The 115343-nt window shown below is 72.2% G+C and carries 91 protein-coding genes and 4 pseudogenes (2 of these 95 cut by a window edge); 46 read left to right on the top strand and 49 right to left on the bottom strand.

All coding sequences use genetic code 11. The annotated features are described in order from the left end of the window. Together BMW99_RS02140 and BMW99_RS02145 are read right to left on the bottom strand one after the other, a co-directional pair. Positions 1-105 carry the start of a hypothetical protein gene (locus BMW99_RS02140; protein WP_069467698.1) on the bottom strand. Its footprint begins 315 nt before the window's first position, so the window shows 105 of its 420 coding nt (coding positions 1-105); the start codon lies at positions 103-105; its stop codon lies beyond the left edge, outside the window. Positions 106-131: 26 nt separating this feature from the next. Next, positions 132-1271 carry a PP2C family protein-serine/threonine phosphatase gene (locus BMW99_RS02145; protein WP_075016125.1) on the bottom strand — a complete coding sequence of 380 codons (1140 nt, stop codon included), beginning with the start codon at positions 1269-1271 and terminating at the stop codon, positions 132-134. 308 nt (positions 1272-1579) lie between these two features. On the opposite strand from BMW99_RS02145, the gene BMW99_RS02150 reads away from it, so the two are divergent. Beyond that, positions 1580-3895, top strand: coding sequence for a SpoIIE family protein phosphatase (locus BMW99_RS02150; RefSeq protein ID WP_069466094.1), 2316 nt, complete (start codon positions 1580-1582; stop codon positions 3893-3895). Between the two features lie 115 nt (positions 3896-4010). Next, the gene (locus BMW99_RS02155; RefSeq protein ID WP_245791139.1) at positions 4011-5123 is read left to right on the top strand and encodes a serine hydrolase domain-containing protein; all 1113 of its coding nucleotides are present in this window, start codon (positions 4011-4013) and stop codon (positions 5121-5123) included. Positions 5124-5297: 174 nt separating this feature from the next. On the opposite strand, the gene BMW99_RS02160 is transcribed toward BMW99_RS02155, so the two are convergent. Continuing rightward, positions 5298-5957 carry a hypothetical protein gene (locus BMW99_RS02160; RefSeq protein WP_069466093.1) on the bottom strand — a complete coding sequence of 220 codons (660 nt, stop codon included), beginning with the start codon at positions 5955-5957 and terminating at the stop codon, positions 5298-5300. Between the two features lie 217 nt (positions 5958-6174). On the opposite strand from BMW99_RS02160, the gene BMW99_RS02165 reads away from it, so the two are divergent. From BMW99_RS02165 to BMW99_RS02190, 7 genes are all read left to right on the top strand, one after another. Next, positions 6175-6660, top strand: a complete 486-nt coding sequence (locus BMW99_RS02165) for a hypothetical protein (protein ID WP_141726360.1) — start codon at positions 6175-6177, stop codon at positions 6658-6660. Positions 6661-6788: 128 nt separating this feature from the next. Further along, positions 6789-7655, top strand: a complete 867-nt coding sequence (locus tag BMW99_RS02170; protein ID WP_069466091.1) for a PIG-L family deacetylase — start codon at positions 6789-6791, stop codon at positions 7653-7655. A 201-nt stretch (positions 7656-7856) separates the two neighbouring features. Continuing rightward, positions 7857-8117, top strand: a complete 261-nt coding sequence (locus BMW99_RS02175) for a hypothetical protein (RefSeq protein ID WP_069466090.1) — start codon at positions 7857-7859, stop codon at positions 8115-8117. Positions 8118-8452: 335 nt separating this feature from the next. Continuing rightward, positions 8453-8752, top strand: a complete 300-nt coding sequence (locus BMW99_RS02180) for a trypco2 family protein (RefSeq protein ID WP_069466089.1) — start codon at positions 8453-8455, stop codon at positions 8750-8752. After that, the gene (locus BMW99_RS02185; protein WP_069466088.1) at positions 8742-9845 is read left to right on the top strand and encodes an effector-associated domain 2-containing protein; all 1104 of its coding nucleotides are present in this window, start codon (positions 8742-8744) and stop codon (positions 9843-9845) included. Before BMW99_RS02180 ends, BMW99_RS02185 begins: the two co-directional genes overlap by 11 nt. Before the next feature lie 112 nt (positions 9846-9957). Beyond that, the gene (locus tag BMW99_RS41110; RefSeq protein WP_176735633.1) at positions 9958-10134 is read left to right on the top strand and encodes a hypothetical protein; all 177 of its coding nucleotides are present in this window, start codon (positions 9958-9960) and stop codon (positions 10132-10134) included. 32 nt (positions 10135-10166) lie between these two features. After that, positions 10167-12068, top strand: coding sequence for an HEXXH motif domain-containing protein (locus tag BMW99_RS02190; protein ID WP_075016126.1), 1902 nt, complete (start codon positions 10167-10169; stop codon positions 12066-12068). Between the two features lie 147 nt (positions 12069-12215). On the opposite strand, the gene fxsT is transcribed toward BMW99_RS02190, so the two are convergent. The 4 genes from fxsT to BMW99_RS02210 form a co-directional block, all read right to left on the bottom strand. Next, positions 12216-16166 carry an FxSxx-COOH system tetratricopeptide repeat protein gene (fxsT, locus tag BMW99_RS02195; RefSeq protein ID WP_107485323.1) on the bottom strand — a complete coding sequence of 1317 codons (3951 nt, stop codon included), beginning with the start codon at positions 16164-16166 and terminating at the stop codon, positions 12216-12218. Positions 16167-16559: 393 nt separating this feature from the next. Beyond that, positions 16560-18050 (bottom strand): VMAP-C domain-containing protein, encoded by a 1491-nt coding sequence (locus BMW99_RS02200; RefSeq protein ID WP_069466751.1) that lies wholly within the window; start codon positions 18048-18050, stop codon positions 16560-16562. A gap of 216 nt (positions 18051-18266) precedes the next feature. Further along, positions 18267-19133, bottom strand: a complete 867-nt coding sequence (locus tag BMW99_RS02205; RefSeq protein ID WP_069466752.1) for a SigB/SigF/SigG family RNA polymerase sigma factor — start codon at positions 19131-19133, stop codon at positions 18267-18269. A 478-nt stretch (positions 19134-19611) separates the two neighbouring features. Next, a complete protein-coding gene (locus BMW99_RS02210) occupies positions 19612-20268 on the bottom strand; it encodes a uracil-DNA glycosylase (protein ID WP_069466753.1) in 657 nt (218 codons plus the stop codon). Positions 20269-20629: 361 nt separating this feature from the next. Here BMW99_RS02210 and BMW99_RS02215 point away from each other — a divergent pair, with 361 nt between their 5' ends. From BMW99_RS02215 to BMW99_RS02225, 3 genes are all read left to right on the top strand, one after another. Continuing rightward, positions 20630-21028 carry a PPOX class F420-dependent oxidoreductase gene (locus BMW99_RS02215; RefSeq protein WP_075016127.1) on the top strand — a complete coding sequence of 133 codons (399 nt, stop codon included), beginning with the start codon at positions 20630-20632 and terminating at the stop codon, positions 21026-21028. A 547-nt stretch (positions 21029-21575) separates the two neighbouring features. Then, positions 21576-23471, top strand: coding sequence for a putative Ig domain-containing protein (locus tag BMW99_RS41885; protein WP_245791140.1), 1896 nt, complete (start codon positions 21576-21578; stop codon positions 23469-23471). Positions 23472-23569: 98 nt separating this feature from the next. After that, positions 23570-24115, top strand: a complete 546-nt coding sequence (locus tag BMW99_RS02225; protein WP_069462052.1) for a hypothetical protein — start codon at positions 23570-23572, stop codon at positions 24113-24115. Between the two features lie 217 nt (positions 24116-24332). On the opposite strand, the gene BMW99_RS41120 is transcribed toward BMW99_RS02225, so the two are convergent. After that, positions 24333-25133, bottom strand: a complete 801-nt coding sequence (locus tag BMW99_RS41120; RefSeq protein ID WP_075016128.1) for a hypothetical protein — start codon at positions 25131-25133, stop codon at positions 24333-24335. 281 nt (positions 25134-25414) lie between these two features. On the opposite strand from BMW99_RS41120, the gene BMW99_RS02235 reads away from it, so the two are divergent. Beyond that, complete coding sequence (locus BMW99_RS02235; protein ID WP_069464616.1) at positions 25415-26917, top strand: S53 family peptidase; 1503 nt, start codon at positions 25415-25417, stop codon at positions 26915-26917. Positions 26918-27068: 151 nt separating this feature from the next. On the opposite strand, the gene BMW99_RS02240 is transcribed toward BMW99_RS02235, so the two are convergent. The 3 genes from BMW99_RS02240 to BMW99_RS02250 form a co-directional block, all read right to left on the bottom strand. Next, the gene (locus BMW99_RS02240) at positions 27069-27551 is read right to left on the bottom strand and encodes a MarR family winged helix-turn-helix transcriptional regulator (RefSeq protein ID WP_069464617.1); all 483 of its coding nucleotides are present in this window, start codon (positions 27549-27551) and stop codon (positions 27069-27071) included. A gap of 95 nt (positions 27552-27646) precedes the next feature. After that, positions 27647-28414, bottom strand: a complete 768-nt coding sequence (locus BMW99_RS02245; protein ID WP_069464618.1) for an alpha/beta fold hydrolase — start codon at positions 28412-28414, stop codon at positions 27647-27649. Positions 28415-28856: 442 nt separating this feature from the next. Beyond that, positions 28857-31394, bottom strand: coding sequence for an MGH1-like glycoside hydrolase domain-containing protein (locus tag BMW99_RS02250; RefSeq protein WP_075016129.1), 2538 nt, complete (start codon positions 31392-31394; stop codon positions 28857-28859). Between the two features lie 991 nt (positions 31395-32385). Here BMW99_RS02250 and BMW99_RS02255 point away from each other — a divergent pair. Then, positions 32386-33225, top strand: a complete 840-nt coding sequence (locus tag BMW99_RS02255) for an alpha/beta fold hydrolase (RefSeq protein WP_069466790.1) — start codon at positions 32386-32388, stop codon at positions 33223-33225. A 102-nt stretch (positions 33226-33327) separates the two neighbouring features. On the opposite strand, the gene BMW99_RS02260 is transcribed toward BMW99_RS02255, so the two are convergent. After that, the gene (locus BMW99_RS02260; RefSeq protein ID WP_069466791.1) at positions 33328-33927 is read right to left on the bottom strand and encodes a TetR/AcrR family transcriptional regulator; all 600 of its coding nucleotides are present in this window, start codon (positions 33925-33927) and stop codon (positions 33328-33330) included. Positions 33928-34006: 79 nt separating this feature from the next. On the opposite strand from BMW99_RS02260, the gene BMW99_RS02265 reads away from it, so the two are divergent. After that, positions 34007-34924: an oxidoreductase gene (locus BMW99_RS02265; protein ID WP_069466792.1), complete on the top strand. Its 918-nt coding sequence runs from the start codon at positions 34007-34009 to the stop codon at positions 34922-34924. Positions 34925-34978: 54 nt separating this feature from the next. Here BMW99_RS02265 and BMW99_RS02270 read toward each other — a convergent pair whose 3' ends face one another. The 6 genes from BMW99_RS02270 to BMW99_RS02295 all read right to left on the bottom strand — a co-directional run bounded on the left by BMW99_RS02270 (position 34979) and on the right by BMW99_RS02295 (position 41669). Next, the gene (locus tag BMW99_RS02270; protein ID WP_075016130.1) at positions 34979-35875 is read right to left on the bottom strand and encodes an SURF1 family cytochrome oxidase biogenesis protein; all 897 of its coding nucleotides are present in this window, start codon (positions 35873-35875) and stop codon (positions 34979-34981) included. A 180-nt stretch (positions 35876-36055) separates the two neighbouring features. Then, on the bottom strand, positions 36056-37198 hold the full coding sequence (locus tag BMW99_RS02275) for a glycosyltransferase (RefSeq protein ID WP_069464371.1): 1143 nt from the start codon (positions 37196-37198) through the stop codon (positions 36056-36058). Positions 37199-37275: 77 nt separating this feature from the next. Continuing rightward, positions 37276-37887, bottom strand: coding sequence for a TetR/AcrR family transcriptional regulator (locus tag BMW99_RS02280; protein WP_069464372.1), 612 nt, complete (start codon positions 37885-37887; stop codon positions 37276-37278). A 102-nt stretch (positions 37888-37989) separates the two neighbouring features. Then, complete coding sequence (poxB, locus tag BMW99_RS02285; RefSeq protein ID WP_069464373.1) at positions 37990-39723, bottom strand: ubiquinone-dependent pyruvate dehydrogenase; 1734 nt, start codon at positions 39721-39723, stop codon at positions 37990-37992. 227 nt (positions 39724-39950) lie between these two features. Further along, on the bottom strand, positions 39951-41174 hold the full coding sequence (locus BMW99_RS02290) for an epoxide hydrolase family protein (protein ID WP_069464374.1): 1224 nt from the start codon (positions 41172-41174) through the stop codon (positions 39951-39953). A 36-nt stretch (positions 41175-41210) separates the two neighbouring features. After that, positions 41211-41669: a nuclear transport factor 2 family protein gene (locus BMW99_RS02295; RefSeq protein WP_069464375.1), complete on the bottom strand. Its 459-nt coding sequence runs from the start codon at positions 41667-41669 to the stop codon at positions 41211-41213. A 441-nt stretch (positions 41670-42110) separates the two neighbouring features. Here BMW99_RS02295 and BMW99_RS02300 point away from each other — a divergent pair, with 441 nt between their 5' ends. Beyond that, positions 42111-42947 (top strand): alpha/beta fold hydrolase, encoded by an 837-nt coding sequence (locus tag BMW99_RS02300; RefSeq protein ID WP_069464376.1) that lies wholly within the window; start codon positions 42111-42113, stop codon positions 42945-42947. A 74-nt stretch (positions 42948-43021) separates the two neighbouring features. Then, a complete protein-coding gene (locus BMW99_RS02305) occupies positions 43022-43795 on the top strand; it encodes a creatininase family protein (RefSeq protein WP_069464377.1) in 774 nt (257 codons plus the stop codon). A 169-nt stretch (positions 43796-43964) separates the two neighbouring features. Here the strand turns inward: BMW99_RS02305 and BMW99_RS02310 are convergent, their stop codons facing one another. Then, entirely contained in the window at positions 43965-45263 is a 1299-nt protein-coding gene (locus BMW99_RS02310) for a COG4705 family protein (RefSeq protein WP_069464378.1), read from the bottom strand. 314 nt (positions 45264-45577) lie between these two features. Here BMW99_RS02310 and BMW99_RS02315 point away from each other — a divergent pair, with 314 nt between their 5' ends. Both BMW99_RS02315 and BMW99_RS02320 read left to right on the top strand, forming a co-directional pair. After that, a complete protein-coding gene (locus BMW99_RS02315) occupies positions 45578-46198 on the top strand; it encodes a fasciclin domain-containing protein (RefSeq protein ID WP_069464379.1) in 621 nt (206 codons plus the stop codon). Positions 46199-46733: 535 nt separating this feature from the next. Continuing rightward, entirely contained in the window at positions 46734-47879 is a 1146-nt protein-coding gene (locus BMW99_RS02320) for an NHL repeat-containing protein (protein WP_069463009.1), read from the top strand. Between the two features lie 199 nt (positions 47880-48078). On the opposite strand, the gene BMW99_RS02325 is transcribed toward BMW99_RS02320, so the two are convergent. Next, a complete protein-coding gene (locus BMW99_RS02325) occupies positions 48079-48870 on the bottom strand; it encodes a class I SAM-dependent methyltransferase (RefSeq protein ID WP_069463014.1) in 792 nt (263 codons plus the stop codon). Positions 48871-49351: 481 nt separating this feature from the next. On the opposite strand from BMW99_RS02325, the gene BMW99_RS02330 reads away from it, so the two are divergent. Further along, entirely contained in the window at positions 49352-51169 is a 1818-nt protein-coding gene (locus BMW99_RS02330; RefSeq protein WP_245791141.1) for a multicopper oxidase family protein, read from the top strand. 47 nt (positions 51170-51216) lie between these two features. Here BMW99_RS02330 and BMW99_RS02335 read toward each other — a convergent pair whose 3' ends face one another. From BMW99_RS02335 to BMW99_RS02350, 4 genes are all read right to left on the bottom strand, one after another. Then, positions 51217-51675, bottom strand: a complete 459-nt coding sequence (locus BMW99_RS02335) for a DUF4291 domain-containing protein (RefSeq protein ID WP_075016131.1) — start codon at positions 51673-51675, stop codon at positions 51217-51219. A 51-nt stretch (positions 51676-51726) separates the two neighbouring features. Next, entirely contained in the window at positions 51727-52014 is a 288-nt protein-coding gene (locus BMW99_RS02340; protein ID WP_245791142.1) for a hypothetical protein, read from the bottom strand. A 181-nt stretch (positions 52015-52195) separates the two neighbouring features. Further along, entirely contained in the window at positions 52196-52492 is a 297-nt protein-coding gene (locus BMW99_RS02345; protein ID WP_069463006.1) for a hypothetical protein, read from the bottom strand. A gap of 65 nt (positions 52493-52557) precedes the next feature. Further along, a complete protein-coding gene (locus BMW99_RS02350; protein ID WP_069463005.1) occupies positions 52558-52971 on the bottom strand; it encodes a hypothetical protein in 414 nt (137 codons plus the stop codon). A gap of 99 nt (positions 52972-53070) precedes the next feature. Between BMW99_RS02350 and BMW99_RS02355 the strand changes: the two are divergent. Beyond that, positions 53071-53840: pseudogene (locus BMW99_RS02355) on the top strand (transposase). An 86-nt stretch (positions 53841-53926) separates the two neighbouring features. Here BMW99_RS02355 and BMW99_RS02360 read toward each other — a convergent pair. Then, positions 53927-54424, bottom strand: coding sequence for a DUF4265 domain-containing protein (locus tag BMW99_RS02360; RefSeq protein WP_069463004.1), 498 nt, complete (start codon positions 54422-54424; stop codon positions 53927-53929). After that, positions 54411-54846: pseudogene (locus tag BMW99_RS41125) on the bottom strand (IS5 family transposase); the annotation flags it as partial. The gene BMW99_RS02360 and the pseudogene BMW99_RS41125, both read right to left, overlap by 14 nt. Here BMW99_RS41125 and BMW99_RS02370 point away from each other — a divergent pair. Next, a complete protein-coding gene (locus tag BMW99_RS02370) occupies positions 54842-55831 on the top strand; it encodes a replication initiator (RefSeq protein WP_075016132.1) in 990 nt (329 codons plus the stop codon). The pseudogene BMW99_RS41125 and the gene BMW99_RS02370 sit on opposite strands and share 5 nt — an antisense overlap. A 183-nt stretch (positions 55832-56014) precedes the next feature. Continuing rightward, entirely contained in the window at positions 56015-56611 is a 597-nt protein-coding gene (locus tag BMW99_RS02375; RefSeq protein ID WP_069463002.1) for a DUF4240 domain-containing protein, read from the top strand. 134 nt (positions 56612-56745) lie between these two features. Here BMW99_RS02375 and BMW99_RS02380 read toward each other — a convergent pair whose 3' ends face one another. Then, positions 56746-58143: a recombinase family protein gene (locus BMW99_RS02380; RefSeq protein WP_245791144.1), complete on the bottom strand. Its 1398-nt coding sequence runs from the start codon at positions 58141-58143 to the stop codon at positions 56746-56748. Positions 58144-58153: 10 nt separating this feature from the next. Then, complete coding sequence (locus BMW99_RS02385; RefSeq protein ID WP_245791145.1) at positions 58154-58315, bottom strand: DUF4291 family protein; 162 nt, start codon at positions 58313-58315, stop codon at positions 58154-58156. A gap of 126 nt (positions 58316-58441) precedes the next feature. On the opposite strand from BMW99_RS02385, the gene BMW99_RS02390 reads away from it, so the two are divergent. Further along, positions 58442-59282, top strand: a protein-coding gene (locus tag BMW99_RS02390) for an IS5 family transposase (RefSeq protein ID WP_245791159.1) whose coding sequence is annotated in 2 segments (ribosomal slippage) — positions 58442-58800 and positions 58799-59282 — 843 coding nt in all. Because the reading frame shifts where the segments join, the coding sequence is not laid out codon by codon here. Positions 59283-59960: 678 nt separating this feature from the next. Here the strand turns inward: BMW99_RS02390 and BMW99_RS02395 are convergent. Beyond that, entirely contained in the window at positions 59961-60200 is a 240-nt protein-coding gene (locus BMW99_RS02395; RefSeq protein ID WP_141726077.1) for a hypothetical protein, read from the bottom strand. 64 nt (positions 60201-60264) lie between these two features. Here BMW99_RS02395 and BMW99_RS43295 point away from each other — a divergent pair. Further along, positions 60265-60434, top strand: a pseudogene (locus tag BMW99_RS43295) (tyrosine-type recombinase/integrase); the annotation flags it as partial. Positions 60435-60451: 17 nt separating this feature from the next. Here BMW99_RS43295 and BMW99_RS43300 read toward each other — a convergent pair. Then, positions 60452-60655, bottom strand: coding sequence for a hypothetical protein (locus BMW99_RS43300; RefSeq protein ID WP_456049145.1), 204 nt, complete (start codon positions 60653-60655; stop codon positions 60452-60454). A gap of 315 nt (positions 60656-60970) precedes the next feature. Beyond that, positions 60971-72106 carry a LamG-like jellyroll fold domain-containing protein gene (locus tag BMW99_RS39865; protein ID WP_107451524.1) on the bottom strand — a complete coding sequence of 3712 codons (11136 nt, stop codon included), beginning with the start codon at positions 72104-72106 and terminating at the stop codon, positions 60971-60973. Positions 72107-72707: 601 nt separating this feature from the next. On the opposite strand from BMW99_RS39865, the gene BMW99_RS02420 reads away from it, so the two are divergent. Then, positions 72708-73280 carry a dihydrofolate reductase family protein gene (locus tag BMW99_RS02420; RefSeq protein WP_069462997.1) on the top strand — a complete coding sequence of 191 codons (573 nt, stop codon included), beginning with the start codon at positions 72708-72710 and terminating at the stop codon, positions 73278-73280. Positions 73281-73439: 159 nt separating this feature from the next. After that, complete coding sequence (locus tag BMW99_RS02425; RefSeq protein ID WP_069462996.1) at positions 73440-73895, top strand: DUF6069 family protein; 456 nt, start codon at positions 73440-73442, stop codon at positions 73893-73895. 31 nt (positions 73896-73926) lie between these two features. On the opposite strand, the gene BMW99_RS02430 is transcribed toward BMW99_RS02425, so the two are convergent. The 4 genes from BMW99_RS02430 to BMW99_RS02445 form a co-directional block, all read right to left on the bottom strand. Next, positions 73927-74625, bottom strand: coding sequence for a DUF4232 domain-containing protein (locus tag BMW99_RS02430; protein WP_069462995.1), 699 nt, complete (start codon positions 74623-74625; stop codon positions 73927-73929). A gap of 327 nt (positions 74626-74952) precedes the next feature. Next, entirely contained in the window at positions 74953-75318 is a 366-nt protein-coding gene (locus BMW99_RS02435) for a hypothetical protein (protein WP_069462994.1), read from the bottom strand. A gap of 134 nt (positions 75319-75452) precedes the next feature. Continuing rightward, on the bottom strand, positions 75453-75914 hold the full coding sequence (locus BMW99_RS02440) for a hypothetical protein (protein ID WP_069462993.1): 462 nt from the start codon (positions 75912-75914) through the stop codon (positions 75453-75455). Between the two features lie 58 nt (positions 75915-75972). Next, complete coding sequence (locus tag BMW99_RS02445; protein WP_069462992.1) at positions 75973-76965, bottom strand: hypothetical protein; 993 nt, start codon at positions 76963-76965, stop codon at positions 75973-75975. Positions 76966-77233: 268 nt separating this feature from the next. Between BMW99_RS02445 and BMW99_RS02450 the strand changes: the two genes are divergently transcribed. Together BMW99_RS02450 and BMW99_RS02455 are read left to right on the top strand one after the other, a co-directional pair. Further along, positions 77234-80167, top strand: a complete 2934-nt coding sequence (locus BMW99_RS02450; protein WP_069462991.1) for an AfsR/SARP family transcriptional regulator — start codon at positions 77234-77236, stop codon at positions 80165-80167. An 84-nt stretch (positions 80168-80251) separates the two neighbouring features. Then, positions 80252-81274: an LLM class flavin-dependent oxidoreductase gene (locus BMW99_RS02455; RefSeq protein ID WP_069462990.1), complete on the top strand. Its 1023-nt coding sequence runs from the start codon at positions 80252-80254 to the stop codon at positions 81272-81274. A 112-nt stretch (positions 81275-81386) separates the two neighbouring features. On the opposite strand, the gene BMW99_RS02460 is transcribed toward BMW99_RS02455, so the two are convergent. From BMW99_RS02460 to BMW99_RS02490, 7 genes are all read right to left on the bottom strand, one after another. After that, positions 81387-81923, bottom strand: coding sequence for a dihydrofolate reductase family protein (locus BMW99_RS02460; protein WP_069462989.1), 537 nt, complete (start codon positions 81921-81923; stop codon positions 81387-81389). 169 nt (positions 81924-82092) lie between these two features. Next, the gene (locus BMW99_RS02465) at positions 82093-83688 is read right to left on the bottom strand and encodes a purple acid phosphatase family protein (RefSeq protein ID WP_069462988.1); all 1596 of its coding nucleotides are present in this window, start codon (positions 83686-83688) and stop codon (positions 82093-82095) included. A 154-nt stretch (positions 83689-83842) separates the two neighbouring features. Beyond that, positions 83843-84724: an STM4011 family radical SAM protein gene (locus BMW99_RS02470; protein ID WP_069462987.1), complete on the bottom strand. Its 882-nt coding sequence runs from the start codon at positions 84722-84724 to the stop codon at positions 83843-83845. A gap of 6 nt (positions 84725-84730) precedes the next feature. Next, positions 84731-86170, bottom strand: coding sequence for an STM4012 family radical SAM protein (locus tag BMW99_RS02475; RefSeq protein ID WP_079138322.1), 1440 nt, complete (start codon positions 86168-86170; stop codon positions 84731-84733). Next, the gene (locus tag BMW99_RS02480; protein ID WP_069462986.1) at positions 86167-86982 is read right to left on the bottom strand and encodes an STM4013/SEN3800 family hydrolase; all 816 of its coding nucleotides are present in this window, start codon (positions 86980-86982) and stop codon (positions 86167-86169) included. The genes BMW99_RS02475 and BMW99_RS02480 overlap by 4 nt, the downstream gene beginning before the upstream one ends. 124 nt (positions 86983-87106) lie before the next feature. Further along, positions 87107-88249 (bottom strand): STM4014 family protein, encoded by a 1143-nt coding sequence (locus BMW99_RS02485; RefSeq protein ID WP_075016134.1) that lies wholly within the window; start codon positions 88247-88249, stop codon positions 87107-87109. Between the two features lie 36 nt (positions 88250-88285). Then, on the bottom strand, positions 88286-89269 hold the full coding sequence (locus BMW99_RS02490; RefSeq protein ID WP_075016135.1) for an STM4015 family protein: 984 nt from the start codon (positions 89267-89269) through the stop codon (positions 88286-88288). A 220-nt stretch (positions 89270-89489) separates the two neighbouring features. Between BMW99_RS02490 and BMW99_RS02495 the strand changes: the two genes are divergently transcribed. Continuing rightward, the gene (locus BMW99_RS02495) at positions 89490-90494 is read left to right on the top strand and encodes a YdcF family protein (RefSeq protein ID WP_069466853.1); all 1005 of its coding nucleotides are present in this window, start codon (positions 89490-89492) and stop codon (positions 90492-90494) included. Positions 90495-90739: 245 nt separating this feature from the next. Continuing rightward, positions 90740-92146, top strand: a complete 1407-nt coding sequence (locus BMW99_RS02500; protein ID WP_177226047.1) for a serine/threonine-protein kinase — start codon at positions 90740-90742, stop codon at positions 92144-92146. Between the two features lie 80 nt (positions 92147-92226). Here BMW99_RS02500 and BMW99_RS02505 read toward each other — a convergent pair. Then, positions 92227-93105 (bottom strand): annotated as a pseudogene (locus tag BMW99_RS02505) (DMT family transporter); the annotation flags it as partial. A gap of 80 nt (positions 93106-93185) precedes the next feature. Here BMW99_RS02505 and BMW99_RS02510 point away from each other — a divergent pair. Beyond that, a complete protein-coding gene (locus BMW99_RS02510; RefSeq protein WP_075016137.1) occupies positions 93186-94088 on the top strand; it encodes a LysR family transcriptional regulator in 903 nt (300 codons plus the stop codon). Here the strand turns inward: BMW99_RS02510 and BMW99_RS02515 are convergent, their stop codons facing one another. Together BMW99_RS02515 and BMW99_RS02520 are read right to left on the bottom strand one after the other, a co-directional pair. Then, positions 94089-95042, bottom strand: coding sequence for a sensor histidine kinase (locus BMW99_RS02515; RefSeq protein ID WP_069463085.1), 954 nt, complete (start codon positions 95040-95042; stop codon positions 94089-94091). It lies immediately after the preceding gene. Between the two features lie 337 nt (positions 95043-95379). Then, a complete protein-coding gene (locus BMW99_RS02520; RefSeq protein WP_069463087.1) occupies positions 95380-95550 on the bottom strand; it encodes a hydrophobic protein in 171 nt (56 codons plus the stop codon). 154 nt (positions 95551-95704) lie between these two features. Here BMW99_RS02520 and BMW99_RS02525 point away from each other — a divergent pair, with 154 nt between their 5' ends. The 5 genes from BMW99_RS02525 (at position 95705) to BMW99_RS41130 (ending at position 102970) form a co-directional block, all read left to right on the top strand. Continuing rightward, a complete protein-coding gene (locus BMW99_RS02525) occupies positions 95705-96052 on the top strand; it encodes an STAS domain-containing protein (protein ID WP_245791147.1) in 348 nt (115 codons plus the stop codon). Between the two features lie 277 nt (positions 96053-96329). Then, positions 96330-97466, top strand: a complete 1137-nt coding sequence (locus tag BMW99_RS02530; protein WP_069463086.1) for a phospholipase D-like domain-containing protein — start codon at positions 96330-96332, stop codon at positions 97464-97466. Positions 97467-97629: 163 nt separating this feature from the next. Continuing rightward, positions 97630-99411, top strand: a complete 1782-nt coding sequence (locus BMW99_RS02535) for an ATP-binding SpoIIE family protein phosphatase (protein ID WP_075016138.1) — start codon at positions 97630-97632, stop codon at positions 99409-99411. 229 nt (positions 99412-99640) lie between these two features. Beyond that, positions 99641-100201 carry a RipA family octameric membrane protein gene (locus BMW99_RS02540; protein ID WP_245791148.1) on the top strand — a complete coding sequence of 187 codons (561 nt, stop codon included), beginning with the start codon at positions 99641-99643 and terminating at the stop codon, positions 100199-100201. Between the two features lie 96 nt (positions 100202-100297). Continuing rightward, positions 100298-102970 carry a hypothetical protein gene (locus BMW99_RS41130; protein WP_075016139.1) on the top strand — a complete coding sequence of 891 codons (2673 nt, stop codon included), beginning with the start codon at positions 100298-100300 and terminating at the stop codon, positions 102968-102970. Positions 102971-103188: 218 nt separating this feature from the next. On the opposite strand, the gene BMW99_RS02550 is transcribed toward BMW99_RS41130, so the two are convergent. Then, positions 103189-104106 carry an AfsR/SARP family transcriptional regulator gene (locus BMW99_RS02550; RefSeq protein ID WP_069463181.1) on the bottom strand — a complete coding sequence of 306 codons (918 nt, stop codon included), beginning with the start codon at positions 104104-104106 and terminating at the stop codon, positions 103189-103191. Between the two features lie 682 nt (positions 104107-104788). On the opposite strand from BMW99_RS02550, the gene BMW99_RS02555 reads away from it, so the two are divergent. The 3 genes from BMW99_RS02555 (at position 104789) to BMW99_RS02565 (ending at position 107767) form a co-directional block, all read left to right on the top strand. Then, positions 104789-106360: an MFS transporter gene (locus BMW99_RS02555; RefSeq protein ID WP_079138354.1), complete on the top strand. Its 1572-nt coding sequence runs from the start codon at positions 104789-104791 to the stop codon at positions 106358-106360. A 61-nt stretch (positions 106361-106421) separates the two neighbouring features. After that, entirely contained in the window at positions 106422-107075 is a 654-nt protein-coding gene (locus tag BMW99_RS02560; RefSeq protein ID WP_069463180.1) for a hemerythrin domain-containing protein, read from the top strand. Positions 107076-107155: 80 nt separating this feature from the next. Further along, complete coding sequence (locus BMW99_RS02565) at positions 107156-107767, top strand: TetR/AcrR family transcriptional regulator (RefSeq protein ID WP_069463179.1); 612 nt, start codon at positions 107156-107158, stop codon at positions 107765-107767. Between the two features lie 79 nt (positions 107768-107846). Here the strand turns inward: BMW99_RS02565 and BMW99_RS02570 are convergent, their stop codons facing one another. Together BMW99_RS02570 and BMW99_RS02575 are read right to left on the bottom strand one after the other, a co-directional pair. Continuing rightward, the gene (locus BMW99_RS02570; RefSeq protein WP_176735526.1) at positions 107847-108698 is read right to left on the bottom strand and encodes an NAD(P)H-binding protein; all 852 of its coding nucleotides are present in this window, start codon (positions 108696-108698) and stop codon (positions 107847-107849) included. Positions 108699-108786: 88 nt separating this feature from the next. Continuing rightward, entirely contained in the window at positions 108787-110418 is a 1632-nt protein-coding gene (locus BMW99_RS02575; protein ID WP_218159293.1) for an FAD-dependent monooxygenase, read from the bottom strand. Positions 110419-110735: 317 nt separating this feature from the next. Between BMW99_RS02575 and BMW99_RS02580 the strand changes: the two genes are divergently transcribed. From BMW99_RS02580 to BMW99_RS02605, 6 genes are read left to right on the top strand one after another with little or no spacing between them, the layout of a single operon-like run. After that, on the top strand, positions 110736-111068 hold the full coding sequence (locus tag BMW99_RS02580) for an antibiotic biosynthesis monooxygenase family protein (protein WP_245791149.1): 333 nt from the start codon (positions 110736-110738) through the stop codon (positions 111066-111068). Next, on the top strand, positions 111065-111514 hold the full coding sequence (locus BMW99_RS02585; RefSeq protein ID WP_069464252.1) for a nuclear transport factor 2 family protein: 450 nt from the start codon (positions 111065-111067) through the stop codon (positions 111512-111514). The genes BMW99_RS02580 and BMW99_RS02585 overlap by 4 nt, the downstream gene beginning before the upstream one ends. After that, positions 111504-112142 carry a nuclear transport factor 2 family protein gene (locus tag BMW99_RS02590; RefSeq protein ID WP_079175897.1) on the top strand — a complete coding sequence of 213 codons (639 nt, stop codon included), beginning with the start codon at positions 111504-111506 and terminating at the stop codon, positions 112140-112142. The genes BMW99_RS02585 and BMW99_RS02590 overlap by 11 nt, the downstream gene beginning before the upstream one ends. Next, positions 112135-112596 carry a nuclear transport factor 2 family protein gene (locus BMW99_RS02595; RefSeq protein WP_069462695.1) on the top strand — a complete coding sequence of 154 codons (462 nt, stop codon included), beginning with the start codon at positions 112135-112137 and terminating at the stop codon, positions 112594-112596. Before BMW99_RS02590 ends, BMW99_RS02595 begins: the two co-directional genes overlap by 8 nt. Then, complete coding sequence (locus tag BMW99_RS02600; RefSeq protein WP_069462696.1) at positions 112593-113351, top strand: SDR family NAD(P)-dependent oxidoreductase; 759 nt, start codon at positions 112593-112595, stop codon at positions 113349-113351. Before BMW99_RS02595 ends, BMW99_RS02600 begins: the two co-directional genes overlap by 4 nt. Before the next feature lie 41 nt (positions 113352-113392). After that, positions 113393-114457 (top strand): LLM class flavin-dependent oxidoreductase, encoded by a 1065-nt coding sequence (locus BMW99_RS02605; protein ID WP_069462697.1) that lies wholly within the window; start codon positions 113393-113395, stop codon positions 114455-114457. Positions 114458-114583: 126 nt separating this feature from the next. Here the strand turns inward: BMW99_RS02605 and BMW99_RS02610 are convergent, their stop codons facing one another. Further along, positions 114584-115343, bottom strand: the 3' portion of a protein-coding gene (locus BMW99_RS02610; RefSeq protein ID WP_069462698.1) for an FAD-dependent monooxygenase. It continues 722 nt past the right edge of the window; only the last 760 of its 1482 coding nucleotides appear in the window; its start codon lies off the right edge, out of view — the gene reads right to left on this strand; the stop codon is at positions 114584-114586.

Genomic DNA, 115343 nt, shown 5'->3' on the forward strand with positions numbered 1-115343 from the left:
GACCACGCGGATCCCGAACGCGTACACGCCTTCGTCGGCGCGATGGGCCATCACACCGCGCGCTCGCAGTGCCGCCACCATGCTGTCGACGCGTTCCGGTTCCATGGTCTCGAACCCTCCGGGAGGGGACCTCAGTCCCACGGTACCGCGGCCGCCTCGCTGTCCTCGGGGACACGGGTGAGGGCCAGCAGGGCGGCGTCGTCGGTCAGGCGCCCGCCGGCGTGGGCGAGCAGGTCCTGGCGCAGGCGCTGCAGCAGGGCCTGCGGGGACAGCGGGAGCGGGAACGCCGCGACGCGCTCGGCCAGCGGGTAGAACGTCCCCTCCGGTGAGCGCGCCTCGATCACCCCGTCCGTGTAGAGCAGCAGCGTGTCCCCCGCCGCGTAGGCGATGGCCTCGACGCACGCGCCGCCCGGCGCGAGGAATCCCAGGCCCAGCGGCGGCGACGGATCGGCGAACCGGGTGGTGAACACCCGGCCGTCGGCCCGGATCAGCAGCGGCGGCGGGTGCCCGCAACTGGCCATCACGGCGTGCTCGCCGCGGTCGGGCATCTCCAGCAGCAGCGCGGTGGCGAAGTTCTCGCCGCGCCGGCGGGGGCTGTCCGTCATCTCCTCCAGGTCCCAGCCGACGCTCTGCTCCAGGACCGCGGCCAGCTCGTCGAGGGTGACGCACCGCCGTGAGGCCTCGCGGAACGCGCCGAGGATCGCCGACGCCTCGGCGATCGCGGGCAGTCCGTGCCCGCGGACGTCGCCGATGATCACACGGCTGGCGGCCGGGCGGCGCCGGGTGACGGCGAACAGGTCGCCGCCGAACTGGGTGTCGTCCTCGGCGGTCAGGTACAGCCAGGCGATCCGCAGCGGGCCGACGCGGTCGGGCGGCGGGCGCAGCAGCACCCGCTGCGCGGTCTCGGCCACAACTCTGGCCCGGCTGAGCTGCCGGCCGCGCTGTACGCGGACGTAGCTGAAGAAGACCAGCAGGACCGAGACCACGAACAGCGCGACCAGTTGCCACGCCCGGGTCTGGTTGACCACGCCGCCGGTCAGTGACGCCACGAACACCTGGGCGCCGAGCGCCACCACGGAGATCCCCGCGGTCCACCAGGGGCCCGCGAAGGACGCGGTCAGCGCCGGCGCGACCACGAGCATGGGGCTGAGGTAGATCACCTTCGGCGAGATGACGTCGGCGACGGTGATGACGACGACCAGGGCGAGTGCGGTGGCCAGCGCCGGGCGGGCCGTGCCCTCCGGCAGGTCGCTCAGCCGACGGAGGTCCATACGGCGACGTTAACCCCCTCGCCCCCGATATCGGCGCGTCGCCGGACCGTGCCGCCGGCGCGGCCGAGCCGCGGGCCGCCGCGTCCGCGAACCCCGGAGGGGCTGCCCGCCCACCGGGTCCTCCGCACGGCACCGGCACCGCCGTTCCGGTCCTCCGCACGGCGGCCGGAAGGCTGCGGAGGTACGCTCGGAGGACTGGGCGCCGCCCCGGCAGCGGGGTGGCGGTACGTACCTGGGCAACCACCGGACCGCGGCGCCACGAGGCGGCGGCCGGGGACCGTGTCCGCGAGGCGGAAGGCACCCGGCCCATGAGAATCCTTCCGAACGACCAGGGGGACCCGCAAAGCGACCCGGCCGCGGAAGCCCGCCTGTCCGAGGTGCTCCTGCCACCGCTCACGGAGTGCGTCGCCGCGACGGGGGCGGTCGCCGGCATCGTCTACCTCGCCGAACCGGACGGGTCGCAGCTGCGGGCCGTGGTGATCGAGGGGGCCGTCCCGTTCGTCTTCGGCGTCCCCGACGCCATGTCGACCGACGGCCCGTACGCCTCCGCCACCGCGTGGCGCACGGGCGAGTTCACGGTGGTCGGAGAGCCGGCTCCCGAGCCCGGGGACCCGGCCTCGCCCCGCGTGATCCCGCTGCCCTACTCCGCGGCCTCGGTGCCGTTGGCGCGCGACGGCCGCCGTTACGGGGCACTGACCGTGATGGGGCTGCCCGTGCCCGGCGACGACTGGACGCTGAGCCCGTCCCAGCAGGCGCACCTGCTCGCGATCGGCGACCGGCTCACCCGACGGCTGGACGCCCTGGCGGCCGGCGGGGTGGCGGTGGCGCCCGGCCCGAGCGTGCTGCTGGTGCCGTCGCCCGGCGGTACCGACGAGGCAGGCGCGACCGGCGTGGCCCGGTGGTACGGGGCCGTGGACGACGGGGCCGGGCACGACGGGGGCGGCGCGCTGGAAGGAGCCGCGCGGTACGGAGGCCCGTCCGGCGCGGCGCGCAGCCTGTCGCTGATGTACCTGGTCCACAAGCTCAGCGCCCGGCTGACCAAGGTGACGGGTCTGGCGGAGATCACCCCCGCGGTCGTCGAACGGGTCATGCGACCGTTCCGGGCGCGAGGCGTGATCATCGGGCACATCACCGACGGGCGCCTGTGGGTCGTCGGCAGCGAGGGGACGCACTCCTCCGTCGTCCGCGAGATGCACGGCTCCGGCGTGACCGCGGGGACTCCGTGGGCCGATGCCGCCCTGACCCTCTTCCCGAAGTTCTTCGCGAACCGCGCCGCGCTCCACCGCCGGTACCCGGGCACGTTCGACGGCGACCCGCTGGGCGACGGCTGGGCGTTCCTCCCGCTGTGCGTGGCCGACCGCGCCGTGGGCGTCTGCTGCCTGTCCTTCGCCGGGGAGCGGGAACTGGACGCCCAGGAGCAGGCCGTCCTGATGATGCTCGCCGACCTCGTCGCGGCGACGCTGGAGCGTGCCCGGCTCGGCGCCTACGAGCACGTCCTGGCGGAGACCCTGCAGCGGATGCTGCTGCCCCGCGAGCTGACCGCGCTCCCGGGCGTCGTCACCACCGCCCGGTACGTCCCGGCCCGCAGGCAGGCGGGGCTGGGCGGCGACTGGTACGACGTGCTGCAGGTGCCCGACGGGCGCATCGGCCTGATCGTCGGCGACGTCGAGGGGCACAACATCGACAGCGCGATCGTCATGGGGCAGCTGCGCAGCGCGGTGATGGCCTACGCCAAGGAGGGGCACGATCCCGCGGCGGTGCTCGAACGGGCGGGTCGGCTGCTCTCCGACCTGGACACCGACCTCATCGCCTCCTGCTGCATCGCCTTCCTCAACATCGAGGACGGCGTCCTGGAGACGGCCCTCGCCGGGCATCCCGCGCCGCTGCTGCGCGATCCCGACGGCCGGCTGGAGTTCCTCGACGTCGTGCCGGGCGTGCCACTGGGCGTCACGCCCGCGTCCGGGACGAACACGTCCACGGTGCTGCGGCCGGGCGCCACGCTGATGCTCTACACCGACGGCATGCACCTGGCCGCCACCGGTGACCTCCCCGCGGCGGCGCTGGAACTCCTGACGACGACCGACGCGGACCTGGAGGAGCTGGCGGACCGTCTCGTGGACACGGCCGTCGACGGCCACGACGACCTGGCCCTCCTGCTGGCGCACTACGAGGGCGGCGTCGCCGGCGCCAGCCGGCGGATCGAGCAGATGGAGATCCCGCGGCACGACCTGCGCGGGGTCGCGGACGCGCGCCGGTTCGTCCGGAAGTGCCTGGAGCGGTGGGACAGCCCGGAGATCTCCGAGGCCCTCGAGATGATCGCCTCCGAGGCCGTCACCAACGCCCTGATCCACGCGGACAGCGACGTCGGCCTCCGGCTGCGCGAGTACGACGACCACGTGCGTCTGGAAGTGCGCGACTCCGACGCCCACCCGCCGCTGCCGTCGGCCCTGTCGGTCTCCGAGGAGGAGGAGCAGGCCCAGGCCGAGCACGGACGCGGGCTGGTCATCGTGGACAGCATCGCCACCGCGTGGGGCAGTTCGCCCCACGGCCGCGGCAAGACCGTCTGGATGGAGATGAAGTCCGAGGCCCAGGACGAAGAGGGCGACGACCCGGGCGGCCGGTGATCCCGCCCCGCCGCTCCGACCTGGCCGCTCATCCGGACCGTGCGAACCGATGGATGTCCCGGCGGGATCGGGTCACGGTCAAGGCGGCAGGCACCGTCGAGCGGAGGGACGTGACATGCCGGACGGGCGGGTGACGACGATGCCCTCGCTGCAGCGGAAGGTGCAGGGCGTCGTCGACGAACTCGTGGGCACCGGGGCCGAATCGGGCCTGCAGGTTGCGGTCCGCCACCGCGGTGCGCTCGTCGCTGACGCGGTCGCGGGGGTCGCCGACGGCCGGACCGGGCGCGCGGTGACCCCGGAGACCCCGTTCTTCGGCTTCTCCACGGGCAAGGTCATGACGTCGCTGATCGCTCACCTGCTGGTGGGCAACGGCGCTCTCGGGTACGACACCCCGGTGGCCGACGTGTGGCCGGAGTTCGGTGCCCACGGCAAGGCGACGGCGACGCTCCGGCACGTGCTGACCCACACGGTCGGCGTGCCGGCGATGCCTCGCGACATCGGTCCCGCCGACCTGGCCGACTGGCCGCGGGTGTGCGCCGCGATCGCCGGCGCCCGGCCGCTCTGGCCGCCGGGGACCGCGACGGGATACCACGCGTTCACGTTCGGGTTCCTCGTCGGCGAGATCGCACGGCGGGCGACGGGGGCACCGATGCGGCAGCTGCTGCGCGACTGGATCGCCGTCCCGCTCGGCATCCAGGACGGCGTGTACTTCGGCGTGCCCCGAACCGGCCTGGCCAGGCTGGCGCGGCTCGAGGACAGCGCGTCGGGGCCCGTCTCCCCGCCGTCCGCCGACGCGGTTCTCGCGGCGTGGGAGATGCGGCCGACCGCGGCCATGGGCAACAGCCACGCGATCCTGCGGGCGGACATCCCGTCGGTCGGCACCTTCACCGCGCGGGCGATGACCGCCGTGAACGCCGCGGTCCTCGACGGCCGGCTCCTCGACGCGCGCCGGCTCGACGAGGTGACGAGCGTCGCCTTCGAGGGCACCGACCAGGTCTTCGGCAACCCGGCACGCCTCGCCCTGGGTTATCCGCTGGGCCGCCTCGGGACACGGCCGGAGGAGACGCCCACCACGTTCGGCTGGGTCGGTGGCGGCGGCAGCTACGTCTGGGCCGACACCGCCACGGGCACTTCGTTCGCCCTGGCCAAGACGCGTCTCACCCCGCACTTCGACACCGCCGTGCGCCTCGCGGACCTGACGGCGGCGGAGATCGGCCGCCATGGCTGACGGGGACCGGCGGCGACGATGACGGGTGGCGGCGACCGCCTGGCGGCCGAACGGCGTTTCAGGCAGCGGAGGTTGCACGCCGGACGGCACAACGGACATGCGACGCGGTAGGGATCGCGCTGAGCGCGGAGCCGTGCTCGGTGCCGTTCGGCCGCGGGCTCCGGTGCGGCCGCGTCAGCCGTGCGGTGCGGCCGCCTCGTCGATGTCCGCCTCAGCGTGCGCCATGAGGTCGGCGAGCTCGTCGGCCTGCGGCTTGGGTACCTCCGCGTACTGGAGGGATTCGCGCACCCAGTTCGCGGTGGCGGTGGCCAGTGCCGTGGCTTTCTCCTCCTCCTTGTCGGAGAGGAGTTCCTCCACGTGGTGCCCGAGGCCGGGCAGCGTGTCCGCGTTGGTCTGCGGGACCAGGTAGTCGTGCAGTCCGGCGGGATAGGGCTCGTGGGTCCGCGAGGTCCGCAGTGCCGCGACCACCTTCGGGGTCTCGCTGCACTGGTCCAGCAGGCCGAGCAGGACGTAGATCCGCGCGGTCAGCCGCGGCAGCCCCGGATAGCCGTCCATCCACCGCATCAGCTCATCCTGGCCGCCGAGGTGGTCGATGACCTGGTGCAGCGCTTCCTCGGGCTTGTACGGCAGGTCCCAGCTGTGCGGCAGCATCTCGGCCACTTCCTGGGCGAGCCCGGCCTCTTCCTGACGGTCGAGGGTGCCGGCGCCGAACCTGCCGACCATGTCCTGGTCCAGCCGGTAGCCCTCGGGATCGGCGCGCTTCCCGTCCGGGGGTGCGCTGTGGTGCAGGTGGGTGAGCCGGGCACCGGTCCGGTGAAGCAGCTTCTCGTGCACGGGAGCCTCCTGCGGTCTGGGCTGCACCCCGTTTCCATCATGCGAGCCCACGGCACGCCCTGCGACTCGAGCCGTCTCCCGGGCCCACGGCGCGGGACCAGGACCCGCGACCGGGACACACGACCGGGACACGCGACCCCGGCCCGGACGACCGCGCCGCGGACGGTTCGGCGGGGCGTACCGGCGTGCCGTCACGGGTACATAGGCGGGGCGGTCCGTGACGAGCTTCCCGGGGGGATCCATGCAGGCGCAGGGCACGACGAATCCCCCGCCGGCTCCGGCGGCGGGGGCGGGGGGCCGGCGGGTCGACGAGGAGATCGCCGCTCTGCTGGAGGAGTACCGGACGTTACGCGAGGAGATCACCCAACGGATCTCGGCGCGCATGCAGTTGATCGGTTTCGCGGGCATCATCTCCGCCCTGCTCGCGGCGTCCGACCACCTGACCTACACGTCGCCGAGCCCGTACGTGTCGGCGCTCACGCTCCTGCTCGCCGTGCTCTGGGTGCGCGGGAGCAACCAGGCCATCCAGCGGATAGGGCGGCACCTGCGCGGGATCGAGGAGCGGATCAACGCGCTGGCGGCGCAGGCCTGGCAGTCTCCCGAGCCGCTGCTGACGTGGGAGACCTCGATCCAGTCGCGACGGCGCGCGGTGGGCGGTCTGGCCGGCTGGGTCGGCCGGACCGGCGGGTGGTACACCCACTGACCGGACGGCACCGCCACACGGAGGGGTCCTCCTCCCCGGGCCGTCCGGGGATCCGCGCGGGCCCGGGCGTCAACTCCCGTCCCCGCGAGGGCGGTCGGGCCGCCGGCCGTGGTGCAGGATAGGCGCCTATGGCGACTGTAGTGGCGTTCCACGCCCACCCGGACGACGAGGTGCTGATGACCGGCGGCACGCTGGCGCGCGCCGCGGCCGAGGGGCACCGCGTGGTCCTCGTGGTCGCCACCGACGGGGTGCTGGACGAGGTCCCGGCGGGCGGCTCCGTGCGCATCGCGGAGTTGCGGGCGAGCGCGGCGGCGCTGGGCGCCGCCCGGGTGGTGCACCTGGGCTACGCCGACAGCGGCAACGGCGGCACGCTGCTTCCGGACCCTGCCGACCGCCCTCGGTTCGTCCGGGCCGATCCGGCGGAGGCGGCCGGCCGGCTCGCCGACGTCCTGCGCGAGGAGCGGGCCGACGTTCTGCTCGGCTATGACGCCAACGGCGGCTACGGCCACCGCGACCACGTCCGCGTGCACGAAGTGGGCCGCGCGGCGGCGGAGTCGGCCGGGGTGCGGACCGTCCTGGAGGCGACGGTGCCGCGGGACCTGCTCGTGCGGGGACTGCGTGTGGTCGACCGCCTGAGGCTGCCGATCCGGCACGACGCCATCGTCGAGGACGCGTACAGCCCGCGGTCGGCGATCGCGTACCGGGTGAACGTTCGCCGCTACGCCCGCCAGAAGCAGGCCGCTCTGGCCGCCCACCGTTCGCAGGTCCGGGGCGGCGGCCGACTCGCCCCGCTCCTGCGGTTGTTGCTCCGCCTGCCCGCCCCCGTGTTCGGCCTCATCCTCGGCTACGAGTGGTTCACCGACGCCTCGCTGCCCGGTGGTTCGGCTCCGCCCGCGGAACTCACGGCACTCTTCCGCGGAAGCGCCGCGCCCGGAAGCACCTCCGCCGGAAAGACCTCCGCCCTTCCGGTCGCCCTCCGGCAGACCACCCCCTGACCAGGGCACCGCCAGGACATGCGTCATACCATTGGCGGAATATGATGACTATTTATGATCAATGAGAATGCGATGCGTTTTCTCTTTGAAGCAGAGTCTTTGCGGTTTTTGGCCACGTCTGCGACGCACGATCTTCCTGTCCGGACCGCACCGGTCCGGGAAGGCGGGGCATCGGCCCCAGTGCGTACGGAAAGGCCTGAGATGAACAAGGGACTGAAGAGGGCCGCGGCCCGCGGAGCGGTGGCGGTGGCCCTGGCCGCGGGTGCGATCGCCGGCACGGTCGGCACCGCCTCGGCGGCTCCGCTGCACGACCACCACGGACCGAAGCAGCAGCACTGCAAGGTGGTCGCGGGCCACTGGGAGCGGGTGTGGCACCCGGTCTACCAGGACCGCAACCACCACGAGCACACCGGCTACTGGACGCGCGTCTGGCAGCCCGCCCACCGCGAGTACCGCCGCTGACCCACACGGCATCCCCTTCTCACGCGGACGGTACTCGGCATTGCGCAGGCGGCCCCCGGGACACCCACACAGGGTGTCCCGGGGGCCGCCGCACGCCCGGCACCCCACGGGCCGGAGCCCGCCTCCGGGCGCTCGCGGGCCGCACGGCAGACCCCAGGTCACCAGCACGGCGTAGGTCGCGGACAGTTCGGGGTCGTCCAGGCCCTCGGCGCGCTTCGCGGCGAAGAGTTCGGGCCAGCCATGCGTGGAGCCGCTCCGGCGGCGGCCGGTCCGCGTCGCCGGCGATGTCCGCGAGGGGGAGAGTGCCGGGACCGGGGCGGGGGTAAGGGGTAGGGGTGATTGAACTGGCCGACCTGATCGAGCAGTTGCGCAGAGAGCTGACCACGGCGGTGTCCGCGGGGGCGGGTGAGGAGCTGCGGTTCGAGCTGGGCCCGGTGGAGCTGGAGGCCGCGGTCGTGGTGGAGCGCGCCACGACGGCCGGAGCGAAGGTGCGCTTCTGGGTGCTGGACGCCGGCGGTGAGGCCAAGGCCGGCACCAGCGCGACCCACCGGATCAAGCTGACACTGGACCCGCGGATCGGGAGCAGCGGTGGCCGGCCCTGGGTGAGCGGCGACACGGAAGACGGTGAGCGCTGACCCGGCGCCGGGTCGCCCCGCCGCCTCGTCCGGCGGCCTCGATCCGGCACGCGTCGCGGAGGTCCTGGTGGCGACGCCGGACGGGCGGGCCGGCCGGCGCGGCTCCGGCTACCGGGTCGGTGAGCGATGGGTGCTCACCGCCGCGCACGTCGTGACCGACGAGGCACCCGTAGCCGTACGCGTGCGCTTCGACGCCGACCGGCCGGAGGAGTGGACGGCCGCGGCGCGGGTGCTGCTCGCCGCCGCCGAGGCGGACGTGGCGCTGCTGGAGATCACCGGCGAGGTGCCGCCGGGGCCGCCGCCGCGGCCCCCGGTGTACGGCCAGGTGCCGGCGGCCGACGTGGTGCTGCGGTGCAGCGCCATGGGCTTTCCCCGCTTCAAGCTGCGGCGCGACCGCGGGACCGCGGCCGACGACGCCTCACCCTCGCAGTACCGGGACTCCTGCCATGCGACGGGGACCGTCTCGGTCCTGTCCAACCGCCGAGAGGGCACGCTCGAACTCGCCGTCACCCCGCCGGCCGCGGACCCGGACCCGCGGCGCTCCCCCTGGGAGGGCATGTCGGGCGCGGCCGTCTGGCACGGCCCCGCCCTCATCGGCGTGGTCAGCGCCCACCACACCGGCGACGGTCTCGGACGGCTGGCCGCCACCCGCGCGGACTGCTGGCACCGGCTTCTGACACCGGACCAGGGCGAGTTGATGAGCCGGCATGCGGGACTGCCCGGCCCCGCGGCGCTGCTCCCGCCCGCCGCGCCGAGCAGGGCCGCCCAGACCCCGCCGAGCCTCGTCGCCCTCAAGGACGACCTGCCGCTCAGCGAACTGCACCTGCTGGTCGACGCGTTGACCGACGTGCCGACCCTGCGTGACGCCGCTTCCCTGAGCCTGGTCCTGGACAGCATCCGTCCCGAGATCGCGGCCAACAGCCCCCGTGTTCCGGCCCTTCGGGCGGACGTCTACGGGATCGTGCGGACGTGCCTGCGCTATCCGGGCGCCCTGGACCAACTCCTCGACGCGGTAAGGATGATGGAGGGAGAATCCACCGCTGTGTCCCGGATGGACCGCGAGGCGGCGGAGTTGGGGAGGCGGTACGGCTGACCGGATATCGCGCTCCTGCGGCACGCAACGTTTCGGCACGCCGTCCGCTGGGTCATGATGACAAGGGGTGGACCGACGCACGTTCGCAACGGGGGAAGGGGCAGAGCGAGCCATGGAACAGTCGATGCCCGCCGTCGAGTCCGAACTCGTCGATCTCACGGGGGTATCGCTTGAAGCGCTGCGCGCCTTGGACGAAGACGCCCTCGCGGCACCGCTGGCGGCGCTGCTGCGGAGGATCGACGATCCACAGGCGATCGCGGCGGGGTACAACCAGTCACGTTCGGACTGAGCCGATCCGCACCGAGCCGCAGCGGAGGGCGCATGCCGGGTGAACTGGGCGCCGCCCGGACACCGGGCGGGCTGCCGCGGCACGGGCTGTCCGCACGGGACCTGTCCGCCCTGGTCCGCGGCGAGGAGGACGAGGCCACGGTCGGCCGGCTGCTGGCCGCGGAGTACAGCCGCCGGCTGCTCATGCTGCGCGCCCTGGACGCGATGCGTCCGGCGGACCCGGCGCTGTCCGGCGAGCTTCCCGCGGACGGCTTCGACACCGCCTGGAGCCTGCTGAACCGCGCACAGCGGAACGCGCCCGAGACCGTCGGGGAACTGCTGATGTACCCGCAGACGGGCATGTGGCTGTCGTTGCTGCTGCGCCGCCTGCGCGGCACGGCCACGATCGAGGCGCCGCTGTGGACGATGACCGGCCACCTCTCGGCCGTCGCCGCCGTGGCCGGCTTCCGGGCCGGTCTGGAGTTCACGATCACCGTGCCCTCCCGCGGCGGACGCGTGGCGCTGCCGACCATGGGCTGCGCGACCCTGCCCCCACCCGTGCCGGCGCCCGGGCACTGGGGAACCGCTCTCGTGACCGCCGCGGCGGGACGATTACGCGTCGGCACCGGCGCGCGGAGCGTGCTGGTTCCCGCTGCGCCCGGACACGACGGACCGGGCTGGACGGCCCTGCGCCGCATCGGCGTCGGCCCGGCCGGGCGACGACTGGACCTGGCGCTGGACGACCTCGATCCGTACCGCGCCTACTCCGGGCCGGTCGAGCCGCAGCGCCTGACCGCCGGGACGGCCTCGGACTGGCGGGAGACGCTGGAGGAGGCGTGGGCCCTGCTCCTGCGCGAGATGCCCGGCGCCACCGCGACGATGCGGCGCGGCCTCTTCTCGCTCACGCCCCTGCCGGCCAGGGAAAGGTTTCGGCCGCACAGCGTCAGCGCGGAGGACGCGTTCGGCGGGCTGATGGCGTCGAGTCCCGACGACCCGGTGCAGATGGCCGTCACCCTGGTGCACGAGTTCCGGCACACCAAGCTCGGCGGTCTGCTGCACCTGGCGCCGCTCCAGGCTCCGTCCGGGGGCGACAACGATGGCAGCGGCGACGGCAGCGACAGCACCGGGGCCGGCGAGGACCTGTTCTACGCGCCGTGGCGCAACGACCCCCGGCCGCTGGGCGGCATGCTCCAGGGCCTCTACGCGTTCCTGGGAGTCACCGCGTTCTGGCGCGGGCACCGGACGGCGGCCGGGGACGACGAGGCGCTGGCGCACTTCGAGTTCGCGCTCTGGCGCGCGCAGGTCTGGTCCGCGCTGCACCAGGTGCGGCGCGATCCGCGGCTCACGCCGCTGGGCCGGAGCTTCGTGGAGTCCCTGCACGCCCAGTGCGCGCCCTGGCTCGACGATCCCGTGCCGGCCGGACCGCGGGAACTGGCCGGCGCGGTCGCCCTGGACCACCGCGCCCGCTGGCAGGCCCATCATCTGCGGCCTCCGGAGCACGCCGTCGACGAGGCGGCGCGCGGCTGGGCCCGAGGCGCCCACCTCCCGCCCGCGGGGCTGGCCGCGGAGCCGCGCCTCGTGCCGGATCAGGCCGCCCGGTGGCTGGACACCGCGGCGACCATCGCCCGCCATCTGCTGACGGCGCCGGCCGACGAACCGCTCAAGACGGCCGCCACCGTCACCGGGGCGACCGAGGGCGACCTGCTGCTCGCCGCCGGGGACCCGGCAGGCGCCCGGGCCGCCTTCGCCGCGCACCTCGCGCTGGAGCCGGGGCACGGCGGCGCGTGGGCGGGGCTGGGCCGGTCCCTGGCCGCCGCGGGCGTCGAGCCGGCCGCGGCGGACCTGCTCCGCCGGCACCCCGAGCGGGCCCGGGCGGTGCAGTCCGCGCTGCTCGCGGGTGACGGACGTGCGGCGGATCCGGTGCGGCTGGCGGCCTGGCTGGCCCGCACGCCGTAGGCCGGGCCGCGGCCGCACGCCCCCAGCTCGCACCGCCCGCCCGGACGTCCTGCCGGGCGGGCCGCCGTCCGGCGTCGTCCGCCGCCTCATCCGTGCGCCTGCGCGTCAGCCCCGCCCCTCAGCGCCTCGCTACCGCGGCGAGTCCCGTCACAGCGGCATCGGGTCGATGTCGCAGTTGGCCCGCAGGCCCGCCTTCATCTGCTCGGTCGCCGGGTGCGGAGCAGCGCTCGGCGAGTTCAACCGCGGTGCGTCCAGCACCCGTTCCATCCGCTCCAGGGTGTCCGCGCGCAGGGCGGCGCTCTCCGCCTCGGCCCCCGCCAGCGTGAGGTCGAGCGCCAGGTTGGCCGCGCACACCAGCGTGGTCGGGTGGTCCTCGCCCAGGGCGGAACGGCACAACTCCAGGGTGCGTCGGCCCAGTTCACGTGCCCCGTCGATGTCGCCGAGCGCGCTCAGGTCGCTCGCCAGGTTGATCGCGCAGGCCAGCGGGATGGGGTGGGACGCGCCGAGGCGCTCGGTGAGCAGCATCAGCGCCGTCTCGTCGAGCCGGCGGGCCTCCTCCGCCTGGCCCAGCAGGCGCAGCGTCACCGCCAGGTCGACGTCCGCGGACAGGACGTGCGGGTGGTGGGGGTCGAAGATGCTCCGGTACCGCTGGGCCGCCTTGACGCCGCGGTCGCGGGCCGCCTCCAGTTCGCCGCTCTGCCGCAGCGCGATGGACACGGTCAGTGCGGTGGCCAGCGACTGGGGATGGGTGTCGCCGTAGCGCCGGGTGAACAACGCATAGGCCTCGTTGGCCAGTTCGAGCGACGCGGCGTGGTCGCCCTCCTTGCGGCAGGCCTCGCTCAGCTCCCGGATGGCGCGGATCGTGGTGGGGTTGCCGGGCCCGAACATGTTGCGGAACCCGTCGAGGACGACCTGCTGCCGGGTCCTGGCGCCCACGTAGTCGCCGGTCTCCTGGATGTCGATCGCGAAGCTGCGCTCGGTGATCAGCGTTCGCTGGTCGTCCCGGCCGAACAGCCGGGTCTTCATTTCCAGGGTCCGCTCGTCCAAAGCCAGGGCCCGGCGGAAGTCCCCGATCAGCCGCAGGCTCACGCCCAGGTTGTGGGCGCTGTTGAGGGTGTCGGGGTCGTCCTCGCCGAACGCCCGGCGGGACCGCTCGTAGGCCAGCTCGTCCAGCCGCGCGCCGGCGGCGAAGTCGCCCTCCACGCGCCGCACGGCGGCCTCGAGGTTGAGTGCCTTGAGCGCGTCCTCCCGGGTGTCCTCTCCCCCGGGCGGCGCGGTGCGGTCGTAGATCTCGCGGAGTTCGCCGATGAGGTGGGCGGCGTCGCGGTAGCGCCCCACCACCCAGTACATGAAGCAGAGCCACTGCCCCATCAGCCGCGTCTGCTGGTCCTCGTCCCCGAAGACGCTCCGCCACGTCTTCCACGCCTGCTCGGAGAAGTCCAGCGCGACGTCGTGGTCGCCCCAGTAGTAGAGGTACTCGGCGATGTTCATCACCAGCTGCCGGACCCACGGCTGGTCGGACTCGATGGCGTTCGAGGCGATGACGTGTCCGTAGAGTTCCGCGTACCGCGGCCAGTTGGTGGCGGTCACCGGCGACTTGGGGTCCGCGGCGGCCAGCAGGGTGTGGGCTCCCTGGCGCATGCGCCTCTGCTCCTCGGGGGTCATGCGGTTGTTCAGGACCAGCTGCACCAGGCGGTGCATCTCGATGGAGTTGGTCCGGTGGTCGATGCGGGCGAGGGAGTAGCGGCTGATCTCCCGGATCGCGCGCGCCAGCCGCATGGGATCGTTGAGCACCGCGTCGAGTTCGGGGACGATGCTGCTGTTGCCGAGGCCGGTGAAGATGGACCGGGCGATCGGGTCGGGGGCGAAGTACGAGCACAGCTGGAGCAGTCGCAGGGCGGCGGGGCTGCGGGTCTCCAGGTGGTCGAGGGAGACGTTCCAGGCGGCGGCGACGGGGAGTTGGTAGTCCGGCGGCGGCGACACCTCCAGCAGCTCGGTGCGCTTGCTCTCGAACAGCCGCAGGTACTCCGAGGCCGGCATGCCGGTCTCCGCGCGCCAGGCCGCGGCCTGTTCCAGGGCGAGCGGCAGGTCGCCGAGGGCCGCCGCGAGCCGGTCGGCCTCCTCGTCGCTGAGCGGCGGACCCGAGCGGGTCAGCAGTTCCTTGCTCTCCTCGCGGATGAACACGTCGACTTCCAGGGAGCTGCCGACCCGGTCCCAGCGGCGGTTGCGCGAGGTGACGAGGATGGTGCCGTTGCCGCCGGTCGGGAAGTAGTGGCGGACCCGCTCCGGATCGTCCGCGTTGTCGAAGATCAGCAGCCAGCGGGAGTACGGCCGTCCCTCGCGCAGCGCCTCGCGGACCGCGGGGCCGGCGATGTTCGCCTCCATGCTGGTCTCCAGGCCCAGCCGCTGGGCGAGTTCCACCAGCGCCTGGCCGATCTGGCCGGGGCGCTCGGCGGGGATCCACCAGACGATGTCGTACTCGGACTGGTGCAGGTACGCGTACTCGATCGCCAGCTGGGTCTTGCCGACGCCGCCCATGCCGTGGATCGCCTCGGGCAGGACGGTCGTGGTGCCCTCCCGCAGGCGTTCGCTGAGGAGTGCCAGCAGGTGCGCGCGGCCGGTGAAGTTGGGGTTGCGCGGCGGTACGTTGCCCCAGACCCTCGGCTGCTGCGACGTGCGCTGCCCCTCTGTCGTCGGCTGCGGAAGGGTGGCCATTGCTGCTCCTTTGGGCGTGTTGTTCGCGTCGGACTCCGGCGCACCGCGTCCGGGTGGGTGCCTGTCGGGGCGGAACGGCGAGACGCCGGACAGCGGACCGTTGCGTTTGGTGAGGTCGACCGTGTGGTGCTGGTCGTACCAGTTCAGGACGCCCGCCAGCATTCCGGCGCGTTGCCGGAACCGTCCGCTGAGAGCACGCAGCGCGGCCAGCTCGATGCGGAGGAAGGCGATGTTGCGTCCCGACACGGTCGGCATCACCAGGGTGTCGAGCGGTTCGGAGCCGGGGGGCAGCACCGGCTGCCGATCGGATCCGGAGGGCGGGTCGTCGCCGAGCAGCACGCGGACGTCGTGGAGCACCCGGACGGTCTCGCTGCGCCGGCCCAGGGCCAGCAACTCCTCCCGGATTCCCGGTGCGAAGGTGAACGCCACCTCGTCGCCGTCGTCGTCCACGGGCCCACGCCGCACCAGTCCGCTCATCAGCAGCTCGGACAGGTGCTCGGGTCCCGCGCCGGGCATGGTGGCGGTCAGCGAGCGCATCACCGGCGCGGTCAGGGGCGCCGCCGCGAGCCGGGTGGCCAGCGCGAACGAGGTGGGCGAGGAGGCGGCACGGAAGTCCGAGACCCGCTCGGCGGCCGGTACGGCGCTGCTGGGGTCGAGGATGTCCTCGAGCCACGGGACGGCGCGTGCCGCGTCCGGCCGGCGCTTCCACTCGGTGGCCCGCATCGCGGACAGCTCGCACCAGCCGGACGAGGGCCGGCCGACCAGGTCGGCCCACGCGGCCAGCCACCGGTCGGTGGCCTCCAGCACGGGGACGACGACGGCTGCCTCACCGGACTCCGGTTCCGGGCGCGGCGGGTCCAGCGGGGTCTCGCGCAGTTCCCAGCGCAGGTCGCTGTTCGGTGCCCAGGGGCGGGGTGCCTGTAACCGCACCCGGGCGACGTCCAGGCCGGTGCGGAACCATAACCGCTGCGGCAGCGGGTTGAGCACGGCGACGGGCCCGGAGCGGCCCCAGGCACGCAGCAGCGGGGAGACCGCGTCGGCGAGCCAGCCGGTCGCCAGTCCGTCGGTCATGACCAGGACGAGGCGGTGCCGGCCGCGCGGCTCGGGCAGGGGGCGTGCGAGACGGGCCCTGCCGGTTCCGGTCTCGTCGGTGCCGAGCAGGTCGACGGTCTCGACGCCCGACCACGTGTCCTGGCGGGCCAGTTCGGCGACGGCCTCGGTGACCCACTCGGACCAGACCTGCATCGTCGGGTGGGCGTCGACCACGACGACGAGTTCGGCACGCGCCCGGCCGCGGGGCGGCTTCAGCGGGCCGAGGGCCCGCAGCGCCTGGCTCGGCGCCTGGGCGACCGGCGCGACACGCTGGCCGTCATCACCACGCATGGACGCCCACAGGGCACGCCCGGAGCGGTGCGAAGGCTGAAGGGACCCGCGGCATGCGGGCACGCGTGGCGTCCACGCTCAAAGGGTGGCAGTGCCATGCCGGTGGTGCAAGGCGGCAGGCCAAGCCGAACACGGCAGTGACCCCGATGCACCACCGAAACCGGCCGACCGCCCCGGCGCGCCGCGGTCGTCCCGATGAGCACCGCGGCACCTGGCGGTGCCGGCCGTGGAGAATCCCACCGGCCGCTGGGACGGGTGAGAGTGACGAAAAGAGCGTGACAGTATTGCGCCCCCAGCGCAAGACCGGCCCGACGGCGCCGGACCCGCGCCCCGACGGGGTCTCGGCGAAGCGCCCTGCCGAAGGTGCAGTCCACGGCCCCCTCGAGGGCGCTGTCACGGTGCGGGCTGGGGACGCTCGCGGGGTGGCACCGGAACGTGCCCGGAATTCGCCGGTCCCGGCTTGCGTTCGGGGTCGTCCAGCAGCAGGGCGATGTGCCGCCCGACGTGCCCGTCCCAGCCGTCCGGCCCCAACGCCAGTGCGTCCTTGCGCCACTTGACGGCGCGCTCCATCAACCCGCCGAGGCCCCGCTCCTCGACGATCTCGCCGAACGCCTCCCGGTGCTCGGCGTCGTCGGACCCGCCCCGGTACCAGAGCACCGCGGGCACGCCGGCCCGTAACGCGGCCAGCAACTCCTTCCGCCCGACGTCCGACGCGTCGTCCGGCGGCTGGCTGAGGACCACGCAGACCGCCTGCTGGTCCTCCTTCAACTCCCGTTCCAGGTGGAAGAAGTACGCCGTGCCACCGGAAGGGCGGCACCAGTACGCGTGGCTGTCGGCCGGGAACTCCCGCAACTGGCGCCACTTGCCGTGCCACGGCCGGTGCCAGGCGGCCTTCCGCAGCCGCTCCAGGCTGCGTATGAGCACCGGGTAGTCCATGACCAGGGGGGTCGGCGAGCCTGAGGACGACTCCTTCGTCCACCACTCCACGGGCTCGTTGAGGAGCTCCCAGGGGAGGATGAACTCCACGATCACCGGCTGGCGCAGGTCCGCCCACTGCTCCTCCACCTGCTCGATGAGCCGCTCGACCTCGCCGGGCAGCTGGTCGCGGTGCAGGGCGACGGTCTCCCCCGGTACGGGATGCCATCCTTCGGCGTCGGACTGCCGCCAGTGGGACATGTGGTAGTGCTCGGAGTCGATGCCGTCGGGCTCGAACTGGATGAGCAGGTAGGCCGGTACGAGCGAGGGCGTACTCGGTGTGAACCCCGCGCGCTCCCAGGCGGCCAACTCGTTCTGCAGGCCCCAGTCCTGGGCCTTGTGACGGTTCCAGCGCCGCACCAGCTCGGCGGCGTCCTGGCGCCCCTGCTCCACCAGGAGGTCCGCGGCCAGCACCAGGAAGGCCATGCCGGCCGGTAACTCGCCGTCCGCCGTGTTCCCTCCGGACAGCCTCAGGAACACCTGCCACCCGTTGTCGCACCAGGCGGGCAGTTCCTGGGTCCGCGAGCGGCTCGCCCGGCGGGCCAGCACCGTCAGGCCGCTCGCCCCCATGGCCCGCAGCGCCGGGCGCAGCGGGTGCAGGTCGGCCTTGTCGAAGAAGTCCACCGCCTCCCACTCGTCGACCAGCCGCCACAGCGCGCTGACCGCGGTGGACTGCTGCTCGACGTACGCGAGGCTGCGCACCAGGCAGGACAGGCCGTCACGGACGCCGTTGCAGGTGTCCAGCAGGCGCAGCAGCGCGGGCCGCAGGGCGTCGGTGCCGATCGCCGCGACGGGCACGCGCAGTTCCTGCTCCAGCATGGTGAGCCACAGGTCCCGGCTTCCCGGGTGACGCACCGTCGCCGATTCCTGGAGGACGTCGACGATTCCGGCCATCAGCTCGTTGCGCACACGAGCCGGGCTGCGCCCCTCCACCCATTGCCTCCCGCCAGCCACCGGTCACGTCCCGGCCCCCCGGGCACCGCTGGGGCCGAACCCCAGCCCAGGTTAGTCCCGCCGGGGAGCGCACGTCAGGCAACCGGGGCAAAAGCAGAACCCGCCTCTGCCGTCACGGCACTTGCCGGGCACCACCCGCGTGGGCGGGACGCGGCGTCGTGGCGCCGCGGCTCAGCTCTCGGTGAGCATCCCGGCGCGGAGTCTGTCCAGGAGGCGGGAGATCAGGCGCGACACGTGCATCTGGGAGTAGCCGAGTTCGGCGCCGATCTGGGCCTGGGTCATCTCCTGGCCGAAGCGCATCTGGAGCAGCAGCCGGTCGCGTTCGTCGAGCTGGTGGAGCATCGGGGCGAGCGCCTGGAAGTCCTCGACGAGTTCCATGGCCGGGTCGTCGTCGCCCAGGGTCTCGGCGTAGCTGCGGCCCTCGTCGGCGTCGGCGTCACCGGTGGGCAGGTCGAGCGAGCCGGCGGTGTAGCCGTTCGAGGCGACCATGCCCTCGATGACCTCCTCCTCCGGCAGGTCCAGGTACGCGGCCAGTTCGGCGACGGTCGGCGCGGAGCCGTTGACGGCGCTGAGGTGGTCGCGCGCCTTGGCGAGCTCCACGCGCAGTTCCTGCAGCCGCCGCGGGACGTGCACCGCCCAGCTGGTGTCGCGGAAGAAGCGCTTCATCTCGCCGACGATGTACGGCACGGCGAAGGTGGTGAACTCCACCTCGCGGCTCAGCTCGAACCGGTCGATCGCCTTGATCAGCCCGATGGTGCCGACCTGCAGGATGTCCTCCTGCTCCTCCGGCCCGCGGCCGCGGAACCGCCTGGCGGCGAAGTGCACCAGGGACATGTTCATCTCGATCAGGGTGTTGCGGGCGTAGCTGTACTCCCGCGTGCCCTCTTCGAGGTCCTGCAGCCGGTCGAAGAAGAGCCGCGACAGCTCGCGCGCGTCCTTCGGCGCGATCTTGCCGGCGTCCTCGATCCACGGCAGATCGGCCGGTGCCTGCTGCTGACGTCCGTCGACAGCAGTGCCTGCACTGGCGATTACGGACATTTCGGCGGCCATCGGTCATCCTCCGCGTCGTCGGGAACCTCGGTAACAGCGACCGTATGCCCGGGATCGAACGACGTATTCCCACGAACTTCCACCGATCTTCCCGCGACCCCGCGGCCCGGCCGCCTGCCGGCGTGACGGACGTCACTCCGGCTCCGCCGGCCGTCCGGCACGATCCGGACCACGGTCCGCCCCGGACACGGCACCCGGCCCGCCGACGGCACGTTCGACCTCCTCGCCGTCGACGGTGGCGGCTCCTCGTGGGGCTACCGCGGCACCGGCACCGCGAACGCGCCCTTCGCCGCGCGCGAGGTGAGCGGCGCCGCCGTGACCGGGCCCGCCTCCAACGCCATCGCCTGACCGCGCGACGCCCTCGTGCGGGCTTACCGGCCGCGCGGGGGCGGACGGGTTGGCGCAGGCGATCCGCCGGGCACGCCGGACGGGAGGGCGTCATCGGCCCGCGCCCGGGCCGCCGGGGTCAACGTCCGTCGTGCGATGCCGCGTTGAACGCGGCGAGCTGGTCGGTGAACTCCCGGGCGCCGCCCTGCGCCGGGTGGCGGACGGCGGTCGCCTCGATGCCGGCCCGGGCCAGGGCGCCCTGCGCCTTGCGGCCCACCGCGAGGAACGTCGTGATGCCGAACGCCTCGGCCAGCGCGAGCGCGAGCGGCGCGCCGGCGGCCACCTCGCTCGCCCTGGGCGGGCGGTTGGTGGCCGGACGGCCGGGCTCGTGCGGGTGGTTGGGGTAGACCGCCCACATCAGCGGGAGCGGCCCGCGCCAGGCGGCCAGCGCCCGCCAGACGATCCCGGAGGACTGCTCCCAGTCCGCGGCAGGATGCTCGGGCACCAGGAAGCCGTCGCCCTGCGGAGCGCCGGTGATGAGTCCCGGCCTGGCCGTCAGCTGCCGCATGCTCATGAACGGCACACCCGTCACGGTGTGTCCGCGGTAGCCGGGCGCCTCGCCCACCAGCATCACCCGCGGTGGTCCCCCGGCGGCCATCGAGGCCGCGATCAGTTCGTGGTAGCGCCGCAGATTGTGCTCGCGAAGCCGCCCGGCCGGGTCGGGCCCGTACGAAAACTCCGCGTCGTCCGGGACCGGGAGCGCCCGCAGCAGCTCCCAGAACCGTCGGGTGTCCACGGCCGCCACCTGCTCCACCACGCCCTCTCGACAGCAGGCGCCGCACAGGGAGGTCCGCCGCCCGACGGCGGCGCCCGAGGACGACGCCGGACGGCCATGCTAAGCGCCGCCGGCGAGGGAACGGCAGGCGCGACACCCGCCGGAGCCCCGGCCGCGCCGGAATCCCTCCCCGCGGGGCCGAGGGCGGCGGCCTACCATGGTCCGCACGGCATCGGGCCGCTTCGGTCGCGCTTCCGCGCCCGTCCGGCCGCACGCCGGACCCACTACGTGCCGGGAGGGCCCCCGCCGTCCCGGTCGACCGGGCACCGGGACGCCCGGCCACCCGTCTCCGCGCGGAACTTCCCACCCGATTGGACCTGTTGTGACCGCACTCGATCCGCGCGTACTCGACGCGCTGACGCGCGCCCGCTACGTCAGCCTGACGACCTACCGCAAGGACGGCACGCCGGTGGCCACCCCGGTGTGGCACGTCGTGGACGACGGGCGGCTCTACGTGTGGACCGAGGCCGGCTCCTGGAAGGTCAAGCGGCTGCGGCGGGACCCGCGCGTCAAGGTGGTGGTCTGCGACGTGCGCGGCCGGATCGCGCCGGACGCCGCCGAAGCGGAGGGCGCCGGCCGGCTGCTGGACGCCGACGGCGTGGCGAAGGTCCGCCGCCTGCTGGGCCGCAAGTACCTGCTCGCCCGAGTGGGCCACGTGTTCGCCACCGTGACCGGCCGCCGGCGCCGCCACCCCATCGCCGCACTGGAGATCACCTTCTGACGGAGGGCCCGCGGTGGCGCGACCCCCGGCCGTCGCCTGCCGACTCCGCGCACCGGGTCAAGGGATCACCCGTGAAAGGTCAAGCCTTCCCCGGGGCGACTGACGTACCTCTGTAGACGAAGTGGCTGCGTAACGCCCGTTTCCGGGGTCCGACGACTCGTCCTCGCTGGTGAGAGCGCCCTATCCCGACTATTGACCGGGTCACGCCAATCTGGTTCTCTGTCGCCACGGCGCACCCCCACCACCCCACCTGCCGCATCGTCAGCACCACCTCCCACCCCGGTTCCGTTTCCGTCGAGAGCCCGCACGGGCCCCGGTGGATCACTCGGTCATGTCCTGCCCTCGGCGGGCAGCCCCTGCGGTTTGCCGCTCGAGCTACGCGCGTCACGCACCCCGCCCGGACCTGCCCGGCCCGGAACCGTCCCACCCCGGCACTTCGGCCCCGGTCCTCGCCGGGGCTGCCCAGGTGCGTCTTCTTCTGTCCCTACGAGCGGATCAGTGCTGCCCACAGGCAGTGCGACGTCCGCGAAGAGAGGTTCCTCCACCCATGGGCGAATCCCACCACCGCGCAGTGGCGCGAGCGGCCTTCACCGGCCTCGCGTCGCTCGCCCTCGTCACCGGCGCAGCTTTCGCCGCCGCACCCCTGGCGGCAGCCGCACCGACGCCGGCGCCGAGCCACTCGGTCGCCAACCCCTACAGCCCCGCGAACGGCCACGCCTACCGGCACGGCGTCGTGCCGACCCTCCAGCAGAACGCCAAGATGAAGTCATGGGCCGCCGGCCAGGCGTCCCCCGCGGCCACCGGGCCGGAGACGCTGTCCTACGGCGGCGGCATCGACGGCATCGGCGTCCAGAGCGGCCACTCGAAGGTCTACCTGGTCTTCTACGGCACCCAGTGGGGCACGCAGAGCACCAACGGCAGCGGCGACGCCACGTTCTCCGGCGACTCCCAGGGTGCCGCTCCGGTCGCCCAGGAGATGTTCAAGGGCATCGGCACCGGGAACGAACTCTGGTCGGCCGACCTCACGCAGTGGTGTGACGGCCCCAACGTCTCGGCGGGCGCCACCAGTTGCCCCTCCAACGCCAACTTCATCCCGTACCAGAGCGGCGGCGTGCTCAGCGGCGTCTGGTACGACAACTCGGCCGCCTCGCCGAGTGCGGCGAGCGGCCACCAGCTGGGCGTGGAGGCCGTGAAGGCGGCCAGCCACTTCGGGAACACCACGGCCGCGGCCAACCGGGACGCGTACTACGTGATCCTGTCCCCGCACGGCACCAACCCGGACAACTACCAGAACCAGTACTGCGCGTGGCACGACTACAACGGTGACAGCACGCTGACCGGCGGTGCCGTGTCGTCGACCGTCGGCGATGTCGCGTTCAGCAACCAGCCGTACAACATGGACTCGGGTGCGGGCTGCGGCGTCGGCTTCATCAACTCCCCCGGAACGCTCGACGGTTACACGATGACGCTCGGCCACGAGTGGCACGAGATGATGTCGGACCAGAACCCGGCGGGCGGCTGGACCAACCAGACCGGGAGCTCCTACAACGGCCAGGAGAACTCGGACGAGTGCGCCTGGATCAACCCCGGTCAGGCGGGTGGCGCGGCCAACATCACGATGGGCACCGGCACCTTCGCCGAGCAGGCGAGCTGGTCCAACGACACCAACGCGTGCGCCATCTCGCACCCGATCGTCGGCGGCGGCAGCACGGGCAACACGGTCGCCGTGACCAACCCCGGCAACCAGAACTCGACCGTCGGCACCGCGGTCTCGCTGCAGATCTCCGGCAGCGACTCCGCCTCGGGCCAGACCCTGACGTACAGCGCCACGGGTCTGCCGGCCGGGCTGAGCATCTCGTCCGGCGGCGCCGTCACGGGCACGCCCACCACGAGCGGCACCTCCAGCGTGACCGTCACCGCCAAGGACACCACCGGCGCGTCCGGGAGCACGTCCTTCACCTGGACCGTCGGCACCTCCGGCGGCGGCTGCACCACCCCCGGCCAGAAGATCGGCAACCCCGGCTTCGAGACCGGCACGGCGGCGCCCTGGACCGCGAGCTCCGGCGTGATCGACAACTCCACCGGTGAGGCCGCGCACTCCGGCAGCTGGAAGGCGTGGATGGACGGCTACGGCAGCACCCACACCGACACCCTCTCGCAGTCCGTGACCATCCCGTCCGGGTGCGCGGCGACCTTCTCCTTCTACCTGCACATCGACACGGCCGAGAGCGGCAGCACGGCCTACGACAAGCTGACCGTCCAGGTCGGCAGCACGACGCTGGCCACCTACTCCAACGTGAACGCGGCGAGCGGCTACGCCCTGAAGTCCTTCAACCTGTCCAGCTACGCGGGGCAGACGGTGACGCTGAAGTTCACCGGCACCGAGGACTCCTCGCTCCAGACGAGCTTCGTGGTCGACGACACGGCGCTCAACGCCTCCTGATCCCAGGCACGTTCGCGGTGGTGGAGCGGGCGCGGCCCGCTCCACCACCGCGGCACGACCGACGACGACGGCGTCACCACCCGGGAGGAGGACCGCCGGTGTCCCGCCGTACGCTCCACGGGCACGACGCCGTCGCGGGTGGGAGGCGGGCCGCGTCCTCCTCGGCGGCCCTGCGCCTGCCACTCGCACTCGTGGTCGCCGTCACGCTGGGCGCCTGCTCCGCGGGCCGGCCCCCGGCGTCGACGTCCGGCTCACCGCCCTCCCCCACGAGCCCGCCCACGGCAACCGCCACGGCCACGCAGAGCGTCCCGGCGTCGTCCCCTCCGACCCTCGTCCTCGACGAGCACGCCCGGCTGACCACCGTGACCGTACCCACCGGATCCACCGTGATCGTCCGGCTGCACAGCACCTACTGGTCGACCCCGTCGACATCCGACCCGGCCGTGCTCGCGCCGCACGGCGGCGGAAGCTCCCCGGCGGGTTCGTGCCCGCCCGGCGGCGGCTGCGGTGTGAGCACGGCCCGCTTCTCGGCGGCGCGCCCCGGCACCGCCCGCATCACCGCCCACCGCACCTCGTGCGGCGAGGCGAGACGCTGCCCGCCGGGGCAGACGGCGTACGCGGTCACGGTGACCGTCACGCGATAGCCGTGAGGGGTGCCGTCAGCGCATGTCGGGGCCGTCGTCAACGCCGTGCCCGCCGTGAACGCCCCGAACGCCGGTCCCCCCGGCGGGTGCGCCTCGCCGTCGAGACGGGCCGCGACGACGGGCACGAGCAGGTCCTGGGCACGCCGGCCGGCGGCCGGCCCTCGGCCACGTCCTGCTCTCCCCGGTCGTGACCGGCGGCCAGTGACCGCCCGGGCGGCTACCGCGCGAGCGCGTCCATGATGCCGCGCATGGTGCGGGGCAGTGCGGTCCGCAAGGAGGTCGTGTCCGGGAGGCGCGGGCGCTCGCGTGATCCGGTGGCGGCCATCGGCTCGCCGTCCGCCGCCATACGGTCGTTCGTGGCGTCCACGCCGAGGAAGAACTCGGCACCCCCGTGCAGGACGGCGAGCACCTGGCGCGACCTGCTGGAGATGAGGTACGCGCGGTCCCCCGGGCCCGGGTACGCGCTGACGGTCGAGATCTCGTCGGGCGGAAGGAGCGGCAGGAGCCTGCTCCCCGCGACGGGGGCGGCGGCCGCGGCCCGCACCGCGTCGTCGAACTCCGGCCCCGGGTCACGCTTCTTGTGCAGGTCGACGGTGACCGTGACCACGTAGTCGGTCGACCATCCGTCGCCGTGGTCGGCCCGGTCGGACATCACACAGGAGGTGTGGTCGACCGCCGAGCCGCGGCGGGTCAGCAGCGGATCGGCGGTCTGGCTCTGCGCGGCCATCCGGTCCACGAGCGGCTGCAGGAGCAGCGCGGTGCACAGGTCGGTGCCGACGCGGTAGCCGTGCAGGTCCGGCGCGTGCGTCCGGCCGTACCCCGCCGCCTCGACCCCCACCACCCCGAGGACGCAGGCCAGCGCGAAACCGCCCAGCGCCCACCGCCACCGCTCCCCCGCACCGGGACCGGCACCGGCACCGCTCACGTCCCCGAAGTGCCCCCGGCCGCCCAGCAACTCCCCGCTTGCGGCTGCCGTTCCGGGTTCGCGCCCCGGCTCCATCTCCGGCTCACCGATCACGCCCCACCCCTCCGCTGTGTCATGTGGTTCCCCCCGGGCCCTCGCTCACCGCGAGCGCCCACCGCTCCCTCGCGTGCGGCCGGCGTCCGTCGGCCCACGCACGCTCAAGGCCCCCGGAACCCGGCCGGACCGCCGGGCGGCGGCATCGCGGCCTCCCACCCATTGTGGGCGCGGAGGGCCGCCAACTACCATCTGGCCGTCCGCGCTGTGTGCCCCACATCCCCCCACTACAGGGGCGGACCAATGTGTCGACTCACTGATCCTCAGGGAGGACCACGCACATGGCACACACCGTCACACGGTGGCTCCTCGCGGGAGCGGGCACCCTGGCGCTCGCCGCCGCGGGAACACTGTCCGCACCGGGAACCGCGGCCGCGGCCTATCCCCACGTCCGGCCGACCGTCGCGGAGTTCACCCAGCTCACCACCGGTTCCACGCCGCCGACCGCCGCCCAGTGCGCGTCGGCCGGGCGTCGCTGTTTCAGCCCCCAAGGGGTCCGGGCCGCCTACGACGTGGGCCCGCTCCACGCCGCCGGGCTGGACGGCCACGGGCAGACGATCGCGATCGTCGACTCGTACGGCAGCGACACGATGGCCCACGACCTGCACGTCTTCGACACCGCGTTCGGCGTCGCGCCGATGTGCGGCGAGGAGGGCGTCAGTTGCGCGCCCGGCATGCCGACCTTCAGCGAACTGCACCTGCAGGGCGCGCCCGCCACCAAGGCCCCGCCGGCGACTGGCAAGGGCACGGGACAGGAGGACAAGAGCGCCTGGGCGCTGGAAGTGGCCCTCGACGTGGAGACCGCGCACGCCATGGCACCCGGCGCGAACATCCTGCTCGTCGCCACACCGACCGCCGAGACGCTGGGCGTTCAGGGCCTCCCCCAGATGATGGCGGCCGAGGACTACGTGGTGCAGCACCATCTGGCCACGGTCATCTCGCAGTCGTTCGCGTCCGCCGAGGACGCCTTCGGCAGCCCGCACGCCCTGGAGAACCTGCGGTACGCGTTCCAGGACGCGGCCGCCGGCGGCGTCACCGTGCTCGGATCGTCGGGCGACGGCGGCACCGCGAACTCGTCCAAGGCCCCCGTGGGCAAGGGCGGTTCGGCGTTCCCCTACCCGACCGTGGAGTGGCCGGCATCGGACCCGCTGGTGACCGGCGTCGGCGGCACGTACCTGTGCACCGATCCGCACGCGACGAGCGCACGCGTCACCGACAGCACCGACCAGCCCGGCGTCTGCTCGGCCAACGCGGGTCAGGCGGAGGTCGGTTGGACCCTTTCCGGTGGCGGCTTCAGCCACGTCTTCGGCAAGCCCGCCTACCAGGCCGGCGCGTTGCCGGCCGGCAGCACCGCGATCGGCACCATGCGCGGCGTGCCCGACATCGCCTTGCAGGCCAGCTCGGCCACGGGTGCCCTCGTGTACCTGTCGCTGCCGCCGGACGGCAACAGCGGTCTCAACTGCGGCGGCACGCCCTGCAGCACGGGCTGGTACGACATCGGCGGCACGTCGCTCTCCTGCCCGCAGTGGGCCGGACTGGTCGCGATCGCGGACCAGATCAACGGCGGCGGCCTCGGCCCGATCAACTCCGCTCTCTACAAGGTCGCTTCGAACCCCGCGGCCTACGGCACGGCCTTCCACGACGTGACCGCGGGCAACAACACCGCGGACCCGAACGTGCCGGGATACCCCGCCACCAAGGGTTGGGACCCGGTCACCGGGCTCGGCACCCCGGACGCGTCGGCTCTGCTGCCCGCGCTCGTCACCGCCGCACACAGCGGCTGAACCAGCGGACCCGGCGGGGCCGGGGGCGTCAGCGCCCCCGGCCCCGCCGGCCCACGTCCGCGGCACCGCGCGCCGCCGGGGGTGTCCCGTCACCGCGGAGGCCTCGACGGGCTCGACCGGCTCCAGCGGCTCGGGCGGGGGCGCCGCCGCCTCAGTGCTCGGACGTCGCCGCGTGGTCGAGGGAGTCGGTGAGCTGCCGCAGGATGCGGTCGAGGGTCCGCAGGTCGTCGGCGCTCAGGCCGGCGGCCGCCTGGATCTCGGCCGGGACCTTCCGCGCGGGCTCGCGCAGGGCCTCGCCTGCCTCGCTGAGCCCGATGAGGACCGAGCGCTCGTCGGCGAGGCTCCGGGACCGGGTGATCAGCCCCGCCGCCTCCAGCCGCTTCAGCAGGGGTGACAGGGTGCCCGAGTCGAGCCGCAGCAGGGCGCCCAGGCCCTTGACCGTGAGGTCGCCGTGCTCCCAGAGCGCGAGCATGACGAGGTACTGCGGATAGGTCAGTCCGGTCTCGCGCAGCACCGTGCGGTACACGGCGTTGAAGGCCCGCGAGGTGTTCTGCAGGGCGAAGCAGATGTGCAGCGCGAGCCGCAGCGGTTCCTCCCCGCCGGCGGCGGGCTGGTCGGCAGCGTGATCGGACATGGTGCGAGCCTACTGTTCCGTGAAGGCCGGCGGGCGGGTGAGAGGAGCGGGCCGGCCGGCGCCCGAGGGTCCGGCCGGCCCGTCCCGGTGGGGAGTCAGCCGGCGATGTGGCGGGCGGCCTGCTCGATGACCCCGGCGACGACGTCGGGCCGGGAGGCGGCGACGGCGTGCGAGGCGTCGACCTCGGTGACGTGCGCGCCGGCCCGCTCGGCCATGAACCGCTGGGCGGCGACCGGGATGTTGAGGTCCGCGGTGGTGACGACGTCCCACGACGGGAGCGTCTTCCACGCGGCCACGGTCGCGGTCTCCTCGAGAGCGGCCTGCGCTATGGGGCGCTGCGTGGCGGCCATGCGCGCGGCGGTGTCCGCGGGGACGTCGGCGGCGAACTGGTGGTGGTAGGCGTCGGCCCGGATGTACAGGTCGGTGCCGGTGCTGCCGTCCGCGCCGGTGAAGGCGACGGGGTCGAGCGCGCCGGGCAGTGTGGAGCCCGGGAAGCGGCCGGTCAGCTCCAGGGCGCTCTCGCCGACCTCCGGCAGGAACGCGCCGACGTAGACCAGGGCCCGCACGTTCTCCGCGCCGTCCGCGGCCTGGCTGATCACCGATCCGCCGTAGGAGTGGCCGACCAGCACCACGGGTCCCCGCACGTGGTCCACCAGGCTGCGCACCGCGGCGGCGTCGGAGGCGGGGCTGCGCAGCGGGTTGCCGGCGGCCACCACCGGATAGCCCCGCTCCTGCAGCAGGGCGATGACCCCGTCCCAGCTCGCGGACTCGGCGAACGCGCCGTGCACCAGGACGACGGTCGGCTTGGCGCCGCCTTCTGCGGTCTGGTCGGAAGTGGTGGCGGCCGCGGTGTTCTCGGACATGGCGCATCCCTGCTCGTGAGGTGTGGCACTGGACCCTGTCCGCCGAGGGATCGCCGGACAGGTGGTACGCGGTCGCCGCCCGCCGTGGGGCCGGCGCCGACCGACACGAGAAAGATAGCGCACAACTAGGTTGTGCACAATTCATATCCGCCGAGTGACCCGGCCGGCCACGCCGCGGCGCGCTGACGGCGCTGACGGCGCTGACGGCGGGGCTCGGCCGGTCCCTGGTCGCGCCGGCGACGGACGGCAGAGCCCAGGCAGGTATGCCACGACGGCGGTGAGCGCGCGGCCGCGTCCGGCCGCGGGACCGACGGTCGTCCGGAGGGCAGGGCAGAGTCCGGGGTGCCCGTCAACCAGGGCAAGGCCGGTCGGGACGGGTCGGACACCGTCGGTGCGGCCGGATTCAGCGGCCGGGCTCAACGGCCGGGCTCAACGGCCGGGCTCAACGGGCCGGCGCCTCCCCGGCGAGGAACACGCAGTCGAGTTCGGCGAAGGCGGTGCCCTTGCTGAGCGTGACGACGTTGTCCCCCGCCACGAGGGGCACGTCCACGAAGGCGACGTTCCACATGCCGTTGGCGCCCCAGCCGCCGGTCGAGGGGTAGCTCGCGGTGTACCCGCCGGCCGCGTTGACGGTCACCCCGTGGGTCGCCGGGCCGAGCCCGTTCGCGTAGCGGATGCCCAGCCGGTAGGTGGCGCCGCGGTCGGCGTGGACGGCCGTGAAACTCACCGAGCTGCCCGAGCCGTCGATCCCGCCGACGTATCCGCCGCCGGACGCGGCCACACCGCCGAGGACGATCCGTGCGCCCGTGACCACCGCTTCCTCGGCCTCGTAGCGGTGCGCACCCTCGGGTACGCCGGGAAGCTGGCCCCGCGCGCCGAGCAGTTCGAGGTCGGCGATGCCCACGGCCGTGCCCTTCGCCGGCGCCATCACCAGCTGGAAGCGGGCCGCGCGCACCGGCGGGAAGAGCAGGCCGGTGGCGGTGTTCGGCAGCGGCCGGGCATCACCGCCCGGCAGGGTCCGGACGTCGTACCACCTGCCGTCCTTCCAGTACTGGAGCCGATGCCGGATCGGGGCCCGCACCCCGGAGCCGTCGTCGTAGTAGTGCACCCGGGCAGCGCTGACGACGGCGTCGCCGGCCAGCTCGACGGTGTAGCGGGCGGCCGCACGGCCGTCGGGGACGGAGACCCAGCGGTTCACCGGAGCCGGGTCGAACCAGACGCGGCCGTCGTCGCCCTGCGCGGTGGTGCCGTCGCCCGTGGACGAGGCGGTGGCCAGGGGGAAGCCCTGTCCCACCGGGTTGTAGGCGTAGTTGGCGAGCGCCACGGGCCTGGCGACCGGCGATCGGGAGAGGTCGACGGTCGTGCCGTCCGGCGACCGGCCCGAGACGCGCAGTTCTCCGTCGATCCACACCGACAGGCCGGCACGGCCGAGCGGGTAGTGGGTTCCGTCGCGGTCGTAGACGACGCTGACACGACGCCCGTGATAGGTCACGTTCTGCAGCGCGAAGTAGTCCCAGTCCCCGGGGATCAACGGCCGTACGCGCAGGGTGTCGCCGGACGAGGGCCGCAGGCCCAGCAGGCCCGAGATGACGAGGTCGGCGAACGTGGAGTGGTTGTAGTGCTCGCTGCGGTCGGGGAAGTCGGCGATCCACTGCCCGGTATCGGGGTTCAGGTTCTCCGCGACGTACGGGCGGCCGTCCTTGCGCTGCTGGGCCGCGTACTGGTGGAGGAGCGCGACGTAGTCGGCGCTGCCGATCGCGGTCTGCGGGCGGTCGTCGAGGAGGTTGGCAAGGCCGGTGAGGACCTGGCTGGTCTGGAACGGCCATGAGGGCCCGTTCCATTCGCACTCGCCGGGGGACGCCCCGGGCGTGCGGTGCTGGACGAGGTAGTACGGCGAGGTGGGGTAGATCGTGCGCAGCCCGTGGGTCCCGGCGAACTTGCCGGGGTCGGTCAGGTTGCGCCAGGAACCGTCGAAGCGGGCGTCGGGGAGGCCGACGGACCACGGCACGTACCCGGCCAGTTCGGGTCCGCTGGCGAAGTCGAAGTACCGGTCCGGGTACTGCGGGCCGAACCGGTCGGTGAACTGCTGGAACTCCGCGTTCCACAACGAGTCCTGCACCCGGGTGGCGAGCCGGGCGGCGCGCTGCGTGTAGTCCGCCGCGGTGGCGTCGTCCCCGGCGAGCGCCGCGACCCGGCCGATCGCTCGCATCTGGGCGAACAGGTAGCTGTTGAGGGTGGGGCGGAAGGCCTGTCCGCCCCAGCCGTCCCCGACGTCCAGTCCGGTGGTGGTGAACTCCGTCGCGTCGTTGACCGGGACGATCCAGTACAGGCCCTTGGACTCGTCGAACTGCGGGTCCCAGGCATCGAGATCGGCCTTGAGCGCGTCCAGGTGGGACAGCGGCACGCGCGCGTCCCCGCTCACTTCGTAGTCGGCCCAGACCGCGTCGCCGATCCAGCTGCTGTACTGGTGGAGGTTGCCCCCGCCGCCCAGCCACCAGTTCAGGTAGTCCTCGACGTACGTGCGGTCGCGCAGCCACCGGGCCTCGCGGAGGTGGTGCCCGCACGCGGCGTTGATCGTGCCGTTCGGCCCCTCCCAGGACACCGACGGCATGAATTCGGTGATGAGCCGTCCGCTCGTGGTGCTGCGCAGATGCTTGGTGAACGCCGCCCACCGGTAGTAGTAGGTGTCCGCGATGACCTGGTCGGGGATGTCGATGAACGGGATGTTCTCCGCGAACCACGCATGGTCGCTGCCGTAATGCGTGCGGGCCAACTCGGCGACGTCCAGAGGGGGCTGGTGACCGGCGCCCGGTGCGGGCGGCCGCGTTCCCGGCGCTGCCCAGGCGTTGCCGGCCGAAAGCGGGCCGGACAGACCGGCGGTGACGCCCAGTGCGGCCACCGCTGTCAGCATCCGCCGCCTGTTGACGCCTCGCGGCCCCGTGGCGGGGACGTCTGCGTCCGACGGCGTCGACTCGGTCATGCCTGCCTCCTCATGCGGTGTGCACACGGGCATTGAGAGAAACGCGTTCCGGTCCCGGTCGCCTGACGCGGCGATCGTCCCGCCGTCCGCTCCGACGCGGTCGTCGACTGACCGTCAGGCCCACCCTTACAACGTTGGAAATCCGATCTCGGCAAGTAGGAGAACACGACCCCGCGATCATGTCCACCCTTCGCGCAGGCATGGCCCGGCGAGGCGTCCCGCGGGTCCGGCCGCGCCTTCCGCGAGCGGGGCCGGCCGGGAACATCCCGCCGAGGCGATGCCGGGGTTCCGCACGGCGCCGGCCGTCATCGACGACCCGGCTGACGGGATGACGCCGGGCATCGCGGCGTACAGCCGGCCGGTGGCCGGTGCCAGGATCGGCGAGTGTCTCGGGCGCCTCGGCCGCGCACGTACGCGCGGGCGGCGGAGGCGTTCGGCGCGATCGGCGACGCGGAGGGCCGGACGCGGTGCCAGGCTGTGGCCGGAGGAACTCCCCGAGATCCGCGGGCACTTCGTGAGGGCGCACCCGCACCCCGAGGCCCCGCCACGGAGGTCCCGCCCCGGGGCTTCCCGAGGGGGCCGGGGCCCTCCCCACCGGTCCGCTCGCGGTCGACGAGCCCACCCGCCGCGCTACTTCTGCGTGCTGTTCTTCCTGGCGCAGCCGCCCGCTCCGATCTTGACTGGGAACCCTCGGGGCAGCCGTGAGGGCCTGTCCCCTCCAGGTCAGGAGTGACCATGGCAACCATCGGAACCCCGGGCAGCCACGCCGTCCACGTCTCCCGCCCGGCCGTCGTCGCGGCCGTCATCGCACAGGCGGCCCAGAGCGCCAACGGCGGGTCCTGACGGGAGAGCGGTCCGCTCTCGCCTACCGCTCCCCCACCCGCCGGACCCGCATCACCGTTCCCCCGGGCGCAGTTCGCACCCACCCGCTCGCCCGGACATCTGCCGGGCGGGCGTTCTCCCGCACCGATCGACCGTGAAGGAATCCGCCATGGGATATGACCTCACCCGCCGCCGCGTGCTCGCCACCGGCGCCGCCGTCGCCGGCACCGCCGCGCTGCTCGGACCGCTCGCCACGACCGCCTCGGCGTCGGCCAAGCCCTCGGGCGGCGGCACCCGGCCGACCATCGTGCTGGTGCACGGCGGATTCGCCGACGCCTCGTGCTGGAACGGCACCATCGAGCTTCTCCAGCACGCCGGTTACCCCACCGTCGCGCCCGCCAACCCCTTGCGCGGGCTGCCCACCGACGCCCCTTATCTGGCCAGCGTGCTCCGGTCGATCCAGGGACCGATCGTCCTGGTCGGCCACTCCTACGGCGGGGCCGTCATCACCAACGCCGCCGCCGGGATCCCGAACGTCGCGGCGCTGGTCTACATCGCGGCGTTCGTCCCCGACCAGGGCGAGCAACTGGGCGTCCTGATCGGCACGTTCCCCGGCAGCATCATCCAGTCCGCGACGACGCCCGTCCCCTTCCCGAACGCCGACGGCACGACCGGGATCGACCTGTACCTGCGCGCCGACGGGTTCCGGGCCGCGTTCGCCGCCGACCTGCCCGAGGCCACGACGCGGCTGATGCAGGCGACCCAACGGCCCTTCAGCGCTTCCTCGTTCACCGATGTCACCACCGCGGCGGCCTGGCACACCATCCCGTCGTGGGGCCTGGTCGCGGGTGCCGACAAGGCCATCCCGCCGGCCCTGGAGCGCTACTTCTACCAGCGTGCGGGGGCCCGCGAGGTCGTCGAGATCGCCGGTGCGTCGCACGTCGCCATGATCAGCCACCCGGGCGCCGTCGCCGCCCTCGTCAAGAAGGCGGCAGTGGCGGTCGGTTGACCTCCGCCCGGCGGACCGGCCCGCCGTGCTGCCCGGACCGTGTGAGCGGTCGCGGGTCAGCCGGCGGGCTGCCCGGCCGCCTGGCCCGGGTCGGGCCGCGGCTCAGTTCCGGCGCGGTTCGCACCCGCGCAGGGTCGCGGCGATCACGTCGTCGAGTCCGGACTCGATCACTTCGGGGGGCAGCGTGCCACTGACCGCGAGGGTGGCGAAGCCGTGGAGCGCGGCGAAGACCGGGAGGGCGACGCGTTCGCACGGTCCTTCGCGCACGTCGCCGCGCCGCTGGCCGTCGACGATTACCTCGAGGATCTGGTCCGCCCATCGCCCCGCGGCCCCGCCCAGGGCCTCCGACGCCTCCGGGCCGTGCTTGGCCGAGAACATGAGGTCGAGCAGCGCGGGGTTGCCGATGGCGAAGCCGACGTAGGCGCGGGCCGCTGCGTCCAGCCGGTCGGCGAACGACTCGCCGGCGCGCTCCTGGGAGGCGGCGATGTCCTGGGTGAGCCGTTCGAAGCCGCTCAGCGCGAGCGCGTCGAGGAGTGCCTGCTTGGTCCGGAAGTGGCGGCTGGGCGCGCCCGGGCTCACGTCGAGGTCGCGGGCGAGTTCCCGCAGGGACAGCGCCGCCGATCCTCGTTCGTGCAGCGTCCGCTCGGCTCGCGCCAGCAGCGCGGCCCGCAGGTCTCCGTGGTGGTAGGGGCGCGTCTTCATGAGCTCAGCCTAGCCGGGTGTGAACAGCGACTACATTGTGGTCATTGCCTACATTGTGATCAACGCATACATTGGAGCCATGACGCAGACCCCGAAGTCCCAGCCCTGGACCACCGACGACATCCCCGACCAGACCGGGCGCACCGCCGTGGTGACCGGCGCCAGCAGCGGACTCGGCCTCGCCACCGCGCGGACGCTCGCCTCCGCCGGAGCCCACGTGGTCCTCGCGGTGCGCGACACCACGCGCGGCGAGGAGGCCGCCCGATCCGTGAACGGCAGCGTGGAGGTGCGCCGGCTCGATCTCGCCGACCTCTCCTCCGTGCGCGAGTTCGCCGTCGGCTGGCGCGGCGGCCTGGACCTGCTCGTCAACAACGCCGGCGTCATGAACATCCCCGAGGCCCGCACGAAGGACGGCTTCGAGATGCAGTTCGGCACCAACCACCTGGGCCACTTCGCCCTGACGAACCTGCTGCTGCCCCACATCGGCGACCGCGTGGTGACCCTGTCGTCCGGCGCGCACCGGGCGCCGCGCACCCGCATCCGCTTCGGCAACACCGATCTGGCCGGCGAGTACCGCCCCACGGCCGCGTACAGCCAGTCCAAGCTCGCCAACCTGCTGTTCACGCTGGAGCTCCAGCGGCGCCTGACCGCGGCGGGTTCGCCGGTCCGCGCCCTGGCCGCGCACCCCGGCTGGGCCGCCACCAACCTCCAGGGGCACGACGCGAGTGCCGCACGGCGCGCCGTCATGCGCCTGGGCAACCGGTTCGTCGCCCAGGACAGCCTGGCCGGCGCCCTGCCCACCCTGTACGCGGCCGTCGAGGACCTGCCGGGCGGCAGCTACGCCGGGCCCGGCGGCAGGCTGGAGCTGCGGGGTGCCCCGACCCTGGTCGGCCGCTCGCGGGCGGCGGGCGACACGGCCGCCGCACGGCGCCTGTGGACCCTCTCCGAGGAGCTCACCGGCGTCGAGTTCCCCGCGTCCGCCGTGACGGCCCCGTGACCCCGACGGACCCGGACGACACCGCGCGGCCGCGGGGCGCGCCGGACACGCGCGTCAGCCGGCGGACTCCGCCGCCGCCTGCTCCTCCTTCACTCCCGGCTGGTCGTCCCCGCCCTGCTCGCCGGTCCCGTCCCGCCCGTCGGTCCCGTCCGGCTGCCCGTTCCCGTCCCGCTGCTCCTTGAGGGACTGCCGGAACAGGATGACCCAGCCGATGGGCAGCAGCAGCGCGAAGAGCCACCACTGGATCGCGTACGGAAGGTGCACGCCCTTGCCGACGATCGCCGCGTCGCTCGTGGACGGGCCGGTGCTGTCCGGGCCGGCCACGGACTCCGCGCGGTACGCCGCGGAGAGGGCGGGCTTCGCCGAGACCAGTTCGACGTAGCCGCTCAGGAGCGGTTCCGCGAGATTCCCGGCCTGCTGGCCGCTGCTGATCAGCATGTACTGGCGCGGCGGCAGGCCGGAGACGTTGCGGATCCGGCTGAGTTTCGACGTCTCGTCGGGCTGCAGCCGCCCGGTGACCGTGAGCACACCCTGCGGGGTCTTCGGCACGACGGGGAAAGCCGCGCCGTCGGTGTTGTTCGGCGCGACCCAGCCGCGGTTGACCAGCACGGCCTTGCCGTCCTGGCCGATCAGCGGCGTGATCAGGAAGAACCCGATGTCGCCGTCGGCGTTGGTGCGGCGGCGCACGACGAACTGGTGGGCCTCGTCGAAGCGGCCGGTCACCGTCACGGGCCGGTACCGGTCCTGCTCGGGCACGGGCGTGCCCGGGCGCGACAGGGTGCCCACCGGGACCGGCGGCGCCTGGACGGCCAGCGAGATGCGGTGGTCGTTGCGCTTCGTCTCCTGGTAGCGGTGGAACTGCCACAACCCCAGCCGGTACATGATCAGTATCAGGGCGACGAAGACGAGCGTCAGCGCGACCCAGCGGCGGGTGAACAAGACACGAAGCATGATGGGGACGCTACCCCGGCCGGCTTCCGGCGCTGTCACGGGGCCGCACCATCAGGCACCGCGGAGGGTTCCGCCAGGGGTGCCCTCGCACGCCGGTCCCGGACGGGAACGGGCGTTCCTGTCCGGGACCGGGTGAACGGGGCGGGAGGCCGGCGCCCTGGGCGGCCAGGGCGCGGCGGGTCAGGCCAGGGCGGCCGCGAGCCGGTCGGCGACCTCGTGCGGCGAGGGCATGGCGGCGATCTGCGCGGCGACGGCCCGCGCGTTGTCCTGGTACTCGGTGTCCTTGAGGACCTCGGTGACCGCCTCGACCACGGCCTCCGGGCCCACCGGAGGCGGTACGGCCAGTCCGGCGCGGGCGCCCGCGACGGCGGCGGCCTGGAGGAACTGGTCGGCACCCTGCGGGACGACGACCATCGGCAGGCCGCGGGACAGGGCGCCGAGCGTGGTGCCCGCACCGCCGTGCGTGACCACCAGGTCGATGCCGTCGAGCAGCTCCGCGAGCGGGGTGAACCCGACGAAGGCGAGGTGATCGCCGTGCTCGCCCTGGTCGCCGAAGTCCGCGGCGGTCCCCGTCAGGCCGAGGGTGACGAGGAGGTCCGCCGTCGGCGCGAGGGCGTCGACGATCGGCCGCAGGACGTCGGGCGCGGTGAAGTGCGTCCCGAAGGAGAGCAGCACCTTGGGGCGCGGTCCGCCGCCGGTCGCCGCGCCGGTGGCCGGTGCGTCGGGCGTGTCCGGCCCGCGGTGGGCCTCGGGACGCATCGGGACGCGGCCCTGCGGCGGCTCCCAGCCGGGGTTCTGCAGGAGCTCGGGGCACGGGTCCAGGTACCAGGCGGGTCCGGGCACGGTCAGCCCGCGCTCCTTGTAGCGCTGTTCGGCGACCGAGGTGAAGACGTCGGTGAACTGGGCGGGGATCAGGGGGCCGAACGCCAGCTTGGCGTACGGGACGTCGAGGGCGGCGGCGACGAGCGGGCCCACGTAGTCCGTCGCCTCGGCGACGATCAGGTCGGGAGCGAAGCCGCGCGCGGCGTCGAGCGCCGCGTCCGCGGTGAGGTCGATGCGGGTTCCGGCGAAGAACTCGGCCGCGGCCTCGGGGGTCGGTTCGGCAGCGGGGTCGACCCCGGTCCGGCGGGCCGCCTCCGCGAGCAGTTCGAAGGCCTCGGGGCCCGCGGCGAGCAGGGCGATGCGCTCGGCGGCGAGCATCGGCCCGAAGGAGGCGGAGGTGAGGACGGCCACCTCGTCGCCGCGGTCACGGAACGCCCGCGCGAGCGGCAGTTGGGGCAGGAGGTGACCATGCGCCGGTGTGCTGGAGAAGAGGATACGCATGCGGGGAGTCTAGATCATTGGATGAAGTCACACTTCATTGATAGCTGACATACTCGCCGCATGACACGTGTGCACTCCTACCGCAGCAGAGCCGCACACACGGCCTCGGTCAGGAACACACCTGCGTCGTCCCAGTCCCAGCCGAGTTCGAGCAACCGGTGCCAGGACGGCGGCGCCACGAAGTACTCCAGCACCCGGTCCGCGTCGCCGGGGGTGATGCCGGGGCGCAGCGCGCCGAGCTGCTCCAGCCGGCCGGTCACCCGCCCGAAACGGGCCCGCTGGATCTTCTCCGTCTCGGCGAGCAGGGCGGCGATGTCCTGGTCCACCGCGGCGGCGTCGAACAGCACGGCCATGGTCCGGCTGTGGTGCCGGACCAGGTCGCGGGTCTGGCGCACGACCAGCCCGACGACGTCGTCGCCGGTCGCCGCGACCTCGACGGCGGCGAGGACCTCACCGATGCTGGCGTCGCCGGCGGCCCGCTCCGTCAGCGCGGCGACGAGCGCCGGCTTGCTCCCGAAGGCCGCGTAGACCGTGCCCTGGGAGACCTCCGCCTCCTCGGCGATCCGCTTGATGGTGACCCTGGCGTAGCCCTCGTCCGCGAACAGCGCCTCGGCCGCGTCCAGGATCGCCGTCCGTGTCGCGGCGGCCGCGCGTTCACGTACGGTCGATTGGTAGGTGCGAGGCGTCATTAGCCCAGTGTAGGAGCGGTCCGCCCGCCCGCGTCCGCCGCGCCCCGCGGGGTTTCCGCGGGGTGCGCGAGCGGTGCGGGACACGTGTCACGGGCAGGGGGGTCAGTGCAGGATCCGGCGCGCCACGTTGGTCGTGACGAGGTCGAGCAGTTCCTCGCCCCGACCCGAGAGGATCGTGCGGATCGCGTAGAGGGTGAAGCCCTTGGCCTGTTCCACCGTGACCGCCGGCGGCACCGACAGCTCCTGGCGGGCGGTCATGACCTCCACCAGCGCCGGGCCGTCGTGGGCGAACGCGCCCTGGAGAGCGTCCTCCAGGTCGCCGGGGCGCTCGACCCGGCGGGCCCACAGCCCGATCGCGGCGGCGACCTCGGCGAGCTGCGGATTGTCCAGCTCCGTCGCGTAGGTGACGATGCCCGCGGCCTTCATCTCCAGCTCGACGAAGTTGAGCGAGCCGTTGTTGAAGACGACGATCTTGGCCGGCAGGCGGTTCTGCCGCAGTGTGAACAACTCGCCCAGCAGCATGGTGAGTCCGCCGTCGCCGGACAGCGACACCACCTGGCGTCCCGGGTACGCGGCCTGTGCTCCCACGGCGTGCGGCAGGGCGCAGGCCATGCTGCCGTGGTTGAAGGAGCCCAGCAGCCGGCGGCGGCCGTTGAAGGTGAGATAGCGCGCGGCCCACACCACGGGCGAGCCGACGTCGACGGTGAAGACCGCGTCCTGGTCGGCGAGGCGGTCGATGGTGGCGGCCACGAACTGCGGGTGGATGGGCGTGCGTTCGTGGTCGTTGACGGCGAGCGCGTCGAGCGAGTGCCGGGTCCGGGCGTAGTGGGCGAGGGCCCGGTCGAGGTGGTCACGCCGGCTCTTGGCGGTCAGCAGCGGCAGCAGGGCGGGCAGCGTGTCGCGCACGCTGCCGACCAGGGGCAGGTCGACGCGGGTGCGCCGGCCGATCTGCTCGCCGCGTAGGTCGAGCTGGATCACCTTCGCGTCGCGCGGGTAGAACTGCCGGTAGGGGAAGTCGGTGCCCAGCATGAGCAGGGTGTCGGCCTCCTCGATCGCCTTGTAGCCGGAGGCGAAGCCGAGCAGGCCGGTCATGCCGACGTCGTACGGGTTGTCGTACTCGACGTGCTCCTTGCCGCGCAGCGCGTGCACGACCGGGGCCTTGAGGGTCTCGGCGAGCCGGACCAGGTCGTCGTGCGCGCCGGCCGCTCCGGCACCGGCCAGGATCGTCACGCGCTCACCGGAGTTGAGGAGCGCGGCGGCCTCGCGCAGGGTGTCGTCGTCCGGGCGGACGACGGTCCGGGCGGGACGGACGACCGCGGGCGCCAGGTCGCGGGCGACCTTCGCGAGGAACATCTCGCCGGGGACGACGACCACCGCCACGCCGCGGCGCTCCACCGCGGCCCGCATCGCCATCTCCAGGATCCGCGGTCCGGACTCCGGGCTGGTGACGACTTCGGCGAAGACGCTGCACTCGGCGAACAGCTCCTGCGGCCGCGTCTCCTGGAAGTAGCCCGAGCCGACCTCGGAGCCGGGGATCTGGGCGGCGATGGCGAGCACCGGCACCCTGCTGCGCTGAGCGTCGTAGAGGCCGTTGACGAGGTGCAGGTTGCCCGGGCCGCAGCTGCCGACGCACGCGGTCAGCTCTCCGGTGAGCCCGGCCTCGCCCGCGGCGGCGAAGGCCGCGCTCTCCTCGTGCCGCACGTGCACCCACTCCACCTCCCCGTCCCTGCGGATGGCGTCCGTCAGCCCGTTGAGGGAGTCACCGGGCAGGCCGTACATGCGCCGCACACCGGAGGCCTTGAGCGAGGTGATGACGTGGTCGGCGAAGGTGTGCACAGGGATCGGGCCTCTCGTCGGTGGGGGCCGTCCGTGGTGGCCGGTGTCCGGTGCGGGCACGGTCCGCCCGCACCGGACCCGTCGCGGACGGCTGGTGCCCGGCCAGTCTCCGTGCGCCGGCGGCGCTCACGCATCAGTTGAATGACGGTGTTTCCCGCCCGCGTTCGCCCTTCGCGCAGGTGGGACGCCCGCGATCACCGTGCGGGCGGTCCTCTTCCGGCGGCGGGTCACCGCAGTTTCCGGTAGGTGGAGCGCAGGTCGTGGATCCAGGCCCCGGGGTTCTCGTAGGGGCCGAAGTGACCGCCCCCCTTGTGGACGTTGACGTCACGGACGTCCGCGTAGAACCGGCCGCCGCCGGCCTTGAAGATCTCGACGCGCTGTTCCGGGGTCTCCGCACCCGGGGAGGAGTCCCCCAGCAGGAACGTGAAGCCGGCCGGCGCCTGGACGTACGGCGTCAGGTCGTTGACGGGCTCCGGCGGGTAGAGGCTCGCGTTCTTGTAGGCCCGGATCGAGGACCCGATCGACTCGGTGACCCAGATGATCGTGGCGAAGGTCAGGATGTCGTCGACGGGCCAGCCGGCCGCGAAGTCGGCATCGCGGTCGCTCCAGTACTTGTAGCGCTTGACGATCCAGGCGAGCGTGCCGGCCGGGGAGTCGTTCAGCCCGTGGGTGAGCGTCTGGCCGTCGAGGAGGTGGGCGGCCACGTGGGAGACGTAGACGTCGTTGCGCCGGACCAGCCGGGCCCGCTCGGCCGGGGGCAGGTCCTCGGTGCGCTGCCCGCCCGACAGGTCCCAGGAGCGGTCGCCCTGGAACATCGTGGGCGGCATCTCGTTGCCGAGGTGGACGCCGTAGAGCGAGCCGGCGTACTTGTGGCCGAGGCGCGCGCCCACCAGGGCCCCGTAGTCCGCGGCGCCGACGCCGAACCTGCCGTAGCCGAGCACGTCGGTCATCAGCGTGTGGAACCGGTCCGCCATGCTCGCGTAGTTCTCCCTGGGGTCGGTCAGCGGCGTGGAGAAGCCGAAGCCGGGCAGGGACGGCACGACGACGTCGAAGGCGTCGGCGGGGTCGCCGCCGAACGCGGCCGGGTCGGTGAGCGGCCCGATGACCTTGTTCCAGTGGTGGTACAGCCACGGCCAGCCGTGCAGCAGGAGCAGGGGGATCGGGGCCGGCCCCCTCCCCCGCTCGTGGACGAAGTGCACGGGGGTGCCGCCGACGTCCACGCGGTGCTGGTGGAACGCGTTGAGCCGCGCTTCGGCGGCGCGCCAGTCGAAACCGTCCGCCCAGTACTCGACCAGCGGCCGGAGGAAGGCGGTGCTCAGCCCGTAGACCTCGTTCTCGTTCTCCGGGTCGGGTGCGAAGCGTGTGGCCTTCAGGCGGGCGCGCAGGTCGTCGAGGACGTCCTGCGGGACGTGGACGGTGAAGGGGGCGAGTTCGGAAGGGGTGGTGCTCATGGCTGCCGCCTCGAAGGGGAGTGAGGGTGTCCGGGGTCAGTAGGTCAGGTCGACGCGCACACGTGTGAGGACGAGCTCGGCGATCCTCCACTCGCCGCCGGTCTTCGTGAAGCGCGGACGGTAGTGGCCGAAGCCGTGCATCTCGGTGAACTGCGGCCGTCCGTCGGGATCCGTACGGGCGGGCCGCCGGATGAGGTCCTCCATGGCCCACACCCCGCGTGCCGCGTCCGCGGACTCGACGTCGACGAGGTCGGAGAACAGGTGGTGCACGATGACGGCGCCGGAACCGACGCTGCGCGGGATGGACCGGGCGATCTCCTCGGGGCCGTCCATCCGCCGCAGGACCGTTCCGTCGGCGTTGTGCGGGGTGAAGCTGCCGTCGGGCGTGAACAGGGAGGCGAGTTCGTCCCACTGCTGGTGGTCGGCCGCGTACACGTAGCGCGCCATCAGCCGGCGCAGGCTCTCGATGATGCTCAGCCGCTCGATCTCGTTCATCCTTGTTCGCTCCTCGCCGTGTCGGCCACGAGGCACGGGACCCGGCTCGGTCCCGGTGCCGGACTCATCAGCCCGGCCAGCATCGCTCGCGACAATTGGACCAGCAAGTCCAGAATGGTGACCACGCCCGGACACGTCCGGACACGTGTGTCAGTCAGATGACTGACGCCGGCGCGACGCGCACCGGACAGGATTCCCCCGGGAGCGGGCGGCCGGCCATCCGCCGAGAGCGCGGAAAGCGGAGTACGGCCAGCTCACGGGCACGCTCGTACACAGGCCGGCAGGTTGAGTCATTCGACCGATGCCTGGACACGTGTGCACCCGCGAGCATGCACACATGGCGTCGAACGCGCGGCCCCCCGTGCGTGGTTCACGGCCGGGCCGCACACCCGCGGCCCGGCCGGCGCCATCCGATTTCGTCACCTTCCGGAGGGGACCAGCATGCCGTTCATCACCGTGGGCCAGGAGAACACGACCGACATCGAGCTGTACTACGAGGACCACGGAACCGGCCGGCCGGTCGTCCTCATCCACGGGTTCCCGCTCGACGGGCACTCCTGGGAGAAGCAGTCGGCGGCGCTGCTGGCCGCGGGCCACCGCGTCATCACCTACGACCGGCGCGGCTTCGGCCGGTCCGGCCAGCCCACCACCGGCTACGACTACGACACCTTCGCCGCCGACCTCCACACCGTGCTGGAGACGCTGGACGTGCGCGACGCCGTGCTCGTCGGCTTCTCCATGGGCACCGGCGAGGCCGCGCGCTACCTGGGCACCTACGGCTCCTCGCGCATCGCCAAGGCGGCCTTCCTCAGCTCCCTGGAGCCCTGCCTCACCAAGAGCGACGACAACCCGCGGGGCGCGGCGCCGGCCGAGTTCTTCCAGGGCGTCTCCGACGCGGTGACGGCGGATCGGTTCGCCTACTACACCGCGTTCTACCAGGACTTCTACAACCTCGACGAGAACCTGGGCACCCGGATCAGCGAGGAGGCCGTCCGCAACAGCTGGAACGTCGCCGCCGCCGGGGGCGCCCACGCCGCCGCGGCCGCGCCCCTCACCTGGGGGACGGACTTCCGCGCGGACATCCCCGAGATCGACGTGCCGGTGCTCATCGTGCACGGCACCGGCGACCGGATCCTGCCCGTCGAGTCCACGGCCCGGCTCTTCCGCGAGGCCCTGCCGTCCGCCGACTACCTGGAGATCGACGGCGCCCCGCACGGACTGCTGTGGACCCACGCCGCCGAAGTGAACGAGGCACTGCTGGCGTTCCTCGCCAAGTGACCTGACGCACACCCTTCACCCGACGCCGGCGCGGCGCATCCCACACCCCGCGTCGGCACCCCAAGGAGTCCCCGATGAACGAAGTCCTGTGGAACCGTCTGACGGCCGCGCAGCTCGGCGCCCTCGCGGCCCGGGACGCTGTGGTGCTGGTGCCCGTGGGGGCCACGGAGCAGCACGGCCCCCACCTGCCCACCGGCGTGGACGACTTCCTCGCCGCCGAGGTGTGCCGCCGGGCGGCGCGGCTGGCCGGCGAGCACACCGGTGTCGTGGTGACCCCCTCCGTCCCGACCGGGCTGTCGGAGCATCACATGCCGTTCGGCGGAACGCTGACGCTCACGCTGCCCACGCTGCACGCGCTCCTGAGGGACATCTGCCGCTCCGTGGTCCGGGCGGGGTTCTCCCGCATCCTGCTCGTCAACGGGCACGGCGGGAACATGACCGCACTGAACGCCCTCACCACCGAGCTCACCACGGAACTGGCGACGCCGATCGCGTTCGCCAGCTACTTCAGCGCCGGGCGGGACGTGCTGCGGGAGACCCTGGAGACGCAGGACGGCCTCATGCACGCCTGCGAGGGCGAGACGTCCATGATGATGGCCGCCTTCCCGGAGCTGATCCGTCCCGAGCACCTGCCCGAGGCCCACGGACCGCGGATCACGCTGCCCGCGGAGTCCAGCGATCCCGTGTACATGGCGGTGACGTTCGACCGCATCACACCGTCCGGCGTCGCGGGCGACGCCCGGGTGGCGACAGCCGAGAAGGGCGAGAAGCTGCTGTCCGGCTGCGCGGAGGCGCTGGCCGACATCATCGTGCGGGACCCGTGGGACAAGCTGGGCGGCAGGGGGTAGCGGCTCGCCCGGCCGCACCGGCCTCGGAGTGCGCCGGACGGGCCGGCCGAGCGGGAGCGGCTGCGCCGGCGAACGGCGTCCGGGCACCCCGCCGCCAGGTGGTCGGTCCATCCTGGCCGCGGGGTGCCCATGGGGTTGTGCGAGGCGGCGGGGCCGTCCCGCGCGCCGCTCAGAAGTGGTGGCTCCTGAGGTCGCCGAGCAGGACGTCCAGCTGCCGCTCCTGCTCCGCGGCGGGAGCCGGCTTGATGGACCCGTGGTCGATGGCATACGTCTTGAGGACCGCGTCCATCTGGTCGTCGAGCAGGGTCCAGGTGGTGTTGTTCACCGCCTGGAGGGAGGTGGCGTCGGCGTCCCAGTCGTCGCGCATCTTCTGCACGGTGGCGTGGGAGGCCGCGGCCGTCCCGGCCTTGTCCTGCGCGATCGCCGTCTGCGCGAGCTGCTCGTACTTCGCGACCGCAGCGGCCGTCTGGGAGCCGGTCAGGGCGGCCTTCGGGCAGGCCGGCAGCGTCTCGCTCTGGCCGGTCGGGTCGCAGGTGACGTGCGGCTGGTTGTGGGCCCAGACCAACAGCGCGACCGTGGCCACGGCCAGTACGCCGAAGCCCCCGAGCGCGGTCCGCTCCTTGCGCGGATTGGTGGTGACCGACGGCGCATGGGTCATCTCGCGGGTCTCGGCGACGTCCGTGCGGCTGATCGACAGGTAGACGACCGTGGCCAGGATGGCGCTGAGGAAGATCAGGCTGGTCACCAGCGTGCCCAGGCCCAGTCCGACGGGCTCGCCGGCACTGGCCGGGGTCTTCGGGGAGGCGAGCCAGTCACCGATGTTGGCACCCAGCGGCCGGGTGAGGATGTAGGCCAGCCAGAAGGACAGGACCGGATTGGCACCGAACCTCCACAGCCCGGTGATCGCCGCGATCAGGCCCAGCGGCAGCAGGACCGACTTCGCGGGCGTCCAGTTCGTCAGCTCCAGCGTCCAGTCACCGGTGGCGGTGCCCAGCGCGAACGTGACCAGGACGGTCAGCCAATAGAACGCCTCCCGCGGGCGGGTCGTGATGCTGTGGATCGACAGGGTCCGCTCGCGCAGCCACCAGACCCCGAAGACGATGGCCAGCAGGACCGAGAACACCGTCGTGCTCAGCCACAGCGGGACGTGCTGCTGGTCGGTGAGCATGTCGGTGTAGAGGGTGCCGGTGACACTGACCACGACCACGGTGAGCCAGTAGGGGAACGGGCTGTAGCGCTTGGTGCGGAACTGCCAGGTCAGTACCACCGCGAACACGGCCGTGAACAGCAGCATCGTGTTCGTCAGGCCGAAGCCCAGCGTGGTGTTGATGTAGTCGGCGAAACTCTCGCCCACGGTCGTGCACAGGATCTTGATGATCCAGAACCAGACCGTTACCTCGGGCACCTTGTTGAGCAGGCGGCTTCCCGTGGCGCCTCGCGGGGTCACGGTAGTCGTGGGAGTCGTCATGCGGCGACCCTAGCGTCTACAAGCTTGTAGTCGGTAATGCCCCGGCGTGGCCCTGGCCTGCCGGGGAGCCCCGGCCGGGCTCGCGGCCGCGGGCCGCAGCCGCGGGCCCGACCAGCGGAAACAGATCGGTTCACGGGGGTACGGCCCGGCATCCGCCGACATGCGCCGCGCTCGGCCCACCGCTACCTTCAGGTGGGGGCAGAACCCGAACCGTGGAGCGTTTCCGCAGGTAGGAGGCCTTTCACGGCGACGCGGCCCCCAGGCGACACTCGCATCGCCCTCGGATCCTCGCCTGCTCCTGGAGGTTCGATCCCATGGCCCTGTCACGCACCGGCATCACCACGGCAGTAGCGGCGGCCGCCGTCGCGATCCCGCTGAGCCTCGGGGGTCTGGCCCCCCAGGCCCACGCGCAGAGCACCTCGCCCTCACCGACCCCCACGGGAACCTCGACCGCCTCGTCCGGCATCTTCGGCCCCGGCTGCTCCTCGCTGCCCAGGACCGGGGTGGGCAGCGCCGCGGTCATGGCCAAGCAGAAGCTCGTCGCCGCGGCCTCGGGCAACCCGCAGCTCAGCATGCTGATCTTCTACGTCAACCGCGCCAGGATCGCCGACGCGCTCGACACGGCGAACAACATCACCTTGTTCGCGCCGACGAACGCGGCCTGGCAGAAGCTGTCGTCCTCCCAGCGGGCGAGCCTCGCGACCAATCCCACGCAGCTGAAGAAGGTGCTGAACTACCACGTGGTGAACCAGCACGTCACGAAGGCGGAGTTGCCGAACGGCTCGTTCACCACCCGTGAGGGCTCCAAGCTCACGACCTCCGGATCCGGCACCACCTTCAAGGTCAACAACACGGCCGACATCGTCTGCGGCAACATCCCGACCGTGAACGCCACGGTCTACCTCGTCGACACCGTCCTGATGCCGCCGAGCTGAGCGAGGCGCGGATCGGGCCCGCGCACCGGAACGGCAGTCCCGGTGCCGGCCGCCCGGCCGCGGCGAGGGGCCCGGGCGATCACGTCGCCCGGGCCCCTCGCCGCGCACCCTTCGCGGGGGACGTGCAGCGTCGCGGTCGCGCCCCTCCCGGCGCGGGCCCGAGGGGGCTGTCCGACCGGGGCTGTCGCCACCGCCGCTCGCCCACCTGACGCCTGACGCCTGACGCCTCAGGCCTCAGGCGGGCCTCACACGTGCCTCACACGTGTCTCACACGTGCCTGGCTCCAGCCCGACGCGTGCCGCCGAACCGCTGTCTCCGTAGCGCGTCCCTCCACCCCTTCCCGGGCGGCGCGCGGGGCGGACCCGCCCGGACACGCTGACGGCCGACAAGGGTCGCGCTGGTGGCCCTGCCCGACGGGCGGCGGGCTGGCGGCCGGGTTTTCGTGGGCGATGGCCGGTAGCCGCCGGCCCGCGCACAGCAGGTGCCCGTGAGTCGTCGGGCGGCCTGACGGCACACCAGGAAAGAAAGAGAACCCATGAGGCTTCATGTCCCACGTCTGGCTGCCGCGGCAGTCGCCACCGCCGCCGCGCTGCTGGTGGCCGGCCAGCCCGCATCCGCCACAGCCGCCGGCGGCCCCGGCGGAAGCAGCGGCAAGCCGTTCCTCAAGCCCTTGCACACCGTCAGCACCATCGCCTCGACCGTTCCCCGGAACGGTGACGTGAACCCGTACGGCACCGTCCTGATCGACCGGAACTCCGGCCGCCTGCACCGCGGCAACGTGCTGGTGAGCAACTTCAACAACTCCGCCAACCTCCAGGGCACCGGGACCACGCTGGTGCAGGTCAACCCCAAGGGAACCGCCACCCAGTTCGCGCAGATCGACGCGCGCCGCCTGCCCGGCGCGTGCCCGGGAGGCGTCGGGCTGACCACCGCGCTGTCCGTCCTGCCGGGCGGCTGGGTCGTGGTGGGCAGCCTGCCGACCGCCGACGGCACGTCCGCCACGGCGCAGGCCGGCTGCCTGATCGTGCTGGACAACCGCGGGAAGGTCCGCGAGACCCTCAGCGGCAACGGCATCAACGGCCCCTGGGACATGACCGCGACGAGCCACGGCGACCACGCGGACCTGTTCGTCACCAACGTCCTCAACGGCACCGTCGCCGGCGGCGGCGACGTCGTGCGCCGCGGCACCGTGCTGCGCATCGCCCTGCGGCTCCGCGGCGACAAGCCGCCCGTCAGGGTCGACACGACCACGATCGGCTCGGGCTTCGCCCAGAAGACCGACCCCGCCGCCCTGGTCATCGGCCCGACGGGCGTCGGCCTGCGGGGCCGGACCCTCTACGTCGCCGACACCGTGGACAACCGGATCACCGCGATCCCCGACGCGCTGGACCGGAACACCAGCGCGGGCACCGGACGGGTCGTCACCACCGACCGCCACCTCAACGGCCCGCTGGGCCTGGCCGTCGCGCCCAACGGGAACATCCTCACCGTCAACAGCGGCGACGGGAACATCGTGGAGACCACGCCCCGCGGCAACCAGGTGGCCGTGCGCACCCTGGACTCCAGCGGCGACCCCGCCGGAGCCGGCGCCCTGTTCGGCCTCGCCGTCGCCACCTGTCCCGACCGCGTCTACTTCGTCGACGACGCCACCAACACCCTCAACCTGCTGAGCCGCCCCTGATCACCCCTCACCCAGGTGCGCGCACCGCGTGCCACGCACCTGGCCGCCACCGGCTCCGTTCCCGCCACCCACCGGCGGGGACGGAGCCGGTATCCACTCGGGCCACGGTGACGAACCGCCATCCAGTGGCCGTCGAGGTGGCACAGCGCTCCACGTGGCCGCGCGGAGGCACGGCCGTCCCGTCCGGCCCCACGGCTGGTCAGCCCGGCTTGACCGCCAGCGTCGCGAAGTAGTGCGACATGTATGCGGCGGACGCGTTGGACTGGTGCGGCGCTTCCGCGAAGCCGGTGACCACGAACCCCGCGGCGAGTTGCCCGCCGATCTGGTCGGTGAGGGTGTGGCTGTATTCCAGGGCGGCATCCGCGCCGAACTTCGTGGCGCGTTCCTCGGCGGAGTACTGCGTGACGTCGCTGTAGGGCAGCTTGTGCACGACGATCAGCTCGCCGCGCTCATCGAGCGCCTCGTGGTCGAACAAGTACCCATCCGGGTTGAGGAAGCCCGCGAGCAGAGTTCCGCCCGGTCGCAGAACGCGGAAGCACTCACGCCACACCGGCGCCAGGTCCGGCACGAACAGGTTGGAGACCGGATGGAACACGACGTCGAAGGCCGCGTCGCCGAAGGCGCTGAGGTCGCGCATGTCGCCCAGGACGGTGCACAGTTCGAGTCCGTCGCGCGCCGCCACCATCCGGTCCTGGCCGAGCTGGCGCGGTGAGTTGTCGAACACGGTGACCCGCGCCCCCGCGGCGGCGAGGATCGGACCCTGCTGGCCACCGCCGGAGGCCAGGCACAACACGTCCTTGCCGGTCAGATCCGTCGGCAGCCAGGTGCGGTCGACCGGCTCACGCCCGATGAGAACGATCGACCAGTCGCCCGTGCGGGCCCGCTCGACATCCTCGGCACTCACCGGCGTCGACCACTCGTTGCCCTCCTGGACGTACTTGTCCCAGGCCGCCCGATTGTGGGCAACGGGGTCGACACTCACGTCCTGCACGTTCAACTCCCTGCTCCAGCCCAGCGGACGCCCGCGGTCCTGACGGTTCGGTGCCGCCAGCCAACACGATCGCGGAGTGCCGGCTCAACGAATTTAGCGGGCACTCCGGTGTGTCCACGGGCTCCACGGGTGGTCGACGGCCGCACCACGCTCTCTCAGGCCTCGGGAGTAGGACCGGACTTCGGGCCGACGAGAGCGATCTCCCCCGGCTTCGCCCTCTCTCCGGCGTCAGCTGCGAGCGCCCCAACTACCCTTGGCGCTCATAGGGTTACCATCTGGAAGCTGGTCGAATTGTCGCGGGATCAGCCCCTTGAGTGGCTTTTCCGGGGATGTGTGGGTGTGCTCCCCGAACCTCTCGCAGAACCCCTGTATCTCATGATCGTCACGTGAGGTGAGAGAAGGGCTGTGGACGATGGTGGAGCGCAGGAAATTCCTCATGGCCGGTGCCATGGGAGGCACGGCCATGGTCCCATGGGGCCGCATGAGCACGCAGGCGCAGGCGGCGCCGACTCACGGGAGCGGGGCCTCGAGCACCGCCATCCCGCAGACTCCTGCGCTGGAGAAGTACGTCGACCCGCTGCCCACGCCACTGACGGCGATCGCGGACACCTCGGTCTACCCGGGCGCCGACTACTACGACATCACGATGCGGGCCGGCTCCTGGCGCTTCCACCGCGATCTCGGACCGGCGACCGTGTGGGGGTACTGGGCCACGAACCCGCACCGTCCGCACCGCCCGATCGGCATGGGCTACCTCGGGCCGACCCTCGAGGTGACCAGGGACCACCCGACGGTCGTCAAGTGGCGCAATCACCTGCCGACCACGCACCTGTTCCAATTCGTCATCGACGACATCCGCGGCGGCAACGCCCAGCTCACTCCGACCCCACCGCCTCCCTACAAGAGCGAGGTGCCGTTCCCGCCGGACGTCAACGTGTGGAATGTCGTGCACCAGCACGGCGGTTACACGCCGCCGCAGTCCGACGGCATGCCCAAGCAGTCGTACAGTCCCGACGGCATCCATGCGGAGTCCTACAGCACGTTGGATCCGGACCGTGTCAAACCCAACGAGGCGATCTACGCCTACACCAACCACGACCAGTCGTGCCAGCTCTGGTACCACGACCACGGCATGGGGATGACCAGCCTCAACGTCTACGCGGGCTTGGCCGGGCTCTACACCATCCGCGACCCCGCGGATGACCGACTCGGACTGCCGAGCGGCGAGTTCGAGGTCCCGCTCATCCTCCAGGACAAGACCTTCAACTCCGACGGCACGCTCGCCTACACCATGACCCTGCAAGAAGGCGAGGACACTCCGGTCGTCAACGGGAAGGCCTACCCGTTCCTGGCCGTCGAACCCCGCCGCTACCGGTTCCGCATCCTCAACGCCTCGAACGAGCGCTTCTGGCGGCTGCGGTTCGAGACGCCCCGCGATGTCCTGCCCCAGCCCACACTGCCGTTCTGGCTGATCGGCACCGACGGCGGTCTGCGCACCCCCCTGCGCATGCTGAACTTCCTGATCTCACCGGCCGAGCGCTACGACCTGATCGTCGACTTCAGCCAGATGCCCATGGGCACGAGCATCACCCTGACGAACTACCACGCCCCGGTCCACTACCCCGGCATGCCGGGACAGGGGCCCGAGATCTCGGAGATCATGCAGTTCCAGGTCACCAAGCCCTTGTCCGGGGGCGGGGACGAGTCGACGCCTCCGGAGAAGCTCGACCTGCCGGCCGTCACTCCCTTCGAGCCGTCGCCAAAGATGAAGCGCCGCGAATGGGTTGTCTACCAGCACCAGCTCTTCGGCACCATGACGTTCAACGCGGTGCCGTTCGACGCGCCCTCCCAGGACTTCGTCACGACCGGCACGGGCGAGGTCTGGGAGTACATCAACCCCAACCACGACGCCCACCCCATGCACGTCCACCTCATCAACTTCCAGGTGCTCAACCGGCAGCCGATCGACGCTGCGGGCTACCAGGAGCAGTACGAGAAATGGATCGACGGCGGCCGCAAAGCGCAAGACCTGCCGGTACTGGAGGACTTCATCACCGGGCCGCCGATCCCGCCGGACCCGGACGAGGCCGTGTCCCTCAAGGACACTTTCAAGTCCTACCCGGAGACGGTGACCCGGATCGTGGTCCCGGACTTCACCCCGCCCACGGACCTGATCGCGTCGATCCCGGGCAGCGGCGCCGAGCTTCCAGCGACGTACATCCACCACTGCCACCTGCTGGAACACGAGGACGACGACCTGATGCGCCCCTGGACCATCGTCCAAGCCGCCAACGACTGATCACGCTGCGCCGGTGACGTGGACGCCATCCCCATGGGTGGCCCTGTTCACCGGCGCACGTGGTCCAGGCCTCCTTCGGGCACCGGGTAGGAATGCTCCTCGGGCAGGAGGCGTCGTGCCGCAGTCAGATCCCCGTCCCGCACGTGGTCTTGAATCGCGCGCGCAAGTGGAGTGATGTCGGTGATGGGCACCGTCCACTCGTCCGCGTAGCGGCGCGCGGCTTCACCTGTGAGACCGAGTTGCAGCGAACGGTGAGGGAGTGCCTGCAGGTGCAGGTCCCGTTCCGGGTCCCACTGGACCCGAGCCGGAGACAGCTTCAACTGGCGTTTCCAGGTCGCGCGATCCGAATGCAACCCGGGCTCGTAGTGCGCCAGGCAGGCATGTTCCAGCGCCCACGCGAAGCCCTCGCGGCTGATCTCGATCGCCAGGACGGTTTCCTGACCGTCCTTGGAGCCCCATCCGCAGCGGTACATCATCCACAGGAACGACGGCTTGATCCACGTCAAGCCGCGCTCATAGTCCTTTTCGACTGTCGAACCCTGCGGCGCGATCCCCGTTCAGCAGTGGTCTTCGACGTACAGCATGCGCTTGCCTGGCTCAGCACGGAACTCGTGGGCCAGATAGCGGCCCGTCGACCAGGTACCACCGGGGCCCATGTAATGGTCCTTGATCCGGGCCCAGAGTTCGGGGCGTTCGGCGTCTGTCGCGGTTCGCGGCACGATGCCGCCCATGGCCCCCCACACCACCGGCGTCGTGGCGTCCTTGACGAGCCGGCGGACGGCGCGGAGGTCCAGTCGCTTGCGGTGAAGGACCCAGCTTGTCCCCTCCTCGTCGAGGAGCGTCACGGGGTGGCTCAGACTGTCGGGGTTCGCGGGAAAGGTTTGCACAACTCCAGTATCGGACCCTCCTTTTCTCCATCGCTCTGGCCCAGACGCGGTTCGTGCGATGGCCGAGTCGCGCAGGCGCGCGCGTGGAGTGCAGTTGATCGCCCAGCAAGGCCGCGAGGGCCCGCGCCAATGGGATCGGTCAGTAGCGCAGACGGAAGCGGTTGTCGTTGACGTGCAGCATGAACTCCGCGATCGGCTCGCTGTCGCCAGCAGCGATGATCACGAGACCCAGCGCTTCAAGTGATCGGTAGGCGGAGTCCATCGCAGATTCGTCTCCGTCTTCGACGGCCTGAAACCACGCGTCGAAGGCCGGCCGGAGCGGCTCGAAGTCGGGTGCGGGCTGGAAGTGACCATGCCACCAGGGCATGTCGCCGTCGTCGATGATGAGTGCCCCTAGGACCGTGTCGCCTTGCTTGAGCTGCATCGTCGGGTTCATCGTCAGGCCCTTCCTGGTGAGGGCCGCACTCTAAGCGCTGTCCCGTGATCTCGCGAGGCTGAGGGTCAAGCCGTGTCAGGGTCGGTGCCGATGGCACCGGCCGAGCGAAGCGCACGTCCGAGGTCTCCGGTGAGGATGCGGGGGTGGCGCCGCCACCACCACAGGTCGGGGACAGGCAGCCTGTGGAACTGACCGAGTGCTTGGCCGTCGTCGTCAACAGTCGCGGCCTTGTACTGCACGTCCAAGGCTTTGATCCGCGGGGTCCAGAGCTGGACGACGTGTTCGTCCAGCAGGAGCCACGCCTCGTGCAGCCAGTTTCGGCAGTAGAGGTCGTTGGTGTACTCGTAGATGTCGTCGTCGTAGCCGCCCTCGATGGCGCTCACCAGGGCAGCCCACGCGTTCACACTTTCGGCGACCGTGAACGCCGTCCTCCAGCCGCGCTGGTGCAACAGCTCTCCCACCTCGGTTTCAGTAGCCACGGGCGTGAGGCTCTCATGCCGAATCCGTCCGGGCGACCGAGATGTGTCTTGTCAGAGGCCAGCGGCCCCGCATCATGATCAAGATGAGACGATCTCGCCGTGGCTTGTGTGATCTCGGCGTCGGAGCCGTCCTGGATAGCCCTGTTCAGCGGGCTGAGTCCGATGCAGTTCGGGAAGCTGGTGACCGTTCTGAGGCGCCAGGGTGCGGACGCCGTCCGCAAGGGCCGGCCGTGGAGCCTTCCACAGGAGGACCGGGCCCTGCTGGTCGCGACCTACTGGCGCACGAACCTGACCATGCGACAACTCGCCCCGCTGTTCGGGGTGTCCAAGCCGGCGGCGGACCGCATCATCGACCACCTCGGGCCGATGCTCGCCCTCCAGCCCCGCAAGCGGTTCGCCAAGGACACCGTGCTCATCGTGGACGGCACCCTGGTCCCCACCCGGACCACACGATCGCCGAGCCGTCGAAGAACTACCGGTACTCCACCAACCACCAGGTCGTCATCGACGCCGACACCCGCCCGGTCGTCGTGGTCGGCCGGTCACTCGCCGGAAACCGCAACGACTGCAAGGCATGGGAAGAATCCGGCGCCAAGGACGCCGTGGGCAACACCGTAACGATCGCCGACGGCGGCTACCCGGGCACCGGACTCGTCATCCCCCACCGCCGGAAGCGCGGCCAGAGCAAACTCCCGGACTGGAAACAGGAGCACAACAAGTCCCACAAGCAGGTCCGCGCCCGGGTTCAGCACGTCTTCGCCCGTATGAAGACCTGGAAGATCCTCCGCGACTGCCGCCTCAAAGGCGACGGCGTCCACCACGCCATGCTCGGCATCGCCCGGCTGCACAACGTCGCCCTCGCCGGATAGGCAAGAGGGCCGCGCAGCGACCAATCGTGATTGGGTCGATCCGAAGATCATTCACGGGACAGCGCTTAGAACTCCTATCGGAATGCTCAGGAGTCGATCTCCCAGTGGAGAGCGCCAGTCTGAGCGGATGCCTCCAGGATCTTCACGAGTGCTGCTGTCGGATCCGTGCCCGGCGGGAGGTCCACCGCGAGGTAGGTTCCCTGGAGCCATTCGTGGGGCAAGCCAGCCTCAACGGTGCTGCCGTGCAGGAGTTCGTGCAGCTGCTCCCGATCTGGGTGGTCGATGACGAGAGCGACCCGGAGGGTGCGGTGGCCGGATTTCTCCAGCACGCGGCTTACCAGGTGATTGCTGTCTATGGTCACTACGTCGCGGTAGCAGATGCCGTAGGTGAAGAAGGGCAGACAGACCACTTCGAACTGGTCAGACGCGAGCTGCCGGGTCCAAAGCTGCTCGCGCCAGCCGTCCTCGCGATCTGACAGATCAGCGTGGATCATGTAGTTGCTGGGACCCCGGCCGATCGGGTCCTCGTGCGTGATGATGATGGGTGCCTCCTGGAGCCGGATCCCGACCTCAAGATCCTGCACCAGCCGCCTCGGCCGGAAGTAGGCGGGCCGAGTTCAGGCGTCGCCAGCAGATGAGTGCGCATCCGAGAGTGAGGAAGGCTTCGTGGATGTCGTCGCGGATCTCCCAGCGGATCCGCAAGCGGCGGAACCAATGGAGGTGGGCGAACGCGCGCTCCACGACCCAGCGTTGGGTGCCCAGGCCGGAGCCGTGTTCGGTACCGCGGCGGGCGATCAGCGGCTTCACGCCCAGGTCCCACACCAGGCGGCGGTATTTGTCGTGGTCGTAGCCGCGGTCGGCTAGGACCACGTCCGGGCGGCGTCGGGGCCGGCCGCTTGCCGCGCACTGGTGGCACGGCCTGGAGGAGCGGGATCAGCTGGGTGACGTCGTTGCGGTTACCGCCGGTCAAGGTGGCAGCGAGCGGGATACCGGTAGCGTCGGTGATCCCCTGCCGACCGAGGCGCACCGACCGTCGCTGTGATCACGGGCGTCCGCTCGCATGTCCTGTTGCCCACACCAGTGCCGATCCTCGTAGCGGGCAACCGCTCTGCCCCGACTGCTACGACTACACCGGTCACGTCATCTGGCATGCCTACGCAGGACGTTTGTGGAAGGCGTTCACCGACAACCTGTACCACCACCTCGCCGCGCGAACGGGAGTGAGCCGGACGGCCCTCCGGCGGTCGGTACGCATCTCTTACGCCAAAGTCGCGGAGTACCAGCGCCGGGCGGCTGTCCACGTCCATGCGGTCATGCGCCTCGACGGAGCGACGGGAGCGGACAGCCCGCCGCCTCACTGGGCAGATGGCCGTCTCCTCGCTGATGCCGTTCCGACTGCTGCCGCGGCCGTCCGACTGACGGCGCCGTATCACCCAGCGCTCGGTGAGTACGAACTGCGTTGGGGCGATCAGCTGGACGTTCGGGCTCTGCGCTCGGGCGACACGTCGGACGAGCTGAGCGATGACGCGGTGGCAGCGTACGTCGCCAAGTACGTCACCAAGGGGGCTGCCGAGTCGGGCGCCGGCCTGGACTACTCCGTCAAGGGACCGGCGGACATCGGGGCTGCCGTGGTCTCTCAACATGTTCGCGCGCTCATGGCTACCTGCTGGCGCCTCGGTGGCCTCCCGGAGTTGGACTCACTCCGTCTACGTTCCTGGGCCCACACTCTCGGCTACCGCGGCCACATCCTCACCAAGTCGCGCGCCTACTCCACCACCTACGCCGCTCTGCGCGAAGAGCGCGGCGCTCACGAACGCGCAGAGAAGGATGACCTCGGGGCTCCAGACCTGGACGGGAGCACCGAATCCCAGTGGCGTTACGTGGGCTCCGGCCATACCGCCGGCGCGGCCCTTCTTGCGGCTGGCATCGCCGAAGACCTCGCGGCGAACCGCGAGATTGCCCGTGAGGCGCGGATGGCGGTGGGCCGTTGACGGCACACGACCGCAACGCGGAGCGCGCCCGGCATCTGGAGCGCGTCTGCAGCAGGTTCTGCACCAAGATCAGCCCAGCTGCGGCGCGACGACTGGCCCGGCTCCTGGGGCAACCACAGCATGAGATCCCTGGCCGATGAGAGCTGGGGTGTGTGTCAGTGTGGCCTGGAATAGTGGCCCACTGTGGACAACGACGCATTCTGGGAACTGGTCGAGGACAGCCTGCGGCACTCACCGAGCCGCAGCCAGCGAGAGGCGTTCCTGACCGAGCGCCTGGCCGCGCTGCCTCCCGATCACATAGTCCTGTTCCAGACCCACCTGGACATCGCCAGCGGACGTGCATACACCTGGGACCTCTGGGGGGCCGCCATGCGCATCTTCGGTGGCTGGTGCTCAGACGACGGCTTCAAGTACTTCAGGCTCTGGCTCATTGGTCGAGGCCGCCAGGTCTTCGACCGCGCGGTCGTGGAACCCGACGCGTTGACCGGACTCCCAGAGGTTCAGCGCCTTGCCGGCCGCCATCGCCGCACGTGGAGCAGCGATGTGGAGTGGCCCGAGTGGGAGTCCCTGGACTACGTCGCCGCCAAGACCTACGACCTGCTCGCGGGGGATGACGACGAGTGCACCGAGGGCTTCTACGACGCCGTTGAAGTCGAGCTGGGTGGACACCACTTCAATCGCAACCCGGTGGGGGAACGTTGGGACGCGCGGGACGAGGCAACGTCAGCACTCAAGGTGCCTCGGCTGACGGAGATGTTCAGCATTGAGACCCTGCGCTGACGCCGGCTCCGGCCTCGGCGGTCAGGTCCAGATCGGGTTCTGCTCGATGTCGATTCTGCCGTAGTCGAACTGGCGACCCCTCTTCGTGGCCTCCTTGATCTTCACAGCGGCGAACAGGAAGCGAAGGACCGCGTTCATGCGCTCGAAGTTCCCGGCGTCCTCAACGCTGCCCAGCTCGCTCGGGCGTCGGGGCCGGCGAGGCCATCCAGAACCTCCGCTGTCGGCCGGACGATCATCTTCTGCTGAAGGCCCTGGATCCGCGCCTCGACGGTCTTGCGCATCTCGCGGTACTCCCGCGTGGTCAGTTCCTGGCTCTGCCACATGTCCTTGAGCTCGTCGAGTTCCTGCCGGTCGGCGTCGACGGCTGCCTGGTCCTCCGCTGACAACGAGGACGGGGAGGGCACCTCTGTGAGATCCAGATGCTCCAACAGGTACAGGGCGGCCTCGGTGACGAACTCGTTCACGGGGGCAGCCTTGATGGCGCGGTTACACCGGGGCACGTCGAGTCGGTGGGTGTGGTTGCAGATGTACTTGGTCGTTGCCCCGCCCATCGGCTTGCCGCATCCGGTGCACATCACCAGACCCCGCAGGAGGTAGAAGCGCCGCGGCTGCTCATCGTCGGGGGCCCACGTCGCGGCCCGGTACATACGTCGTGCCTTGACCTCCAGCCACATGCCGCGATCGATGATCGGCGGCCATTCACCGTCGCCGATCTCCTCGCCGCGGAAAACGCGGATGCCGGTGACGTGGCGGTTGCCAAGGAGTTCGCGCACACGAGGTGCGGTCCAGTGGCGGCCCTGTGCTGTCTTCACTTCCCTCGCATAGAGGTCCTGGGCGATCCGCAACGGGCTCTCCCCGTCCAGGTAGCTGCTGAAGACCTCGCGCACGATGGCGGCTTCCTCGGGGATGATCTGCGTCCCGGTCTTGTCGTAGCCGTACCGGCGTCGGCCTGTGTGCGGCCGTCCCTCCTTGGCCCGGTCGATCATGGAGTCGACGAGTCGTCGTGAGGTGTCGTCGCTGGAGCGGCAGGCATGCGCCACCTCGATGCGCAGGAAGAACCGGTCGTCCGGGTCGGCGAGATCGCGGCGGTTTGCCTGGCCGTGCAGCGTGATGTTGTGATCGTCGGCTATCTGCAGCAGCTCTTCAAGGTCGCGGGGCTGCCGCATCAGGCGATCGGGGTGGTACGTGAGCACGTGGCGTATGCGGCCCTGCCGGGCCTCGGCGAGTAGCGCGTCCCATCCTGGGCGCTGTCGCTTGCGTTGCCACGCTGACCGGTTGTTGTCCACGAAGACCTGGTCCTCGGCAACGGTGAGGCCGAGTCGTTCGGCCACGTCGCGGCAGATGATCTCCTGGCGGTCGACGCCGGTCTGGTCGTCGTCGTTCGTGTGGGAGATCCGGCAGTAGATCGCCGCGGTTTCCCCGGACCAGTCGACGCGGGCGTTCCTCACGCGCTGGCCACCGGCGGCCCGACTCGCGCGCACCGCACGCCGTAACCGCGCCTCGTCCTGCTGCTTGCTGTCGTCTGTCGTCATGTGAAAAAGACTATGAGCGCGGCTTGATCCACGTCATCCGGTCCCGCTGCCAGGCTGCCGGGAAGCGACCGTCCCGGGCCGCGGGAAGACCGATCTCCGGCCTGTACGCCTGGTAGACGGTGACCGTGGAGGCGGTGTAGCGGGCGCGGATCTGGTGCTTGGGTTCTGCCACGGTGACCAGGGTGGGGGCACGGCTCGATGCGTGCCATCGAATTAGGGCCCATTCTATAAGTGGATCAAGGTCTGCCATGATCCACTCGTGGGACGTGGAGATCTGACGAGTGAGCAATAGACCAGACTGGAGTCGCTGTTGCCGGTGGGCAGGAAGCCGGTACGGCCTCCGGTCTGGTCGAAGCGGCAGGTGATCAACGGCATAGATTGGCGGACGCGGACCGGTTCGCCCTGGCATGACGTTCCCGCCCGCTACGGCGAGTGGGAGACCGTCTACCGTCTCTTCCGGCGCTGGCAACGCGACGGCACCTGGAGCGGGATCCTTACCCAACTGCAGGCCGAGGCCGACGCAAAAGCCCTGATCACCTGGGACGTGAATGTGGACTCCACCGTCGCTCGATTTCATCAGCATGCGGCAGGCGCCCGCAAAAAAAAGGGGGGACCTGCAGCGGGACAAACAAGGCGGAGTCGCCAACGAGCCCGCCGACCACGGGCTCGGCCGATCGCGCGGTGGTCTGATGACGAAGGTGCACCTGGCGGTCGAGCACGGACAGAAGCCCCTGTCATTCCTGGTCACCGCCGGTCAGCGGAACGACAGCCCCGAGTTCCAATCGGTCCTGGAGCGCATCCGGGTACCCCGTGTGGGCGTTGGCATGCCGCGCCGTCGACCGGACCGGGTGCGGGCCGATAGGGCCTACGGGTCCCGGGGCAACCGCGGCTACCTGCGCCGACGCGGAATCCGCTGCACGATTCCGGAGAAGTCCGACCAGGTCCGCAACCGCAGGAAGCTGGGCGCCTGTGGTGGTCGGCCGCCGAAGTTCGACAAGGCCGACTACCACGAGTGCCACGCGGTCGAATGCGGTATCAACCGCCTTAAGCGCCACCGGGCGGTGGCCACCAGATACGACAAGCGTGCAGTCCGATACGAGGCCACTGTCACCATCGCTGTCATCGACGAGTGCCTTTGACCAGGTTGCTACGGGAAAACAGGATTCCCGTCCTCGCCGGTCCACGGCTTTCGTGCCGGCTGCCGGCCTACGGCTTGCCAGACGGCATGTGCCGCAGCGAACTTCACATCACCAGGGCCCGTGTCTACTGGCGAAGTGACGATCCCGACGAGAGATACACGGACCCCACGGGCTTCTTCAGGCAGCTGCATGAGCGCATACCAGGCGCCTTCCAGCGCCTCTGCCTGGACCTCATGATCGTCGGTGTGGCTGGTGTCATTGAGGCGGCCGTATGCCTGACTGCGCCGCCCGAACACGTCCCCACCCATCAGCACCTCTGGCTCGGCGGATGCGGCTCCACGAACGGTGACTTGGGCAAACCGCGCCCACCGACTCGTCTGACGGAGATGCCTGTGCGTTCCTTCCACGAGCCGCATTCTCCCGCAGATTCGTGAAGCACCCGGGCTCGGCAAGAGATCCACTTCTAAAACAGGCCCTATAGTGGCGCACTTGGCTGGTCCCGGCGCACCGGGACCAGTCCAACCCCTCCACACGGATCCGCTCCCACCGGGCCCTCTCCCCGTCGTCAACCCGCCGGCCGACCAAGCATCGAGGCCATCCTGCAGGTCGACCTGCCGCCCGGGCAACCATCCGGTACTGCCATGAAGTCCATCAGGTCGGCATCCCCGACCGGCAACCTCACCAGCCCAGCAGCCTGGGCAAGTCCTCGATGTACGGCGCGTCATCAGGCTCTTCCTCGGCAATGCGGCGGAGTACGCTCCGGAACTCCCGGCGCTCCGCACCGTTCATCGCGCTCAGGTCCGACGCAATGTTCTCAAGCCCTTGAGAAGCAACATCACGATCGATCTCGTCAGCTGATGAATGGTCGAGCAGCATGATGGCAGAGAGCACTGCCCTTGCAAGGTGGTTTTCAATCACTAATTTTCCTGCCTTGTGACGATGGTCGTCATACCCCAGCTATCCAGCAGTTCGCGAGCCCTTTGCAGACGAGGCCCGGCAGTTCCTCGCCGCCCCCAGGGCCACCGACTCGCCGCGCTGTTCGAGCTAGCGCTGCGCACCGGGCTGCGCAAGGGCGAACCCCTTGGGTTGCGCTGGGAAAACCTCAACCTCGACGCGGGCAGCGCCAGCATCCGCCGCACCCTCCAGCGCACCCCAGGGCGTCGAACTAGCTAGTCGTCATCGAGGAACTCCTCGGCCACACCCACATCGGTGTCACCGCCACCGTCTATGCCCACGTCCGGCTCCGCCTCCAGCGCGACGCAATCGACCTCCTCAGCCGTGCCCTCCGCCACCCCGCCGAGGACGCCGCCCAGCCCGACGACGGCGACGAACCGCTGCTCTGTGCACCACCCGTCCGCTGACGCTGCCGTCAACAACTGCCGTCAGACACCCCAGAGGGCCCACCGGAATTACATCCGGTGGGGCCACTTGATGGGGTCGCCCAGAGGCTTCGTACCCGACAACCTAGAGTTCGATGGCCCGGTATGAGAGGGCTTCCTGAACAGCGCGTTCGTCCGATAGGTCAGGGCTCCGGTGGAACATAAGGTCAGTCCACGCCGGATGCGGGATGAGCCTCTGCAACTCATCGATCAACGCAGCGCACTGATCGTCAGAGAAGCCTCCCCGTCGGATCATCGACACCAACTCGATAGCCCTCACCTGCCTACGGTCAGGATCAACCAACCAGCTCACCTCCCATAATGGAATCCAGGATCCAGTATCTCCGAGTGTAGTCGAGGGGTCAAAATCACGATGTTATCCATGTCGTAGACCCCGCCACCAGCCCATATGGGCATCGAATGGTGAAGAACATAATTAAATTGACCTGGCATTGATTGCCCGGAGGCCGTGAACGGTGATCCGCCATCCTGCATTCGCGTGACATTGGACACAGAGAAGGATGAAGCCAGATCTGAATCGTTCCCAACAGTCTTCCAGAATGCCTCACGGAAGGCATTGAAGCTACTAAAGGTCTGACCGCGCAGCTGATCTGCTACCTGCCCTGGGATACGACCAAAATTACCTTGAGATCCCCTCAGCCAGCCACTACCAGCGTCCGCCAAACCATATCCTCCGGTCGCAGGACCAGGAGTGTTTCGAATCTGCGTTGCACTGCGAGATCCGCCAATTCCACAAAGCCCGTCATCGGTATTGTGAACCAAGACCGGCGTGTCGCCCGCCTCCACATAGTACGTGTGCAGGCCCGCGATGGTGAGGTCGTACGTGGTGGTGGTGGCGTGGTAGAGGCGGAGGCCGGTGACCTCGGCGGTGCCGGTCGGGGTTTGGAGGACGTCGCCCGTGTGGAGGTCGCCGGCCTCGACGAAGGAAGAGCGGGTCGCGTCGTAGAAGGGGTGGTGGAAGGTCGTGGTGAGTGTGGCGCCGCCGGCCGTGGCCTCGGAGGTCGCGGACGTGGGTGCGGACGCGGGCGCGGTGTAGGCGACCGGAGTCGGTGCCGCGGCGTCGTGGTGGGACACGCCCAACGTCGTGGTGACCAGGGCGGCGGAGGCCGCGAGGCCGAGGGCGGACTTGCGGAGGATGCGCCGGCCCAGGCCGGGCGTGGTCGACGTCCGCTTCCCAGCCGTCCCGGCCGGTGCCACCGTCACGTCCACGAAGTCGTGGTCCGTGGTCGTCACGATGACCGCCTGGACGGTGTGGGTCTGGGCGCCCTTCGCCCCCGGAACGGCGTCCTTGACCTGGTCGCCGACCTTGACCTGGGAGATCGCCTTGGTGGAGCCGTCGGCCATCACCACGCCCGTCGAGCCGACGAAGCTGTGCGGGCCCGAGCTCTCACAGACGTTGCGTCCGCCGCCGAGTCCGGCCAGTGCCCCACCGATACCGCCGCCGATCGCGCCGGAGACCGTGCCGGAGGCCACCGCGTCTCCCGCGCCCGACCAGGTGCACCCGGACTGGCTGTCGGAACAGGTCAGGCCGTAGGTGATGGCGCTGGCCGTGCCTCCGGAGATGCCGCCGACGGCGGCACCCTCCAGCGTGCTGGTGACCAGCTTCGGCAGGACGTCGCCGAGCGCCGATTCGGCGAGCTTGCCACCGAGCGCACCGCCGATGCCACCGCCGACCGCACCGCCCACCGCCCCGAGGAAGGCGGACTCGCCGAACGACGCGACCGAGCAGGCGCCGTGCTGTCCCTCGGCGCACTTGGCGCCCTGATCGACCAGGCCGCTGGCCGCTCCCGCGAGCGCCCCGCAGCCGATGGCGCCGGGCACGGAGAGCGTGCCGCCGCTGGCTCCGGTCACCACCGCCTCGCAACCCGCGAAGACCACGGCCGACACCGCGAAGGAGGCGATGGCCGCCGCGTGGTTCTTGAAGTACGTGGCGCTGGTGTTGACCGCCTTCGCGACGGCTTGGTACGTGCTGTGCGCGGCGTGGCTGACGACGTTCTGCGCGTTGCGTACCGCTGCCGCGGCCTCCCGTTTCGCCGCCGCCTTGGCATCGGCGATCTCTTTGTTGAAGGCCGCGATCTGCCGGTCGAATGCGGCGATCTGGCGTTCCATGGCGGCCACTTGCCGGTTGAAGGCCGCTTCCGCGCGGTGGAGTCTCTCGGTGGCCGCTTCGTAGATCGCGCTCGCGTAGCTGCTGACCTTGCTGGCAACGTAGTGGTATGCGCTGACGACCCCGTGGTAGATCGACTTCGCGGTGTTGACGACCGCGTGGTACACGGTCTTGGCCGTGTTGACGACCGCGTGGTAGACGGTCTTCGCCGTGTTGACGACCGCGTGGTACGTGCTGGAGGCGGCGTGGCGGACCGCGCTGAGGAAGCCGTGGCCGGTGGGGTCGACGCCCGTCATCGGGTTGTCGTTGGCGTACGCGAACGGGTTGGCGTTGGCCGGGTTCGGCATCGGGGACTGCGCCACGGTGTCGCGGTTCATGAACTGGCCGGTCGCCGGGTTGTACCAGCGGGCGGCCATGTCGACCTTGCCGGTGCTGCCGTCCGTCCAGCCCGATTGGTAGCCCAGCCGGCCCAGGGGTGTCCCGTTGGTGCCGGTGACCTTGCCGAGCGGGTCGTAGCCGGTGGAGGCGGAGACCGCCGTGCTCCCGGCGGTGAAGTCGCCGACCACGTCGTCGTGCTGGTCGGTCAGGGCGAGCACCGCGCCGGCCTGCGTGCCGCCTGTGGCACCGACGCCGACCAGGGCGCCGTCGGGCGTCCAGGAGTACGAATTGGCGCCGTCGGAGGCGGTGTTGGTGTCGGTTCCGCCGTAGGAGAAGGTGACCGAACCGCCGCCGCCGGTGTTCGTGTCCGTGATGACGCGGCCGAGCGCGTCCGTGACGTAGCGCTGGGTGCCCTGGCTCGTCTGCTGTCCGTAGGCGTCCGAGGCGAACGACGCGGTGGTGCCACCCGCGGACTGCTGGGTCAGCGTGCCGCGGGCACTGTAGGTGTAGGTGTTCTGGCCGTCACCGGTGAGCTGGTCACGGGCGTCGTAGGTGTAGACGTCGGAGCCGGCGCGGGTGCGGTTGCCGGAGTCGTCGTAGGCGTAGGCGGTGGTCGTGCCGCCGTTGGCCCAGGACGTCAGGCGGTTCGCCCAGTCGTAGGTGTAGGTGTTGGCGCCGGCGCCCGCCAGGCCCGTGGTGGTCTTGCCGGTCTCGTTGTTGTTGCCGTCGTAGCCGTAGCCGATGGAGGCGACGGTGCCTCCGGACGGTGTGGTCAGGGTGTCGCTGGTGAGCCGGTGCAGGTGGTCGTACCCGTAGGTGCGCGTGTCACCGCCGGCGCCGTACTGCACGGTGGACGGCTGCGAGAGCGTGTTGTAGTGGTAGGTGAGCTGGGTTCCGGTGAGCGGATCGGTGAGGGTGCCGAGCCGGTCGGCGACGTCGTAGGTGTAGCCGGTGGTGCCGGCCGCGTCGCTGCGGCTGGTGGGCAGCCCGTCGCCGTTGTAGGTGAAGGAGCTCGAGGAGCCGGACCCGTCGGCGCCGAGGAGGTCGCTGCGGTCGTCGTAGCGGAAGGTCTCGTCGGTGGCGGGTGTGCCGGTGCCGAGGGCGGCGGTGGCCGCCTCGGTCATCCGGTTGTCCAGGTCGTAGTGGAAGGACCGGCCGGCGGTGTCCGCCTCGGCGCCGGAGCCGCTCTGCGACGTGACGTTGCCGAGGTTGTCGTAGCCCGTGGTGGGGGCCACCCGGCCCGGCTCGGTCTGGGTGACCGCGCGGCCGGCGGCGTCGTAGGTGGTCGTGGAGGTGGAGTCGGCCGGGCTGCTGTAGTCGTAGGTGCCCGTGGTCACGGACGGTTCGATCACCGACTCGGGCAGGTTCCACGTGGTGTAGGTGTACAGGGTCTTGTTGCCGCGGCCGTCGGTGTAGCGGGTGCCGTTGCCGGCCGCGTCGTAGCCGAACGAGGTGGTGATGGAATGCCCGGCGTCCACCGGCTGGACCTCGCCGGTGACCTGTCCGAGCGCGTCGCGGGTGAACGTCGTGGTGTGGTGGTTGCCGTCGGTGGACGACTTCAGGTTGCCGGCGGCGTCGTAGGTCGCCGACTGGCCGGCGAGCACCGTCTGGTGATCGGTGTCCAGTGAGGTGACCTGGAGCGGGTCGCCGAGCTGGTCGTATCCGACGGTGTTCATGGTGCCGTCGGGCTGGGTGACGGAGGTGGCCCGCCCCTGCGCGTCGTACCCGGTCCTGGTGGTGTTCCCGGCCGCGTCGGTGACCTGGGTGGTCTCGCCGACGTGGTCGTAGCCGTAGCTGGTCGTGACGCCGTCGGCCGTGGTGGTGCCGGCCAGGAAGGCGCCGCCGGGGTTCAGTGTGGAGGCGGTGTAGTCGTTGTGCGCGGTGAGCGTCGCCGGGGTGGGGTAGCGCTCCAGGACGGTGGAGGTCAGCGGGCGGCCGAGGAAGTCGTACGTGGTCTGGGTCTGGCCGCCCGTCGGGTCGGTCTGGGTGCGGGCCTCGCCGTTCTCGTCGTACGTGGTGCGGGAGACGCCGCCGTTGGCGTCGGTGGTCTGCGCGAGGTCGCCGAGCTGGTCGTACAGGGTGTGGGTGGTGTGCTGGAGCGGATCGGTGACGGTGGCGATGTTGCCCGCGTCGTCATAGGTCCACGTGGTGGCGGCGTCGTGGATGACCGGTGAGCCGTCCGGCGGGGTGTAGTCCGGTGCGACGACGCCGGTCCGCCGGCCGCCACCGTCGTACGTCGTGGTGACCGTGTCGCCGTTGGGGTCGGTGGACTCGGTCGGCTCGCCGAACGTGTTGTAGCCGGTGGTCGTCGTGGGGTGGACCAGTGCGGGGGCGCCGCCGTCGTGTTCGGCGTTCACCGCCGGGGCGCTGGTGAGCACCAGCTGTCCCGCTTCGTCGTAGGAGTAGTCGGTGACGTTCTGGTCCGGGTCGGTCATGCTCTTCGGCAGGCCGCGCTGGTCGAGTTGGAACGACGTGGTGGCCTCGTCCGAGGAGGCGGTGGTTCCGCCGGAGCGGCCCTTGGCGTACAGCGCGGAGATCTCCGCGGTCGTCAGGTCGCGCTGGTAGACCTGCACGTTGTCGACCGAGCCGTGCACGTCGTCCTTGATCGTCGTCCCGTCGGCGAGGGTGACGCCGCCGATGGCCAGCGGGCCGGTGCCCTGCCACGGAGCGGGGTTGGTGCCGCTGCCGGCCAGGACGCCGTTGACGTAGAGGCTGATGGCTCCCGTGCCGGCGTTGTACTGGCCGACCAGGTGCGTCCAGGTGTTCAGCACGGGTGGGGTGGAGGCGGCGGCGTCGTAGAACGCGGAGGGCGCTGCCACGTCTTGGCTGCCGAAGTGCAGGTCGTAGGCCTTGCTGCCGGCGGAGTACTGGAGGTAGAAGGCGGCCCGGGTGGTTCCGCCCTGCGACACGAACGTGTAGTTCGTGGCGGTGTCGGGGATCTTCACCCACGCCGACACCGTGTAGGAGGCCGTGGCGTCGAGTACCGGGCCGTTGGTGGCGATGTCGCCGTCGGCGGCGTTGCCGGTGAACGAGGCGGCGCCGTCGGACCAGGTCACGCCGGGTCCCGCGGTCGCGGTGTGGCCGTCGCCCGAGGCGTCGGGCACGGACCTGCCGGCGGTCTGGTCGAGCTTCCACCAGCCGTCGGGGTGGCCGACGCCGTCCTCCTGGACGGAGGAGCTGGTGACGTTGCCCATCGGGTCGTAGGTGGAACTGGTCGTGTGGGTCTGCCCGGTGGAGTCGCTGAGGGTGCTGGTGGCGACCATGTCGTCGGGCGTGTAGGACACCGTGGTGGTGCGGTTCACCCCGGTCGGGTCGACGGTCGTCGACGTGGTGCGGTCGGCGGCGTCCACGGCGGATGTGGTCGTGGTGGCGCCGTTGTTGCTGACCTGCTTGATCAGGTTGCCCGCGCCGTCGTAGGTGTTCGCCTGCTCGACGAACGTCTGCGTACCGGTCGGGTCGGAGCGGGTGGCCGTCGCCTGGAGGCCGTTGTCGGTGTAGGTGTACGACGTGGTGTTGCCCATGGCGTCGGTGAGCGACGCCAGCCGGCCCGCCGGGTCGTACGCGCGGGAGGACTCCACCAGGTCCCGCGGGGCGGAGGGGCTGACCGGGTCGCCGGTGTAGCCCTTGAGCGTCTGGGTCAGCAGGTTGCCGGTCGCGTCGTAGTCGAACTGGGTGAGGTTGCCGGCGGCGTCGGTCTCGGTGGCCTTGTTGCCGTACGCGTCGTACGTGAGGGTGCTCGTGCTGCCGGAGGGTTCCTCGCTGGTCTTGACCTGGTCGAAGGGCGTATAGGTGTACTTCTGGACGCGGGGGCTGTCACCGCCGCTGAGGTCGCTGACGGTCTGTGAGCTGACCATGCCGTCGACGTCGAAGACGGTGTCGGTGCGGGCCTGGTGGGCCGCTCCGGTGACCCGGTCGGTGACCTGCGGATCGGTCTGCGAGGTGACCTGCGAGTCGCCGTCGTAGGTGTAGGAGGTGGTCAGCCCGGCCGGGTAGCTGTCGGAGGCCTCGGTCTTGCTGAGCGGCCGGCCGAGGTTGTCGTAGCCGAAGGTGGTCACCTTCCCGTCGGGGTCGGTGACCTTGGCGATGTCGCCGTTCTTGAAATAGGTGATCGTGGTGGTGGCGCCACCGGGTGAGACGGTCTTGTAGGGCAGGCCCTTCGGGGCGAAGCCGCCGTCGGCCGCCGCGACCGTGGTCCCGTCGGTGTAGGTGACGCCGGTGGTGCGGCCGTGCGGGAATCCGCTGACCGGCGGGGTGGTCACGCCGGTGCGGTTGCCGGCCGCGTCGTAGCTGTAGGACGTGAGGTACGCCGGGTCGGTGGCCGAGGCGGACCGGCCGTCACGTGTGGTGGCGGGCAGGTCGTTCTGCGGGTTGGGCGTCAGGGCGGCGCTGGTGTCGTCCGGCAGGTAGGTGCTGTAGGTCGTGGAGCACTTGAGGGCGGTCTGGTCCTGGCAGCTGGTCTGGGAGACCTGGTTGCCGCGGACGTCGTGGCCGATCGTGGTCACGTCGCCGTTGGGGTCGGTGACGGTGTGCTCGAAGCCGCCGGAGTCGTAGCCGTACGAGGTCGTGTGACCCGTGCCGTCGGTCTGCGAGATCATCCGGTAGCTGTTGTCGGGGTCGAACCGGTACGTGTTCGACTTCCCCTGGGGATCGGTGACCTGCACGGTGTCCACCGGCGACAGGCCACCGGAGTTCTGGCCCGCGGCGAAGTGCGCGGCGATGTCCTGGCCGGACAGCGGGTGGGCGTACAGGGCCGCCTCGGCTATGGAGCCGTTGAAGTAGCTGACCGCACCGGGGGTGTTCACCCAGGCGGTGGCGAAACCCGCGCCGAGATAGAGGCGGTTGGTCGACGCGTCGTTGGGGGCGCCGGTGTAGGTGCCCTGGGCGATGCCGTCGATGTAGAGGGTCTGTGCGGTACCGGTGACGGTGAGCGCGGCATGGTGCCATTTGCCGTCGTCGACCAGCACTTTGGAGCCGAACGCGGTGCCGCCGGTGCCGCTGCCGCTCCAGAAGTGGCCGTGCATCTTCCCGTCCGTACCGACGTAGAGGATCGGGTCCCAACTGCCGCTGGCGGCGGTGGCGCCGGCGATGGCCACGGACTGGTCGGAGAGGATCACGCCTGGTGACGTCGTCTTGAACCACGCCTCCACTGCCCGGTCGTTGCTCGCGTGCAGCAGGGTGTCGGACAACTGGACGTAGGAGCTGGTGCCGTTGAAGCCCGCTGTCGTGTGGTCGGCGAAGGGGCCGGCCGTGCCGAGGGTGGTGTTCGCGTAGGTGCCGGGGGTGGACTCGGTCTCGCCGACGGCCTGCGAGGCGCCGGTCGTCTCCCCGAGCCGGTAGTAGCCGAACGGTGCGGAGCCGAGGACCGAGGACCGGTAACCCAGGCTGGAGCCGGTGTACTTCGGGGCGGCCATCGACCAGCTGCCGCCGTTCTCGTCGGTCAGGCTGTCGACCGACGAGGTCTCCGGGTCGTAGCCGACCTGCGCGAACACCTTGCCCGAGGGCCGGACCACCTTGTTGAGCAGGCTCGCGGGGGTGGTGGCGGCCTTGTTGAGCGCGGTGACGTCGGCCTGGACGAGGGGGCGGCTGTAGTAGGAGACGTCCGCGATGGAGCCCTTGAAGTACGTGGCGTAGGCCGTCGTGGAGTTGAGGTGCGCCTGGTCGGGCCATGCAGCGCCCTGGTAGCCGGTGCCGACGTAGACGTCGGTGAACAGCCAGGGCTGGTTGCCGGTGAACCCGAAGCTGCCGTACCCGGCCGACGTACCGGACTGGACGCCGTCGAGCCACATCGTCTGCTTGGTCCACGAGCCGGCGAGCACCACATGGTGCCAGGCGTTGTCGGTGACCGCGGCGGCCGAGGTGATCGGGGTCGGCTTCTCGCCGTACCAGAGCAGGCCGTTGAGCTTGCCGTCGGAGCCGACGTACAGCGACGGCGTGAAGTTGCCCAGCGTCGCGGTCGCCTTGATCGGCATGTCCGAGAAGGAGAAGATCACGCCGTTCGCGGTGGACGTCTTGAACCACAGCGAGATCGACTCCGAGGAGGAGGTGCCCAGTTCCAGGTTCGGCAGCTTCGCGTACGACGAGGTGCCGTCGAATCCGGCCGCCGTGGCACCGCCGCCGGTCAGGTGGCCGGGCTGGCCCAGGGTCACCGCGTTGTAGGCGGCGTTGTCGGCGCCCTCACGCGGCAGGACCGCGCTGACCGCGGTGGTGCCGGAGGTGTCCGACAGCGGCCAGTACGAGTCGGGACCGAGGTCGAGGGTCTGGCTGTGCTCCTCGTTCGCCGTCGTGTAGCCGTAGGTGGTGCACGCGGAGCCGTCGGCGGTGTCGTCCGGGGAGCAGACCTTGGTCAGCTGGTTGCCGGTGTACGCGTACGTCCATGTGAGAGCGGTGCTCGACTGCCCGGCCGTCACCGGGTCGGTGGTGACGGTCGAGACGTGCGCGCTGCCCCCGGAGGGAGTGGCCCAGACGACGTGCAGGGCTCGGCCCGAAACGGCCGAGGTCATCGCCGTGACCTGGTTCCCGGTGTAGGTGAAGTTCTCCGCACGGCCGTTGGCGTCGGTGATCGAGGTGATGCCGTAGCCGCCGGAGCCGAGTGCGTGCGTGAACAGGTAGACCGTGGCGTTCTTGTCCGTCAGCGAGTAGCCGCCGGTGACCGTGGCGAACGTGGCGAACCGGCCCTGGGGCGGGGTGAACGACCCGTTGGAGTTCTTGCCGTAGCCGACCGCCGAGCCGTCCGGGTAGGTGACGACGACGCTGGTGACCGCGCCGGTCGAGTCGTACTGCTCGGTGGCGTGCGCGTCCAGCACGCTCGACCAGCCCGCGCCGAACGCCCCCGCGGTGCGCGGGTCCAGGGAGTTGTAGTCACGGGTGATGGTCAGGGAGGGGCCGGGCGTGGAGACGTTGGCGTCCACGGCGGAGGTGGTGTAGTTGCCCGTGGCCGGGTCGTAGCCGTGGCCGTCGGTGTTCTGCGACAGGCCGGAGGTGATCAACGGCTGCGGCACCTGGGTGGTCAGTTCCTGCCAGACCGGGCCTGGTGAGTAGTTGGTGCCGTCGTACGCCTGGACTTCCCAGTAGTACGGCTTGCCCCAGGCCAGTTTGCCGTTGGGGACGGTGTACGAGTTCGCCGTGATGGTCCCGGAGTCGACGACGAGGGTGCCTGCGGCGTCGTAGACCTGGAAGTCGTACTTCTGCGTGACCGCCAGGTTGGGGTCGATGATCGCCACGGCCGACAGCACCGGAGTGTGCGTGGTGACGGTGGAGTTGTTGGCCGGGGCGGTACTCACCACCTGCGGAAGCGTCGCTCCCGTGTAGGTCAGGTTGAGCGTGGGGAAGTACGACACGTCGTAGATCGAGCCGAACTGCTTCCAGTGCAGGGCGTCGTTGGTGGCCGCGTACACCGCCAGACCGTGGTCGGCGGAGGCGCCGGTGGCCCACGAGTTGAAGGTGGCGGCCGCCAGGGTCACGGTCACCCAGTCGCCCTTGCTGACGTCAACGGCGCTGTTGGCGCAGGCGTTGGGCGTGCTCGGTGTGGCGTTGCCGATCGAGGCTCCGTGGCCGGGTCCCGGGTAGGTGGTCACGCCGGACGGGGTCCAGTCGGCGCTTGCGGGCGCGACGTCGAACCGCTCGGCGGTGCACGTGGACGATGACACGGCGTACAGGTTGAGCGTGGCCGCGGAGACGGTGATGTGCGACCCGTCGACGCCGACCGTGGGGAACTGCAGGTAGGAGACCGCGGAGTGGGTGCCGGAGTCGTAGGAGCCGACCTTGATGGTCTGCTCCATCGAGTGGTCGCCGTCCGCGCCCGACTCGGCGTATGTGGTGATGGCCTGGGCACCGCCGAAGGAAGGATCCACGGTGACGGGGAAGACCCGGTTCGCCGCGTGCAGCCAGTTCGGGTCCAGCGTCATGTGCAGGGTGGAGCGGCCGTGCGACTGCCTGAGCGTGTAACGGACGGCGTGAGTGGTGGCGTGTTCGCGGGACACGGGGTCGACGTGGGAGTCGAAGGCATAGCCCGCCGGGATCGTCCCGACCAGCTTTCCCGCGCTGTCGCGCAGGCCCACGGACCCGTCGGATCCGACCGACGGGGTGAGCCCGTCGAGATCGAGCGGGAAGTCCCAGGAGGTGCCGGCCTGCGGCGAGTTCAGGACCAGTGACTCCTTCACGCCGACCGTGGTCGGCTGCGCGGTCAGGTCCGTGTGCGGGAGCACCCCGGGGTAGGTGACGGTGGCGCCGGACACCTCGGGTGACACCGTTGCCGCGCCGTTCAGACCGTAGCCGAAGCGGTGGCCGCCGATCGGCATGGCGACCAGGTCGTGATCGGCGCCGTTCGCGCCGAAGCTCACCTTGGCGGAGCCGGCGCGCTCCTCCCACCGCCCGTCGGCCGCGGGCACCACCGTGGTGTCGATGGGCTGCCAGCTTCCGTCCGCGGCACGGTAGTTGACGGGCAGCGGCGAGTAGCGACGGCTGTAGGAGCCGTCGGCGTTCTGGAAGTACGTGGAGGTGGCGGTCGACTTGGCCGGCACGCGCGTGCTGGTGCGGGCGTCGTATCCGAGCCGCGCCCCGCTGCTCGGCCCGGCCGCGACCTTGCGGGCGTAGGACTGAGGTGCGGCCGGCAACTCGCCCTTGCCCGGGTGCCGTTGCTTCCCGACGCCGCCTCTCGCCTTGGTGGCGGCGGACGAGGCGGAGTGGCTGCGGCCGGCAGCCGTACCGGACTGCTGGCGCGGCAGCTTCCCCCACTGCGGGGAAGCAGGATGCGCCAGCCACGCGGCCACGCTCTTCAGCGTCGGCACCGACAGGGCCGGAAATCCCCGGTCGACGGCGTACGACTCCTCGCCGGTGAACAGCATCGCGAAGGCGACGAGGGCCAGCAGGGCGACCGCCCTGTGCAGACGACGGTGGAAGCGAACCCGTGCGGGGGACCGACGGTACCGACGAGAGCGCATCCACAACTCCTGTTAACAACCTGCACACCAGTCCTGCATGGGCGTTGTGAATATGCGGGTCAGAGGCGGAGTTGATCCATACCTGCCAGGATTTATTGCCTGCTATTTACGTTCAACGGGCCTGCGGAGAATGGGGTACTGACGGTGGATGAACTCAAGGCGACCGCAAGCGGGACGCCCGGCGACTCCGCGTCCGGGCCACGTGCGGCGCCGGCCGCCGACGCGACCCGTGCGACGAGGGGTCACGTGGGGAGGGGGCGTGTGGAGATCGCCACGGTCGCGCGTCCCCGACGGGACGTCAACTGACGTCTAAGACACGTCATTCGGGCCTGCGAGGGCCACCCCCGGACACGCCCGCGGAGGGGACGTCGCCCCCCACGGGCAGGCCGGAACGTCGGGGCGGACACGGCACGGTCGCGGTGGCGGCGGACGCAGATCTGCCCGGCGTGCACGCACGTATGGGTCCCGTAGCCATCGAGGTGACCGCGGCCGTGGAGCCGGCCGCATTCGCTCGGAACGCGACCGCGGGCCCGCGCGTCGCATCGCGTCGTGCGGACCGCGGCGGCCGTAGGGTCGAAGCCGTCGCGGAGGAGGGCTTCTGGTGCGCAGCGTGACCTATTCGATGGGCGTCTCGCTCGACGGGTACATCGTCGGACCGGACGGCGACTTCGGCTGGACGGCGCCCGACGAGGAGGTGTTCCGTTTCGTCACCGACGAGCTCCGGGAGGTCGGCGTCCACCTGCTGGGGCGGCGGCTGTACGAGACGATGCTGTACTGGGAGACCGCCGACCAGGACCCCTCACTCGACGCGTCCATGCTCGAGTGGGCCGCGCTCTGGAAGCCGCTCCCCAAAGTGGTGTTCTCCTCGACGCTCTCGACGGTGCGGGGCCGTGCGCGGCTGGCCACCGGAGGCCTGGCGGAGGAGATCGCCCGGCTGCGGGCCGAGCCGGGGGAAGGTGCCATCGCGCTGGGCGGCGCGACGCTCGCCGCGGAGGCGGCCGCACTGGACCTGATCGACGAGTACCGGGCCCGCGTCCACCCGGTGCTGGTCGGCGGCGGCATCCCGTTCTTCCCCCGGCACGAGCGCCGGGTGGACCTCGAACTCGTCGAGACCCGCACCTTCGGCTCAGGCGTCCTCCACCTCCGCTACCGCGTGGCGCGAGAGGCGGAGTGACGCGCGGACACCGCGCCCCCACCCCACTCCGGCGAGGCGAGCCCGAGCTCGGGCCGGGCGGAGAGAATCCCCCGGATCCGGGGGCGCCCGGTGTCGAAATCGGCGTGGCGCGTTCGACGCCCTGGTGCAGGACTCGATCCGCGTATCCGGGAGGAAACCATGTCCACCACCGCCGCTCCGAACCGCACGTCCGCTCCCCTGACCGTCTCCTTCCTGGCGCGCCGCCCGGTCTGGCAGGTGTGCTACCTGGCGGCGCTCGCGGCGAGCGTCCTCGTCGAGCTGTGGGGGCTGGCCGCGCGGGGCGCCGGTGTGCCGATGCGGGCCGCCGGCCTGGGCTCGCACCACGCGTCGACGATCACCGTCGGCATGTTCGCGATGGGGACGATGGTCGTGACCTTCTGGTTCACCTTCGTCGTCGTGCTCATCGCCCGCTTCGCCACGAACCCGGCCCGGGTGTACCTGCGCACGGCCCTCCCGCTGCTCGCGCTCTCCCTCGCCGCGCCGCTCGCGGCGGCGGACACGGCGACGTCGACCAAGGTCGTGCTCGCCGCCGCGCACCTGATCGCGGGCGCGGTCATCGTCCCCGTGGTCGCCGGGCGTCTGCGCGCCCGGTGACCTGCCCGGAGGCGGCGTCCGAGGGTCGGAGTCAGCTGCCGACGGGGCCGACGTAGGTCGCCGGGTGGGTGGCGCCGTCCTGGAGGAGCACCGGCTGGAACTCCCACGGCACGTCCGTCGATACCGTCTCGTTCGGCGGGGTGATCACGATGGTCTTGACGTCCAGCTGCCGGCCCGAGCCCGCCGAGTACGGCATGTAGGTGATGGTGAACGAGGTGCTGCCGCCCGGGGCGACGGTCGTGGCGTGCGGGGCGACCGACGTCTGCCGGCTCAGCGACCACGTCTGGCCGCCGCCGACCAGGTCGACGCCCGGGTAGCCCTTCATCGTGCAGCTCCTGGACCCGTGGTTGGTCATCTTGATGATCACGGGCCCGGCCGAGCCGACCGACTGCGCGCCGCTGCCGGGCGCGACGGACATCGCGAGGTCGGCGGTGCGGCAGCGCTGGCCGCCGGACGACCCGCCGGACCCCTGGGAGGAGGCCGGGGAGCCGGTGGAGCCACCGCTCGAGGACGAGCCGCCGCCGTTCGTGGTCGTGGCGGCGGAGGCACTGTCCACGGGCGACGGGGTCGCAGCGGTGTCCGTGCCGCTGCCGGCCGTCGCGGACGGGGTCGCGGGGGAACTGTCCTTGGCCGACGCGCTGTCACTGCTCGATCCGCCTCCGCACGCGGTCAGGACCAGGCCGGCGCTCAGGATGGCAACGGTCAGCGGAAGAGTACGCAGACGACGCATGGACAACCTCACAAAAGGAAGAACGGCTAAGAGTGTTCGGGGCCCGCGGCCCGCTCACCGATGACTCTGCCTGATGCGGGACGGTCGCTGACCGTCTGTCGGAATGCCATGACCGCGCTGTCGTCTACCTGTGACACAGCTACATCTGCGGAATTCCCTGCTCCCAGTGAAACCGTTTCGCCACACGCGACGTACGGGGTCCCGTCCGGCACGGGGAAACGCGTGGGTCCGGCGAGCGGTGGTATCGCTCGCCGGACCCACGGAAACGGGAGGCCGCGGAGCCGGCCCCGCCAGTGCGGGGGCCGCGCGGCCCTGGGGATCAGGACATCACGGGCACTGGGGGATGCCGCCGTTGTGGAACAGGGCCGCCCCGTCGGCGTAGGGGCCGAAGACCCAGCCCTCGATATAGCTCTCGCCCGACGGGTAGACCTCCGTCACCGCGTGGTACCAGACGTCGCCAGCGTTGCCCACATTGCCGCCCACCGTCCAGCAGTTGACCTGGACCGCGTCACCGGCGTGCAGGTCGGGCGCGACCTTGCCGGAGCTCGCGTTGGGCGCGGAGTAGACGCCGACGGTGCGGTTGAGATCGATCATGCTGTCGGCGTGGGCGGTGCCGCCCGCGAAGCCGAGGGCGGCTGCCGCCGCGAGGAGCACCGTGCCGGAGGCCTTGGCCTGCTTGAGCCAGGTGACCATGCTGCTTCTCCTTCGGGTTGGAGGGTGGAGCTCGAAGTGTCCGGCGCCGACCGGAAATCGCGGGAGGACATCGCGGACGGACGGGCCGGGAGGACGTCGCGGGCGAAGGTCCTCGGTGCGAATACCGCGGATTCTCAATAACTCCAGGAGAGCGACGCGTCCTGGTTGTAGAGGTTGTTTCCGAGCCGGTACGGGTGGTCCCCGGGCAGCAGTTGATACACGTTTCCGGCGTAATTCGAGTTGTACCAGATGTTCGTCTTCACGGCCGCCGTGGAATAGGTGTTGGATGCCGTCGCGGCGTGGTTCTTGACGCTCTGGTTCTGTCCCGCCCCGGAGCCCTCGAAGGTGTAGGGCAGGAGATTGGGGACGTTGCTGGTCCCCGTCCCCTCACTGGCGTCGACTCCGCCGTTGAAGAGGAACGCGGTGCTCGACCCCTGCTGGCCGGAGTTGTACCAGAGGCAGGTGAGCGAGTCGTAGCTGGTGCCGGCCGCGTTGAAGCACGGCCAGGTCGGGACCGCCTGGGCGGGCGCGGCGGTGAGGAGGACGGCGCCGACGGTCGCGACGGCGGCTGCGGCGCTGACGAATCTCAGCCTCATCTGACAACTCTCCTGGTGGTCGGTTCGTGTGGAAGGCGAGCGAGACGGCTCGCCGGGGTTACCGCGACGGCCGGAGAACGGTCGCCGCGATCCGCAGTTCCTGCTGCATGGTGACCTGTGCATGCCGCAGTGACTCGGCGTCGGCCTTGATCGCCGCGCCCTGGTAGCCGGACTCGACGGAGGACCAGACGCCGACGACATCGCTCCGCCGCTTGCAGGCGACATCCGCCTGCGCGGTGGCGATCTCGGCACCGGACGGCTGGGCGGATGCCGCCCACCGGGGGTCGTTGTCGGCCGCGTCGGGGTCCTTGTAGTGGTAGCCGCGGGTCCGCATGCAGGACGACCACGCGGCGAAGGCCTTCCGCACCCGGGCGTCCGCCTGCGACCTGGTGAAGCTGTCGGCCTGGATGGTCTCGGCGATGTCCGGGTTGCCGTAGCGCCCGTCCTTCCCGCCGAGCTCGGCGGTGGCCTCCGCGTTGCAGCCGCCGCTCGGCACGCTCCGGCCGTTGACCGGGCCGGCGGCGGTACCGGAGAGGACCGCCGCCATCGCAGGTGTCACCTTGGGCGGGTGCACGGCCGGGACCGCGCCCGCCTGCTGGAGCTTCATCTCCACGGCCATGAAGTGGTAGCCGTAGCGGGCCTGTTCGGGCGTCATCACGCCGTAGCGGGATTCGTTCGCCGGCAGCTGCCCGTGGGGGGCCGAAGCGGTCGCGACCTGGTACGCGAAGCCGTAGCGCTTCATGCAGGCCGCGATCAGCTCGGCGTGCGCCGCGACCAGTCGGGACGTCTGGGCGTCGGTGAAGAGGTAGGGGGCGATGGGCAGGACGATGTCCGACGGCCGCGACGGCGCCGCCGCCGTGGTGACGGGCAGCGGGCTCACCGCCGCAAGCGGGGATCCGGCCGCCGCCGGATGGCCGCCCGAGGCGCTGGTGCAGCCGCTCACCGCGGCCGCGAGCAGCAGTGCCGCCGCACCGCCCGCGGTGAGGTCGCGGCGGGTGTGCGCCGAGCCTCCGGTGCCCCGAGGGCGACCCCGGGTGCCAAAAACCTTCATACCGACTTTCCCCCCTTTTCGGCGGCAACCCGCTGACACGCGACGCCGGTCCGGCATTGTTTCGCCTTCAACGGATCCGGCCGGTCCCGCGCCGTCCTGAATTCCCGTCACACCCACCCGGTCGGCCGAAAACAAATCGGCCGCACAGGATTGGCTGAATGCCTCACAGGAACGCTATGGACACAGGTCCGTCGGCCGTCCTAGATTCGTCCTATTGCGAGGTCGGCCGGGGGGATCGTCGCCGATCGTGGGCAGTTCCGGGGGGGACATGAGATTCGGTGTGCTGGGACCGCTGCACGCTCGGATCAGCGGGCGCGAGGTCCGGCTCGACGGACCACGGCAGGCCAAGATGCTGGCCGCGCTCCTGATCGATTCCAACAACGTCGTCGCCACGGAACGGCTCGTCGCCGTGATGTGGGACGAGAAGGCGCCCGCCACCGCGGTCCGCCAGGTCCAGGACGCGCTGTCCGGGCTGCGCCGCAACCTCGCCGCGAGCGGGGCACCCGCCTCGCTGATCAGCACACGGCGGGGCGGTTACCAGATCCATCTGGGCCAGGACCAGCTCGACCTGCTGGAGTTCGAGCGCGAGCGGCACGCCGCCGAACGGCACACGGACCCGCGGGACACGGCCGCCGCCCTGCGGCGCGCCCTGGCCTGCTGGCGCGGTGACGCCCTCGTCGACATCTCCAGCCAGGTCCTGGAGTTCGACGCGGCACGGCTCAACGAGAAGCGCGCGGCCACGCACAAGCTGTGCCTGAGCATCGAACTCGACCTGGGACGCCATCGTGAGGTCGTCGAGGAGCTGACCGCGCTCCTGCGCGAGCACCCCTACGACGAGCACGTCGCCGAACACCTCATGGTCGCCCTCTACCGGTGCCGGCGGCAGGGCGAGGCGCTGCAGGTCTACGAGCGGCTGCGCCGGACGCTGGCCGGCGAACTCGGCGTCGACCCCACTCCGCCCGTGCAGGCGCTGCACCGGCGCATCCTGGTCGCCGACCCCTCCCTGGCCGCCCCCGTCCCGGCGAGCGGTCCGGCGGACTCGCCCGCGGACGGTCCGGGCGCGGCCGCCGCCGAACCGGTGATGGCCATGCCGGTACGCCAACTGCCCCTCGACGTACCCGACTTCGTGGGCCGCGGCGACGCGCTGAGCGAGGTCGCCCGGCTGCTCGACGGGTCGGCACCCGACCGGGCCCCGGTGGCCGTGATCGTGGGCGGCCCCGGGGTCGGCAAGTCCTGTCTGGTGACGCACGCCGCACGGCTCGCGAGCGCCTCGTTCCCCGACGGGCAGCTCTACCTCAACCTCGCGGGGACGTCGGACGAGCCGCGGGACCCGGCACTGATGCTGGCCGAGGCGCTGCGCGCGCTGTCGATCGCCGGCAGCGCGATCCCGAGCGGTCTGTCCGAACGGGCCGGGCTCTACCGGTCGTTGCTGGCGGACCGGCGGATGCTGGTGGTGCTGGACGACGCCGGCACCGCCGATCAGGTGCTGCCGTTGCTGCCGGGTGCCGACGGCTGTGCCGTGCTGATCACCAGCCGCGCCCTGCTGACGCAGCTTCCGGGCGCCCGCCACATCGATCTGGACGTGCTGAGCCCCGCGGAGGCACGGGAGTTGTTCACCGGCATCGTCGGCCGGCGGCGGGTGGAGCAGGAACCGGAGGAGGCCGACGCGATCCTCGCCTGCTGCGGCAACCTGCCGCTCGCGATCCGGATCGCCAGTGCCAAGCTCACCGGCCGCCCGGCCTGGTCGCTGCGGGTGCTGCGGGAACGGATCGAGGACGAGTCCCGGCGGCTGGCCGAGCTGCGGATCGGGGATCTCAGCGTGCGGGCCAGCGTCGAACTGAGCCTGCGACTGCTGCCGGACGACGCGGTGCGCGCGCTGAGCCTGCTGGGGCTGCTCGGCCCCTACACGTTGCCCGGCTGGGTGTTCGGCCCGCTGCTGGACCGCTCGGACGCCGAGGACGTGCTGGACACCCTCGTCGACGCCAGCCTGGTGCGGCTCACCGCGACGGACGCCATCGGCCAGCCGCGCTACCGGCTGCACGACCTGATCCGGACGTGCGCCGTGGAGATCGCCGCCCTGCTGCCCGCGGTGGACAAGCGGGACGCGATGGTCCGGGTGCTGTCCACCTGGCTCGACCTGGTCAAGCGCGGCACCGACCGGCTGCCGGCCGGGCTGCTGACCGGCGAGCCCGGTGCGGCGCCCCGGCGGCCGCTGCCCGACACGGTCGCGGACCGGCTGCTGGCCGACCCGGTCGCGTGGTTCGACGCGGAGCGCTACGCCCTGCTCGGCGCGGTGAAACTGGCCGTGGACTGGGGCCTGGACGAGCTGGCCTGGGAGCTCGCGGCCGGCACGGTGACCTACTACGACCACCTGTGCCTGTACCAGGACTGGGAGCACGGGCACCGGCTCGCACTGGGCGCGGCCGAGGCCGCCGGCAACGGACGCGGCGCGTCCGTGCTGCTGCGCGGTCTCGGCCAGCTGCACATCTACCGGGACGAGTTCGACGCGGCGACCCGGGCCCTGGACTCCTCCGTCGGGCTGTGCCAGGACGGCGGGGACAAGCGCGGCGAGGCGCTGTCGGTGGCGATGCTGGGCACCGTCAGCCGGGTGGAGGGCCGCTACGAGGAGGCCGCCGACCGCGTCCAGCAGGCGCTGGCCATCGCGGTCAGCGAGGGCGACCGTCACCTCGAGGCGCAGCTGTCCTGTTCGATGGCCGTGATGCGGCTCATGCAGGACGACCTCGACGGGGCGGAGACCTGGTTCGAGGAGGCCCTGAGCCAGGCCCGGGCGCTCGGCGACGGGCACCGGGTGGCGGTCGTGCTGCGGCGGCTCAGCCGGCTGCACGACCGGCGCGGCGATCCGGACGAGGCGCTGCGCTGCCTGTCGCAGGCGCTGGCCACCTTCGAGGAGCTGGACGACGAGCGGTGCGCCGCGTACGCGCTGCTGGAGGTCGGCCGCGTCCACGGCGGTCAGCAGGACCGGGACCGGGCGGTCCCGGCGCTGGAGCGCGCCGCGGCGCTGTTCCACCGGCACGGCGACCGTCTGGACGAGGCGTCGTGCTGGCAGCTGATCGCCGACCTGGACGCCGCGGCCGGCGTCCACGACCTGGCGGGCCGGAGCCGCGAGCGGGCACGGGCGCTGTGGCGGACGATCGATGACGCGCAGCAGACGAAGGCTCCCGCGCGGCCGTCGTCGCCGTGAGGGCGTCGTCCGGGCCCGGTCCCCTGACCTGCTGATCCGCGGCGGGCGGGAATCAAAGGGGCCGCCCGGACGCTGTCACTCACTGTGAAGAAGATCGGGTTTCTCTCGTTCGGACATTGGTCGCCGAGTGTGCATTCCCAGACGCGCTCCGCTGCCGACTTCCTGCACCAGTCGATCGATCTGGCGGTCGCGGCCGAGGAGCTGGGGGTGGACGGCGCCTACTTCCGGGTGCACCACTTCGCTCAGCAGGCGGGCAGTCCGTTCCCGCTGCTGTCGGCCATCGGCGCGCGGACGTCGAGGATCGAGATCGGCACCGGCGTGATCGACATGCGGTACGAGAACTCGCTGTATATGGCGGAGGACGCCGGCGCCGCCGACCTCATCTCCGGTGGCAGGCTGCAGCTCGGCATCAGCCGCGGGTCACCGGAGCAGGTGATCGACGGCTGGCGGTACTTCGGATACGCGCCCGCCGACGGGGAGACCGACGCGGACATGGCCCGGCGCCACACCGAGGCGTTCCTCAAGGTGATCGAGGGCGGCGGCTTCGCCCAGCCGAACCCGCGGCCCATGTTCCCCAACCCGCCGGGGCTGCTGCGCGTCGAGCCGCACTCCGAGGGGCTGCGCGACCGGATCTGGTGGGGCTCCGGCTCGAACGCGACGGCCGCGTGGGCGGCGAAGCTCGGGCTGAACCTGCAGAGCTCCACGCTGAAGAACGACGAGACCGGCGAGCCGCTGCACGTCCAGCAGCGCAGGCAGATCGAGGCGTACCGGGAGGCCTACCGGGAGGCCGGTCACCAGCGGGAGCCGCGGGTGTCGGTCAGCCGCAGCATCTTCGCGCTGACCGACGACATGGACCGCGCCTACTTCGGCCGCGACCGCGATTCGCGGGACCAGATCGGCATGATCGACGACACGACCAAGGCGATCTTCGGCCGCTCCTACGCCGCCGAGCCGGACGAGCTGGTGAGGCTGCTCCAGGAGGACGAGGCGATCCAGGCCGCGGACACCCTGCTGCTCACCATCCCGAACCAGCTCGGCGTCGACTACAACGTCCACGTCCTGGAGAGCATCCTCACCCACGTGGCCCCGGCCCTCGGCTGGCGCTGACCGGCCGTCTCGCGACACGGCCAGGGGGTGGTGGCGAGTGCCGCCGTCCCCTGGCCGCGGCGTGTACCGGCGCGTCCGCGCCGTCGGCACCATCCCCGGCCAGGGAGCGCCGTTACCGCGCCACCCGGTAGTCGAGGAGCAGGTGGCCCGCCGGTGACCTCTCGCTCCGAACCGCTTCGAGCCGCATCGGCGGCAGGCCGTCGAGGAGCCGCCGCCCCTGGCCGGCGACCCTCGGCGCCACCACGAGCCTGAGGTCGTCGACCACGCCGGCCGCGAGCAGGGCCTGGGCGACGGAGATGCTCGCGTGGACGCCGACATCGCCGCCGGCCTGCTGCTTCAGGTCCCGCACGAACGCGACGAGTTCACCCTCCACCACGGTCGCGCGGGCCCAGTCCTGGTCGAGGGGCTTGGACGTCGCGACGTACTTCGTGACCGTGTTGATGAAGGTCGCGAACGGCTCGATCTCGCTGCCCGGCCAGAACCGCGCCCACTGGTCGTAACTGCGGCGGCCCAGAACGACCGCGTCCTGTGTCCCGATCACCGACGCGAGGTGCGCGTCCACGACGTCGTCCCAGTCGTCGAAGAATCCGTCCGGGTCCTCGGCGACCCCGTCGAGGGACACCAACTCGTACACCACGATCTTCCGCACGCCCCACTCCTCCGATGGCTCTCGCAGCTCTCGATCTCACGGGTTGACCGCCCGCACCTCCGAAACTCATCGCGACCGGGCGCCCGGACTTCCCTCCTGGACCCGGGGACGGCTCCGCCCCTGGCCGTGGCGGGCCAGGGGCGGAGCGGAGGCGCGGGGTGGGACGGGGTCAGTCGGCCCGGCGGGCGACCGTGAAGTGGTCGATGCGGTCGCCGGTCTCGGCGATCGCGGAGACCGTGAGGGTGGACTCGCGGCCGGCGCGGGCCGGTTCGACGTCCACGGAGATGAAGGAGTAGCCGGTGTAGCGGACCCGCGACCAGTGCACGGTGTCCGTCACCTTGCCGCCGCCCTTGGCCGAGTGCCAGGTGGTGACCGTGTCGACCTGGTTCTCGTGGCCCTCGTAGGAGTCGGGGGCGGGGAAGTTGTAAAGGCTGCGGCCGGCGCCGCCCGCGGTGATGTACACGGTGCCGTCGGTGGCCGGCCGGGTGGTGTCCCCGATCTGCACCTGGTGCGAGACCTGGCCGCCGCGGATCGCGTCGGTCCGCTCGTACACGTGGTTGTGCCCGTTGATCACCAGGTCCACCTGGTGCTTCTCGAAGACCGGCACCCACTCGGCCTGCACGCCGCCGTCGGAGGCGTGCGAGTTGGTGGTCGAGTAGGCGCAGTGGTGGAAGAACACCACCAGGAAGTCGATGCCGCGCTGCTTGCGGTACGCGGCCAGGGTGCGGTCGAGCCACGCGGTCTGGCCGCCCCCGGAGATTCCGTAGTTCGCCGGGATCTCATAGGACACGTCGTTGGCGTCCAGCGCGATCACCGCGGTGTTGCCGTAGACGAAGGAGTACGCGCCCGGCTGGGTGGTGGACGCGAAGCCGTCGCCGGGCAGGGTCCAGCGGGCGTGCTGGCCGCCGTAGCCGTTGGGCGAGTACCAGGCCTCCATGTCGTGGTTGCCGGTCGTCACCATCCACGGCACGCGGGCCGCCACCGACTCGGTCTGCGCGAGGAACTGGTCCCAGGTGCGCGCGTCGTAGTCGGCGGAGTCGCTCGCCTGGCCGGAACCGTCCGGGTCGGCGTAGCAGATGTCACCGGCGTGCAGGTGGAAGGCCGGGTTGCGGGCCAGGATCAGCGCGTCGTTGGCCAGGGCGTGGTAGCTGACGCCCTGGTCGCCGAACGCGGTGAACGTGAACCGCTCGCTGCGCGCGGGAGCGGTGGTGAACGAGCCGACGCTGGCGAAGGCCGCGCTGTCCGCCGGGTCGAAGCCGTCGTGGCCGACGCCGTAGTAGTACGTGGTGCCCGGGCGCAGGCCGCCGATCTGGGCGTGCAGGTAGTACTGGTCGACCGGCGGCAGCTTGCTGTTGAGGAGCTGCGGGGTGTGCAGCTCGCGGACCTCGGCGTCGATCTTGTGGCTCAGCGACCAGGGCTGCAGGCCGATCCGCACGAACGGCCTGACGACCGCCAGCGGCACCTGCCAGGAGATGGTGAACTGCGTCTTCGGGTCGGCGCCGAACTGGAGGTGGCGGCCGAACGGGGCGACCAGCGCGCCGTGCACGCCGTGGTCGGTGGCCGGCCGTGTCAGCAGCGACGGGCTGGGCGCGGCCGCCTGCGCGGTGCCGCCGAGCAGGCCGGACGCGGCGACCGTGCCGGCCGCGGTGAGCCCGCCGAGCACCACGCGGCGCCGGCTCACCTTGGAGCGCAAGTACTCGTGCTGCTCCGCCATGCTCATCTTCGCGGCGAGCCTGGCGGCGATACCCATCTGAGGTGTGTCCATGCTGCGCAATCTCGCAGCGGTCGGCGACTCCGTGGCGACGGCCGTGTGAACGACGGACGACGGGCACCTCGCGGGTACGGCACTGCCGTTCCCTTCCGTCACTTGCGCGGTCCGCACCTCGTGAGCCCCGCTGGGATGTCGTGCCCCGGCGGCGCTACGGGAGGACGGGGAGGGCGCGTGTGGAGAGGTGCGTGCTGGTGGGGGCGGGGATGCGTTCGAGGACGCCGCCGGCGAAGACGTCGTAGAGCGGGAGGGATTCGAGGTGGACGTAGCCGATGTGGCAGTCGCAGACCGCGAGCGGGCATGGGCGCGGGGCCAGGGCGGTGCGGAACGAGCCGTCGTAGAGGTTGCCGAGGGTGTCGCGGACGAAGTGGCAGCGGCGCACGGTGCCGTCGCCGTCCACCGAGATCACCGACTCGCCCGTGCGGCAGGGCAGTCCGGCCGAGCTGTGCGGGTGCCGGCTGAAGGGGAACAGCGGGTCGAGGGCGGTCCACCGGGCGGCCTCGTCGTCGCTGTAGGTGTGCCCCTCGGCGGCGTTGATCCACAGGTAGTGCCCGTCGGGCAGGTCGGCGCGCAACCTGCGGGCGGCCGCGAGGTGTTCGGGGAGGCCGACGATGCCCACGCTGAACCGGACGCCGAGGGAGGTGAGTTCGCGGGTGCGCGCCAGGAAGCGGTCGTACGGGGTCTGACCCGGGTGGAAGGTGCACCACAGGGCGGCCTTCGCCCGGTCGGCGTCGGCGAGCCAGGAGGTGCGTCCGCTGAGGTTCGTCTGGATCGCCACCCTGCGCACGTGCGGCATGCGGGACAGCCGGACGATCGCGTCCCGGTACCAGGACCGGGTCAGGCCCTCGCCCCAAGGGGTGAAGAGCACCGCGAGGCGGTCGTCCTGCGCGGCCGCCCACGCGGTGAACCGTTCCAGGGCGGCCCGGTCGGCCCGGAGTTGCCCGGGGGTGTCACGGCGCTTGCCGAACGGGCAGTAGGGGCAGTCGTAGTCGCACGAGGCGAGCGGGCCGCGGTACAGGAGGGTCAGGTCCACCGCGTCTCACCTGGCCTGGTGGGCGGCCATGTCGGCGCGTACCCGCGCCGAGAAGAGGGCGGGGCCCACCGCGTCGGAGTGCGCCAGGCCCTCCGGGCTCAGCCGCAGCCGGCCGTGACCGCTGCCGCCTGCCGACGTGGCCGGGCCGTCCTGCCGGTCCGGCCCGTCCTGCCCGTCGTCCAGCCAGCCGCGTTCGGCGAAGTCCGCCAGTTCCGCGGGGAAGTCGTCCTGCGGGGTGGTGCCGAACCGTGCGCGGTAGTCGGCCGCGTGGAGGCCCTCGGCCTGGAGCAGGGACTGCAGGAGGTGGCGTCTGCGAGCCTCGTCCGCGTCGATCCGGCGGCCGTGCGGGGCGGTCGTGAAGTCACGCGTGGCGGTGTACTCGTCGATGATGGCCCGCACTTGGGGCATGCCCACCGCGTAGTCGAAGGAGTAGTGCAGGCCCGAGGTGTAGGAGCGGGCACCGCAGCCCAGGCCGACCATGCCGTCGCTCTGGCAGGCGTGGTCCACCGGCCCCTGGGCGGTGACGTCGGCGCGCTGGAACATCCGCATCGACACCTGCCGGTAGCCGCGTTCCAGCAGATGGTCGCGTCCCTGCCGGTACAGGCCCAGCCGCTGGGCGTCCCAGGCCGGGTCGTCGACCGCGGTACGGCCGGACAGCCCGGTCAGCGGCCGTACGTACAGCGGGTACAGGTACAGCTCCTCGGGCCGCCAGGCGAGCGCGGCGTCGAGCGAGGCGCGCCAACTGGCCGGGGTCTGGCCGTCGATGCCGTAGATGAGGTCGATGTTGAGCACCGGCACGCCCGTGTCGCGGATCCGGCCGAGTGCGGCGTCCACGTCGCGGCGGTGCTGGGGGCGGACGGCCGCGCGGGCCTCCCGCTCGTCGAAGCTCTGCACGCCGAGGCTGATCCGTGTGGCCCCGCGGGCCGCAAGGACGGCCAGCCGGTCGGCGGTCGCCGTGGCGGGCGACGCCTCGACGGACAGCGGCACACGGCCCAGCGGCGCGCCCATGCCGTGTTCGGCGATGTCGCACAACCGCTCCAGCTCGGCCGCTTCGAGGAACGTGGGGGTGCCGCCGCCGAAGGCCGCGGCGGCGAAGCGGACCGGCCCGTCGTCGCCGAGCGCCTCGCGGACCGCACGGGCCTGCCGGTCGAGGGCGTCGAGATAGCGCGTGGTCAGGTCGCCGGGGGCGCCGACACGGGTGAAGAGGTTGCAGAACCCGCACCGCACCTCGCAGAACGGGATGTGCAGGTAGAGCGCCAGGGCGTCCTTGGGCTCCGCCCGCCACAGGTCGCGCAGCGCCGGGCGGTCGGGCAGCGGCCGGTACGCGGTCTTGTGCGGGTAGGCGTACACGTAGTCCTGGTACGGGCGCACGGCGGCCGGGGCGGTGGCGCGCACCGCCGTCGTCCCCGGTGCCGGGTCCGCGGCCCGGGCGGGTGCGGTGGTCATGCGGCGAACTCCCGTTGTTCCAGGAAGAAGTGGGCGTAGGGCACGGTCCAGACGGTGTCGTGGCCGATGCGGTGGCCGGTGTGGCCGTCCTCTCCGTAGGCGGTGCCGTGGTCGGAGCAGACGATCGCGAAGCAGCGGCGGCGGGAGCGGGCCGCGGCGAAGAGCCGCCCGATGTGCCGGTCGACGTACTCCAGGGCGGCCCGATGGGTCGCGCGGGTGTCGCCGGCGGTCCGGGTGGCGCCGGGCAGGTGGAACCAGTTGGGCTGGTGGAGCGCGGAGACGTTGACGAACAGGAAGAGCCGCCGCTCGGGCGGCAGCGCGGCCACCACCTCCTCGGCGCGCCGCACTTGTGCCTCGAACGACGTCGGGGACGCGACCGAGAAGTCCGGCTCCCAGTGGCTCTCCGCGAAGAGCCCGGGCAGCACGGCGCCGAGGGCTCCGCGCCGGTTGAAGAACCCGACGCCGCCGATGCACGCCGTGTGGTAACCGGCCTCGGCCAGGCCGCTCACCAGGTCGGGGGTGTCGAAGACCCAGGTGCCGCCCGCCGTGCTCTCGCTGCCCTCGAACCGGGCCGCGAACAGCCGCGGATGCGGCCCGGGAGCGGCCGGGGTGGGCAGGAAGCCGGCGAACATCGCCTGGTGGGAGGCGTAGGTGAAGCTGCCGGGCGCGTGCCGCCGCTCCCACGTCCCGCCGGGAAGGTGCGGTGCGAGGTTCGGCAGCCGTCCCTCGGCGGCGAGTTCGGTGGCGACGTCGTACCGGAGCGTGTCGAGGGTGACCAGCAGCAGGTCGTCCCGGCCGACGACCTTGTTCATATCGGGGTTCGGCGGGAGGCCTGCGGCTGGGCCCGGCACGACGCCTGCGGCTGCGGCTGCGTTCGGGGCGGGGTGCACCGCTGCGTTCGGGGCGGGGTGCACCGGCCCGCTCGCGGTGTCCGGTTCAGAGGGTCGCACGGTGCTCCGTCGTGGTGCGGTCGGCCCGCGGGGTCGCCAGGTGCCCGGCGAGCGCGGCGAGTTGGGTCCGGTAGGTGTCCAGTCCCTCGGCGGGTGTGCCGGGCAGCCCGGTGAGGCGGGGCAGCAGGTCGCCGAAGGCGTTCACCTCGGCCACGGCGAAGCGCTGCCAGCCGGTGACGGGCAGCAGGTCGACGCCGACGGCCAGCGTCCCGGGGAAGCAGGCCGCGGCCCGCTCGCAGACGTCCAGCGCCTCCGCCCAGGCCGGGCCGGCCACGGCCATGACGGCGGACAGGTCGCCGCGGGCGCCCCCGAGATGCAGGTTGGTCATGGGCCACCGGCTGGTGCGCACTACCGCGTGGGTGGCCCGGCCGGCGACGACCACCACCCGCAGGTCGGCCGTGCGGCGCCCCACCGTCGCCTTGGGCAGCCACCGTTCGAGGTGCAGCCCGTCCGGCGCGAGCGCGTCGACCAGTGCGGCCACCTCCGTCTCTGCGGTGATCCGGCGCACCCGCAGGGAGTTGAACAGCCGGCCGTCGACGCACTCCACGGAGGTCGTGGCCCGCAGCCGGCCGCCGCCGGCCGTCTCCAGCGCGATCACGCCGGAGGCGGACGAGCCGTGGGCCGGCTTCACGAAGGCCCGCGGCATACGGTGGCTGCGCATCAGCGCGCGCAGGTCGGCCCAACCGTGCATCGGCGCCGCGCCGCCGCTCGTCGGGGAGTCCGGCACGGGCACCCCGGCTCGGGCCAGCACCTGGTGGCAGCGCCGCTTGTCGAACAGGACCGCCAGCTCGCCGGGGTCGTCGAGGCGTACGCCCCCGCGCAGCGTCCGTACCGCCGCGGTGAAGCGGGCGTACCAGCGGGCCCCGCCCTCCACCCGGGTCGGGTCGTCCGTGTCGCGCAGCAGCCGGTCGACCCCGGGGTGCTCCCCCGGCGAGTCCAGGCGGACCACCTCGTCGGAGGCGAAGTCGGCCCCGCCGTCACGGAGCACGTCGAGCCACGGCACGACCCGGGGTTCGGCGAACCCGGCGGCGAGGGCGGCCTCCGCGAACAGCCGCACCCTGCGGTTGTCCGGGTTGCCGACCACGGCGAGCCGCACCCGCCGCCCGCGGCCCGCCCTCGCGTTCCCCATGACGTCCTTCCCTGCCACCCCGCGTGTCCCGTGCCGCTACTCGCCGACGGCCACGTACCGCCAGACGGTGCCGTCGTCGCCGTCGACGTCCTCGTCGGCGTCGCCGCGGTCGAGGTCGAGCCGGACTCCCGCCGGCTCCAGCGCGTCGCGCAGGCGCTGGGCGACGTCCGCTCCGAGGTAGTTGTGGTGAAGGTCGAGGGAGGCCAGATGGGTCAGCGGGACGCCGTCGAGGAGCGCCGTCCCGCCCGCGTCGGTGAGGACGCCCATCGACAGGTCGAGCGCGGACAGCCGTGCGACGACGGGCGCGGTGGCGACCGCGGCGGCCACCTCGTCCTGGATCTCGCTGTTGCGCAGCGCCAGGCGCCGGAGCGCCGGCAGCCGGGTGCCGGCGAGGAAGGGCGCGAGGTCGGCCGGCCCGCTGTCGCCGCCGTAGTCGGAGGTGCCGAGCCACAGGTCGAGGACGGTCAGCGCGGGGAAGTCGCTCGCGGCGATCCCGCGGACCGCCTCGGCGGGCAACCCGCCGGTCTGGACGACGAGTTCGCGCAGCTTCTCGTGGCGCACCGGCGGGAAGAGCAGTCCGGTGCCGCCGCGTATGCCGAAGTGCTCCAGCTCGGGGAAGCCGGTGAGCAGGGGGGTGAGGTCGCCCTGCACGATCCAGGAGATCTCGCACTCCTCGGAGACCATGTCCCCGACGAAGATCCCGCGCAGGGCGGGCATCCGGTCGCGGGCGGCGAGCAGGGCCTCGACCACCTGGGCGGGCCCGGTCTCGTACGCCTCCGGCCACGCGCCCACGACGAGCGCGCGCACCTGCGCGAGGTCGACGGTCCCGGCGAACCGGGCGAACGCCTCGGGCCAGCTCTCCTCGCTGTCGTAGGTGTCCGCGGTGATCCGCCAGGCGGCTTCACCCGCGGCGGCGGTGGTCGCGCGGCGCTCCGCCTCCCCCGCCGACGGCCAGTCGACGACGGGCAGCCCGGCGTACACCGTCAGATGCCCGTCCTCCAGCACGTTCACGTCCTGCATGCCCTGCCCCTGCTCGCGCCGCCCGATGACACCGGGCGGCGGGCGCGCCTGCGTCCCGGCCGGCCGGAGCCGATGTGTGAGGCAAGTTGTACCAAGCGGGTCCGACAACGCTCCGCGGGGTCCCCGGCCCGGAGTTCACCACGCCCGGCCGGGATCGGGGTCCCCCACCGCCGATCCGCCGGGGGAACCGCCCGGGGGCCCACCTGGTACACCTGGACACATGTGGGCCTACCTTCCGGCGTTCCTGTGCTTCCTCTGGTTCGCGGTCTCCGCGGTGCGGGAGCGCCGCCGCTTCAGCAACGCCGTCCTCCTGGGGCTGTCCCTGACGCTCGCCGCCGGCGCCTGGCTCTTCGAACTCCACCGGGACCACCAGGGGATGGCGAGGGTCCTGGTCATGCTCCTGCTCGGGCTGGGAGTGCTGGGCGTCGTCACCCTGGCCTGGTTCCTGATCTCCAACGGCGTGGTCATGGTGCGCAAGGAGGGCGCGAGTCCGGCCAACCTGCTGTCGCTGCTGGCCGGGGTCGCGCTGGTGGGTCTCGTCGTGCTGGTGGCCGGCACGCTGGCCGCCGACAACCGCACCCTGGACGTGGCCGCGGCAGGGGCCGTCGCCGTGTCCGCGTACGTGGGCTTCCTGTTCCTCTGCTTCGTCGTCTACGCCTTCCTCTACGGGCGGCTGCGGTTCCGCAGGAAGGCGGACTACGTGGTGGTCCTGGGCTCGGGCCTGGTCGGCGGCTCCAAGGTCTCCCCGCTGCTGGCGAGCCGCCTCGAGAAGGCGCGCGCCGTCCACGGCCGGCTGTCGGCGCGTGGCGGGCGGCCGATGCTCCTGACCTCCGGCGGGCAGGGCCCCGACGAGGACCTGCCGGAGTCCCACGCGATGGCCGCCTACCTGATCGAACGCGGCTTCCCCGAGGCGCTGTTGCTGCGCGAGGACCGCTCGACGACCACCGAGGAGAACCTCCGGTTCAGCAGGACCGTCATGGAGCAGGCGACGCCCGGCTACCGGTGCGTGATCGTGACGAACAACTACCACGTGTTCCGGGCCGCGTTGACGGCCCGCCGCGTGGGCGTCAGGGGGCAGGTGGTGGGTTCGCCCACGGCCTCGTACTTCCTGCCCAGCGCCACGATCAGGGAGTTCGTCGCACTCCTGCTCGCCCACCGGCGCGCCCATCTCACCTTCTGCCTCGGCTTCGTCGTGGGCGCGGGCGCCATCTGGTGGCTGGGCTGACGGCACCGTGCCGAGGCCGGCCGGGAGTGATCGGATCCGGACGTTTACGTGGGCGAAGGCGGGTAGCAGAACCCGTGACCGCGGACCGTCCCCGGACGGTCCACATGTGCTGAGCACGCGACGGACGACCGGCGGAGGGGGAGCACGGCTCCCGCCGGCGAACCGCGCCGGCGATGGCGCCCGCCCGGCACATGCCCCGGTCCAGCCACGGTGGCTGGGCTCGACACGGTGAGGAGCCCGGTGCCGTGATACTTGCTGATCGCTACCGACTGGACGCGCCACTGGGACGTGGCGCGATGGGTGAGGTCTGGCGGGCGTGGGACCTGCGCCTGAGCCGCCCCGTGGCCGTCAAGATGCTGGCCGCGGCCGCATCGGACGGCGACGCCGCCGCGGCCCGCTTCCGGCACGAGGCGCGCACGGCCGCACGGCTCAACCACCCGCGCGTCGTGGGCGTGTACGACTTCGGGACGGAGAACGGCCGCTCCTTCCTGGTGATGGAATGGGTGTGCGGCCGCACCCTGGCCCAGGAACTGCGCGACGAGGGGCCGCTGGCCCTCGCGCGGATCGCCGAGATCGGCGCGCAGACGGCCGCCGGGCTGGCCGCGGCCCATCTGCACGGTGTGGTCCACCGGGACGTCAAGCCGGCCAACCTGCTGGCGGGCGAGGGCGGTGCGGTGAAGATCGCGGACTTCGGCATCGCCCAGGGCGACGACGGCGAGACCACCCTCGCCTCCACGCGCCCCGACGCGGTGCTCGGGACGAGTTGCTACCTGTCCCCGGAACGGGCCCGGGGAGCGCGCGCGGACAGCGCCGCCGACGTCTACGCCCTGGGCTGCTCGCTGTACGAACTGCTGACGGGCCGGCCGCCGTTCACCGGCGACCACCCGCTCGTCGTGCTGCGCCGGCAGGTGGAGGACGCCCCGGTCCCGCCGCGGCACCTGCGCCCGGACACGCCGGAGGAGCTGAACGCGTACCTCCTGCGGATGCTCCGCAAGGAGCCGCAACTGCGCCCGACGGCCGCGGCGACGGCCGCCTGGTTCGCGGAACACACCTGGCAGAGCGAGCAGCCGGACGCCGCGAGACGGGTCGCCGCCGCCCCCGCGGGCCTTCGCCCGGCACCTCCCCGGGCCGCCGCGCCCGTTCCCCTCGGAGCGCCGACCAGGCGCCCGCGGTCCCGGCGCACGGCGCCGGCCGCGGGCGCCGTCACGGCGACCGCCGCCCTCGCCGTCGCCGTGCTCGCTCTCGCCTCCCCCGCCGCGGACAGCAACACGCCGACCCCGCCGGCGCACTCGCCGTCGCGTCACGACGGCGGTGCCACGGCCCGTTCCGTTCCCGCGTCGGCCTCCCCCGCGAGGGCGGGCGCTCCGCGCCACTGGCGAGAGGACCCACGGAGTGGCTCGACGCCGGCGAAGGCGCCGTCCGGCACCGCGACGACGCCCGCGGCCGTCAGGGCGTCCACGGCGTCGTCCGCCGTCACGGTCTCCGCGGCGCCGGCCGCCCCGTCCGCACCGGCGCCGACCTCGGCGGCACCCCCCTCCTCCGGCGCCACGACACCGCCACCCACGACGCCCGACACCGGTCCCACCTCGACGACGCCGCCGCCCACGACGCCCGGAACCGCGGCACGGCAGACGTCGGCCGGCCGCCCGTGACCGGCGCGGTGGCCGGGTTCCGGGGGATCCGCCGGACCGCGGTGGCGGTGTCCGGTCTTGTCGCGGGCCCCCACCGTCCCCGCGCGGTGGCGGCGTTCGACGGCCTGGCCCCAGTAGGTGCCGGCGACCATGAGCAGGGCGCCCAGTGCGGCCCAGGGCGTGAGGCGTTCACCGCCGAGGGTGACGCCGACGGCCACGGCCCAGACCGGTTCGGTGCCGAGCAGCAGGCTGGCCCGGCTGGCGGAGGTGCCCTGCACGGCCCAGGTCTGGGCGAGGAACGCGAACACGCTGCAGAACAGGGCGAGATAGACCAGCTGGGTCCAGGTGGCGGCACTGCTGCGGGCCAGGTCGGGCAGGTGGCCGGCCGCGGGCGCGAGGAACAGCGCCGAGCCGGCGAAGGTCTGGACGGCCGTCAGGTGGAGCGGCCGTATCGCACGGCCCGCGGTGAACCGGCCGACGAGCGCGACGTGCCCGGCCCGGACGAACGCGGCGGCGAGCACCAGCCCGTCCCCGAGCCGTGGCGCGTGCAGTCCGGTGCTGGAGGTGAGCAGCCCGACGGCCAGCACGCACAGGCCCGCGGCGAGGAAGAACGACCGCGGCAGCCGGCCGGTGCGGGTGCCGGTGCGGTCCAGCAGCGGCGTCAGCACGATGGTCAGGCTGATGATCAGTCCGGCGTTGGCGGCGCTGGTGTGCGCCACCCCGTAGGTCTCCAGCACCAGCACGGCCGCCTGCGTGACTCCCAGGACTGACCCGAGGCGCAGCTCCTCGCGCGTCCAGGTGCGCGTGGAGCGGCGTGCGGCGACCAGGGCTCCGCACGCCAGCGCGGAGACCGCGTACCGGACGAACAGCACGGTCAGGACCGGGAGTGCGTCGGTGGCCGTCTTGGCCGCGAGATAGCTGGAGCCCCAGACGAGGGCGACGGCGAGAAGGACCGCGTCGGTGCGGCGGGCGACATGCATGGGCCCACGCTGCAGGCTCCGGACGATGAAGGCCACCACCAATCTCTACAGCGAAGCTGTAGCGGCACTACACTGTGCCGATGGACGAACGGCAGCTGCGGATCCTGCGCGAGCTCGGGGATCTCGGCAGCGTCACCGCGGTGGCCGAGGCGCTGCACGTGACACCGTCGGCGATCTCGCAGCAACTGCGGCTGCTGCAGCGCTCGATCCCCGTCCCGCTGACCGAACGCGCCGGTCGCCGTGTGGTGCTGACCGACGCCGGGCAGGCCCTGGCCGCGGCGGCCGTCGAGGTGGAGAGCGCGCTGGCCCGGGCGCGGCACGCCGTCACCGACTTCACCCGGGAGGCCGACGGCGACGTGTCGGTGGCCGCCTTCCACAGCGCGGCGTCCGCGTTCTTCCCCCTGCTCCTGCGCGGCCTGGCCGGCGAGGAGCGCCCCCGGCTGACGCTGGCCGACGAGGACGTGGCCCAGGACCGCTTCCCCGCGCTGACGCGCGACTACGACCTCGTCCTCGCGCACCGCCTCGACCACGCCCCGCCGTGGCCGCGCACCGTGACGTCCAGCACCCTGCTGCACGAGCCCCTCGACGTGGCCCTGCCGGCCGGCCACCCGCTGGCGTCGAAAGCCCGGCTGACGCCGCGGGACGTGGCGGACGAGCCGTGGATCGCGGTCCACGACGGCTTCCCGCTGCTCGCCACGATCGAGGCCGTCGCGGCCGTCGCGAACCGCCGCCTCGACATCGTCCACCGCATCAACGAGTTCTCGGTGGCCGCCGAGGCCGTGGCCGCGGGCGGCGGCCTGGCCCTGATGCCGCGCTGGACCGCCCGGCCGCACCCCGGCGTGGTCCTCCGCCCGCTGGGCGGCGTGCACGCCCGACGTCACATCGACGTCCTGCACCGGCCGGAACGCACCGCGCGCAGGGCCGTCCGCACCGTCCTCGCCGAGGTGCACCGCGCCGCCTCGGTGATCCGGGGGCGGGACTGATCAGCCGGGCAGTTCGGTGTGCAGGCGCACCGTCGTCCCCTCGCCGGGTGCCGACCGGATCTGGACGAGGTCGCAGAGCTGGTGGACCAGCCACAGGCCGCGTCCGCCCAACTGCCCGGGCCGCGGACGGGTGCGTCCGGCCAGCGGGTCCTCGATGTGGCCGACGTCCCGGAAGTCGCACACCAGATGGCGGTCCTCCCGCCAGGTGCGCAGCACGCCGCGCCCGCCGCCGTGCCGGATGCTGTTCGTGGCCACTTCGGTCGCGGCCAGGTGCAGGTCGTTCAGGGTCCGCCCGGTGAGGCCGTGCCGTGCGGCACGGGCCGCGATGGTCTCCCTCAGCGCGGGCAGGTCACCGAGGGCGTAGGCGAATTCGTCGTGCGGCTCCCACGGCTCGGTGAGCGGGGCGAACGCGTACGGGGCCCCCGGGTCGTAGTCCTCCGACCGCGCCGTCCCGCCCCCGGTGCGCGTCTCGGGATGGCAGCGCGCCATCGCCGCCAGGCCCGCCGCGTCGCGAGCCGTGTCGTAGGGGCACAGCAGCCACCAGGCCGGGCCCTCGGCGAACGCCCGGTTGAGCAGCCACTCGTGGTAGAGCAGTTCCTCTGCCTCGAGAGGACTGCGCACGTCGTCCCAGGGCGACTCCCCGATTCCCCTGACGGGGCGTCCTTCCGAGGCGCATTCCCTGATCCATTCCTGCCAGCTGTCGATCAGCCGCCCTGGATGGTGCGCCACCGGGCTCGTGTCGACATAGCGCACCGCGGTGTCCTCACGGATCTCCGCGCGCAGCATCGATGCCTTGTCCTGCGGGACGGCCACGACGACCGCTTCGCCCCCGTCGAGCGCGTCCTGGATGAATCCGGCGGTGCCCTCCACGAATGCGTCCCGCCCGGAGTAGGGATACAACTCGTGCCGGTGCGCGGTGAACCGGGCGGCGGAAGCGGGTGGAGGGGAGGTCATCGCGCGCTCACCGCCGGAACGTGGGGCAGTCGGCGTCGTGGGGGCCTGCCGGAGTCCGCGGCGATCGCACTGCTCCTCCTCGCTCTCTCCCCCGCCCTACCGATGCATCCCGCGCTCCCGCCGATGCGCCGGACAGCTGGGGGCCGGGCGTCACCAGTGGTCGCACGTGCGGGAACGGACGTGGCGGACGATGCCCGGCACTTCTCTCCTGTCCCCTCGGGCGCACCCTACCCGCCGTCGGGGAACGCCGTTCGCCACGGGACGGGGACACGCGAAAGGCGGTGTTCGGCATCCCGGTCGGGATTCCGAACACCGCCTTTCAGCGGCCGGCCGAAAGCTACCAGCGATACCAGCGGCCTCGTCCGCCACCGGAATTGGTGGAGCGCACGACGAATCCCAGCAGCCACACCACCAGCACGACGACTGCGACCCACCACAGTATTTTCAACGCGAAGCCGGCCCCGAAAAGGATCAGCGCCAGCAGAAGTACGAGAAGCAACGGTCCCATGATGATCAACCTCCTGAAGGCCGCTTTCCCCGCGAAGTCACGGCCATGCCGGTAACCTTCCTGCCCGTCCTCTCCGGCCTCCCGCGTCGCGCCGGAAGGCCCCTGTGACGGCACGCGGTTGGCGTTCCGCGGGATCACCTGTGAAGATGGCCCGGTGCCAGAAGGCTTCGAGACAAAGGTGCAGGTCAGCCGTCACGACGAGGTGCTCGTCATCGCGTTGCGCGGCGAGCTCGACTTCGACGACGCGGAGGACATGGAGGCGGTCTGGGACACCGCCAGGGAGGCGGCGCTGCCCGTCACCGCCGTGGACCTGTCCCAACTCGCCTTTGCCGACAGCATGCTTCTCAACGCCCTGCTCGCGATGCACCGCCATCACGAGGCAATGGGGCGTTCCCTGGTCCTTCTCGGCCCCTTGCAGCCGACGGTCAGCAGGCTTCTGGACGTCACCGGCACTTCCGAGTACTTCCGCATCGCCAGTACCGGTCCCTCGCCTCACAGCTGACCCGGACGGCCTTCACGCCGAGTCGTACGCCAATGCGGCCCGGAGGTGCGCGCGGCGGCGGAAAACCGGCAGGTCTCGATCGTCCGATCGGGGGCAGCCAGACGGTGTGAACACCGACGCGAACAACGCGCTGAGATCTCCGGACCTCGCAGAAGCGGCCGTTGCCGACCGGCCGGCCGAAGCCGTCGCGGGGCACCGGGCGAACCCGGGCCATACGGGGCATACGGGGCATACCGCCGACCCGGCCGACTCAGCCGGCTCCGAGCGCAAGCAGCGGATGCGGCGGCGGCTGGAACGGCTGATCGGCGTGGCCGCCACCGAGGGCAACTCCCTGCGGCCGCTGCGCAACGGCGACCGGATCTTCCCGGCCATGCTCGACGCCGTGCGCGGCGCCCGGCACACCGTCGACCTGATGACGTTCGTGTACTGGCGCGGCGGGATCGCGCGGGACTTCGCCGCCGCGCTCGCCGACCGGGCGCGCGCCGGGGTCCGCGTGCGGCTGCTGCTCGACGGCTTCGGCGCCAGGGAGATCGAGCAGGACCTCCTGGACATGATGGACGGGGCCGGGGTCCAGGTCGTCTGGTTCCGGAAACCGCTGTGGCTGTCGCCGTTCAAGCAGAACCACCGCTGCCACCGCAAGGCGCTCATCGTCGACGAGCAGATCGCGTTCACCGGTGGCGTGGGCATAGCCGAGGAGTGGTGCGGCGACGCGCGGGGACCCGACGAGTGGCGCGACACCCACCTCGAGGTCCGCGGTCCCGCCGTCGACGGCCTCGCCGCCGCCTTCGCGCAGAACTGGGCGGAGTGCCACGACGAGCTGTACGACGACCGCGACCGCTTCACCGAGCAGCCGCAGCCGGGGACGTCGACGGTCCAGGTCGTCCGGGGATCGGCCAGTCTCGGCTGGCAGGACATGCAGACGCTGCTGCGCGTCGTCATCACGTCGGCCGAGGAGCGCCTGCGGCTGTCGACCGCGTACTTCGCGCCCGACGCGTTCTTCGTCGGACTGCTGTGCGCCGCCGCACGGCGCGGCGTCGAGGTGCAGATCCTCCTCCCCGGGCCCCACACCGACCAGCGGGCCTGCCGGCTCGCCGGCCAGCACCACTACGCGGAACTGCTCGGCGCGGGGGTCTCCATCCGGCAGTACCAGCCGACGATGCTGCACACCAAGATCGTCACCGTCGACGGGGTCACGTCCCTCGTCGGGTCGAGCAACTTCAACCGCCGTTCGATGGATCACGACGAGGAGGTCATGCTCGCGGTGCTCGACGAGCGGCTGACCGCGGAGCTCGACGCCGACTTCGACGAGGACCTGCGGCACAGTGTGGCGATCGACCCGGCCCGCTGGCGCGGCCGCCCCCTGCGGCAGCGCGTCAAGGAGGCCGTCGTCCAGCCCGTCCGCCGCTTCCTGTGACGCCCGTGGACCGGCGGGGCCGGCCGGACGCCGGCGGCCCGCGCCAGGCGTGCGGGCTCACCCGAACGGCCCCGCCGTCCACGCTCACCCCTCCTGGTTGATGAGAAGCTGACCTTCCAGGCAGCGCCGGGGCCGCCGGTGCCCGAGCGGGGGAAACACCGTCATGGAGAGCCGAGCCGGCAGCAACCGGGGCAGCGGGGGCGATCCCCGCGGTCCGGGGCCGCGGGGCCCGGCGCCGGACGCCCTCCCGCCTCGCTCGCCCGGCGCCCGGCTGGCCCTGCTGAACGAGATGTCGGAGCGGATCGGCTCCGAACTGGACGTCACCCGTACGGCCGAGGAAGTGACGGAGGCCGCGGTTCCGCGCCTCGCCGACCTGGTCGCGGTGGACCTGCTGGAGGGCGTCGCCGAGGGAGAGGAACCGGCGTCCGGGCCGGTGGGCAGCGCGGCCGTGCTGCGACGCGCCGCCGTGACCTCCCTGACCGAGGACGCCCCGGAGGCCACGTACCGGGCCGGCGAGCTGATGACGTTCCATCCGAGCACCCCCTACGCCCGCTGCCTGGCCGCGGGCCGGCCGCTGCTCGTCCCGGCCCTGGACCGGGCCGCCGACTGGCTCGCCCAGGATCCCGCCCGGAGCGCGAAGATCCTCGGCGCGGGAGTCCACTCGCTGATGACGGTCCCGCTGCGGGCCCGCGACGTCACCCTGGGGCTCGCGCACTTCTACCGGTGGCGGCTGCCGGAGCCGTTCGACGAGGACGACCTGGCGCTGGCCCGCGACCTGGTGGCGCGCGCGGCGGTCTGCATCGACAACGCCCGCCGCTACACGCGGGAGCACCAGGCCACGCTCGCCCTGCAGCACAGCCTGCTGCCGCGCGGCGACCGGCTGCGGAACCTGGCGGTGGAGACGGCCCACCGCTATCTGCCCGCCTCGGGCCGGGCGGGGATCGCCGGCGACTGCTACGACGTCATCTCCCTGTCCGGTGCGCGCGTCGGCCTGGTCGTCGCGGACGTCGCGGGGCGCGGCATCTCCGCCGTCGCCCGGGCGGGGCGCCTGCTGACCGCCATCCGCACCCTCGCCAGCCTCGACCTGCCGCCGGAGGAACTGCTCGCCAAACTCGACACCCTCGTCGGCCGGGCCGTCGACCCGCGGCAGGGCACCCACGACGCCGGCCAGGAGGCCGGCGCCACCTGCCTCTACGCGGTCTACGACCCCGTCACCGGGCACTGCCGCGCGGCCAGCGCGGGTCATCCGTCACCGGTGGTGGTCCGGCCGGGCCGGCCCGCGGAACTGCTCGACCTGCCGACGGGCCCGCCGCTGGGCATCGGGGGCGCGCCCTTCGCGGCCGCCGACTTCGACCTGCCCGACGACAGCGTGATCGCCGTCTTCACCAACGGCCTGGTGCAGGACCGGGCGGCGGGGCCGGACGCCGGGCTGCCCGGGTTGCTCCGCGCCCTCGCGGGGGCGGACCGGCCGCTGGATCTGCTCCAGGAGCAGGTGTGGCGGGCCGCGGTGCGGGCGGACCGCCCGGACGACGACGCCGTCCTGCTGCTCGCCCGCGCCCGGGCCGTGCCCGCGGACCGCGTCGTCACGTGGGACCTCGCGGCCGATCCCGCCGCCGTGCCGGAGGCACGCGACCTGGCGTCGCGACAGCTGCGGACGTGGGGGCTGGCCGAGGTCCAGCCGCTGACCGAACTGTTCGTCAGCGAGCTGGTCACCAACGCCGTCCGCTACGGCCGCAGCCCCATCCGGCTCCGCATGATCCTCGAACGCTCCCTGATCTGCGAGGTGTCCGACGCGGCGAGCACCTCACCGCATCTGCGCCACGCCGACGCCACCGACGAGGGCGGCCGCGGCCTGTTCATGATCGCCCAGCTCGCGGACGCCTGGGGCACCCGGTACATGCCGACCGGGAAGACCATCTGGACCGAGCAGGCCGTCGGCGGGTAGGCGCGTCCGGCTCGTGGCGGTCGGCGGGTCCGGCGGGCTCGTTGCGGTCTTGCAGCGGACGGCCCGGCCGCCCGTCGCGCGCCGGCGGCCGGCGAACTCGCCGCTGAGCCGGGCTAGGTGACCGGCGCTCCGCTCGGCATGGTGGCAAGTGTGCCCGGCCAAAGACACGAGACAGTCACAAGCACCGCAAAAGCACGTGGAGTTGACGATTCCACCGAAGACTGGGCATGTGGCCGTCATCGCGTTGCGTAGCTACTTCCGCTTGCGGCATGCGAGCGTCGCCGAAGTCCGTCCCTCCCTCTGGTCCGCCGGGGTCGACGAGTCCGCCTACGACGCGGCCCGCCGGCCCTACCAGGACGCCGTCCTGGAGCAGTACAAGCTCTACGTCGAGATGACCGACCGCGTCAGCGCGCGGCGCGCGACGATGAACGCCTTCTTCCTCAGCCTGAACTCGACCGTCGGCACCGCGGTGGCCTTCGTGTGGGGGTTGCAGAAGTCCTCCGTCGGGCTGCTGGTCTTCCCGCTCCTGGTGCTTCTCGTCATGTCCGGCACCTGGTTCTGCCTGCTCAGGTCGTACCGGCAGCTCAACTCGGCGAAGTTCGCGGTGATCGGGGCCCTGGAGGAGCGGCTTCCGACGTCGCCCTACTGGCGGGGCGAGTGGAAGGCCCTGGGAGAGGGCGCGGACCGGGGGCGCTACTGGCCGATGAGCCAGCTGGAGCAGTGCGTGCCGCTGGTCTTCGCGGCGCTCTACGTGACCGGCTTCGTCGTGGTGGCCGTCACGTCCCGCTGAGCGACGCACCCCGGCGCGTCGTCCCGTCACGTCTCGTGCGCACCGCACACACCGTCCCGCGCCCTCCGCTCCGCACCCCGCCGAAGGGAACAGCCGATGGACATCTCGCGCGTGGCCACGGTCCTCGCCGACGCGTCTCCGGCCGCCGGCCTGCTGGGCCTGCTCGTGCTGAAGGTCGCCGTCCGGCGCCGCCAGGCCGAACGGCACGAGCTGCCCGGCCCGCACCCGCGCTGGCACGACATCGGCCCGGAGGTACGGCAGTTGCGCCGCCGCGCCCGGCGGTACCGTGCGGCGGTCCTGGCTCGCCGGGCCTTCGTGGTCGCCGCCTGCTGGCTCGGACTCGCCACGCTGGTGCTGGCCGAGCGCGACCACGATGCCCGGGGCGACGCGGTCCGCGGGACCGTCACCGTCGGTCTCGCCGCCGCGGCCGTGGGCCTCACCGCGCTGAGCCGGTCGCTCTCCCACCCCATGTACGCGCGGCAGCGCGGCGCGTCGGCCGGACCGCGGCACTCGCTGCCGGGGACCGGGTGGCGCCTGGCGGCGGGCGCGATCTTCTACCCCTTCGCCTTCTTCTTCGGCCCACTGCTCTTCCTGTACGGCCTGCTCGCGATGGCCCTGGCGGTCAGCGGCACGATGGGCCCCGAGGTCGGTTGGCCGATCGTCCTCGGCGTGTCCGCGGCCTCGCTGCTGGCCGGTCCGTTCACGTCCGTCGTCCGCCGGATCGACGGGCGGGGACTGCGCCACCGTTCCCCGCGTGCCGTCGAAGTGCTCAGGCAGGACCAGCGCCCGTACTTCCTGTACCTGCGGACGTTCCAGGACGACACCGTCGAGATCCGGGCCGGCGCGATGAGCCGGCGGGGCCTGATCGACGAACTGTCGTTCCGGCGGCGCATGCCGTTCGAGGAGACCCTCGCCTGGCGGTTCCAGCACTACGGGCCCATCATCGCGGGCAACGATCCGAACGCGGAGGGACTGGCCACTCTGGGCGCGGCCAAGATCTTCCTGTCGCTCCATCCCTGGAACGCGTGGGAGCAGGAGGTCAGGGACGTCGCGGAGGGCAGTCGCGCCGTCGTGGTCTCCGCGGCCCCGATGGAGTTGCGGGCGGGGGTCCGCTACGAACTGGGCATGCTCGGCGGCGCGATGGCCCCGCACCCCCTCGTCCTGGTCATCCCCCCGAACCGGACCTGGTCGCCGTGGCGTGCCGCATGGGCTCGCGCGAACCCGGCGCTGCGCAAGGTGCTGCGCTTCGTCCCCGCCTACGTGCCGCCGCCCGATGTGGCCACCCGGTGGGCGACGTTCTGTGACTTCGTCAGCGCGTGGCCGCTGTTCGAGGGCATCCGGCCGCTCAACCGCACCGGCGCGGCGCACCTGCTCGTGTACGTGCCCGGCGAGGGCTGGTCGGCGTGGGGGGCGCAGCGGCGTACCGAGTGGACGTACGCGGTGTGCCTCATGCGGGCGATGGAGTACGCGATGGGGCGGTGGCCGGTGCCGCCGGCCGCCGCGGTGCCGGCGCCAGGGCCACGGCCGGGCGCGGGCCCGGGCCCGGGCCCGGGCCCGGGCCCGGGCCCGCGGTGGGCTGCTCCGGCGCCGCCCCCGCGGTGGGCGCCCGGTCCCGGGGGCTGGGGATGGGGGCCGAAGGCGGCTTCGCCGCAGCCCACTTCGCCGCCGGCCACTCCGCCGCCGGCCGCGGGACCGCGGAACCTGCCACCGCGGACAGCCGCGCCGCAGGCCGCAGCCCCGGAGCGGGGCGTCGTTCCCGCCACCGTCCGGAGCGCCCTGGGACTCATGTACGCCGCGATGGCGCTGTACGTCCTGGCCGGAGTCATCGGCATTGGTGCGTTCCGCGACTGGGAGCGAGCCGGTGGAAGTTCCGCCTACTACGTGGCGCAGCCGCGACCGGTCGGCGACTCCCCGGTCGCGGACGTCGTCTTCTTCCTGGTGGTGCCCCTGGCCGTGTGGCTCTGGGTGGTGCGGCGATGCCTGCGGGGGAGCGAGGTCGGCCGCAGCGCGGCCACCGTGCTGTGCGGCGCCGGCGGTCTCGCCGCCGCCTCCCTCGCCGTCACCGCGGTCCACGGCTTCGCGTCGCGGGCCGGTGAACTGCTCTTCGTCCTGCCCGCTCTCGCCGCGGTCGTCCTGCTGTGGAGCGCGCGGTCCGCGCCGCACTTCGACGACGACCGCCCGCTGCTGCGGGGGTTCGCCACCGGGGGCGGCCCACGGTGGGGCCCGGCCGCGGCCCCGGCCGCCGCCTCGGAGTCCGGTCCGGGAGTGGAGCCGCTGCTCGGCCCGGGCGCGCACAAGCACCGGCCGGGCACGGTGCCTCCGACGGTGAGAGCCGCGCTGCGCCTGATCTACGGGGCGATGGGGTTCGCGGTGCTGTCCGAGGCGTTCATCGCCCACCGGATCGCCACCACGCTGCCGACGGCGTCCGATCCCGGTTCCCCCGCGACGACTGCGGCCACGCCGACCGTCTCCGCCGCCGTCTTCGCGAACGTCCTGATCGCGTTGTCCCTGATCGGGCTCTGGGTGTGGCTCGCCCACCTGTGCCGGCGCGGTGTGCGCGGCGCCCGGATCGCCGCCACGCTGCTGGCGCTCCCCGCGTGCTGCGTGGCCGCCCCGCTGCTGCTCCTCTTCACCTCCGGCGTCGCCCAGCACGCCGTACTCGCCCTGTTCGCGCTCAGCGGCCTCTCCGCGATCACCCTCCTCTGGATCCCCCCGTCGGCCGGGCACTTCGCCCCGCCCACCCCGCCCCCCGCCTCGCCGGCCCCCTGACCGCCCCTCAGCGCGCCCGCAACGACAAGTGCACGCCGTCCCCCGGCGGAGCGGGTGGGGGACGGCGTGCCGGGGTGGTGTGTGTGGGGGGTGGGGTGGCGTGCGGGTGGGCCCCGGAGTCGACCCCCGCAGTCGACGGGACCTCAACGTGGCACGACGCTGGGCCACGCGCGGGCTCGGCGTCCGGCGGCTCGCGGGCCGGGACGCGGAGTGCGGCGCTACCGGTCCACGGCCCGCGGCAGGAACGCCGCCACTTCCGGGACGGGGCGGGGGTGGCCGGCCCCCCGCTTGCCGTGGCCGGCGTGCCCGGCATGGCCGGCACGCGCCGCCTGGTCCAGTGACAGCAGCGTGTCCCGCTCCCCCGGCGCCTCGATCGCCGCGTCGCACGCGAGAATCGCCTGGTGCAGGTGGCGGATGGCCGGTGAGGGCTCCAGACCGAGTTCGTCGTGGAGCACCTCGCGCAGCCGCTGCACGACGCCGAGCGCCTGGATGCGCCGCCCCGAGCGGTAGAGCGCGAGCATGAACTGGGCGTGCAGGTTCTCGTGGGTCGGGTACTGCGTGGTCAACGCACTGAGCTCGCCGAGCAGTTCGTGATGGCGGCCCAGCCGCAGGTCCGCGTCGATGCGCTGCTCCTGGACGCTGGTCCGGTTCTCCTCCAGGCCGGCGAGGTGGGTCCGCAGGATCGGGCCCGCGGTGACGTCGGACAGGGCGCCGCCCTTCCACATGGTCAGCGCCTGGCCCAGCACGCGGGACGCGTGGACGTCGTCCTTGCCGAGTGCGGCGCGTCCCTCGCGGACCAGGTCGGCGAAGACGTTGACATCGAGTTCATGGGTTCCGACGGACAGCAGGTAGCCGCCGCCGCGTGTTTCCAGAACGTGTCGCGCCGCCTGCAGGCTGCCGATCCGCGGCACCTGCTTCAGCATGCGGCGCAACTGCAGAATGTAGGACTGCAGCGTGGACAGGGCCGTATTCGGTGGATTGTCCTCCCAGAGCTCCTCGATGCACGTACTCGTCGATACGACCTGATTGGCGTTGAGTAACAGCAGGGCCAGCAACTGACGTTGTTTCGGTGCCGTCGGAGCGTAGATGCGATCCTGCTCGTACACCCTCAGCGGACCGAGTATGGCGAATTCCATGAAAGCCTGGTACCACCTTTCCGAGTGAGACTGCTACTGGGAGAGAGATGGTGCGGTCGGAAGCCCCGGGCGCGGGCCAGGCCCACCCTTTCCGGGCGGAGCCGTCGGACATTTCGCGCACTGCCGGGGACTGGAATCAGTTCATTCGACGCAAGGCGTCAACGGCACCATTGCCGACCCATGGTTGCGCATCACGGTAAAACGCCGTTAAAGTCATTGGCGGAAGTCGGGCTCCCAGGTGGGCGTGACGTGGTGGTCGGCGGGCCGCGAGCGAACGGAAATGCCAGGTGCATGAGCCGTTCCGCCCCCACTGTGGCGACCTCTGATAGTGGCTGGGTCTCAAATGCCTGGAGGCAACCCGTCGCGACGGGGCAATTTCGCTTGAACAATGCAGGACCGCCGGTGCGCCCGATCGCACTCCGCACGGTCATCCACCTGGTGAGAGGTGGAAACGGAACGGTTCCTTGCCGCTGCGGACGGCGGCGTCCTTCGCCCGTACGACGAAGCGGTGCGCGCCCGTCCGCGGGCGGCCCCACCCGCGCACGAGCCGGTGAGGCCGGACGTCCCGGCGCCAGGGCCCGCGCTGCCCCGTGGAGAACTTGCGGTGCATTCTGTCCCATAGATACGGTACAGTTTGTTTCATACGGACATCCAGCCGCGGCTCACCGTCAGGAGCGCCTTCGTGACCGACCGAACCGTGCGGCCAGGGGCCGAGCCCCCCGTGCCGAGCACCGACGCACCGCACTCCCCGCACGCGAAGCACGACGCGTACGACGACACCGGCGCCCCTTCGCGCAAGGGCCTCGCCCTCACCCTGATCGCCCTCGCCCAGATGATGGTCGTGCTCGACGTCTCGGTCGTGAACGTCGCCCTGCCGTCCATCCAGGGCGCGCTCGGCTTCTCCGCGTCCAATCTCGAATGGGTCGTCAACGCCTACGCGTTGGCCTTCGGCGGCCTGCTGCTCCTCGGCGGGCGGATCGCCGACAAGTACGGCCAGCGGCGGACGTTCATGGCCGGCGCCGCTCTGCTCACGGTCGCCTCACTGCTGGGCGGCCTGGCCCAGGACCAGGGCTGGCTGCTGGCCGCCCGCGCGGCCCAGGGCGTGTCCGGCGCGCTCATCGCCCCGGCCGCGCTCGCGCTGCTCACCAGCACCTTCGCCGAGGGGGCCGAGCGCAACAAGGCGATGGGCGTCTACGGTGCGGTCTCCGGCGTCGGCGGCGCGCTGGGCAACGTGCTCGGCGGGGTCTTCACCGACGAACTGAGCTGGCGCTGGGTGCTGTTCATCAACGTGCCGATCGGCGCCTTCGTCCTGCTCACGGCGACCCGCGCGTTCCGCGAGTCGCGGGCGGCGGCCGGCCGGCTGGACCTGCCGGGCGCGCTGTCGGTCACCGCGGGCATGTCGCTGATCGTGTACGGCCTGATCAACGCGGCCTCGCACTCCTGGGGCAGTTCCGCCACGATCGTGCCGCTGGCCGTCGGCGGCGCTCTGCTGGTCGCGTTCCTCGCGATCGAGGCCCGGTCGTCGTCCCCGCTGATGCCGCTGCCGATCTTCCGCGACGGGAACCGGTCCAGCGCCTTCGCGATCATGTTCGCGATCGGCTCGTCGCTGATCGTGCTGTTCTACTTCCTCACCCTGTTCATCCAGATCGTGCTGGGCTTCAGCCCGCTCAGGACCGGGTTCGCGTTCCTGACCTTCGCCGTGGGCACCGCGGTGTGCGCCACCCTCAGCAGCAGCCTGGTGGGCCGGGTCGGTCCCGGGCCGCTGCTGACGGTGGGCACGCTGGTGTCGGCGGGCGGCATGTTCTGGCTGTCCGGGATCGACGCGGACAGCGGCTATCTGGGCGCGCTGTTCGGCCCGTTGCTGATCGTGGGCAGCGGCATCGGGCTGTGCTTCGTGCCGCTGACGCTGACGGCGGTGGCCGGGGTCGAGGGCGAGCAGGCCGGTATCTCCTCCGCCCTGCTCAACGCCAGCCAGCAGGTCGGCGGCGCGCTGGGGCTCGCGGTGCTCGGCACGGTCGCCGCGACCGCGACACGGCACCGGATGGCACATCTGCTGCACAGCGGCGGTACCACCGGCGGCGGCACGGCCGGGCAGCGGATGCGGCACGCCGTGAGCGACTCCCTGGCGCACGGCTACAGCGTCGGATTCCTGATCGCCGGATTCATCCTCGTCGGGGCCGCGGTGATCGCGGCGACGGCGATCCGGGTCTCGGCGGAGGACGCGGCACGCGCCGACGCCGGCGTCCCACTCTGATCCGGTCGCCGGGCGGCAAAGGGCCCCGCGATCACCGAGCACTGATCTCTAGGAGACACCGATGAGCACGGGCACGGGATACGACACCCCGTCGAAGATCGACTTCCTCATGATGTACGCCGCGCACGACGCCTTCCGGCGCGACCTGGCGCGCCTGGTCGCGGCGGCCGACAGCACCACCGGCGACCTGACGGCCTTCCGGCAGGGCTGGGCGACGTTCGAGCGCTACCTGACGATCCACCACACCGCCGAGGACAACAGCCTGTGGCCGCCGATCCGGGCGAAGGTGGGCGCCGTCCCGGAGCGGCTGGCGCTGCTGGACGCGATGGAGGCCGAGCACTCCGTCCTGGACCCGCTGATGGCCTCGATCGACCAGCAGCTCGCCGGTGGCGGCACCAGCCGGCTGCGTTCGACCGTCGAGGAGCTCGGGGCGGCGCTCACCGCCCACCTGGAGCACGAGGAGACCCAGGGGCTTCCCCTGGTCGACGCGGTGCTCACCGAGAAGGAGTGGAACGCCTTCAGTCAGGAGCAGCGGCGCGCCGTCGGCTTCAAGGGCGGCGCGCACTTCTTCCCGTGGGTGCTGGACGGCGCGCCCCCGTCGGTTGAGCGGCGCGTGCTGGCGCTCGTCCCGCCGCCGGTCAGGTTTCTCTATCGTAGGCAGTGGCGCCCGAAGTACGAGAAGAGCTCGCCGTGGGGGCCGGCCGCACGCGGGTGAGTCCCGGCGGTGGCCCCGCAGCCGGGCGGCTCCGGACCGGGGCGGCCCGGCGCGCGGGCGGACAGACGGATGGGAGTCAGATGCCGACCTCCACGGAGACGGACGGCCAGTACGGCGCTCCGCAGCGCGGCCCCGACCCGCGGGCGGCGCGCAGCCGTGCCGCGGCACTGGCCGCGGCCCAGGAACTCCTGGTCGAGGAGGGCTGGTCCGCGGTGACGCATGTCGCGGTCGCCGCGCGCAGCGGCGTCGGGCGCACCACCCTGTACCGGCACTGGCCCGACGCGGCCGAGCTGATCCGGGACGCGATCGCGCTGCGGATAGCGGGCGCCCACACCGCGCCGACCGGTGACCTGCGCGAGGACCTGGTCCGCGAGCTGGAGGGCCTGCGGGCCCTGCTCCACGACCCGGTCAGCGAGACCGGACTGCGCGCGGTCATCGAGCGGGCGGGCGCCGACCCGGTGTTCGCCGAGCTGAAGGAGTCCCTGTACCGGAACGGCTCGAAGGTGTTCCGGGAGGTCCTCGACGGCGCCAAGCTCCGCGGCGGGCTGCCGGCCGACCTGGAAACCGACCGGGCGATCGACGAGCTCGCCGGGCCGCTGATGTACCGCCGGCTGCTGGCCGGCCGTGCCTTCGACGGCCGCTACGTACGGCAGGTCGTCGACGACTTCCTGCGGGCGCACGCGGCCCGCTGACCCGCGGACACCGGCGGGCCGGCCCACTCCGCATCCCGGTGGGCCGGCCCTGTCGGTGGGGCGCCGTGCGGCGCCGGCCTCAGCCGAACGCGTGCGCGTGCTCCGTCGCCCAGTCCCGGAACGTCCGGCCGGGTGCACCGAGCACCTGCGGCACGCCGGGGAAGACCCGGCCGCGGAAGCCGTCGCCGGACTCCAGTGCGGCGCGCAGCGCCTTGACCACCCCGTCGGCGGTCTCCGGCGAGTAGCGGGCCGCCATCGCCGCGTGGTGCTCGGCGAGCGAGATCTGCTCGAACCGCAGCGGGCGCCCGAGCACCTCGCCGAGCACGTCCACCTGCTCGCGGGTGGTGAGGGCCTCCGGGCCGGTCAGCGCGTACACCTTGCCCTCGTGACCGTCGGCGGTCAGGGCGCGCACGGCGACGTCCGCGATGTCCTCGGGTGCGACCAGGGCCTCGGGCAGGTCCGCGATGGGGCTGCGCACCACCGCCGCGGCGCGGATGCCGGGGGCCCAGCCGAGGGCGTGCGTCATGAAGCCGTTCGGCCGCAGGATCGTCCAGCCGAGGCCGGAGGCGGTCAGCGCCTGCTCGGCCATCCGGTGCCAGCGACCCAGCGGGGTGTCGTTCTCCTCGGCGACCTCCTCGACCCCCAGCGTGGACAGCTGGACGATGTGCGCGACGCCCGCCCGCTGGGCCGCGGCGACGAGATGGGCGTCGTGCGTGCCCTTGTCGTGGCCCAGGGACATCAGGAAGACCTTGTGCACACCGTCGAGCGCGGCCGGCAGCGTGCCGGGGTCGCCGAGGTCGGCGGCCACCACGTCCACGCCCTCGGGGAGCGGGGCCCGCGACGGGTCGCGGGTCAGCGCGCGGACCTTGTGCCCGGCCGCGTGCAGCCGGGCCAGCACCTTGCCGCCGATGTTGCCCGTGGCGCCGGTCACCAGATACATGGTCGTCCCTTCGGTTGGGGGGTGGGTCCGGGGTCGGAACGTTCGGGAGAGCGGGCAGGGCCCGTGCGAGCGGGGCCGGTCACCGCTGCCGGTCGAGGACGGTGCGCAGGGCGGGTTCGAGGCCGCCGAGTCCGGCCAGGTCCTGGGCGCGCCAGGCGACGAAGCGGTCCGGGCGGACCAGGGACGCCCCCGCGGACGTGACGCCGTACGCCTTCTCCCAGCCGCCGAGGCGGTGCACCGGCAGCTCGATGCCGAGCCGCCCGGCGGCCTCGGCGGCGGCGCGCGCCCACTGTTCGCCCTCGGGCCCGGTGCCGGCGAGCAGCACGAAGGAGCGGCCGAACAGTGCGGTGGTGGACGGCGTGCCGACGGCGTCGAGCGGGACGTAGGGGGCGCGGGAGCCGGGCCGGCCGGTCGGCTCGGCCGGATTCTCGGTCAACTCCCCGGCGTCGCCCGGTTCGCGGACCACGGCACCGTGGGCGTACCGGTAGCCGAAGACCTGGGTGACGGGGTCGATGGGCGCCGCCGCGGTGGTCGCGTCCAGGTCGGGGCCGAGCCGTTCGACGGTGTTGGTGTACTGCTGCTCGGCGATCATGTCCGACACCGGCCGGCGTTCGGCGTCGTGGCTGTCGAGCAGCCCGGGCCCGGCCTGCCCCTTGACCACCATGGCGAGCTTCCACGCCAGGTAGAAGCCGTCCATGACGGCGGTGTTGCCGCCCAGGCCGCCCGGCGCCGGCACCACCTTGGCGGCGTCGCCGACCAGGTGCACCCGCCCCTGGCTGAACCGGTCGGCCACCTCGCACACGATCGTGGTCTCACCGGTTCCGACCACGGTCATCTCCAGGTCGGGGATGCCGACCCCGGCGCGCACCAGTTCCTCGCACTGCGCGGTGCTCCAGCCCGTGTAGTCGGGCTGGTCGCGGGACATGCCGCGGATGTAGCCGTAACGGCCGGGCACGTCGGTGGTGTAGAAGACGCCGGGGACCGGGTCGAGCAGGTGGAAGAGGGCGAACCGGCCGCCTTCGGCGACGTTCCCGTCCAGGCCGGCGACGGCGGCGCGCATGTCGGCGTCGAAGAACACCCGGAAGACGTTGCCGAGATGGCCGCGGCCGTGCGTGCCGATGCCCAGCATCCCGCGGACCGGGCTGTGCCGGCCGTCGGCGGCGACCAGGTGGGCGGCCCGCACCGTCCGCGTGGCACCGCTCGCGCGGTCCAGCAGGACGGCGGTGACGCCGTCCGGGTCCTGTGCCAGGTCCAGCAGCTCGGTGCCGAAGGAGAGTTCGGCGCCCAGCTCGGCGGCACGGGAGGCCAGGATCTCCTCGGTCCGCTCCTGGCTGGCCATCGCCCAGTCCTCGGGCGAGACGTGGCGCATGCCCATCTCGCCCTCGGTCATGATGCCGCGCAGCACCGGCCCGGACAGGGTCTTGGCCAGCGCCATGTAGAACTCGCCGGTGCCGCCGGGCGAGGCGGCGGTGACCGCGTCGGCGACGCCGCCGATCCGCAGCGCCTCCATCGTGTGCGGGTACTGGCCTCGGGCCTTCATCACCACCGACGTGCCGGGGTGCTTCTCCACCAGCAGCGGCCGCACGCCGTGCAGGGCCAGGAACAGCGCGGCGGTCAGGCCCGACAGGCCGCCGCCGGCGATGAGTACGGGCACCGTGGACGCGGTCGGGTTCGCTGGACGCTGGGTCTCGGACGTGCTGTGGACCGGCACGGAGGCTCCTCCCCGGGAGGTCGCAGGCTGCTTGGGCCCTGCGTGGGCATGCGGCCAGCTTGTGCAACGGCCCTGGGGACGCGGACGGGCCGCGCTGCTGCCCGGCCCGCTTCCCGGTGAAGGCGCGGTAGTCCCGGAGCGGGCCCGGCCTCCGGCCCGTGCCCGGCACCTGCCGCGCCTCACCGGCACCCCACCTGCCCATCAGCGGGCGGTACGAGGGTGGTTGCCGCACCACGCGGCTTCGCCCGCACCCGTCCTGCCCCGACCACTCCCGTACCGGCGCCGTCGCACCGGACGACGCCGCGTACGGACCCGTCGTGCACAGACAAGGAGCCTTCGTGTTCGTCTTCGTCAACAAGCTGACGCTCACCGGCGCGGCCGAGGACCTGGAGCGGATCTACGCCCATGTCGCCGAGTTCATGCGGACCCGGCCGGGCCTGATCCGTTACCAGCTCGTCCGCTCGCAGAACGACCCCGGGATCTACTTCAACGTCGCGGAGTGGGAGAGCAAGGCCACGTTCGACCAGGCCCTGGCCGAGCCGGAGTTCAGGCGCCGGCTCAAGGCGCTGGGCACCGTGATCAAGGGCGAGCCGCACATGAGCGACGTCGTCGAGCAGGGCCGGGCCGACACGGTCGGGGAGCCCCGATGACCCAGACCGAGGCGGCTCCCGTCACCGCGGCTCCCGTCGACGCGGAGACGTACGCGCAGATCGTCCAGTTCTACTCGCACCACATGCAGCTGCTCGACAACGCCGAGGCCGAGGAGTGGGCCGACGGCTTCACCGAGGACGGCGTGTTCGCGCAGAACGTCAAGCCGGAGCCGACCCGGGGCCGGGACACCATCGCCGCGTCCATGCGCCGCGGGGTGGACCGGCTCAAGGGCCGCGACGTGGTGCGCCGCCATTGGCTGAGCATGGTGGTCGCCGACCGGGTCGACGCCGACTCGGTGCGCACCAAGTACTACGCGGTGGTGTTCGAGACGCCGGCCGGCGGCAAGGCGTCGGTGTACCTGAGCACGACCGGCGAGGACACGCTGGTCCGCGAGGACGGACGCTGGCGGATCAGGCACCGCCTGATCAACCACGATGGCGCCTGAGGGCGGCGGGCCGGCCGCCGGCAGCGGCGGCACCGCACCCCCGGTCACGGCTCCGTCCCCGGCCCCGGGCACGGCCCCGGCCGCGCTCTACGCCGAGGTCGAGCGCTTCTACGCCCGGCAGGCGCAGTTGCTCGGTGAGGGCCGGCTCGACCAGTGGGCCCTGACCTTCACCGAGGACGCGGTCTTCGAGCAGGAGGCGCAGGCCGGCCGGGTGTGGACCGGGAACGCCCCGTCGGCGCGCCGCGGCCGGGCGGCGATCGTCGCCGCCGCGCGCGGCGCGGTGGCCGCCCGCCGGGAGGCGGCGGCCGTCCGGCGCTACCTGATCGGCATGCTCACCCTCTCCCCCGCCACGGACGCCGCCACGGACGCCGCCATGGACGCCGCCGCCGGGACCGGCACGGAGACCGGCGCGGGGACCTGCGCCGGCGCGCTGCGCACCCGCTACCGCGCGGTCCTGCTGCAGACCCCCGAGGGCGGCGCGCCCGAGGTGTACCTGAGCACCACCGGACGGGACGTGCTGGTCCGGCAGGACGGCGACTGGCGGGTCCGGCACCGGATCAACTCCCACGACAACGCACCCGCGGGCAGCGCCGGTGCACCGACACGGAAGGACCCCGACCATGGCTGACCTGACACGCGAACGCGTCGAGGCCGCGTACGCGGCGCTCATGACCGGCGACCGCGGCAAGATCGCCGAGTACTGGGACGAGAACCTGCGCTTCGAGATGCCGGGCCACCACCAGTTCTCCGGCTGGTACAACGGCCTCGACGACTACCTGGGCAAGATGGGCAAGCTCGGCGAGGCGCACGGCGGCCGGTTCGCGGCGACGACCCGGCACATCCTGGTGCTCCCCGAGGCGGGCGTCTCCATCGACGTGTACGAGCTGGACGGCTACCGGCCGGGCGTCCCGGAGGGCACCACCTCCCCGTACGAGCGGCTGCAGGTCGAGGGCGTGCACATGCTGCGCTGGGAGAACGGCCGGATCGTCGAGGGCCGCAGCGCGCTCTTCGGCGACGGGGTGACCCGCGGCAACCTGTGGTGGTCGCCGGTGGACACCGCCGGCGAGCGCACCGAGCTGTGACCGGCGACGCGCTGCGGGACCGCTCGGTCGTGGTCACGGGCGGCGGCACCGGCATCGGCCGGGCCACCGCCCTGGCCTTCGCGGCGGAGGGTGCCCGCGTGCTGGTGGTCGGGCGCAGCAAGGACACGCTGGCGGAGACCGCCGGGCAGCACCCGTCGATCCGCCTCTGCGCCGAGGACATCGCGGCGCCGGGCGCGGTGGACCGGATCGTGGACGTCGCGGCGCGCGAACTCGGCGGCCTCGACGTCCTGGTGAACAACGCGGTCACCATGCGCTCGGCGCCGCTCGGCCGCGTCGCGGAGGACGGCGCCCGGGCGCAGGTGGAGACCAACCTGCTGGCCCCGCTGTTCCTCACCCAGCGCGCGCTTCCGCTGCTGGAGGCCGCGAAGGGCCTGGTGATCAACGTGACCACGGCCGGCAACCAGCGCGGCTGGCCGGGTCATTCGGTGTACGGCGCGACGAAGGCGGGTCTCGACTTCCTCACCCGGACGTGGGCGCTGGAGCTGGCGCCGCGCGGCATCCGGGTCGCGGGGGTCTCGCCCGGCCCGGTGGACACCCCGATCGGGCAGCACTCGGGGCTGGACACCGACGCCGTCGCCGCGCTGCGCGCCCGGCAGCGGGCCCGCGTGCCGCTGGGGCGCGTGGGCCGGCCGGACGAAGTGGCCTGGTGGCTGGTGAACCTCGCACGGCCGGAGGCGTCCTTCGCCACCGGGCTGATCATCGCGGTGGACGGCGGCGCGTCCGTCGTCTTCTGAGGCCGCGGCCTACTGAAGTCGCCCAACGAGGAGACATCCCCATGGAATTCGGCATCAACTTCTTCCCGACCGTCGGCCCGGACGACAAGCCGGCCGGCACGTACTTCGACGAGGCGCTGCGGCTGGCCGAGCTGGCCGAGGACCTCGGGTTCGACCATGTGAAGACCGTCGAGCACTACTTCTTCAAGTACGGCGGCTACAGCCCGGATCCGGTGACCTTCCTGGCCGCCGTGGCCGCGCGCACCAGGCGGATCAAGCTCGTCACGGGAGCGGTGATCCCGGCCTTCACCCACCCGCTGAAGCTGGCGGGCAAGCTGGCGATGCTGGACAACATCTCCAAGGGGCGGCTGCAGGTCGGTTTCGGACGGGCCTTCCTGCCCGACGAGTTCGACGCCTTCGAGCTGTCCATGGACGAGAGCCGGCCGCGGTTCGCCGAGAGTCTGCGGGCCTGCCAGCGGTTGTGGGCCGAGGAGAACGTCGTCTGGGAGGGCGACTTCTACCGGTTCGGTCCGGTGACCCTGCTGCCGCGGCCCTACCAGCGGCCGCATCCGCGGATCCTGGTCGCCGCCGCGATCACGCCGTCCTCGTGCGAGCAGGCCGGCCGCGACGGCCACGGGCTGCTGCTGGTGCCGTCGATCTCCAAGCGCGAGAAGGTGCAGGAGATGCTGACCCTGTACCGCAAGGCGTACGCCGAGGCCGGGCACGAACCGGGCGGCGACGAGGTGCACATGAGCTACAACTGCTACCTCAGCGAGGACGCCGGCGAGGCGCACGCCCAGGGCAAGGAGTACTCGCAGCGCACCAACTCCGTGATGGTGGACGCGGTCGCGGCCTGGGGCCAGCGGCGCAGCGAGGGCTACGAGGGGTACGAGAAGATCGTCGACCGGATCGCCAAGGCGGACTTCGACCGGTCGCTCGCCGAGAACAAGGTGCTGGTCGGCACGCCCGCGGAGGTCGTCGAGCGGCTGCGGACGATCCGCGAGTGGTTCGGGGACGTCACGATCAGCCTCCAGGTCATCTCCGGCAACCCCGCGTTCGAGGAGTCGGTGCGGACCATGCGGCTGTTCTCCGAGCAGGTGCTGCCGCACTTCCGCGACCAGGACTGACCCGCTCTCCCCCGGACCGCACCGGCCGGCCGGGACCGGCGCAGACCCGCATCGCCAAGGAGCGGCCGCCCGTGAGGGGCGGCCGCTCCTTCGCCGTACCCGGCGGGGTCCGCCGGGCGGACGGGATCAGCGGACGGACACCGCGGCGATCCGCGGCACCATCGCGGCCACCGTGCGCGCGGCCACCGCGGCGACGGTCAGGGCCGGCGGCACCCCGCCGGAGGAGCCGTGCAGCAGCGAACTGTCCACCACGTACAGGCCGGGGCAGCCGTGCACGCCGCCGTCCTCGCCGGTGACGAGGCCGAGGGGGACGCCGCCGACCACGTTCCCGCCGGTGGTGCCGACCCGGGCGAAGGCGGTGCTGCTGCCGGGGTTGGCGGCGTCCAGCCGGTCCAGGGTGTCCTGGACGGCCTTGGCCATGACGGTCACCCGCGGGTCGTCGACCGGCCAGCCGAGCACGACGTCGTCCCTGGCGGCATCGAACCGGAAGGTGCCCACCGCCGGTGACGGGCAGGCGCCGATGGTGGTGATCCAGCCCTCGCCCGCCGGGGCGTCCACCCAGGGGAAGTTGAGCAGGGACACGGGGGCGTGCGGGTTGTCCCACCAGTCCTGGACGAGGATCGCCGAAGGCCCGCCCTGCGTGGGGTTGTTCTCGGGCATGCCGGTCCGGGCGGTGATCACCTCGCTGTTGCCGACCTTGGTGCCGAGCGCGTCGGGCAGGGCGGGCAGCGCGCCGGCGGCCCGCGCGCGCATCAGCAGCCGGGTGGTGCCGAGCGTGCCGGCGGCCAGCACCAGCGTGCGGGTCAGCACCTCGTAGCGTTCCAGCACGGTGCCGCGTTCGTCGATCCGCTCGCAGGCCGCCGCGTAGCCGCCGGTGCCGTCCGGG

This window comes from Actinacidiphila rubida (assembly GCF_900110255.1).
Classification (GTDB): domain Bacteria; phylum Actinomycetota; class Actinomycetes; order Streptomycetales; family Streptomycetaceae; genus Actinacidiphila; species Actinacidiphila rubida.

What these genes read in the sequence shown, in the direction of transcription:
- BMW99_RS02145 (WP_075016125.1), bottom strand. Translation starts at nt 1,271, where the DNA reads ATGGACCTCCGTCGGCTGAGCGACCTGCCGGAGGGCACGGCCCGCCCG.
- BMW99_RS02150 (WP_069466094.1), top strand. Translation starts at nt 1,580, where the DNA reads ATGAGAATCCTTCCGAACGACCAGGGGGACCCGCAAAGCGACCCGGCC.
- BMW99_RS02155 (WP_245791139.1), top strand. Translation starts at nt 4,011, where the DNA reads ATGCCGGACGGGCGGGTGACGACGATGCCCTCGCTGCAGCGGAAGGTG.
- BMW99_RS02170 (WP_069466091.1), top strand. Translation starts at nt 6,789, where the DNA reads ATGGCGACTGTAGTGGCGTTCCACGCCCACCCGGACGACGAGGTGCTG.
- BMW99_RS02175 (WP_069466090.1), top strand. Translation starts at nt 7,857, where the DNA reads ATGAACAAGGGACTGAAGAGGGCCGCGGCCCGCGGAGCGGTGGCGGTG.
- BMW99_RS41110 (WP_176735633.1), top strand. Translation starts at nt 9,958, where the DNA reads ATGGAACAGTCGATGCCCGCCGTCGAGTCCGAACTCGTCGATCTCACG.
- BMW99_RS02190 (WP_075016126.1), top strand. Translation starts at nt 10,167, where the DNA reads ATGCCGGGTGAACTGGGCGCCGCCCGGACACCGGGCGGGCTGCCGCGG.
- fxsT (WP_107485323.1), bottom strand. Translation starts at nt 16,166, where the DNA reads ATGCGTGGTGATGACGGCCAGCGTGTCGCGCCGGTCGCCCAGGCGCCG.
- BMW99_RS02205 (WP_069466752.1), bottom strand. Translation starts at nt 19,133, where the DNA reads ATGTCCGTAATCGCCAGTGCAGGCACTGCTGTCGACGGACGTCAGCAG.
- BMW99_RS41885 (WP_245791140.1), top strand. Translation starts at nt 21,576, where the DNA reads ATGGGCGAATCCCACCACCGCGCAGTGGCGCGAGCGGCCTTCACCGGC.
- BMW99_RS02235 (WP_069464616.1), top strand. Translation starts at nt 25,415, where the DNA reads ATGGCACACACCGTCACACGGTGGCTCCTCGCGGGAGCGGGCACCCTG.
- BMW99_RS02240 (WP_069464617.1), bottom strand. Translation starts at nt 27,551, where the DNA reads ATGTCCGATCACGCTGCCGACCAGCCCGCCGCCGGCGGGGAGGAACCG.
- BMW99_RS02245 (WP_069464618.1), bottom strand. Translation starts at nt 28,414, where the DNA reads ATGTCCGAGAACACCGCGGCCGCCACCACTTCCGACCAGACCGCAGAA.
- BMW99_RS02250 (WP_075016129.1), bottom strand. Translation starts at nt 31,394, where the DNA reads ATGACCGAGTCGACGCCGTCGGACGCAGACGTCCCCGCCACGGGGCCG.
- BMW99_RS02255 (WP_069466790.1), top strand. Translation starts at nt 32,386, where the DNA reads ATGGGATATGACCTCACCCGCCGCCGCGTGCTCGCCACCGGCGCCGCC.
- BMW99_RS02260 (WP_069466791.1), bottom strand. Translation starts at nt 33,927, where the DNA reads ATGAAGACGCGCCCCTACCACCACGGAGACCTGCGGGCCGCGCTGCTG.
- BMW99_RS02265 (WP_069466792.1), top strand. Translation starts at nt 34,007, where the DNA reads ATGACGCAGACCCCGAAGTCCCAGCCCTGGACCACCGACGACATCCCC.
- BMW99_RS02270 (WP_075016130.1), bottom strand. Translation starts at nt 35,875, where the DNA reads ATGCTTCGTGTCTTGTTCACCCGCCGCTGGGTCGCGCTGACGCTCGTC.
- BMW99_RS02275 (WP_069464371.1), bottom strand. Translation starts at nt 37,198, where the DNA reads ATGCGTATCCTCTTCTCCAGCACACCGGCGCATGGTCACCTCCTGCCC.
- BMW99_RS02280 (WP_069464372.1), bottom strand. Translation starts at nt 37,887, where the DNA reads ATGACGCCTCGCACCTACCAATCGACCGTACGTGAACGCGCGGCCGCC.
- BMW99_RS02290 (WP_069464374.1), bottom strand. Translation starts at nt 41,174, where the DNA reads ATGAGCACCACCCCTTCCGAACTCGCCCCCTTCACCGTCCACGTCCCG.
- BMW99_RS02295 (WP_069464375.1), bottom strand. Translation starts at nt 41,669, where the DNA reads ATGAACGAGATCGAGCGGCTGAGCATCATCGAGAGCCTGCGCCGGCTG.
- BMW99_RS02300 (WP_069464376.1), top strand. Translation starts at nt 42,111, where the DNA reads ATGCCGTTCATCACCGTGGGCCAGGAGAACACGACCGACATCGAGCTG.
- BMW99_RS02305 (WP_069464377.1), top strand. Translation starts at nt 43,022, where the DNA reads ATGAACGAAGTCCTGTGGAACCGTCTGACGGCCGCGCAGCTCGGCGCC.
- BMW99_RS02310 (WP_069464378.1), bottom strand. Translation starts at nt 45,263, where the DNA reads ATGACGACTCCCACGACTACCGTGACCCCGCGAGGCGCCACGGGAAGC.
- BMW99_RS02315 (WP_069464379.1), top strand. Translation starts at nt 45,578, where the DNA reads ATGGCCCTGTCACGCACCGGCATCACCACGGCAGTAGCGGCGGCCGCC.
- BMW99_RS02320 (WP_069463009.1), top strand. Translation starts at nt 46,734, where the DNA reads ATGAGGCTTCATGTCCCACGTCTGGCTGCCGCGGCAGTCGCCACCGCC.
- BMW99_RS02330 (WP_245791141.1), top strand. Translation starts at nt 49,352, where the DNA reads ATGAGCACGCAGGCGCAGGCGGCGCCGACTCACGGGAGCGGGGCCTCG.
- BMW99_RS02345 (WP_069463006.1), bottom strand. Translation starts at nt 52,492, where the DNA reads ATGAACCCGACGATGCAGCTCAAGCAAGGCGACACGGTCCTAGGGGCA.
- BMW99_RS02380 (WP_245791144.1), bottom strand. Translation starts at nt 58,143, where the DNA reads ATGACGACAGACGACAGCAAGCAGCAGGACGAGGCGCGGTTACGGCGT.
- BMW99_RS39865 (WP_107451524.1), bottom strand. Translation starts at nt 72,106, where the DNA reads ATGCGCTCTCGTCGGTACCGTCGGTCCCCCGCACGGGTTCGCTTCCAC.
- BMW99_RS02425 (WP_069462996.1), top strand. Translation starts at nt 73,440, where the DNA reads ATGTCCACCACCGCCGCTCCGAACCGCACGTCCGCTCCCCTGACCGTC.
- BMW99_RS02430 (WP_069462995.1), bottom strand. Translation starts at nt 74,625, where the DNA reads ATGCGTCGTCTGCGTACTCTTCCGCTGACCGTTGCCATCCTGAGCGCC.
- BMW99_RS02435 (WP_069462994.1), bottom strand. Translation starts at nt 75,318, where the DNA reads ATGGTCACCTGGCTCAAGCAGGCCAAGGCCTCCGGCACGGTGCTCCTC.
- BMW99_RS02440 (WP_069462993.1), bottom strand. Translation starts at nt 75,914, where the DNA reads ATGAGGCTGAGATTCGTCAGCGCCGCAGCCGCCGTCGCGACCGTCGGC.
- BMW99_RS02445 (WP_069462992.1), bottom strand. Translation starts at nt 76,965, where the DNA reads ATGAAGGTTTTTGGCACCCGGGGTCGCCCTCGGGGCACCGGAGGCTCG.
- BMW99_RS02450 (WP_069462991.1), top strand. Translation starts at nt 77,234, where the DNA reads ATGAGATTCGGTGTGCTGGGACCGCTGCACGCTCGGATCAGCGGGCGC.
- BMW99_RS02465 (WP_069462988.1), bottom strand. Translation starts at nt 83,688, where the DNA reads ATGGACACACCTCAGATGGGTATCGCCGCCAGGCTCGCCGCGAAGATG.
- BMW99_RS02475 (WP_079138322.1), bottom strand. Translation starts at nt 86,170, where the DNA reads ATGACCACCGCACCCGCCCGGGCCGCGGACCCGGCACCGGGGACGACG.
- BMW99_RS02480 (WP_069462986.1), bottom strand. Translation starts at nt 86,982, where the DNA reads ATGAACAAGGTCGTCGGCCGGGACGACCTGCTGCTGGTCACCCTCGAC.
- BMW99_RS02485 (WP_075016134.1), bottom strand. Translation starts at nt 88,249, where the DNA reads ATGGGGAACGCGAGGGCGGGCCGCGGGCGGCGGGTGCGGCTCGCCGTG.
- BMW99_RS02490 (WP_075016135.1), bottom strand. Translation starts at nt 89,269, where the DNA reads ATGCAGGACGTGAACGTGCTGGAGGACGGGCATCTGACGGTGTACGCC.
- BMW99_RS02495 (WP_069466853.1), top strand. Translation starts at nt 89,490, where the DNA reads ATGTGGGCCTACCTTCCGGCGTTCCTGTGCTTCCTCTGGTTCGCGGTC.
- BMW99_RS02510 (WP_075016137.1), top strand. Translation starts at nt 93,186, where the DNA reads ATGGACGAACGGCAGCTGCGGATCCTGCGCGAGCTCGGGGATCTCGGC.
- BMW99_RS02515 (WP_069463085.1), bottom strand. Translation starts at nt 95,042, where the DNA reads ATGACCTCCCCTCCACCCGCTTCCGCCGCCCGGTTCACCGCGCACCGG.
- BMW99_RS02520 (WP_069463087.1), bottom strand. Translation starts at nt 95,550, where the DNA reads ATGGGACCGTTGCTTCTCGTACTTCTGCTGGCGCTGATCCTTTTCGGG.
- BMW99_RS02530 (WP_069463086.1), top strand. Translation starts at nt 96,330, where the DNA reads ATGCGGCGGCGGCTGGAACGGCTGATCGGCGTGGCCGCCACCGAGGGC.
- BMW99_RS02535 (WP_075016138.1), top strand. Translation starts at nt 97,630, where the DNA reads ATGGAGAGCCGAGCCGGCAGCAACCGGGGCAGCGGGGGCGATCCCCGC.
- BMW99_RS41130 (WP_075016139.1), top strand. Translation starts at nt 100,298, where the DNA reads ATGGACATCTCGCGCGTGGCCACGGTCCTCGCCGACGCGTCTCCGGCC.
- BMW99_RS02550 (WP_069463181.1), bottom strand. Translation starts at nt 104,106, where the DNA reads ATGGAATTCGCCATACTCGGTCCGCTGAGGGTGTACGAGCAGGATCGC.
- BMW99_RS02560 (WP_069463180.1), top strand. Translation starts at nt 106,422, where the DNA reads ATGAGCACGGGCACGGGATACGACACCCCGTCGAAGATCGACTTCCTC.
- BMW99_RS02565 (WP_069463179.1), top strand. Translation starts at nt 107,156, where the DNA reads ATGCCGACCTCCACGGAGACGGACGGCCAGTACGGCGCTCCGCAGCGC.
- BMW99_RS02585 (WP_069464252.1), top strand. Translation starts at nt 111,065, where the DNA reads ATGACCCAGACCGAGGCGGCTCCCGTCACCGCGGCTCCCGTCGACGCG.
- BMW99_RS02590 (WP_079175897.1), top strand. Translation starts at nt 111,504, where the DNA reads ATGGCGCCTGAGGGCGGCGGGCCGGCCGCCGGCAGCGGCGGCACCGCA.
- BMW99_RS02595 (WP_069462695.1), top strand. Translation starts at nt 112,135, where the DNA reads ATGGCTGACCTGACACGCGAACGCGTCGAGGCCGCGTACGCGGCGCTC.
- BMW99_RS02605 (WP_069462697.1), top strand. Translation starts at nt 113,393, where the DNA reads ATGGAATTCGGCATCAACTTCTTCCCGACCGTCGGCCCGGACGACAAG.